Raw genomic sequence first — 115,343 nt, 5'->3', positions numbered from 1 at the left:
GGCATGTCGACCGTCATCGACGGCGCCAATTTCAGCCTGGCCGACCTGGCCATGCAGCGCGGTGCGCAAACGCCATTCAAGCTGGCCCAATTGGGCTTTACGGAAGGCAAGATCGACCTGGCGGCGCATAGCGTGCACCTGGGCGCCGTGACGGCCAGCGGTGCGCAGATCGACCTGGCACGCAACCGCCAGGGAGAATTTGCGATCGCGCAAAAACTGCCCGTGTTTACCTCCAGCAAGGCTGACTCTGCCAAGGACGCGCCTTCCGCGCCGTGGTCCACCATGGTAGACAAGGTGGAACTGAGCAAGTTCGGCGCCCGTTTCGACGACGCGGGCACGGGCATCAAGGGCACGCTGCAGGATGCGCGGCTGTCGCTGCACAAGGTCAGCAACGATATGCAGCAGGCGCTGCCGTTCGAACTGGGCGTGGGCCTGCGCGAAGGCGGCTTGCTCACGGCGAATGGCAAGTTCGTGCCGGGCACGGGCGCCGTCGATGCACAATTGAATTTGAAACAGCTGACCCTGGCCCCCGTACAACCCTTGCTGGCGCAGCATCTGAAACTGAAGCTGGCGGGCGGCACCCTCTCCGGCAGCGGCCGCCTGACGACGGGCGGCGGCGCGCCGAAAGCGCCGAAAGTACGCTATGAGGGCGGCGTGGACATCGCCGGCCTCGTGCTCAATGAAACGGATGGCAAGCGCTTCGCCTCGTGGAAAAGCGTGCGCGCCGACAAGCTGACGGCCAGCGTGGGTCCCGACTTTGTCGACATCCCCGAGCTGCGCGTGGTGGAACCGAACGCCCAGCTGATCATCGAAAATGACCGCAGCCTCAATGCCCAGCGGCTGCTGGTGAAGGCGCCGGAGCCGGCCACGGCACCCGCTCCTGCTACCGCCACCGCGCCAGCGGCCGACGCCGGTTTCCCCGTGCGCGTACGCCGCGTGCGCCTGCAGAATGCCAAGCTGGACTTTGCCGACCTGAGCCTGCGGCCGCAGTTTGCCGCCAAGATCTATGAACTCAACGGCGTCGTCACGGGCCTGTCGACCAAGCGCGATGCGCGCAGCCAGATCGAACTCGATGGCCGCATCGACGAATTCGGCCTGGCGCGCGTGCGCGGACAATTGAATCCCTTCGCCCCCACCGACAACACGGACTTGAACGTGGTCTTCAAGAACGTCGACATGGTGTCCGCCTCGCCGTACACGATGAAGTTTGCCGGCTATAAAGTAGCGGAAGGCAAGATTTCGCTGGACTTGCAATACAAGGTGCGCAACCGCCAGCTCGACGGTACCAACCAGATCGTGCTCGACAAGCTGACCCTGGGCGAGCGCATCGACAGTCCCGATGCCCTGAAACTGCCGCTGGAACTGGCGCTGGCCATCCTCAAGGACAGCGACGGGCGCATCGACCTGGGCCTGCCCGTGTCCGGCGACATGAACGACCCGCAATTCAGCTATGGCGCCCTGGTCTGGAAAGCCGTGGGCAATGTGCTGACGAAAATCGTCACGGCGCCGTTCCGCGCGCTGGGCAACTTGCTGGGCATCAGCGCCGACAAGCTCGAAGCCATCGACTTCGATGCGGGCAGCGCCGTGCTGCTGCCGCCCGAGCGGGAAAAACTCAAGCAGGTGGCGCAAATCCTCGCCAAGCGCGAACAGCTGAAGCTGGCCGTGCCGGGCCAGTACAGCGACACGGACGGGGCAGCCCTGCGCGCCCAGGCCGTGCGCCGCGCCGTCGCCGCCAAGGCCGGCATCAAGCTCGAAGCGGGCGAAGAACCGGGGCCGTTGAACCTGGGCGAACGCAAGGTCCGTGGCGCCCTGCGCGACCTGTACGGCGAACGCTTCGGCAAGGCTGAGCTGGACAAGCAGAAAAAGGCGGCGGAGTCGGCCGCACCTGCCCCAGCGGCCGCCTCCGCCAGCGCCTCCGCGCCGGCAGCGGCCAAGATTCCCGTCTGGCAGCGCCTGGGCAAGCTGATCGAAGGCGAACCGCAAGTGGCCGACACGGGCGCGTTCTATAACGGCTTGCGCGAGCGGCTGGAAGCGAAGCAGCCCCTGCCTGCCGATGCCTTGAGCAAGCTGGGCGCCCAGCGCAGCGCAGCGATTCTGGCGGCATTGCAGCAGGATGGCACTCCAGCGGCCAGGGTCAGCGCGGGCGCGCCGGAAAAAACGGATGCCGCGCCGGGCAAGCTGGTGGGACTGAAGCTGGGATTGGCCACGCAATAAGACACGGAGATATCTGACGCATGAAAAACCTCGACAAGGTAACGCCCTATGCATCGTCTGTTACACAGGGCGACCTGTGCACCATGACAACGCTCGTCGCTGAGACACAGGTATCGGCAAAAGACAGCATTGCATTTGCTGAAAAGACGCTGCTGGCGAACTATGTATACGGGAAAAATGGCACGTATAAGCTGATTTATACGATTGTTGAGATGGATGGCGCGATCGATAACTACGCCGAGGATGACGGAATTTTGCCGACATTGTTCCTGAGTCCGGATCAGGAAAACTATGTGTCCGTCATCCCCTATCATCCTGACAAGGAACTGGAAATCAGCATTCCCATCTTTGATCGTGACGACGTGGAAATACCGAAGGGCAGCCGTCCATTTACAGGAAACTTCATCGGGACAACGGAAACCTGTTCGATATTCCACGATGTGGATTTCTATGACAGCAAACCCGATAAGATCCTGGCCATCGAATTTATCAATGGAAAACTAAAAAAGAAAAACAATATCAAGGTCCCATTGCCCGCAAATAACAGAATCAGCATTGCCAACAAGGCGATTCATTTGCTGGCCAATGAAGACAGCCTGCTCCTGCACCGGGAGCTTGATGAAAAAGGCAATGTGATTCGGCATCGTGAAATCAACTCGGATGGCATCTATGTTTTGCAGATATTAAGCGCTTCCTTCGACGGGAATTCTTATCTGCTGGCACAGGAAAAAGACAAGCTCGTTATCCAGAAAATAGATGGGAATGGTGCAAGTGCCGTCATTGAATTGGTGGACTTTGCTGACCCATTGTTCAATACATGGCAGCCGGTCAACATCGGCGACGACACTTTCATCACCCGTTTCAATAGCGAGTTTGGTAATGGCTGGCTGACCACGAAAAATGATAAGTTATTGGAAATCTTCTATAGCAAAGGTGAGCAAGGCTACAGGAATTTTCTGACCAAGGAGCTTTTGTCCATACCCCGTGACAACTTGATCATTTCCAGCATCAACAAGACGAGCGATCGTGCTTATGCGGTAGTGCTCTACGCGATGGCAGACGATAACGCGGGGAATGCCGAACTGATCGTCTTGAATCGCCGCTTGCAGTAAGGTCGGGCGCCTCAACGGCAGTTCATCCGCGGCATGGCCCGTCCATGCCGCGGATGCGTAGCGCTTATTTCGCTTTCCCAGCTTCCTTCACCGCTTCGTCCGGCAAAGCAAACGCCACCAGGCTGTCCCCCATCTTCGTGCCCAGCGAACCGTGGCCGCCGGCCATGACCACCACGTACTGCTTGCCCGTCTTGTCGGAGACATAACTCATCGGCGTGGCCTGGCCGCCGGCCGGCAGGCGGGCTTTCCATACGGTTTTACCGTTGCGCACGTCGTAGCCGCGGATGTAGTAGTCGAGCGTGCTGCTGAGGAAGGCCACGCCACCGCCCGTCGTGCTCATGCCGCCGAGGCTCGGTACGCCCAGCGGCAAGGCGATGGGCACGGGGGCGCTGTCGCGCGTGGTGCCGTTCTTGTGCATCCACACTTTTTTCATGGTGCGCAGGTCGACGGCGGCGATATATCCCCACGGCGGCGCCTGGCATGGAAAGCCCAGCGGCGACAGGAAAGGCTTGATTTCCACGGCAAACGGCACGCCCGTCTGCGGTTGTAAACCCATTTCCGTGCCCGTGCCGCCCGGCGCATTGGCTTGCGCGCGCGGCACCAGGCGTTCCAGGAAGCCCATGTAGTCGGGGTTCACCAGCAGCAGCTGGCGCACGGGATCGACGGCCGCTCCGCCCCATTCGAAGATACCCAGCGGGCCGGGCGAAATGATGGCGCCCTTGATCTTGCCTTCGGCCACCGTTTGCGGCGTAAACGGCCCTTCATAGCGGTGCTGGCGGAAGATGATGCGGCAAGCGAGCTGGTCGAACGGCGTCGTGCCCCACATATCCGTTTCGCTGATGTGCTTCTCGGGCAGGAATGTCAGGGCCGAGAACGGCTGCGTGGGCGACAGCTTGTCGCCAGGGGCGGCGTTGGCCGTCGGCACGGGTTTTTCCGGCGCCGGCACGACCAGGCTGCCGTCGCGCCGGTCGATCACGTAGATATCGCCCCGCTTGGTGGTCGCCACGACGGACGGCACCTTGCCTTTTGGCGTATCGATGTCGACCAGGGTGGGCTGGCCGCCGATATCCATGTCCCAGATATCGTGGTGCACGGTCTGGTAGACCCAGCGCACCTTGCCCGTCGCCAGGTCCAGCGCGACGATGGCGCTATTGTATTTCTCGCCGTTCGGATTGCGGTTGCCGCCCCACGTGTCGGGCGTTTCATTGCCCATCGGGATATACACCATGCCCAGCTTTTCATCGACGCTGGAGACGCCCCAGGAATTGGGCGAGTTGTTCGTATAGGTTTTGCCGTCGGCGATCGGCGCCGTGTCGTCGGGGTTCGAGGCATCCCAGTTCCACATCAGCTTGCCGGTGACGGGATCGTAGCCGCGGATCACGCCGGACGGTTCTTCCGTGGAAAAATTGTCGGTCACGCTGGCGGCCATCACCACCACGTTTTGCGCCACGGCCGGCGGCGACGTCGGCATCAAGAAGCCCCGCTTCTTCATGCCCATGCCGTGGTACAGGCCGATCACGCCGTTTTCGCCAAAACTTTTACAGGCTGCGCCCGTATCGGCATTGACGGCGATCAGGGTCGCATCCATGGTGGGCGCGAAGATGCGGCGCGGACACTCCATGCCGGCCGCCTCGGGCGCAGGGTCGCCCTTGGCGCGGCCCGCGTTGACGTCCCAATAGGCGACGCCGCGGCAGATCATGTGCTGGTAGCTCGACGCGTCGCGGTTGATCTTCGGATCGTGGCGCCACAGTTCCTTGCCCGTGTCCGGATCGAGCGCGATGACGATGTTATGCGGCGTGCACAGGTACAGCATGCCATTGACCTTCAGGGGCGTGACCTCGTTGGCGATCTCGCCCGGATCGTTCGGCCCCTTGAAGTCGCCCGTGTTGTACACCCACGCCTGTTTCAGCTGCGCGGCGTTGGCCGGCGTGATCTGCGCGGCCGGCGCATAACGGTCGCCATAGCCGGAGCGGCCATACGCTGCCCAGTCGTTGGGCGCCACGCCCGGCGCGACATCGCCTTGCGGCACGGCGGCCATGTTTTCGGCCGGCACTTCGCCATGCAGGGTGGTGTAATCCTGGAACAGCGAGAACACGCCCACGGCGGCCGTCAGCACCACGGCCGCCGTCAGGGCGCTCTTGCCCGCGTCGCGCGGTTTTACGCCGGCCGTCAACGGCGGATCGAGGCGGCGGTCGACGAACGGCAGCAGCAGCCAGACGGCGGCCGCAAACCAGATGTCCAGGCGCGGCAGCAGTTGCCACCAGTCGAACTTCACTTCGATGACGGACCAGATCAGGGTGCCGAACAGCAGCAGGGCCAGGAAAAGCTGGGCGCTGCGCCGCCCTTTCCACACGAGCGCGCCCGCGACGAGCATGCCGATGCCGGCCACCACGTAATACCAGGAACCGCCAAGGCTGACAAGCCAGGCGCCGCCGCCGGCAAGCGCCAGTCCAAGCAGGATGAAGATGACTGCGGTGAATACTAACAAGGGTCCAGGCCGGGCAGAGGCAGTCATGATGCTCCTTTACAAGAGTCAGTCGGCGGCACGCGCCTGCGCACCGTATTTGATGGCAATCAAGCAAATCCCATTTTTTCACTAATCGGCAAAGCGTGGCACACGCCAGCACGCGATATCTGCACAGTGTTGCTTTTCATCACATGCCCCAGCCAGTCTTTCATCCGGCGGCCTCAAAAAAACATGGAATAAATCAAATAAATCACAAATTTCTCGAATAAATCAATTTATTATCGTAAAATGAAAATCGTGAACTCCGGCAAACGATTTTCCTGATTTTCAACTTCATTGGAGCGGCGCCCATCATGACCATCGCTAAACGGCTGTACGCCTTGATCCTTTCCGTCGTCCTGGGACTGGCTGCCCTGGCGGGCTTTGGCATCTACCAGATGGACCACGTGTACACGGCGGCCAGCTATGCCACCATCAACACCGTTCCCAGCCTGCTGAGCCTGAACCAGGCCTTCGTGCCGTTCGCGCAGATGCGCACGGCCGTCTGGCAGCACATGGCCAGCAAGGATGCCGCCACGCGCAGCAAGCTGGAAGCGGGCATCAACGCGGCGCGCGCGGCAGTCGGCAAGGCGCTCGATCAGTACGAGAAGGAAAACATTTCCGATGAGCAAGACAAAGCACTTCTGGCCACCGACCGCGCCATGCTGGCGCGCTACGACACGGTGCGCAACAAGGTGCTGGTCCTGTCGATTGCGGGCGAACTGGACGCGGCACGCGACTTGCTGATGCAAAACCAGTCCATCATCAAGGAACTGGTCGACGCCCTCGCCGCCCACCACCGCTACAACGAAAGCCTGGCCGCCAGGGGCGCGGCCGACGGCGCCGCCGCCGCTGCCAGCGCTCGCTGGATTTCCATCGGCCTGGCCCTGGCCGTGACGGCGCTGGTGGCCGGCATGGGTCTGCTGCTGGCGCGGCGCATCGCCGCCTCGCTGGCCGGCGCCATCGACGTGGCCCGCACCATCGCGGGCGGCGATCTCAGCGTGCAAGTGAATGCCACGTCGAACGACGAGGTGGGCCAGTTGATGAAGGCCATGGCGGACATGAGCGCGAGCCTGGTGCGCATCGTGGCCGAAGTGCGTTCCGGCACGGACAGCATCGGCACGGCCTCGGCCGAGATCGCGGCCGGCAACCTGGACCTGTCGGCGCGCACGGAGCAGCAGGCCGGCTCGCTGGAAGAAACCGCCTCGGCCATGGAAGAGCTGACGGCCACCGTGCGGCAAAACGCGGACAATGCCCGCCAGGCCAAGCAAATGGCCGTCAGCGCCTCGGACAAGGCGCAGCGGGGCGGAGAAGTGATGGGCGACGTGATACGCACCATGGAAGCGATCGACAGCTCGTCCAACAAGATCGCCGACATCATCGGCGTCATCGACGGCATCGCCTTCCAGACGAATATCCTGGCCCTGAATGCGGCCGTGGAAGCGGCGCGTGCCGGGGAACAGGGGCGCGGCTTTGCCGTCGTGGCCACCGAAGTGCGCAACCTGGCGCACCGTTCGGCGGCCGCCGCCAAGGAAATCAAGGCACTCATCAGCGACTCCGTGGAACAGGTCGAACAGGGCGGCAAGCTGGTGCAGCAGGCGGGCGCGGCCATGACGGAAGTGGTCGACACGGTACGCGGCGTGACCGACATCGTCAGCGAAATCTCGGCCGCCAGCGCGGAGCAAAGCACGGGCATCGAGGAAATCAACCGCGCCGTCACGCAGATGGATGAAGTCACGCAGCAGAATGCGGCCCTGGTCGAAGAAGCGGCGGCCGCATCGCAATCGCTGCAGGAGCAGGCGGCCAGGCTGGCCGGCGTGGTGGGCGCCTTCAAGCTGGCGCCAGCCCAGGCCGGCGCGGCGCCGCAAGCGCCTGCCGCACGGCGGCCCGCACAGCACAAGGCGGCGCTCAAGCTGGTCGCCACGCGCCACGCGGGTCATTCCAGAAACGCGACGCCGGCCGCCGCCGATGCGGGCGACTGGGACGTCTTTTAGGTCCGCCATCACGCCGGATCACTTGCCTAGATAGCATTCATTGGAGCACGGTCATGAACACCTTACTCGCCATCCACCCCTTCCTTCGCTGCGAAGACCTGTCGCTGATGCGCCCGGCGCTGGCACTGGCCGGCCTGGCGTTGCTGCTGGCCGCCCTGCTCTGGCGCCGCACCCGCTGGCGCCGGGCCGGCCGCGCGGCACCGGCCGATCTGCATGCGCTGCTGCAGATGCGCAAGGCGGCTCCGCCGGCCAAGGTGGCGGACAGCGCACCGCCGCCAGCAGCCAAGGTGCCGGACGCGCCGCCGTTCGACGCCGCCCGCCTGGACGCCATGTTCGGCTGCGACCGGCGCCTGCAGGGCGAGATCCTGGCCCTGTTCGTGGCCGAGACGCGCGACCGCCTGGCCGGCATCGCCCACGCGCTGCGCTGCGAACGGACGGCCCCGGCGCGCGTGCTGGCGCAGGAAATCCTCGACGGCAGCCAGTCCCTGGGCCTGCTTCCCTTGCAGGCACTGGCGCGCCAGGCCGTGCATGCGGGCTTTTCCAACGATACGGGCGCGCTGCGCCGCCTGCATGCGGAACTGCTGATGGCGCTCGATGCGCTGTCGCAAGCGGTCACGGTCCTGCAGACGGCGGGCGCGGCGCAAGCCGATGACCGCAGCGGCGTCGGGAGCCGGCCATGAGCGCGCACATCGACCTGGCGCGCCTGCTCGGCGGCGCCATCCTGCCTTCGCCCGCCTGGCGCAGCCAGTGGCTGACGGCCTTGTGCCAGCAACAGGTGCCGCTCGACGAACTGGCGGAACAGCTGGGCTGCGATCCCGCCCTGACGGGCAAGGTCATCGGCCTGGCGAATGAGGGCGTGCCGCCGGGCGAGCGCCGGCACGCGGCGGTCAATGCCGCGCTGCTGGCGGCCATCGGCTTGCCCGCCCTGCGCCAGGCGTTCGCCGCACCCGCCGTGCCGGCAGCCACGTGCGCGCCCTTCGACACGCAGCGCTTCTGGTCGCACTCGCTGGCCATGGCGTGCGCCGCCCGCGTGGCCGGCGACGCGCTGCAGCTGGCGCCGGCCAATGAGCTGTACAGCTGCGGCTTGCTGGCCAACTGCGGCCAGCTGGCCTTGGCCACCTTGCATCCGCAGGAATATGCAGAACTGCTGGACCAGTACGGCAAGGGCGCCACGGCACGGCTGCTGTGCGCGCAGTCGCAGCGCTTCGGCTACCACCAGCTGGCGCTGTCGGCCATCCTCATGCGGGGCTGGGGCATGCCGGACATCCTGTGCGACGCCGTGCGCTGCCATGCCGCGCCGCCCGGCTTCGGGCGCGCCGGGCGCATGACGGACCTGGCCTGGCTGCTGAAGCTGGCCAGCGGCTTCGCCGACTTGATCCTGCGCAACGGCGCGGGGCCGCGCGGGCCGGCCCTGGCCGCCGCGCGGGTACTGGGCCTGGACGGGGAACGCATGGAAACCTTGCTACGCCACAGCAACGCCGAGTGGAGCGAATGGCGCGAGATCCTGGAGCCGCAGGCCCATCTCGGCCCCTGCCGCACGCGCACGCGAGTCCGGCCCGCCATACGCCAGGTTTTTAGTGAATTCATCTAAATCGTTGAAATTGATTTTTTGAGCGCGATTGCGTATCATCTAATTCAACTTCCTATGCGACTATAAAGCCCATCATGCATACTGCAGACGTTTGCACTACCCAAAAGGCCGCCGAAATCCTCGGCATCTCGGTGACATCGGTGCAGCAACTGGTCGAGGCCGGCGTGATCGAAGCCTGGAAGACCAAGGGCGGCCACCGGCGCATTCCCCTCGCGGCCGTCGAGGCCTACAAGGGCAATCCCGGCCAGCCGGGCCAGGACCAGCGCGCGGCACGCGCCAACCGCCCCGCCCCATCGGGCCGCCCGCCGTCCATCCTCGTGATCGAGGACAATCCCATCGAACGCGCGCTGTATGAAAAGCAGATCGGTTCATGGGGCTTGCAGGCGGACTTGCGCTTTTGCGAGAACGGCTACCAGGCACTGATGGAAATCGCCCGCGACCAACCCGACATCCTGCTGGCCGACATCGTCATGGAAGGCATCGACGGCTACGAGGTGATCCGCACTATCCTGGCCGACCCGCTGCTGGCGGACATGCACATCGCCATGCTGTCGAGCCTGACGCCGGAGGAACTGGAAGAGCGCGGCGGCGTGCCGCCCGGCGTCGTCTTCTTTGCCAAGCCCGTCAATTACGACGAGCTGCGCGGCTATCTGCGCGCCTGCTGCGCCGGCCACGCGCGACGCAACAGCCTGGCCGCCTAGCGCGCCACCGTCCCCTCGCCACGGAGCCGCCATGCCAGCCTATCGCCACATCGATCCCGCCGTGCTGTTCCACGCCACCGGCCAGGACCTGGAAATGTTCCGCGCCCTGTCCCAGACCTACCTCGACACGTCGCCGGCCATGTTTGCGCGCGTGGAGCAGGCCGTGCGCGGCGGTGCGGCGCAAGCCATCGTGCATAGTTGCCATACCTTGCGCGGCACCGTGGCCCTGCTGGGCGCCAGCGCCCTGGTCGCGCGCCTGGCGGAACTCGAACGGCTGGTACGCCACCAGGGCCTGGCGGCACCGGACTGGCTGGCGGAAACGGCGGCGCTGATCGGCGAAGTGGAGCAGGAGGTACGCCGCAGCATGCGCGAGTACACGGGCGCGCAGGCATGAACGCGCGCCAGGCCGCCCTGCGCCTGGTGCACCGCTATCGGCCGCGCACCGTGACGGCCGTCGTGGGCCTGGTGCTGGTGGGCCTGCTGGCGCTGCGCATCGCCGTTTCCGGCGTGCTGCTGCACCGCGAAGCCGTCGATGACTGGAAACAGGACCTGTCGAACCTGTCGCTGCTGCTGGCGGAAAACACGGCGCAGAGCATGACGGCGGCCCGTCTGGTGCTCGACAGCGTCAGCAACGAGATCGGGGTTCCCGCGGACGCGCAAGCGCTGGCCGCGGCCGTCGGCACCCCGGCCATGCACCAGACGCTGCGGCACAAGATCGGCGGCGTGCCGCAAGTGGACGTCGTGTCCATCGTCGGCAGCGACGCCAGCGTGCTGGCCTTCAGCCGCGCCTTTCCCGCGCCGCCCATCCGGCTCGGCGAGCGCGATTACTTCGAGTATCACCGGCGCCACCCGGACGGCGGCATGCATGTCAGCGCGCCCGTGCAAAACAAGGGCAATGGCGCCTGGACCTTCTATATCAGCCGGCGCATCAGCGGGCCCGACGGCCGCTTCCTGGGCGTGGTGCTGGTCGGCCTGTCGTGCGACTTCTTCAGCAAATTCTTCCAGAACACCAGCATCGGCGAACACACGGCCTTTTCCCTGTACCGCAGCGACTACACGCTGCTGGCCCGCTGGCCGGCCGTGCCCGCCATGATGGGCAAGCGCAACCTGACGGGCAGCACCTACCGCCTGCTGGAACAGGGCAAGACCGATGGCGTGCTGCAGGTGGACACGCCGCGCACGGCAGACCAGGGGCGCACGGTCGACCGCCTGGCCGGCATACGCCTGGTGCGCGACTATCCGCTGGCCATCAACGTGACCGTCACGGACGAGGTCTACCTGGCGGGCTGGCGGCGCATGCTGCGCACCATGGGCGGGGCGGCCGTGGTCAGCCTGCTCGTGCTGGCCGGGGCCATCGCGCTGATCCTGGCCCTGCTGCGGCGCCAGGAGCGCGACGCGGCCATGGCGCTGGCGCTGCAAACGCGCGCGGAAGCGGCGAATGCGGCCAAGTCGCGCTTCCTGGCCGTCATGAGCCACGAAATCCGCACGCCGATGGCCGGCATCGCCGGCATGGCCGAACTGCTGCGGGACAGCGCGCCCGACGCGTCGCAGCGGCAGCATGCGCAGCGCATCGGCGATGGCGTGCAGCAGCTGATGCGCATCCTGAACGACATCCTCGACCTGTCCAAGGTCGAGGCAGGCCAGATGGGCATCGAGCTGCGCGACGTCGATCCGCGCCAGTTGCTCGACGACGTGCTGGCGCTGCACCGCCCGCAAGCGGACGGGAAGCAGCTGCGCCTGGTCAGCGAAATCGGCAACAGCGTGCCGCCGCTGATCTGCTCGGACCGCACGCGCCTCGCGCAAATCCTCGGCAACCTGCTCAGCAATGCCATCAAGTTTACGCCCTCCGGCACGGTGAGCGTGCGCCTGCACCTGGAACCGGCCACGCCGGACGGCGCCAGCGCCTGCCTCGTCGCCATGGTCAGCGACCAGGGCATCGGCATGACGGGGCAGCAGCTGAACCGCATCTTCGAGCCGTTTTGCCAGGCCGACGACAGCATCAGCGGCGCCTACGGCGGCACGGGTCTGGGGCTGACCATCTGCAAGCACCTGGTGGCGCTGCTGGGCGGCGAGATTTTCTGCAGCAGCGTGCCCGGCGCCGGCTCCCGCTTCACCGTGCGCCTGCCCTGCCAGGCAGTCCAGGCACCGGAGCCGGAGCCAGAACTGGCGCCGCCATCCGAACCGGCCGCCCCGCCCGCAACGGCCCCGGAAGGGGGCGCGCGCATCCTGCTGGTCGAGGACACGGCGCTGAACCGCCAACTGGTGTGCCTGCAGCTGGGCGCGCGCGGCTACCGCATCGACACGGCGGAAAACGGCGCGCTGGGCCTGCAGGCGCTGGCCGAACAGCAGTACGACCTGGTCCTGATGGACTGCATGATGCCCGTCATGGACGGCTACCAGGCATGCCAGGCCCTGCGCGCCCGCGATGCGGCCAGCGGCGCGCCGCGCCTGCCCGTCATCGCCCTCACGGCCGGCGTCACCGAGGACGACCGGCAGCGCTGCCTGGCGGCCGGCATGGACGATTATCTGCCCAAGCCCTTCACGGCCGCCCAGCTGCGCGACATGGTCGACCGCTGGCTGACGCGCCAGGCGGCGATACGCTAACCACCCGGGCCAGAACGCAATACAACACTTTCCGCATAAAAATCATTTTATTCGATAAAATCAATTATATTCACTATAATTGACAAATCGACGCACCAGTCACGCCGGGCATCCTCGCCCAACGGCACAACTGGCGGACCTTGCGGAGGCGGCATGCGGCAGCACAGACACTGGAAGGCCATGGCCTGGGAGCGCTGGGAGCGTTGGGATACGCGCACCCTGCTGTCGCTCTTCATGGCCATCCTGCTGGCGGGCTTGTGGGGCATCACCATGCTGCAACTGCGGCACGCCCATGACGCGGCCATCGCCGGCGCCGCGCGCGATGCGCGCAGCATGGCGCGCGTCTTCGACGAGCACGCGATCCGCACGATCGAGGCGGCGGACCAGGCGGTTACGTATTTGCGCAGCCGCTATCAGGCGCTGGGCAGCCGCCTCGACATCGTGGACGATCTGCGGCAAGGCCTCAATCCCGGCCCCCTGTACAACCTGTTTACCATCGTCGACGAACGGGGCGACATGGTGCTGTCGAGCCGCCCTTTCCAGCCCACCAACCTGGCTGACCGAGAGCACATCCGGGTACACATGCAACGCGACAGCGGCGAACTGTATATCAGCAAGCCGGTGCTGGGCCGCGTGTCGAAAAAATGGTCGATCCAGATGACGCGCCGCATCAACCATGCCGATGGCCGCTACAAGGGCGTGGTGGTGGTCTCGATGGACCCGTATTACTTTACCCGCCTGTACGACGAAGTCGACCTGGGCGACAACAGCTCCACCGAACTCGTCGGCAGCGACGGCGTGGTGCGCGCGCGCCGGGTCGGCGCCGTCGACACCATCGGCCAGGATATCGGCGGCAGCAAGGTATTTTCCTTGATGCAAGGTAAAACGCGGGGCAGCTTCACCGAGCGCAGTCCCGTCGATGGCATCCTGCGCCTGTATGCGTTCGAAAAACTGGCCAACTATCCGCTCTACATGCTGGTCGGACTGGACCGCGACGCGGTGTTGGCCGACTACGTCTCGCGCCGCAACCAGGCGCTGCTGATGGCGGCCGTCACGAGCGCGCTGATCGTGCTGTCGTGGGCCGCGCTGGTGCTGCTGATCGGCCGCCTGGTCGACAGCCGCGCCAGGGCCATCGCCGCCAGCGAAGCCAAGTCCCGCTTCCTGTCGAACATGTCGCACGAATTGCGCACGCCCCTAAACGGCATCCTCGGTTTTTCCGAGCTGCTGCAGGAGCAGCTGCGCGAGCCGGAACAGGCCGCCTACGCGCAAACGATACACGACAGCGGCCGCCAGTTGCTGTCCATGGTCGAGGCGGCGATGGAATTGAGCGCGCTCGAACAAGACCAGGTAAGGCTGGAGTCCAGCGCCGCGCCCTTGGACCAGCTGCTGGAACTGGCGCTGGCGCCGCACCGGCCGCGCGCGGCGCACAAGGGCTTGCAGCTGGCCGCGCAGGTCGCGCCCGCCACGCCGCCCAGCATCGATTGCGACCGCGTCCGCCTGGTGCGCGTGCTCGATATCCTGCTCGATAACGCCATCCGCTACACGGCCGCGGGGCGGGTCGACGTGCACGTCATGCGCAGCGGCGCGGAGCTGCGGATCGAGGTGCGCGATACGGGCATCGGCATCGCGCAGGCGCAGCAGGGCGTCATCTTCGACAAATTCTCGCAGGCGGACGACTCGCCGAGCCGCGCCCATGACGGCGCCGGCATGGGCCTGGCCATCGCGCGCCAGCTCATCACCTTGATGGGCGGCAGCATCGGCGTGGCATCCGTGCCGGGCCAGGGCGCCGTCTTCCGCCTGCACCTTCCCTTGGGGGCAAATTGACCACACTATCACATGCATAGTTGTGCACAAGAGTTGTTCTCCATGCCTATCGGGTATAGCATCGCCACATGACTTATCACTCAGATGCGGCGGCGGTGCGCAGACAATGGATCGAATGGCTGTTCCTGCTCCTCGGGCTGCTCATCGTGGCTGCCGCCCTCGCCTACGCGCATCTGGCCGAAGCCGCGCGCCATGACGCGGCCGAACGCGAACGCCTGAGCGTGCTGACGGCGCTGCTGGCAAAAAACATCGAAACCGACCTGGAAGCGACCAACCTGGTGCTCGGCGGCGTGATCCGCGACTATCTTGCCGCCGGCGCCGCACCGGACGCCGGGCAAGACCTGCCCCGGCGCCTTGCCGCGCTGGTCGACGCCATGCCGGGCGTGCGCACCATGCTGGTCATCGACGCGAAAGGCAAGCCGGTCGCCACCAACATCCCCGAGCTGGAGGACCAGGATTTTTCGCGCCGCGGCTACTTCCAGACGGCGCGCGACGCCCCCGATGCGCGCATGCTGTACATCTCGGCGCCGTTCCACTCCTTCAAGGGCGACCTGGTCATCACCGCGTCGCGCATGGTGCAGGACAAACAAGGCCGCTTTGCCGGCGTGGTGGTGGCCACCTTCGCCCCCGAATACTTCACGGCCAAGTTCCGCACCGCCATGTACGCCGCCGACGTCTGGGCCGTGGTGCTGCATGGCGACGGCCGGCAATTCCTGAACTATCCCGCCAGGACTGCCAATGGCGCCAATATGGACATCCCCGGCGGCTTCCTGCGGCGCTTTCGCGACAGCGGCTATCAGGCGGGCGTCCTGAGCGGCGTCGAGATTGCCGGCGCCCCCGCCGCCGCCCGCGTCATGGCCATGGCGACCATCGCCCCGCCGGCCCTGCACATGGACCGCGCCCTCTTCATCGGCCTGAGCCGCGAAGAGGCAGCCATCGCCGCCCCGCTGCGGCGCCAGGCGCTGGGCTACATTCTCTCCTTTGCCATGCTGGCGCTGGCCGCGGCCAGCCTGCTGTTCTGGAGCCAGCGGCGGCGCCGCCAGCAAGCCGCCTGGCATGCGGAACAGGAAAGGGAGCGCCAGGCCATGCAAGCCGTGTCCGACAGCGAAACGCGCTTTCGCACCCTGATCGAAGATGCGCCCGTGGCCATCGCCATCCTGCGCCACGGCCGCTTCATCTACTCGAATCCCCGCTACCGCAGGCTGCACGGCTACACGGCGGACGACAATCTGAATGGCCTGCCCTGGTCCGCCATGATTTCCGCGCCATCGCTGGCGGCGCTGGCCACCAACGAAGCGCTGATCGAGGCGGACTCGCCCAGCGAACAGGTGTTCGAGGCCGTCGGCCTGGGCAAGCAGGGCCTGCCCGTGCCCATGTTCAAGACCACCACGCGCGTGATGCTCAAGGATGGACCGGCCACCCTGATCTTTGCCCAGGATATCTCCACACAAAAGCAGGCCGAGGAAGCCATGCTACTGGCGCGCGACGCGTCCGAAGCGGCCAACCGCAGCAAGGCGGAATTCCTCGCCAACATGAGCCATGAAATCCGCTCGCCGCTCAACGCCATCCTCGGCATGGCCTGGCTGCTGGAACGGGACGGCCTCGATGGCGAAGCGCTGCTCATGGCGCGCAAGATCCGCGCCGCCGGCCAGTCCCTGCTGGGCATCATCAACGACGTGCTCGACGTGTCGAAAATCGAGGCGGGCCACATGACCATCGAACGGGCGCCGTTCCGCCTGGCCGACGTGATCGAAAAAATCGCCGCCAGCATGGGCGTGGCCGCGCATGACAAGCCGATCGAAGTGCACATCGGGCCGCTGCCCGATGGCGTCGACCAGGTGATGGGCGACGCGCTGCGGCTGGAACAGGTGCTGGTCAACCTGACCAGCAATGCCATCAAGTTCACCACGCATGGCACGGTCGAGCTGACGAGCGCACTGGAGAGCCGCGACGGCGACGCCGCGGTACTGTGCTTTTGCGTGCGCGACACGGGCATCGGCATCGCGCCCGAGGTGCAGGAGGCGATCTTTTCCGCCTTCGCCCAGGCCGACAGCTCCACCACGCGCCGCTTCGGCGGCACGGGCCTGGGCCTGACCATCTGCCGCCAGCTGGTGCGCCTGATGGGCGGCTCGCTGCGCCTGACAAGCGTCCTGGGCCAGGGCAGCGCATTCAGTTTCACGGTGCCGCTGCAACTGCTGCCCGCCAGCGCCCCGTCCTCGCCCGACATGCAGGGCTTGCGCGTCCTGCTGGCCGATGGCAAGGCCGACACGCGCGCCGCCGTGGCCGCCGTGGCGCAGGGCCTGGGCTGGCGCGTGCATGCCGTGTCCGGCGGCCAGGCGGCACTCGAACATGCGCTCGCCTGCGCCGAGGACGCGCGGCCCGGCGTCATCCTGCTCGCCGCGCGCATGCCGGAGCTGGACGGGGAAGCCACGGCGCGCGCGCTGCGCGAGCACCTGCCGCCGCAGGACTGCCCCATCGTCATCCTGGCGGCCAGCGGCGCCCCGGCGACGGCGCCCGCGCGCCGCCATACGGACCCGGCCAATCCGGCCGATGCCATCCTCAACGAACCGGTGACGGCTTCCAGCCTGTATAACGCGACGATGGAAGCGCGCCGGCGGCGCGCCGAAGCGGCCGGCCTGGACGCGGGTCACGCGGCGCTGGGCGAACGCGTGCTGGCCGGCGTGCGCGTGCTGGTGGTCGACGACAGCGAGATCAACCGCGACGTGGTCAACCATATCCTGTGCGACCAGGGCGCCCTGCCCTCGTTCGCCTGCGATGGCCAGCAGGCGCTGGACTGGCTGCTGGCCCACCCGTCCGACGTCGACATCGTGCTGATGGATGTGCAGATGCCCGTGATGGATGGCTTGCAGGCGACGCGCGCGCTGCGCCAGCTGCCGCAGTTCCAGGACTTGCCCGTGGTGGCGCTGACGGCCGGGGCGTTCCAGACCCAGCGCGCGGCGGCGCTGGAAGCGGGCGTGAACCATTTCATCAGCAAACCGTTCGACGTGCCGCAGACCATCGCCTTGATCGCCCGCGCGCACCGGCGCCATGCGCAAGGGCTGCCGGCCTTGCCGCCAGTCATGGCCGAAGCGGTGCTGCCCGTGCGGACGGGCGGCGCGGCGCCCGTGATCGACCTGGCGCAAGGGATGGCGCAGTGGCTCGATGAAGCGCCCTACCGCCAGCATCTGTCGCACTTCGGCAACACCTATCGCAACACGGTGGGCGCCATGCGCGCGCTGCTGGCGGCCGATGCACGCGGCGACGCCGCCGCGCTGGCGCACAAGCTGGCCGGCGTGGCGGGCAGCCTGGCCCTGCCCGCCACCCTGCAAGCCGCTCAGCAGGCCGAACAGCTGCTGCACGCGGGCGGCGATGCCTCGGCCGCGCTCGATGCACTGGAACAGGCGCTGGCGCACGCCATCGATGCCGTCGCCGCATTCACGGCACAGACGCCGGCGCCCGGCCAGGCAACCGTGCCAGAAACGCAACATGGCAGTGCATGCCAATGATAGACTTGCCAATATGAAAATTTAGGAGACGCCATGATCTGGTGCAGGGATTTGCTGTTGAGAGCCTTCATGCTGGGCATGCTGCTATTCGTCGTGGGCGAATCGCTGTCCTACTGGACGCCGGAAATCAAGAAGCTGCTGGCCTGGCGCCCGTTCTGACGCTCGTCTAGCCTTCGCGGCCATCCACCCTGGCGCGCCACAGATAAGGCGCATACACGCAGGCATACAGGCCAAAGGCCAGCGACCAGCAAGCGCCGGCGGCCAGCAGCAGCGGCATGGCCAGCGCGGCGGGACCGACGGCGGCCAGCAGGCGTGCCAGCGCGCCCAGCTGGATCAGCCAGTACATCGCCGCTTCCGCCCTGCCTCCCTTGAGCGCACGTCCCGTGTGGCCCAGAGTGGTGCGCGTCATCATGCCGATGATCAGGCCCGCCATCGATCCCACCGTCAGCGCGTGCAAGGCGGCGCTGGCCGGCAGCAGCCCCAGGCTGGCGGCCGCCAGCAGCGCAAAGCCGATGGCTATCCACGCGTACGACAGGTGCAAGATCCACAGCAGCGGCACGCGCAAGGTCCGCTGCGGCTGCCACGCCAGCAGATTGGCCAGCGACACGCCGCTAGCCGCCAGGGCCAGCGGCGCCGTCAGCCAGGCCGGCGCGCTGGCCAGCCACGCGATCGCGGCCGCCGCCATGCAGGCCACGGCAACCAGCGCGCGCTTCGGGCTGGCCACCGGCGTGCTGCCAGGTGCGCCATTGCGGGTAAACATGGGAATGACGCGCGCGCCGATCACCGATTCGATCAGCACGATGATGAAGATGGCCGCCTGCACGGGCACAAACAGCGACAGCGGCAGCCAGCCCAGCACGGCCGCGTGAAACAGGCCGTTGGCCAGCGCCAGCAGGGCCAGCAGCCCGACCAGGAACAGGTTGCGCGTATTGCCCGAGCGGCGCAGCACCAGGTACAGGGGCCAGGCGGCCAGCGGCAGGAACAGCCAGTCGACCAGCGCCGCCACGAGGCCGGGGCTGCACAGCATGGCCACGCGCCCGGCCAGCCACAGACCCGCCAGCGCCATCAGCTGCGCGCCGTGCGGGGTGGGCAAGCCCGTCCAGTTGCGCCCCGCCGTATAGAGGAAACCGACGACGACGGCCAGCGCGAAGCCGAACACCATTTCATGCATGTGCCACCCCAGGCCCACCTGCAGGGCGCCTGTCAGCAATCCCGCATAACTGGCCAGCCACAGGGGAATGGCGATGGCCGCAAACACGGCCGCCAGCAGGTAGAACGGGCGGAAACCCAGTTGCCAGACGGCGTGGCCGGCATGCCAGGGAACGGCGCCTCCTGTCGTAGAAGGTGGGGAAGGTTCGCTGATCGGGGTAATGGCCATGATGGGCTCGCTTTTAAAGATATATGCAATATACTACTTTAAAAGCGCAAGGACAGCCATCGGCAAAAAGGACTAGAGAGAGATAATAGCCATGGGGTCTGACCCGGCGGGTCAGACCCCGACCACTCGGCTACTTGCCTTGGCGGTGCTCGACCGCATACACGGCCGCCTGCACGCGGCTGGTGAGGTTGAGTTTTTTCAGCACGTTCTGCACGTGGATCTTGACCGTGCTTTCGGCCAGGTCCAGGGTGCGGGCGATGCCCTTGTTGCTCTCGCCGCGCGACAGGCAGTCGATGATTTCCTTTTCGCGCGGCGTGAGCTTGTCGAGTTCCGACACGGGTTCCTCGCGCCGCGTGCCCGCCTGCAGCTGCGCCACCAGCTTGCCCGTCATCGCTTCGGCGATGACGACTTCGCCGGCCGCCGCGCGGCGGATGGCGCGCACCAGGTAGTCGGCGTCGATATTCTTGATCAAATAGCCGCAGGCGCCCGCGCGCAGGGCCGTGGCCAGGTCTTCGGCGTCTTCCGACACGGTCAGCATGACGATGGCCGTGTCGGGGCAGTCGTGCTGCATCAGCTGCAGCGCTTCCACGCCGGACATGCCGGCCATGTTCAGGTCCAGCAGCACCACGTCGGGCTGCAGCTGGATGGCGCGCTTGATGCCTTCCACGCCATCGGCGGCCTCGCCCACGACGGAAAACTCCGTATGGCGCTGCAGCAGCGAGCGTATGCCGCTGCGGAACAGCGCGTGGTCGTCCACCAGCATGACGGTGATCGGTTTATCGGGAGTCTCCATTTTTTTATACTTTCAGATAGTGGCTTAGGCGGCGCGGCGCTGCTCGCGCGACAGATGCAGTTCGACGGTCGTACCGCCGCCGGGGCAGGCATGTACGTCGAACGTGGCGTCGATGCGCTGCGCGCGCTCGCGCATGATATGGATGCCGACATGGCTGTCGCCCTTTTCCAGCACGGCCGCAGCGTCGAAGCCGACGCCATTGTCGCTGATCGTCAAGGTAAAGTCCTGGTGGTCGGCCAGGCGCACCTCGACGTGGCTGGCCTGCGCGTGCTTGCGGATGTTCGACAGCGCTTCCTGCACGATGAATAATAACTGCAATTGCTGCTCGCGGGGGAAAGGCGCGCCGTCGACGTCGGCCAGCAGCTCGGCGTCAATGCCCGTCTGGCGGCGGAATTTGTCGAGCGCCGCGCGCAGGGAGCCGATCAGGTCATCTTCCATCAGGCGGCTGCGGAAGTTGGCCAGCAGTTCGCGCACGTCCTCGTAGCTTTCCTTCACGCCCGCGTGCAGGGCCGGCACGATGCCCGCCACCTCGTCGAAACGGGCGTTGCGCACGGAGTCGTCGAGCATCTGCACCTGCAGGTTGAGAAAGTTGAGGCTTTGCGCGATGCTGTCGTGCAGGCCCTGCGCCACCAGGTTGCGCTCTTCGGAAATAGCCATCTCGCGCTCGCGCGCGGCCAGGCGCAGGTTTTCCAGCGCGATGCCCAGCAACTGGCCCAGCGTTTCCAGCAAGGCCAGCTCGCGCGCGGAAAACACGCGCGCATGGCGGAAATGCAGATTGAAGAAGCCCAGGTGCTGTTCGTGCGCGTGGATGTGGAAAACGGAGACGGTGGCAAAACCCTCGCGGTGGCAGCGCAGCTCATGCGCCTTGTCGATGCGGCGCATGTCGTGCACCTTCGCCACCTTCATCTCGACGGCCGTGCCGCACAGGCAGTCGCCCACCTTCAGGCAATGCTCGGACGCCACCAGTTCCTCGGACAGGCCCGTATGCACCACCATGTGCAGGTTGCCCCGCTCGGCGTCGAGCACGCGCACGGTGGAGCCGTCGGCCTCGAAATAATCGACGATGCGCTGCATGAAGCCGCCGCAGATGTCTTCCAGCGGTTGCGGGCGCTGCAAAAAGGCGGCGCTTTCGTACAGCAGCGCCAGCTCGCGGTTGCGGTATTCGAGCGTGGCCGTCTTGCTGCGCACGCCCTCTTCCAGGTTGCCGTACAGCGCCTGCAGGCGGTCGGCCATCTGGTTGAAGCCGCTGGCCAGCTGGCCGAATTCGTCATTGCTTTCGACGGCCAGGCGCACGCTGAAATCGCGCTCCTTCATGCGCTGCATGCCCAGGCGCAGCCGCGTCACCGGTTCGATGATGAGCATGAACATCAGGTAAATCATGCTGACCGTACCGATGACGGCCATGCCGACCAGGATCAGCTGCGAGGCGCGCAGCCAGAAGGTGCGCTGTTCGCTGTCGTGCTCGATCAGGCGCACCAATTGATCGACCTGGCCGACGAAGGTGTCGGCGTCATGCTCGAACTGGCGCGCGCGCGCGGCGGAATCGGCGGCCAGCGCGGATGGACGCAAGGCGCCGCGCCAGGCCGCGCCGATGCGCTCGAATTCGGATTTGATGGCCGTGCTGGGGGGCAGGAACAAGGGGCGTTGCGGGTCGCCGTGGCCGATCTTGGCCAGGGTTTCGTCGATCAGCAGCACTTGCTGGCGCGCCTGTTCGCGCGCGTCGCTGGCAAGCAGCAGGGTCAGGCGGTAGGTCTGCATGCGCAGCCGGCCCGTCTCGTTGATGGCGGCCGAACTGCCTTCGAGCTGCCACGACAAAAACAGGGTGCAGCCGATGGCACTCAAGGCCAGCACCAGCATGAGCAGCAGCGCGCCGACGATCTTGGTCGACAGCTTCTGCCAGGAGGAAAACATCGCTTTAAATTTCATACACCCTTTACTTGGCACCGCCCCGTTCAGCCTCCGGTTTGGGCCATAAAACGGATAATCTTGTCCGGCTGCGTATTGAAATCATGCTGCTGCGGCTTGAGTTCGATGGCGGCGCGGATCGCCGCTTCGATCTGCGCATCCGTGGCCCCGCCACGCAGCATGGGGCCAAACGCGAATTTCTCTTCCTGTCCCAGGCACAAATACAGGGTGCCGTCGACGGACAGGCGCACGCGGTTGCAGGTGGCGCAAAAATGCTGCGACATGGGCGTAATAAAACCGATGCTCGCGCGTCCATCAGGGGTCGCCATGTAGCGCGCCGGCCCGCCACCGAGTTCCATCGCCTGCGGCACCAGGCCGAAGCGGGCCGCCAGGCGTTCGCGCACGGGGCCCAGCGGCATGTAGCTGGCATTGCGGCCCGTGCTGCCCATCGGCATGGCTTCGATCAGGCGCAGGATGAACTGCTGCTCGATGCAGAAGGCCGCCATGGCCTCGATCTGGCCGTCGTTGATGCCGCGCATGGCCACCATATTGATCTTGATCGGGTCGAAACCGGCCGCCTTGCCCGCCATCAGGCCGTCCAGAATAGGCTGCAGGCTGTCGCGCCCCGTGATCTGCTGCATGCAGGCGCGGTCGAGCGAATCGAGGCTGACGTTGATGCGGTCCACGCCCGCCGCGCGCAAAGCCACGGCGTGCTTGCCCAATTGGGTGGCGTTGGTCGACAGCGACAGATCCTGCATGCCGGGCAGCGCGGACAGCCTTTGCGCCAGCTCGGGCAGGTTGCGCCGCAACAGGGGCTCGCCGCCCGTCAGGCGCACGCGGCGCGTGCCGAGGCGCACGAAAATACCCAGCAGGCGCTCGATCTCGTCGAACGTCAGCCAGTCCTTCGGTTCCTCGAAACCGCGAAAGCCCTTGGGCATGCAATAACTGCAGCGCAGATCGCAGCGGTCGGTGACGGACAGCCGCACATAATCGATAGCACGGCCAAAACGGTCCTGCAACTTGACGCTACCCATGACGCTACTCCTGATTCTTCCTTGATTGTAAAGGCTGGGACACGATCTGGCTGTGCCCCAGAAGGCCTAGCGGCCTACGCCTTCCGGACTATTGCACCAACGGACTGGCTGTGCCTTCGAGCTCGATACCGGCGATCTCGGCCCGCCCCACCAGCAGGTGCAGATACTGGTGCACGGCGCGCTGCCACGCCGCCCGCGCCAGGCGGTCGGCGATCTGCGCCTGCACCGCTTCGTACGGTATGGCCTGGCCTTCGACCCGGCGCAGCACCTGCACGATGTGGTAGCCGAAGCGCGTTTCCAGCAAATGGCCGGCCAGCGCGCCCGCCTCCAGGCGGAACACGAGGGCGTCGAATTCCGGCACGCTCTGGCCCGGCGACAGCTGGCCCAGGCTACCGCCCAGGGCGCCGGACGGACAGTTCGAATACTGCGCCGCCAGTTCGCCGAAGCGCTCGGGCGCCAGTTTCAGGGCATCGAGCACGGCTTGCGCCGTCGTGCGCAGCAGCTCCAGGGGCGCCTCCGGCGTCACCTGGAACAGGATGTGGCGCGCCTCGACCAGCGCCCCGCTGCGAAACAGCTGCGGGCGCTGCGCATACAAGGTGCGGCAAGCCGCATCGTCGGCGGGCGGCACGCGCACTTCCTGCGCAAACAGCGCCTCGATGCGGTCGTCATCGCTGCGGCCCTGCACGCCGAGGCGTTCGGCCTCGGCCAGCAGCAGCCGGCGCAGCACCAGTTCATGCACGGCCTGTTTCAGCGGATTGCCGGCACCGTCGTGATGCGGCAGTTCCTGCGCGATGTCGGCATCGTCGATATCGATACCATTGACGGAGATTCCCATGATATTGTTCCTTTCTTAACGACGGCGAACTAACTGGTAAGCGCGGCCCAGGTATCCGATGGCGCCAAAGCCGCTCCATACGTGCACCAGACGGGTGAACGGAAAGATGACGAACAGCGACATGCCCATGAACAGGTGCAGCTTGAACACCAGCGGTGCGTCGACGATGAAGCTGGCCGCGTCACCGCGCAAGGTGACGATGTGCTGCGCCCAGTTCATCAGCAAGACCATCATGTGGCCGTCCATGTGCGAAGCCGAGACGAAGATCGACGACAGACCCAGCAGCAAGGTCAGCAAAATCCACACCATCACCAGCTTGTCGCCGGCCGTGGTGACGGCGCGCAGCCGTGCATTGCCGAAGCGGCGCGCCAGCAGGATCAGCATGCCGGCCAGGCACAGGCCGCCCATCACGCCGCCGGCCGCCATGGCCACGCCCTGTTTCAGGCTATGCGACACACCCAGCGTGTCCCACACCCAGACCGGGGTGAGCAAGCCGGCCGCATGGCCGAACAGCAGGCCGATGATGCCGATGTGGAACAGGATATTGCCCAGGCGCAGGCTGCCACGGTGCAGCAGCTGGCTGGAATCGGACTTCCACGTGTATTGCTCGCGGTCGAAACGGATCAGGCTGCCCAGGAAAAAGATGGCCAGCGCGATGTATGGATAAATGCCATACACAAATTGATGCAAATAATTACTCATGATGTACTCTCCTCATGCGGACGCGATTCAAGCGGCGCGCCGCGGCTGCGGGTGAAAATGCACGGGATGGACGCCGCCGGCGACCTGGCCCGGACCTTGGCGCAGCAGCGGCTCGACGCCGTCCGCACCGGGACCGAAGGTTTCCAGCGCTTCATCCATGTCGCGCACCGGCGGTTCGGCCAGCATTTCGGCCGCCACAGGGCTCAGGCGTTCGAGCACCGTGAAGACGGGCGCATACGGGCTGCCGTTGGCCATCAGCTTGCGGCCGATGTGCGCCAGCACGTGGACTGCGTCGCCCAGCAGCGGCGCCGAGACTTCCTCGTCGAGCTGCGCCAGGAACTCCAGGAACAGGGGCACGAAGTCGGGCAAGTCGTCGCCCACCATCTGCAGGCCGTGGCGCTTGTATTCCTCCATCAGGTCGACCATGGCCTGGCCCCGGTCGCGCGATTCGCCGTGGATATGCTCGAACAGGTGCAGCGAGTGCGACGGATTGCGGTCGAAGGTGGCCACGTACTGCTGCTGCAGGTCGATCAGGCTGCTGCTTTCCAGGTGCGCCAGCAAGGGCCGCAGCAGCGCGTGCTGCTCCGGCACGGCCGCCAGCGCGGCCTCGAGCTGCGGCAGGTGGGCGATCAGCTCCGGCTCCGGGTACAGCAGCAGGCGCGAGAGGATTTGATAGTGATGCATAGCGTTGTTCATATCGGTTCCTTAGGCGCCTGGCGCCGTTTTGCGCGACTTCGGCATCTGCATGAAGATGGCCGAACCGTGTTTTTTCTTGCCGAACAAGGTCGGTTCGCTGCTGCCGTCCGAGCAGCCGTTGCCGAAGCTGAAGCCGCACGAACCCTTCTCGTTGAAGCTGTCCTCGGCCATTTCCTTGTGGCTGCTGGGGATGACGAAACGGTCTTCGTAGTTGGCGATGGCCATGATGTGGTACATGTCCTCCACCTGCGCCTTGGTCAATCCCACTTGCTTGAGGACCGTGAGGTTTTCCACCTTCTCGACCGTCTTGCTGCGCATGTAGGCACGCATGGCCAGCATGCGGTCCAGCGCCGTGACGATGGGCGGCTGGTCGCCGGCCGTCAGCAGATTGGCCAGGTACTGCACGGGAATGCGCAGGCTTTGGGTGTCCGGCAGCATGCCGTTCACGCCCAGCTTGCCCGATTCGGCGGCCGCCTGGATCGGCGACAGCGGCGGCACGTACCACACCATCGGCAAGGTGCGGTATTCCGGATGCAGCGGGAACGCCACCTTCCACTCGACGGCCATCTTGTAGACGGGCGACTTGACGGCAGCATCGAGCCACAGGTCCGGGATGCCCTGGCGGCGCGCCTCGGCGATGATCGCCGGGTCGTGCGGGTCGAGGAACAGGCCCAATTGCGCCTGGTACAGGTCCTGCTCCTGCGGCACGGAGGCTGCAGCCTCGATCTTGTCAGCGTCGTACAGCAGCACGCCCAGGTAGCGGATGCGGCCCACGCACGTTTCCGAGCACACGGTAGGCTGGCCGGCTTCGATGCGGGGGAAGCAGAAGGTGCACTTCTCCGCCTTGCCGGACGACCAATTGTAGTAAATCTTCTTGTATGGGCAACCGGAGATGCACATGCGCCAGCCGCGGCACTTGTCCTGGTCGATCAGCACGATGCCGTCGTCTTCGCGCTTGTACACGGAACCGGACGGGCAAGACGCCACGCACGTCGGATTGAGGCAATGCTCGCACAGGCGCGGCAGATACATCATGAAGGTGTTTTCGAACGTGCCGTACATCTCCTTCTGCATGTTGTCGAACAGCTTGTCCTTGCTGCGCTGGGCAAACTCGCCGCCCAGGTCATCTTCCCAGTTCGGGCCCCACTCGATTTTCTCCATCTTTTTCCCCGTCAGCACGGAGATCGGACGGGCCGTCGGCGGCGTCTGCGACAGGGGCGCGCTTTGCAGGTGCTCGTAGTCGTAGGTGAACGGCTCGTAGTACTCGTCGATGGCGGGCAGGTTCGGGTTGGCGAAGATATTGGCCAGGATCTTCAGACGGCTGCCCTGGCGCGGCTCGATCTTGCCAGAGTCCGTGCGGCGCCAGCCGCCATTCCACTTGTCCTGGTTTTCCCACTGCTTCGGATAGCCGATGCCCGGTTTCGTCTCCACGTTGTTGAACCATGCGTATTCGACGCCGTCGCGGCTGGTCCACACGTTCTTGCAGGTGACGGAACAGGTGTGGCAGCCGATGCACTTGTCCAGGTTCAGCACCATGCCGATTTGCGCTCTGATTTTCATACTATGCTCCTTCTTCCTGCAACGGGCCTTCGAGCCAGTCGACCTTGTTCATCTTGCGCACCAATACGAATTCATCGCGGTTGGAGCCCACCGTGCCGTAATAATTGAAGCCGTAGGCCAGCTGGGCGTAGCCGCCGATCATGTGCGTCGGCTTGGGCACGGCGCGCGTCACCGAGTTATGGATGCCGCCCCGCTTGCCCGTCATCTCCGCGCCAGGCACGTTGATGATCTTTTCCTGGGCGTGGTACATCATCGTCATGCCGGCCGGGATGCGCTGGCTGACGATGGCGCGCGCCGTCAGGCTGCCGTTCACATTGAAGACCTCGATCCAGTCGTTGTCGACGATGCCGGCCGTCTTCGCGTCGGTTTCCGAGAGCCACACGTGCGGTCCGCCGCGCGACAGGGTCAGCATGCGCAGGTTGTCCGAATACGTGGAGTGGATGCCCCACTTCTGGTGCGGCGTCAAAAAGTTCAGCGCCAGTTCCTTGTTGCCGTTCGGCTTGGTGCCCAGCAGCGCTTCCGTCGTCTTCGTGTTGATCGCCGGCTTGTACACGCACAGCCCTTCGCCGAAATCGCGCATCCACAGGTGATCCTGGTAGAACTGCTGGCGGCCCGTCAGGGTGCGCCATGGGATCAGTTCATGCACGTTGGTATAGCCGGCCGTGTAGCTGACTTCCTCGCTTTCCAGGCCCGACCAGGTGGGCGAGGAAATGATCTTGCGCGGCTGCGCCTGCACGTCGCGGAAGCGGATGCTGTCATGCTCGCGCGGCAGCGCCAGGTGCGTATGCTCGCGTCCCGTGATGGCGGACAGCGCGGCCCAGGCCTTGACGGCCACGTGGCCATTCGTTTCCGGCGCCAGCGACAGGATCATCTCGGCCGCATCGATGGCCGTATGGAGGCGCGGCTGGCCCTTCGACACGCCTTCATCGAGCACCGTGCGGTTGATGCCGCGCAGGACCTCGACTTCATGGCCCGTTTTCCAGGAAATGCCCTTGCCGCCATTGCCGATGGTTTCCAGCAGCGGTCCGATCGAGGTGAACTTCTTGTAGACGTCGCGGTAATTGCGCTCGACCACCGTCATGTTCGGCATGGTCTTGCCGGGAATCGCATCGCATTCGCCGGCGCGCCAGTCCTTGGGATCGAAGGGCTGGCCCAGTTCGCCCGGGGTATCGTGCATCAGCGGGGTGAGGATGATGTCTTGCTGGGTGCCCAGCAGCTCGCCGCCGATTTCCGAGAACTTCTCGGCCAGCCCCTTGTAGATTTCCCAGTCCGACTTCGATTGCCACAGCGGCTGCACGGCTTCGGACAGCGGGTGGATGAACGGGTGCATGTCCGACGTATTCAGATCGTCTTTTTCATACCAGGTGGCCGTCGGCAGCACCACGTCGCCATACAGGCAGGTGGTCGACATGCGGAAGTCCAGCACCACCAGCAGATCGAGCTTGCCTTCGGCGGCCGGGCGCACTTTCACCTGTTTCGGCGTGATGCAGTCGTCTTCGTCGCTGAGCAAGCCGTTCTGCGTGCCCAGCAGGTATTTCAGGAAGTACTCGTGGCCCTTGCCCGAGCTGCCCAGGATGTTCGAGCGCCAGACGAACATATTGCGCGGGAAGTTGGCCGGGTTGTCCGGATCGTCGCACGAGAACTGCAGCTGGCCCGCCTTGATCTGGTCGAGCGCATACGCGGCCGGCGCCTGCCCTGCCGCCTTGGCGGCCCTGGCCACCTCGAGCGGATTGGTCTGCAGCTGCGGCGCCGATGGCAGCCAGCCCATGCGCTCGGCCTTGGCGTTGTAATCGAGCAGGGTCAGGTCGCCCGTGCCGCCGGCCGCCGATGGCGAGGCGATGTCGCCCGTCTCCAGCTTTTCGTGGCGCCACTGGCTCGTGTGGGCATAGAAGAACGAGGTGCCGTTCATCTGGCGCATCGGGCGCACCCAGTCCTGGGCGAAGGCCAGCGGCGTCCAGCCCGTTTGCGGACGCAGTTTTTCCTGGCCCACGTAATGGGCCCAGCCGCCGCCCGACTGGCCGATACAGCCGCACATCATCAGCATGTTGATGATGCCCCGATACGTCATGTCCATGTGGTACCAGTGATTCAGGCCGGCGCCCACGATGACCATGCTCTTGCCGCGCGTCTGGTCCGCGTTTTCCGCGAACTGGCGCGCCACAGTGATGACGTCGGCGCGTTTCACGCCCGTGTGCTTTTCCTGCCATGCGGGGGTGTACGGCACGTCGTCGTCATAGCTTTCGGCGACATTGGCGCCGCCGAGGCCACGGTCGATGCCGTAGTTGGCCAGGGTCAGGTCGAACACGGTGGTGACGAGGCCCGTCGTGCCGTCGGCAAGGCGGATGGTTTTCACCGGCACCTTGCGCAGCAGCATGTCGGACGCGTCCTTGCCGCCGAAGTAGGCGAAACCCACTTCCGTGACGGCGTCGCTGTCGTTGATCATGGAAAGCATCGGCACGATGGGCGCGCCGCTGCCGCCGGCCTTCTGTTCCAGGTTCCATTTGCCCGATTCGCCCCAGCGGAAGCCGATGGAGCCGGCCGGCGCGGTAATCGCACCCGTGGTTTCGTCGATGACGAGGGTCTTCCATTCCGGGTTGTTGGTTTCGTCGAGGTTGTTGTCCAGGTGCGAGGCGCGCAGGAAGTAATCGGGCACCAGGGTGCCGTTATGCTCCTTGAGCAGCACCAGCATGGGGAAGTCCGTGTACTGGCGCGCATAGTCGCGGAAGTAGGCGCTCTGGCCTTCCGAGTGGAACTCCTTGAGGATGACGTGGCCCATGGCCAGCGCCAGCGCCGCATCGGTGCCCTGTTTCGGCGCCAGCCAGATGTCGCCGAACTTCACCATTTCGCCGTAGTCGGGCGAGATGGCCACGGTTTTCGTGCCCTTGTAGCGCACTTCCGTGTAGAAGTGGGCGTCGGGCGTGCGCGTCATCGGCACGTTCGAGCCCCACACCATCAGATAGGTCGAGTTGTACCAGTCGGCCGATTCCGGCACGTCCGTCTGCTCGCCCCACACTTGCGGGCTGGCCGGCGGCAAGTCGCAGTACCAGTCGTAGAAGCTCAGGGCCACGCCGCCGATCAGCGACAGGTAGCGCGTGCCGGAGGCATAGCTGACCATGGACATGGCGGGAATCGGCGAGAAGCCGACGATGCGGTCCGGGCCGTATTTCTTGATCGTCAGCGCGTTCGCGGCGGCGATGATTTCATTCGATTCTTCCCACGTGGCGCGCACGAAGCCGCCCAGGCCGCGGATGGATTTGTACTGCTGCGAGCGCACGGGGTCCTGGCTGATCCAGTCCCAGGCCGTGACGGGGTCCATGGTCTTGCGCGCTTCGCGCCACATTTCCATCAGCCGGCCGCGCACCATCGGGTATTTCACGCGCTGGGCCGAATACACGTACCAGGAATAGCTGGCGCCGCGCGGGCAACCGCGCGGTTCGTGGTTGGGCAGGTCGGGCCGCGTGCGCGGGTAGTCGGTTTGCTGGGTTTCCCAGGTGATCAGGCCATTCTTGACGTACACCTTCCAGCTGCACGAGCCGGTACAGTTCACGCCATGCGTGGAGCGCACGATCTTGTCGTGCTGCCAGCGCTGGCGGTAGGCGTTTTCCCAGGTGCGGTCTTCATCGACCACGGTGCCATGGCCGTTCGAGAACGGCTCGGCGGGCTTGCTAAAAAATTTAAGACGGTCCAGAAAGTGACTCATGCTACCTCCACATTGCGCCGCAGGAGCGGCGCCAGGTCATAAAAACGCTGCAAGCCGGATGGCCCACGCGTCGATACAAACAGTCTATCGACGCGCCCTGCGCGGCGGTATTGGCAAGAAGTCGGTTTCCGGCACCAGGAATGCATAGGCGCGTAGTCACCCGGATAGTCACTATTGCCTATGGGCGCCGCGACCGTGCTGCGGTATACCTGTCGGCATCGTTCAACTCAGAGAAAGAGCACCATGCCGATTACCGATTACGCCAGCCTGCTGCGCAGCGCCCGCAACCAGGAGCAGCCGCAGCGCCTGCTGTTCACGTTCACCCAGGCGCAGGCCCAGCCTGGCGGCCAGGGCAGGTCCCTCACGCCCGTGATGTGCGCCGACAAGCTGCCCGAGGAACTGGGCAGCTTCGAGACATTGAAGGAGGAGTCGAAACAGATGCAGACGCACTGGGACGTGGTCTTCGTGGCGGGACTGGCGGGTCGCGAAGGCCAGCCGCCCGCCGCGCAGGAATGCGAGGCGCCCCTGCGCGCCATGGTGACGGCGATCGAGCAAGGCCGCATCGACAGCCTGCTGGCGTTCGACCGCAGCGGGGATTTATTGCGTTTTAGCTGAGGGAAGTTGTCGGATTACGGCCTGCGGCCTCGGCGGCCCCGCCTAATCCGACCTACCAGATGCAGGTCGGATTAGCGTAGCGTAATCCGACACATTGTTGGCGGCACGTTTCGGATTACCTGGCCGCATCCGGCCAAGGGCGCTCATGCAGATGGCGCGCCCGTTCTATCGGGCAGACCAGCGGCAAAAACTGCTGCTGGCGCGCCGAATAGGCCATCAGCGCCCCGCTGTCGATGTCGAAATACCAGCCATGCAGTTTCAATACGCCCTGCTCCACCCGGCGCTTGAGCCACGGGTAGGTCAGCAGGTTGTCCAGCGACTGCAGGATGCTGGCCAGTTCGCACGCATGGTGCTGTTCCTCCGACGAGCGGTGCGCCAGCTCGCGCCGCACCCGCTGCGCCACGGGTTCGGCGATGCGCATCCACTGTCCCACGAAGTCCGTTTCCTGCCCTTCCGCGCGCGGCTGCGGTTCCAGCAGCGCGCGGATGCCGCCGCAGCGCGCATGGCCCAGCACGATGACCCTGGCCACTTCCAGCTTGCAGACGGCGAACTCGATGGCCGAACTGACGCCGGGCGGCGCGTCGGGCGTGCACGGCGGCACCAGGTTGGCGATATTGCGCACGACGAACATGTCGCCCGGGTCGCTGCCCGTCAGCAGCATGGGATCGACCCGCGAATCGCAGCAGCCGATCAGCAAGGTCGAAGGCCGCTGCCCGTCGCGCAGGCTGTCGTACAAGGTTTGCGGCTCGCTGAAATATTGCTGCTGAAACAGGCTGAAGCCGTTGACGAATTTTTCCAGTTCTTCCATTTCTACCTCTCGTACTCATACAGCGCCCGGCAAGCATGACTTGCCAGACGTTCCAGCTTCAGCAAGGCATCGGCGCATTCTTGCGCGCATAGCACCACCAGGTGATGGCGATGCAGCTGACATAAAAGCCGATGAAGCACCACAGGGCCGCGTCGGGACTGCCCGTCAGCGCAATCGAGGTGCCGTAGCTTTTCGGGATGAAGAAGGCGCCGTAGGCCGCCACGGCGGACGTGAAGCCCAGCACGGCGGCACCTTCCTTGTTGGCGTCGACGATCGCTTGTTCCTGCGCCGCCTTGCCCTTGCCGGCGGCCGCGCGCTGGTGCTCCGTCAGGAAGATCACGGGGATCATGCGGAAGGTCGAGGCATTGCCGATGCCCGTGCCGGCGAACAGCAGCATGAACATCCAGAAGAAGCCATTGAAGCTCCCACCCACGCCGGCCTGCGGCATGAAGTACAGCACGCCCAGCACGGCGCCTATCATCAAGAGGAACGACCACAGGGTGACGCGGGCGCCGCCCAGTTTGTCGGAAATCACGCCGCCGGCGACCCTCGCCAGGGCGCCGACCAACGGTCCCAGGAAGGCGTAATCGAGCGGGTTCACGTCGGGGAATTGGATCTTGATCAGCAGCGGGAACGCGGCCGAGTAACCGATGAAGGAGCCGAAGGTACCCGTGTACAGCCAGCACATGAGCCAGTTGTGCTTGCGCCTGAAGATCACGGCCTGTTCGGAAAACGAAGCCTTGGCCGATGCCAGGTCATTCATGCCGAACCAGGCCAGCAAAGTGGACAGCGCGATGAACGGCACCCAGATGAAGCCCGCGTTTTGCAGCCACATCTGCTTGCTCACGCCATTTTTCACCCAGGTGAGCGAATCGCCGCCCCAGGCGCCAAAGACGGCAAACGTGATCACCAGCGGCACGACGAACTGCACCACCGACACGCCCAAGTTGCCCAGGCCCGCGTTCATGCCCAGCGCGAAGCCCTTGCTGGCCTTCGGGTAGAAAAAGCTGATGTTGGCCATCGACGAGGCGAAATTGCCGCCGCCGAAGCCGCACAGCAGCGCCAGGATCAGCATGGTCGGGTAGCCCGTGTTCACGTCCTGCACGGCCAGGCCGATGCCGATGGCGGGAATCAGCAGCGAGCCCGTGGAAATGGCCGTCCAGCGCCGGCCGCCAAAGATCGGCACCATGAACGAGTAAAAGATGCGCAAGGTGGCGCCGGACAGGCCCGGCAAGGCCGTCAGCCAGAACAGCTGGTTGTTACTGTAGGTGAAGCCGATGTTGGGCAGGTTGACCACCACCACGCTCCACACCATCCACACGGCGAACGCCAGCAGCAGCGCGGGAATCGAGATCCACAGATTGCGCGCGGCCGTGGCCTTGCCCGTGTTTTGCCAGAAGCTCGGCGTTTCCGGCTCCCAGGTATTGATCATATAGCGGCTCATTGGTTTGCTCACAGCAGTACTCCTGCGGGTTGATTGATGGGTGCCGCGCGCTGCGGCTTGAACGAGAAATGCATCCAGACGAGGGAAACGCAAACGGTGCCGTACAGGAGCATGAAGGAGCTCGAACGCACACCCGTAAAGTCCACCAGGGCGCCGAACATCACGGGCAGGATGAAGCCGCCCAGGCCGCCGGCCAGACCCACCACGCCCGAGACGGCGCCGATGTTGTCGGAAAAATCATCGCCGATGAACTTGAAGACGGATGCCTTGCCGACAGCCATGGCGATGCCGACGATGAACAGCAGCACGGTGAACCACAGCGGCGACAGGCCGATATGGAAGGCCAGCGGTCCCGTAACGGTTTCCACAACCATCTGCGTTTGCGGATACGACAGCAGGAAGAAGCACACCCAGCACACCCACATCACGGCCCAGGTGACTTTCGCCGCACCGTATTTGTCGGATATCCAGCCGCCCAGCGCGCGCAGCACGCCGCCCGGCAGCGAGAAGCAGGCGGCCAGCAGCGCCGCGTGCTTCAGATCAAAACCGTATTCGGCCACGTAGTACTTCGTCATCCACAGGGCCAGCGCCACGTAGCCGCCGAATACCACCGAGTAGTACTGGCAGTAGCGCCACACACGCGGGTCCTTCAACACCTTCATCTGCGCGGAAAAGCTTTCGCCCGATGGCGCCAGGTGCGATTTGTCCGTGTACGAAAACAGCCAGAAGAGGATGGCCGTGGCCAGCATGGCCACCGCATACACCTTGGGCAGCATCTGCCAGCCGAAGGCGGCGACGATGCCCGGCGCGACGAACTTGGTCAGCGCGGAACCGGAGTTGCCGGCGCCGAAGATGCCCATCGCCAGGCCGCGGCGTTCCTTCTCATACCAGCGCGCCACGTACGGCGTGCCGACGGAAAACGAGCCGCCCGCCAGACCGACGAACATGCCCAGCACGAGGAAATGCCAGTAGGCGGTGGCGTAGGAGATCAGGTAGATCGGCACCACGCTGGCGAGCATCAGCCAGAAGAAGACGCGGCGTCCACCGTATTTGTCCGTCCAGATGCCCAGCGGCACGCGCACGAGGGAGCCCGTCAGCACGGGCATGGCGGCCAGCAGGCCGAATTGCGTTTCAGTCAAGCCCAGGCTGGTCTTGATGGGGATGCCCAGTACGGCAAACATCATCCAGACCGCAAAGCAGATGGTAAATGCGAAGGTACTGCTGATCAATACGGACGCCTGCTTGCGCCGCATGCCCGGTTCGACTGCCTTGTTAATACTGTTGTTCTTAGTGCCATCTAGGGTAGCCACGATGTTTCTCCATGAATGCACTGGCCGTCTGGCCAGCCGTCCCGACCAGCTTACGTGGCAGCGGCGAAAGGCACTATCGGCCACAGGGTGATTCTGGAAAGGCAATCTGGATAGCCGCATCGGCAAAAGTGACTAGATGGCGCGGGGCGGGCCTAGCCTGGATGGCGGGTGTTTTACAAACCGGCGCATTTTTGGCACACTCGGCGCCAGGAGAAAAGGAGCGACATGGAGAACCTGCACGATACAGACCGCGTCATCACCCGCGTGGCGCGCCCTGGCGACGTCGACGCCATGCTCGCCTGCGACACCTATGCGCAGGCGCACCCGGAGCGTGGCGAGGCCGTGCGCGCCGCCGTCGGCCAGGGCCGATGCCAGGTGACCATCCGGGCGGGCCAGGTGGCCGGCTATGTGCTCACGCACGACGACTTCTTTGGCCACGGTTTTGTCTCGCTGGTGGTGGTCTCGCCCGCGCAGCAGCGCTGCGGCGTGGGACGGCGCCTGCTGGCGGCCGCCGCGGACGCGTGCACGACGGCCAAACTGTTCACCTCGACGAACCAGTCGAACCTGGCCGCGCAACGGCTGTTCGCCAGCGCGGGCTTCGTGCGCAGCGGCCAGATCGACCATCTCGATGAGGGCGATCCTGAACTCGTCTACGTGAAATTCCTGCCTTAGGCCCGTCTCATCCCGACGGCGTATGGTGCGGGAGGCCAAAGGCGGCTATGCTGGCGCCACCATCAATCAACGCCACCACATCACGCATGGATTATCTGAGCCTCAAACATTTCCACATGGGCTGCGCCACCGCCAGCGGCAGTCTTTTCCTGTTGCGCGGCGCCTGGATGCTGCGCGCCTCGCCCGCCTTGCAGCAGCGCTGGGTAAAGATCCTGCCGCACCTGATCGACACGGCCCTGCTGGCCAGCGCCATCGCCCTGGCCGTGTGGAGCGGCCAGTCGCCGGGCAGCCAGCCGTGGCTGGCCGCCAAACTGTGCGCGCTGGTGGCCTACATCGTGCTGGGCACCATCGCCCTGAAGCGAGGCAAGACGCCGGCCGTGCGCGGCGCCGCCTTCGCGCTCGCCGTGCTGGTCTTCGCCTACATCGTCGCTGTGGCCGTCACCAAGCAGGCCTGGCCGCTTTGATGCGTCAAAACATGTAGCGCAGGGTCGCGCCGGCAGTACAGAGTGCCGAGCACGCCCTTGGCCACGGTCGTCAGGAAGGCTCGTGACGCGCGCGGCGCGCCCTGCACCTGCTTAGTTGACGCGGTTTCTTTCCAGAAGTTTCTTGCCAGTGGCGTCCTTTAGCCACCATTCACGCACCTCGAGCGCCTTGTTCTCGATGCTGGCATTGGCCAGCAAGGGATTTTTCTTCAGATAGACGATATCTTCCTCGAAATTGTCGTGTATCGAAGCCACTTCCAGGAAACGGTTGGCATCCAGACGTCCCAGGTAGATGACCTTGCCAGCCACGACGTCAAACTCGATCGCCTTCGGCGACGATTCGGAGTACTTGGACCTGCTTCCATAGTCAAGCAGCCAGATGAGGATGCGGTAGCGTCCCGGCGTCAGCTGCAGCGCAAAAGTACTGCCCTTGCCCGTAGGCACTTTTGGCGCGACATTCTGCAAGGAGACCTGGCCGGCGGGAGCATGGCTGGATAACCACAGATCTTTGTCCTTGTTGGTGGCAAGGTCGCTGCTGACAATGCCGAATCTGGCGCCATGCGCCTCGAAGACGGCGCGCTCGAACACGGTGCCGACGACAACGCCCTTGGCAGGGTCGGGGGTCGTGTAGTTAAACGCAGGCGCGCTATTGTGGCCGGTGACGCAGCCGGACAACAGCGCAGGCAGCAAGACGGCGCACGCCAGCGCGCGCAGCATGGTGGTTCGGACAAACATGGATGATCCTGGATGAAATGAAGAAAATGGGTAACGATTAATGGGCAAAGGGCGGCAAGCGCACCTGTGCCTGCCTGGGCATCGAAAAATATTTCCACATGGAAATATTTTTAGTGTATCCGCTTGACAAGAAAATGTCTAGTTGATAAGTAGGCAAAGGGCGCAGTACGATTTCTGCAGAACGCGGCAAGCCGCACGGCGATGATAGTATTAACAACATCATGCACGCGCTGGCCATCCGGGCCATGCCGCCCCATTGAAAGGCAACCATGCTGCTATCTGAACTGCTGACCAAGCTGACCTGCGGTGACCTCGAAGGCGAGGAGCTCGACGAGGCCGTCGCCACCATCACCGCCGCGCCCTCCGCGCCACGCGACGAGTGGATCGACAGCGATGCGCAAGCCTACGCGGTCGCGATCCTCTCGCACCTGGGCGGTTATATGGCGTCGAGCGACAAGCTCGATGAGCTGCACGAACAGATACAGGACATGTTCGACGAATTCCCGGACTTTCCTTACGAACTGCTCAAGGACAGTGACAATAGCGCACTGCCCTATTTCGAGTGGCTCGATACGGAACTGGCGCAGCGCGCCGTGGAAGAAGGCGGCTATGAGCTGATCCAGATCGACGGCAACGGCACCGACGAAATGGATGCGCTGGTGGTGTACCGGCGCGATACAGACGATATCATCCAGGCGGCGGCATTGATGGGCGTGACGATAGACCGGCCGCTCACCTACTATCGCGGCATCGAAGCGATGGTGGGCAAGCGGCCGGGCTAAGAAGCCACGCCTATTGCATCGGCAAGGTGTTCACATCGATGGCGGGCGCCCGGCCTGTCGCGGGGCGCGTGAAGTTCTGGCTGGTCTTCACGTAATCGGCAAAGAAGCCGCCGTTATGCAAGTAGAACTTGCCGTTCTCCACGCCGCCCGCGTAATCCATGCGCTGCGCATTGGTGGCCGTGGCGTCGCCCGTGAAACGCCCCGCCGTCACTTCCGACCAGGTGCCGGCAACGTTCCTCGCCCACTGGTTGCCGAACTGGACGCGGCGCTCCGTGTAGCCCAGGGTATCGATGAAATTCTCGAGGAAGGAATGCACGCGCGTCAAATACGTGGAAATCGCCGGCCGCTTCCAGGTGGCGATGTAGCGCCACTTGCCCGTTTCCGGCGCAAAGAACCAGGCCGAGTAATCGCTGCCGCCATTGCCGTCGGGCCGCGCGCGCGTGATGAAACGGTAGGTCGTGCCGGCCGCCCAGTTATACGACAGATAGGTCTGCCCGCCCGTGCCCTCGCCGCCGAACGCATTGTCGACCACGCCGGCACCCTTGCTGACCAGGGTGGTTTTCGCGCCATTGTCGGCATCCCACACGGAAAACAGTATCCAGCGCTCGCTCGGCGATTTCACCTGGATGCCCATGTAGCCCTGGCCAAAGCCGTTGGCCATGAAGTAGGAGCCGATGGCATCCTGGCCGACGGGGATCGTCATCTCGTTATAAAAATACTCGGTATTGGCCGGCACCGTATAGCCCATGTGCACGGACGGGCCGCGCCGCGACCAGTAGTAATTGGCGGGGTCGTTGGCGTAGGTCAGCGCCGCGTTCGACGTCACCTTCAACGCCGCAACGTCGCCGAACGTTTCCTTGACCCGGGACAGCCCCTGCAAGTCGACCTTCACATAGCCGGCCGCCGCCACGTTCACCGTGCCGACGGCATAGGTCTTGCGTTCCTTGCCGGCCAGCTTGACGTCGAACGGCGTGCCGTTGATCTTCACGCGGATGGTGCTGTTGCCGCCATCGGCCAGGCTGGCGTCGAGCGCCACCTGCACGGGTCCCGCCTCGGCCACGCGGAAATACGTGCTGGCGACGGCATCGGGATTGCTCCAGCCGGCCAGGCCACGCTCGTTGATGACGGCGCCCTCATTCCCGCTCGTGATGAAGGCGTTGCCGGCCAGTTCCACGGTGGCGGAAGTGGCGGGCGCGGCCACGGTGGCGGCCAGCAAGGCGGTGCCGCCCGAGCCGGTGGCGGTGGCGCCGCCGCAGGCCGCCAGCAGCATCGGCATGGCGGGAAGGAATGCAAAGAGCAATGAACTTGTGTGTTTCATCAACGTCTCCTGGTGTGGTACGGCTTGCGGCGGACGAACAAGGGCCTGCGCGCCTGCGCCGCGGTTGAAAAACGGATCGGGAAAGAAAAAACCCGCTACGGCAACTGGTGCGGTAGCGGGTCGTTAAGGCTTAGTACTTGCCGTCGAGGGCGAAGATCGGCTTGCGCGATTTCCACTGCCCGCCCGTGAAGTCCGGGAAGTCCAGGGTCTGGAAGTTGGCGGCGATCGACTGCTCGGACAGCGGCGTGATGGCGCTCCACGTCACGGCATCGTAGATATCGATCGGCATCGGCGCGTTGGCCTTCAAGGCTTCGACAAAGGCGTGGATGACGAAGAAGTCCATGCCGCCGTGGCCCGCGCCTTCGGCTTGCGCCGCATACTTGCGCCATACGGGGTGTTCATACTTGTCCTGGTAAGCCTTGAAGTCGTCCCACTGGTGCGGCTTGCTGACGCCTTCGATATGGATGGAATTGTTCAGGTCCATCCACAGGCCGTCCGTGCCTTGCACGCGGAAGCCCAGCGAATACGGGCGCGGCAGACTCGTATCGTGCTGCAGGATGATGGTTTCGCCGTTCTCGCACGCCAGTGTGGTGGTGACCACGTCGCCCAGCTTGAATTTCACTTTGGCGTTCGCATGCTGCGCGCCGCCCGGCTGCTTGACGATGTAGTCATGCAAGCCGCGCGCCTTGGTGGCGAAGGCGTTGATGCGCGTGAAACGGTTGCCGCGGTTGATGTTCGTGTACATGGCGCAGGGGCCGATGCCATGGCTCGGATACAGTTCGCCGTTGCGCTCGACCGAGTGCTGCGTGCGCCAATGGGCTTCCGACCAGCCCTTCTCTCCGAATTCCACGCCGCCGCCATACGGCTTGGCCGGATTGCCGCTGTTGAATTTCACGGCGCGCAAATCATGCTGGTAGCCGCCCTGCAGGTGCAGCAATTCGCCGAACAGGCCCGCGCGCACCATCTGCAGCGCCGCCATCACGTCGCGGCGGTAGCACACGTTTTCCAGCAACATGTACGGCGTGCCCGTTTTCAGCTGGGTGTTCAGGACATCCCAGTGGTCTTGCAGGGTGATGCCGGCCACCACTTCACAGCCGACGGCGATCTTCGCCTGCATGGCGGCGATCGCCATCGGCGCGTGGAATTCCCACGGCGTGGCGATGATCACGCCATCGAGCCCGCCCGCGTCCAACATGCGCTTGTAGGCTTTCTGGTCGCGGTCTTCGCCATACGTGCGCGGACGCGGCTTGCCGGCCTTTTCTACCTGGCCCAGCGCATGTTTCAGCATGATCGGCTCGATATCGCACAGGGCCACCACTTCCACGTCGTCGCGGCGCACCAGTTCGGCCAGCAGCACCTGGCCGCGCATGCCCGTGCCGATCAGGCCCAGGCGGACCTTGTCGCGGCTGGCGGCAGGTACGGCGTTGGCCTCGCCAGGCAGCAAGGCGCTGCCGGCCAAGGCGCCACCGGCCAGCGCGGCGCTGGCGGACAGGAAATTGCGTCGATTGAATTGTGTCGTCATTGGTCTCTTCTCGCTTCCATTGGTAATGATCGTCGCCGGCCCGCCGCACGGCGGGCCGGTTGCAGTTTAATAGGTGTATTCCGCCGTGAAGCGCACGGAACGCGGCGCCGTGCGGCCAGCCACCTGCAGGTAGTTGCGGGCGATGGCGCCATGGTCTTCGCGCGTTTCGTTATAGCGGGTCACGGTCTGGCTGTTGAACACATTGAACACGTCCACTTTCAGGCTCAGGCCCTTGACGGCGCTGGGAGTATAGGCCAGATTCATGTCCAGCTGGGCTTGCCATGGCAGGCGGCCCTGGCTGCCGCGCGGCGCCGGCTTGCCATTGCAATAGAAGTAGGAATCGCCGTAGTCGTTCTCGAACTTCAGGTTATCGGGCAGCGCGCCGATGCAGTTGCGCGGCGCGCCCGAGGTCAGCGACAGGTTGGCGCCGACCGTCACGTCCGGAATCACCTGCATGAAGCCGTAGGCCTTGAACGCATGGCGGTGGTCGCCCGGCAGGTAGCCATAAGCGTTGTACATCAGTTCCTTGTGGTCGTCGCTGACCGTCAGGCCCACGTCGCCGCCGCCGATGCTGTCCGTCTGGCCTTCCATATTGCCCTTCAGCGCAGACAGGGTGTAGGTCAGCTTGCCGTACCAGCCGTTCGTGTACGGGTGCTCGACGAACAGGTTCAGGGCGCGGTAGGTGCGCGATGGCAGCGGATTGCCCCACTCGGCCGCCGAAATATCCACGCGGCGCAAGCCCTTGCCGTCGTCGAAATCCACCATCAGGCTGTTGTCGCGGCCCGGGTTGATGATGGCGCACTGGAAGCCGCCCCAGTTGCTCGTGTCGACGCTGTTGCGCGTGGCCCAGGCTTGCAGCGGACGCGCGTCGCAGACGTCGTCGTTGGTGTCGTTCAGCTTGCGGTACAGGACGCTGGCGCCCACCACCAGCTTCTTGCTCAGGGCGCGTTCGAAACCGAGCGAGAATTCATCCTGCGACAGCGGCTTCAAGCCGATGGCCGTCACTTCGCGCGCATCGCGGCTCTGGCCATACGCATTGTTGGCCGAATACGGCTTGCTGATCGCGTGCAGGCCCGTCGGCGCGCCCGTGACGGGATCGACGCCCGTGTAGGTGTACATCTCGCTGGTGGCCAGGAAGGGGCTGGCCATGTTGCTCGACAAATTCGACGGCACCGGCAGGTGGTAGCGGCCGCCGTTGGCGAAGAATTTCAGGGTGCCGTCGCCCAGGTAATCCCAGGTGGCGCCCACGCGCGGGGCGATCATGTTGCGCTGCGAAATGAAGGCCACGCCATCGGTGCTGTAGTTGGTGAACTGTTCGCGGCGCAGGCCCAGGTCCAGCAGTACTCGTTCCGTGACCTGGTAGTGATCCTGGATGTATTGCGCCGATTGCACGCTGGTCGGACGCGCCAGGTTGGCGTTCAGGTCCTTGCTGACGTAGTAGCCCTGCGTGCCGTAGCCGCCGCCCTGGGCCGGCGTCTCGAACGCGCCGTTGATCGGGCGGTTCGGATCGGTCGCGCGCTGGTAGCTCCAGCGGTAGCCGCCGGCCAGGCTCAGGCCCACCTTCGATTCCACGTCGATGCGGTCGATGCCGCCGCGCAGCGAATGCTTGCCCAGCTTGTATTCGAGATCGAGTCGCTTGGCTTTCTGGCGGTCTTCCGACGACGGGTCGACCAGGGTGCCCGTCACCGTCTGCGGATTGGCATAGCTCAGTCCCGGCACCTGGGTCGATGCGTTCGACGACGTTTGCGCCAGCAGCGGATTGTAGCCATTCGGCGTGCGCGTGTGCGAGGTGCGCGATTCGCCCATCATGGCCGTCACGGTCAGGTTGTCCGTCAGGTAGCCCGTATATTTGAAGATGTCGATGTTGGCACCGGGCGCGGCCGATGAGCCGCAGCAGTTGACCGTCGTCTCGCCCTTGCCTGCCTGTACGCCGTTGCTCGCATGCGTGGCGTAGCTGTAGCCATACGCCTGGCTGTCCGTCTTCGTGCGGTCATACAGCTTGGTATATTCGAAGTGATGGTCGTCCGTCAGGTTGAAATCGAGCTTGGCCGTCATGCGGTCCACCTTGCTCTGGCTGGTGCTCCAGCCGCGCGCCAGGGCCGTGCCCGAGTCGGCGGTGGCGGCGACGGCCTGGCTGTCGGTGCGCGTCTGTTCCAGCGCCACGAAGGCGAACAGCTTGTTCTTGATCAGCGGACCGCTGCCGTACAGGCCCACCACCTTGCTGGTGCTGCCGTTGTCGCGGTTCCAGTACAGCAGATTGCCGTCCGTCTTGGGATTGGCGCCCGTGTTCGGGTAATACGTGTTTTCCGGCTCGCCTTTCAGCGAACGGGGAATGATGGAGACCTTGCCGCCAAATTCGACCTTGTTGCCGCCGCTCTTGGTGGTGATGTTGATCACGCCGCCCGTGGAGCGGCCAAACTCGGAACCGTAGCCGCCCGACAGCACCTGCAGGTTAGAGATCGCGCCAAACGGCAGTTCCGACGCGCCCACCTGGGTCAGGATGTTGGTGATGGGGAAGCCGTTGACATAGAACGCGTTTTCCGACTGGCCCGAGCCGCCGATCGACGGCGCATTGCCGTACACGCTGTTGGTGCCGCGCGACACGCCCGGCGTCAGCTGCACGATGGAGGCCACGTCATTGCCGACTGGCAGCGCTTTCAATTCCTTGGCCGTGAAGATCACGCCATTGTTGGTGTTCGACACGTCGATCGGATTGCGCGACGCCTTCACGACGACGGTCTGCTCCTGGCCCACGGGGCCGGCCGCGCTGGCCGGGCCGAAGTTCGCTTCGGCGCCCGCGCCGATCAGGGCTTCGACTTCCTGCGACGCTTCCACCGCCCCGGCGCGCAGCACGCGCACCGCGTAGCGGCCCGGCGGCATGGAGTTGGCCACATAGCGGCCCGACGTATCCGGCGTCAGCGTGCGCTGCACGCCCGTCGCCAGGTTTTCCAGCACCACGGTGGCGCCGGCGGGCGCGCTCACTTCGCCGAAAATGGTGCTGGTGGCGTTCGACTGTGCCCAGGCCTGGCCTGGCACGCCGGCCGCCAGGGCGATCACGATCGCGGCGGCGCGGCTGATGTCGCGCAATTTGAGTCGGGTGGTATGCATGTGTCTCTCCGTCTATATCGAGGGTTATACGCGCCCTCCCCGCTCCAGGGCGAAGTCGGGGGGATGCAATTTTTATGGTGAGCGTCGGAAGGGAGAGCCAGGCAGCCGTCCCTTCCGGGAAATCAGTCCGTTTCGGCTGATTTTCGTTTTCTTGGGATTACTTTAAAAAGAAAAATAAGTATCGTCAACAAAAAGAAAGTTAAAGCGACAATTTAATGGGAAATTGATGCAATAAAGCCGTTTTATCTTTCGATTGAATCCACGATGCGGCAAATAACTTTCGTTATCGTGGCGTGACGGATACACACATCGGCAATAAGGGGGCCCGCAGGGGACATTCCGCACGGCAACCCTGATGGAAAAACGCGAAAGAAGCCATGGCAATCACCTTTCACTTACGTTTATCTTTCGTATTGTGCATTTCGGAATGTTTTCTTTTTCTTTTCATGACAATGCCCCGGCCCGCTGGCAGGCCGGGGCGGCGTCACGCCTTAAAAGAACTTGTAGCTGGCCGACAAGGCAAACTGGCGGCCGAACAGGTCCTGGCTATGGTTGTAGCCTTCCCAGCCGTTCGGGTCGTAGTACGGCTGCTTGTTGAACGCGTTCTTCACGTTCAGGCCCACGTCCAGGTTCTTGACCGGCTTCCAGCTGAAGGCCAGGTTCACCGTGGTGTACGACGGCGCGCCCTTGCACTGGCCGGCCGGCAGCGATACCGAGGCGGCGGTGCAGTTTTCCGGCGTATTGTCCTTGTCCCAGGGGCCGTAGGCCCAGCGCGTCTTGCCCGAATAGTTGATGAAGACGCTGCTGACGAAGTTGCGGTAGCTCCAGTCGGCGTTGACGGTGGCGCGGTAGCGCGGCGAATCGTAGTAGCCGACGGTATTGCCCTTGATGTCGCTGCCGTCTTCGCTGTCATGGGTGTCGCGCTTGCGGATGGTGGCGGCGATGCCCGTGCTCAGCTTGCCCCAGTCGCCGAGCGCAAAGCGCGTGCGCGCATCGATATCCACGCCGTCCATCAGGGTGCGGCCGCGGTTCGAATACGAGTTGATCAAGCCGCCCAGGTTGCCCACTGAGTAGCCCGGCACGCCGCCCGCGCACACGCCCGCGTTGGCGGGATTGGCGCACATGGCCGCCACCGCCGCCATATTGCCCCGGTCAGCGTCCGTCAAGTCGTTGCGGATGGCGCTGGACGTACCGGCCAGGGTCGGACCGTACTTGTCCACCAGTTCCGTAAACAGTTCGTTGAAGTCCTGGCGCACGATTTCGTCGCGGCGGTTGATGAACCAGTAATCGATGGAGATGCTCACGTCCTTGGCCGGCTGCAGGACCAGGCCCACGGTGGAAATCTTGGCCTTTTCCGGACGCAGGTTCTGGTTCGGCGGCGTCAGGCCGCCCACCGTCGTCGAGCAGTTCGAATTGAGCAGGCTCTTGCCCAGGTCCGCGTCCGTCGCCACCCTGGACTTCATCAGGGCGCGCGCCATGGCATTCGTTTCATCGCAGCGCACCGTGTCGCGGATGCCGCCCACCTGCGCAAAGACGCCGCCCGAACCCGCTTCCGCCAGGTTGGGCGCGCGGAAGCCCTCCGAATACGTCCCGCGCAGCATCAGGTCGGGCCGCGCGCGCCAGATCACGCCCAGCTTGGGCGCCAGGTTAGCCGAGAAATGCGGATATTTGTCCAGGCGCGCGGCCGCGTTGACCTCCAGCGTGTCGGAAAGCGGCACCACCACTTCGCCAAACACGGCGGCGATGGTGCGCTTGCCATCGAACCAGGAACCGCCCTGCTGCGTGATCAGGCCATTGGCCGCATCCGCGTTGCCGGGCGTGAGGAAGCTCTCGCGCATGATGTTGGTGCCGACGGCGGCGCGCACTTCGCGCTCGCCCAGCTTGAACAAGGTGCCTTCGAGCTTGGCGTCCCAGGTCATCAATTTGGTCCAGGATTCGATGGCGAAGGTCGGATAGGCGGCACGCAGCAGCGCCGCATTGGCTTCGCTGATTTCGCCGAACTTGTAGGCGGGATTGTCGGAGATGTATGTGCGGCCGCTGACGGGATCTTTCGTGAACGGGCCGAACGCCTGCTTGAAGCCATTGATATTCACGTTCGCCGTCTGGAACAGGGTGGAATGGCTGCCCGCCACGCTGAGCGCCGTTTCAAAATCCCAGCCGCCGCCGATGCTGCCGCGCAGGCCGACGAGCGCGCGGTAGTTTTCATCGACATTCTTCTGGCCGAAGTGGCCCGTGGCATCCTGCAGCAGATAATTCAGGCCCGCCGCGCCGCCCATCTTGGCCACCATGTCGGCATCGAGCTTGCCCTTCAGGTAGACGTTGTTCGGACTCAGGAAAGGCGTGGCGAAGGTGTTCAGGGTAGTGCCCGTATTGCGCGCGAACCAGTTGTTCGTGCTGCCGCTGTTGAAGCTGGAGGGGCCATTCTCGCCGCGCATCTTGATGTGGGTGAACGCACCTTCCGCGAACGCTTCCATGTCGCCGCCCAGCTTCAGCCGGCCGCTCAGGTAGGCCGTGGCGCGTTCCGAGGTGGGACCCGTGTCGAGCTGGTTGGGCAGCGCATTCCACACGCAGCGCGTGCCCGACGCCTCGGTGATGCTGTTGTTGCAGCCGGGCGCGGCGCGCTGGGTACGCGCATTGTTGTTGGCCTTGTCGAAGACAAAGAAGGTCCCCGGATTCATCACGCCCGGTTCGCTGCCCACGCCCACGCGCATGTTCGGGATGAAATTGGGATTGTTCACATAAAAATACGAGGGACGCTTCTGCCAGGTGTCGGCCAGCGCGATGCGGTCGCGCTGGTAGACGTTGACGGAACCGTAGACGTTGTAGCCGTCGCTGGCCAGGTCGCCCACGCCATACAGCACGCTGGCCTGGCGTTCGCCGTACGCCTTCACGCTGGGCGAAAACTCGCCGTTGGCGCGCGCCTCCAGCCCTTGATACGACTTCTTGGTGATCACGTTGATGACGCCGGCCACGGCATCGGAGCCATACACGGCCGACGCACCGTCCGTCAGGATTTCCATGCGCTCGATGGCGGCGGCGGGAATGGCGTCGATATTGACGAACATGGTCTGGAAACCGGCCGGCGCGCCGTAGAACGACAGGCGGCGGCCATTCAACAGTACCAGCGTGCCCTGCGCACCGAGGCCGCGCAAGTTCGCCTGCGAGCCGCCGTCCGACCCCGTGAACATCGAGCGGAAGTCCTGCTGCGCCGGACGGGCCGCAGGCAGGTTGTCGAGCACCTGCAGCAAGGTGAGCGCGCCCATGTTTTCGATCTGCTTGGCGTTGATCACCTGCACGGGCGACGCCGTTTCCGCGTTGATGCGCTTCAGGCTGGAACCCGTCACTTCGACGCGCGCCAGTTTTTCCTCCTCCGCTGCCAGCGCCGTCGATGCCAGCCCTACCGCCACCATGGCGGCCATCAGTTTTTTCAAGTGCATTCCCATCTCCCTTTTATAAGTGATTTGTTTTCGTCAGGCTGCAAGAGCCCCTCCCCGGTCCGAAGAGGGGCTCGTTTTGGTGAAATGATTGAAGTAGTTAGCGCGGCTTGACCGTCGCGCCCTCCGTGCCGGTCAGTACGGCGTTGGCCCAGTTGCCGCAGACCTGGGCCGGGTGGGCGCCGCGCGCGCCCAGGGTGCGCAAACTGAGCTGGCTCAGGCCGCGCACGTCGATTTCGGGTTTGACCACCCCGGGAGCCGTGACCAGGCCGCTGTCGTACAGCAGCCGCTCGCCGCTCCAGACCTGGAATTGCAAGCCGCCCGCGCTGCGGCAGCTATCGTCCACGCCCAGGTCGGCGCGCAGCAGATTCCAGTTGCCCGCCAGTTGCAAGTCGATGCGGCTGGCGGGTCCCACGCCGAGGCCCTTGCGGAACCACAGCCCGTTCATGCGCATCTCGGCGGCCTTGCCGGCCGGCCGGTCTTTCGCGACAGTCTTCGGCAGCGCCAGGTCCGACAGATAGCGCTGCACCTCTTCTCCTTCGGCCGCGCGGTGTTCGAGCACGCGGAATTCGGACAAGGTCACGGGCGCCACGTCGGTCGCCAGCGCCGCGTCGAACGCGCGTGCCACCGGCCCGGCCTGCGCCGCCGTCACCATCGGGTCGGTGGACGCGGCGCCATCGCCTTCCGGATTTTGCGTGCTCATGACGCGGAAGCGCAGCAAACGTCCGGCCGTGGCGGGGAAATTGATCGTCTGCACGCCCTGTTCCAGCTTGAGGGTGCCCCGCGCAAGCGGCGCGCCCCACTCGCCGTTGTTGTCGCCGATGTAGATTTCGTAGTCTCGCACCTGGCCATGCTTCCAGTGCTGGTCGTTGCGCGGCGCCAGTTCGATGCCATCGACGAGGCGGCGTTCCGTAAAGCCGATCACCCATTCATGCGGACCGCTTTTCACGGACGGGCTGCGCACGGTGCGGAACCAGGTCTCCGGCTTGCCGTCGAAGGCGTTTTCCAGCGGATAGCCGCTTTCTTCCGCAGGACGCGCCACCACCTGCATGGCGTCGGCCGGCAAGGCGCGGCCCGGCACGGGGGCGACGGGGAAGTCGGCATCGATTCTCGCTACCGCGAGCGCGCCGGCCACCTGCAAGGTCAAGGGCTGGCGGACGTCCTGCGCCGCCACTTTCACATGCAGGGTGCCTTGCCGGTCGGCCGCGTCGAAATACCAGCCTTCGGACGCCTTGTCGTAGGCGGCGCGGTCGGCGGATGCCGCGAGCAGCCGTTCGCCCGCCTTGACGGCTGCAGGTCGCTGGCCCGCCAGCATGCGCAGCGCATAGCCGCGGCGCGCTTCCTGGCCCTGGTACTTGCCATCGACGGCACCGATGTCGACCTGCACGTCGGCGCCCGTCTGGCGCATGCGGATGATTTGCTGGCTGAAGGCGCCGCCCTGGTACTGGCGCGTGTTGCCATCGTCTTCATACAGGGTGTATTCGGAATCGCCGTGCGGGTAGATATCGAGGGTCAGCTGGTCTTTCGGCTTCTGGCCGTCGTACAGCATTTCCGGATACATGGGCAGGATGGCGCCGGCACGCACGAACACGGGCAGCTTGTCCAGCGTGACCTGAAGATCGAGGTCGCGCCCTTTCGCGTCCGCCGTGGCCTGGCGGCCATCCCAGTAGTCGTACCACGTGCCTTGCGGCAGGTGGATGCCCTTGCGCCAGCCGCCGCTGACGGCCTGGCTGCGGTAGACGGGCGCCACCAGCACGTCGCGGCCCAGCAGGAACTGGTATTTGTAGGCTTCCGTGTAGGCGGCCGGGTCTTGCGGATAATCCCACATCAGGCCGCGCACCAGCGGCGCGCCCGATTGCTCCGCTTCGCGCACCAGCGTGTACATGTACGGCGTCAAACGCATCTTGAGCTTCAGATAGCGGCGGTTGATGTCGCGGTACGGTTGCTCGAACCACCACGGATGCTTGCGCTCGGCCGCGGCCCAGCCGGACATGCCCATCAGGACGGGCGTAAAACTCTTCCACTGCAAGTCGCGCAGATAGGTTTCCGGGCTGCCGCCGAAGATGGCATCCACGTCGCCCGAGGCATACGCCTGGCCGGACAGGCCCGAGCCGATCAGGGTCGGGATGTGCCAGCGGATGTAGTCCCAGCTGGCGCTCTGGTCGCCCGTCCACGCCACGGCGTAGCGCTGGATGCCGGCCCAGCCCATCACCGTCCACAAAAACGGGCGGCTGTCGGAGTTGTTCAGGATGCCGTCGTAGGCGGACTTGTTCGCATCCATGGCGAACTGGTAGCCCTTGCCCGTCCACGCCACGTCCAGCTTTTGCACGCGGCTGCCCGCCTGGCCCACTTCCCAGGCGATCTTGTCGACGCCGTTTTCCGTCCACAGGCCCGTGCGGAAGCCATAGCCGGCCAGGCCCTTCACCGTTTCCGGCAAGTTCGTGTAGCCGCAGCCATAGCCGTCGTTGGGCAAGATCCAGCCGCCCGGCATGTCGTGTTCGCGGTACTGGCGCGCCACGGTTTCCACCACGTCCGGCGTCTTGCCCGTGGGGCCGTCGGTCCAGCCTTTGGGCACGGAACCGGGCTTTTTCACGTTGTCGCCATCGTTGTAGCAATCGGCATCGCCGTATTCGAGCGCCCAGCGCGGCAGCATGCGCGCGCGGCCCGTCAAGTCCGTGTAGCGGGCGACGACGTCGCGCAAGTCCCTGCCAACGAAGAAATACGCATCGAAGCGCCCTTCCGCGTGCTGCAGCGAGATCTGTTCCTTGTCGCGCAAATCGTAGTGCCCGTCGGACCAGGTATTGCGCAGCACGCCCCAGCCCCGTGAACTCATCAAAAATGGCGCGGGATTCGGGCGGTCGCCCTCTTCCCAGCCGCCCGAATACGACACGGGCACCTGCTTGCCCTTGAACTCGAAACGCCCATTCTGCTGGCCGCCGCCGAAGTAGCGCTCGCCCGGCAAGCTCGATAGCACCTGCACGCCCTGCTTGTCGTCGAGCGACAGCGGCTGCACCTCGCGCCACAGGGGCACGTCGTCGCCGGCGCGCAGCAGCGTGAAGCGCAGGGGTTTGCGGTCGATGCGCAGGCTCAACGCATCCGTGGTGATCAGGATATGGTCCGGCTGTTCCTTGATCTGGTAGGCCACCTGCGCGGCGGGCTGGCCCACGACGATGGGCGCGGCCTTGTCGCCGGGGCCCGTCAAGCCCCCCTTGCCGCCCGCCTGGATACGCAGCACGTCCGCCTGCGGCAGGCTGATACGCAGCTGCACGCCCGTGTCGCTGCGCAGATCCCAGCCCAGCGCCTCGCCCTTGGCCACGTCGGCCGCCTGCACGGCGGAGAGCGACTGCAGATTGCCGATAGGCGCGGCTTGCAGGCCAGGGGCGGCCAGGGTGGCAAGAGCGGCGAGGACACAGGCGGCAAGGGCGCGGCGGGGAAGCGGGAGAGGTTTCATCTGCTGGCTTTCAGAAAATCGAAGTGATGGAAATACTTTAAGAAGAAAAATAAATATCGTCAATCAAAAGAAAGTTATTCAGCCTATTTATTAATAAAATGCCCAGAATTGGCGCATTTTTCTTACGTTTCACCAAAATGTTACAAAACATACTTTCGTTATCGTGGCATTTCAGCGACAGGCGGCAGCAGGACTGGGTTTCATGCGGCACCGCAACATGACTACGGTCCAGGAAAACGCCAATACGACACCATTATTTCGCAAGTCACACAACTATTTACTTTCGTTTTACTTTCGTATTTGACTTTTCGAAATTTAGTATTTATGCTTTCTCCAACAAACACTTTACTGACCTCTCATGACCACCCTTCTTCAGCGTGACATTCAAACCTGGCGCGACATCGGCGGCCTGCACACGGCCGAGGAAATCGTCCACCAGCCCACCATCTGGCGCGCGCTGGCCGGCATTTTGCGCAAGGAGCAAGCCAGCCTGGCCGCCTTCCTGGGCGACGCGCTGTCCAATCCACAGCAACGCGTGATCCTGACGGGCGCCGGCAGCTCGGCGTATGTGGGCGAAATCGTCGTCGACACCCTGAACACGGCCTGGCCCGCGCAGATCCGCGCCATCGCCACGACCACCCTGCTGACGCACCATGAGCTGTACCTGGAAGCGGATGCGCCCACCCTGCTCGTCTCGTTTGCCCGCAGCGGCGACAGCCCGGAAAGCCTGGCGGCCGTGGAGCTGCTGCGCCAGGTCGTGCCCGGCGCGCGCTTCCTGAACATCACCTGCAACGCCGATGGCAAGCTGGCGCGCCAGGGCGCCAACGACAGCAATACGTATAACCTGCTGATGCCGGAAGGCAGCTGCGACCGCGGCTTCGCCATGACCAGCAGCTTTTCCAGCATGCTGCTGGCAGCCCTGTCGGTACTGGGCAAGGACGTCGACGTGGCGCGCCTGGAGACCCTGGCGCAACTGGGCGAAGACGCCCTGCGCGACTGGTCGGCCCCCGTGGCGGACCTGGGCTCGATACCCGTGCAGCGCGTGGTCTACCTGGGCAGCGGCCCGCTGGAAGCACTGGCCAAGGAAGCGGCCCTGAAAATCCTGGAATTGACGGGCGGCCGCGTGATGGCGATGGCGAATACCCCGCTGGGTTTCCGCCATGGCCCGAAATCGGCCGTCACCACGGAGTCCCTGGTGATCCTGCTGCGCAGCAGCAAGCCACTGGCGCGCCAGTACGAATATGATTTGCTCAAGGAACTGCAGCGCGACAGCGTGGCGCAGACGTGCCTGACGGTCGGCATCGGCGGCGACCTGTCGGCCGACGCGCCGGCCTGGCCCGACGCCTGGCTGGCCCCGCTGTGGCTGCTGATGGCGCAGCAATATGCGCTGCACCAGTCCGCGCTGCTGCAATTGCGCCCCGACAATCCATTCGCCGGCGGCATCGTCAACCGTGTCGTGCAGGGCGTCACCATCTATGGCCATGACCAATTCTAATCACACGGCCGGCTACCACGGCATCGACATCGGCGGCAGCAAGATGGAGCTGGTCGCCTTTGCCGACCGCGACGGCGCGCTGAGCGAGGTATTCCGTGAGCGGGTGGCCACGCCGGGCGACGATTTTAGCGCCTTCGTGCAGGCGATCGTCGACCTGGTGGCGCGCGGCGACGCGGCGCTGGGCACGACGGCGCCTGTCGGTATCGGCTTGCCCGGCGTGATCGACAGCGCCAGCGGCCGGCAACTGAGCTCCAACGTGCCGGCCCTGAACGGCCGCCTGGTGGCGCAAACCCTGCAGCAAGCCTTGCAGCGCCCTGTCGCCATCGGCAACGATTGCCAGTGTTTCGCCCTATCGGAAGCGCAAGGCGGCGCGGCCGACCATGCCGCCAGCATGTTCGGCGCCATCCTCGGCACGGGCGCCGGCGGCGGCTATTGCGTGGGCGGCCAGCTGCTGCGCGGCTTTAACGGCGTGGCCGGCGAATGGGGCCACTGGAGCCTGCCCGCCACCCTGCTGGCGCAGCATGGCCTGATCGATTACGCCTGCCCGTGCGGCAAGGCGGGCTGCCTGGAACGCTACGTCTCCGGCCCCGCCATGAGCAAACTCCATGCGCACTTTGGCGGCGATGGCGCCGAACCGCTGGCCATCGTGGCACGCGCCAACATGGGCGACGCCGTGGCCGAACGCACGGTGGCCGTGCATCTCGACTTGCTGGGCCACGCCCTGGCCGGCCTGGTACTGGCCTACGACCCGCACGTCATCGTGCTCGGCGGCGGCCTGTCCAAATTGCCGCACCTGTACGACAAGCTGCCGGCCGCCGTCAAGCGCCACCTGTTCCCCGGCGTGCACGTGCCACCCATCCTGCCGCCCCGCTTTGGCGACGCAGGCGGCGCGCGCGGCGCGGCCCTTTTGATACGACAACATATAAAGGCGTCAACATGATGAAGCAAGCGGAAAACCCGGGTTTTACCCTGTCACCGATCCAGCAAGTGATCAAGGCGCACCGCCGCGGCGAGCGCGTGGGCCTGTACGCCGTCTGCTGCAGCCACCCGAGCGTGCTGCGCGCCGCCATGCGCGTGGCCAGCGAATACGACACCGTGCTGCTGGTCGAGGCGACGTCGAACCAGGTCGACCAGTTCGGCGGCTACACGGGCATGACACCAAACGTTTTCCGCGACACCATGCTGGCACTGGCCCGGGAACAGGGTTTCCCGACCGAGCGCCTGGTGCTGGGCGGCGACCATCTGGGCCCGAACGCCTGGCAGCACCTCGATGCGGCCACCGCCATGGGCCACGCCGAGACCCTGATCGCCGCGTATGCGGCGGCCGGCTTCCATAAAATCCACCTCGATTGCAGCATGCGCTGTGCCGATGATCCCTTGCAGCTCGACGATGAAACCGTGGCCGCCCGTTCGGCGCGCCTGTGCATCGTCGCCGAAGCGGCTGCCGCCGCGGCCGGCTTCGCGCCGCCCGTCTACGTGATCGGCACGGAAGTGCCGGTTCCCGGCGGCGAAGCATCGCTGGCGCAGGCCGGCGCCGTCACCAGCCCGCAGGCCGCGCGCCGCACCCTCGACGTGCACCGCCGCGCCTTCATGGAGAGCGAGCTGCATGGCGCCTGGCGCCGCGTCATCGCCATGGTGGTGCAGCCGGGCGTCGATTTCGACCAGAGCAGCATCCAGCACTACGATGCGGATGCCGCCGCCGAACTGTCGGCCTTCGTGGCCGAGCAGCCTGGCCTCGTGTTCGAAGCCCACTCGACCGACTACCAGCGCGAATCGGCGCTGCACGCCATGGTGCGTGACCATTTCGCCATCCTGAAAGTGGGCCCGGCCGCCACCTTCGCCCTGCGCGAGGCGCTGTTCGCCCTGTGCCAGATCGAGGAAGAACTGCTGCCGGCGCACGCCACCTCGCAGCTGATGCAGGTGCTCGACGACGTCATGGTGGCCAAGCCGAAGAACTGGATCAAGCATTACCTGGGCACGCCGGAAGAACAGCGATTGATGCGCCGCTACGGCTTGAGCGACCGCTGCCGCTATTACTGGGGCGAGCCGGAAGTGGCGGCTGCCGTCGGCAAGCTGCTGGCCAACCTCGATGCCGTGGCGATTCCGCTGCCGCTGCTGAGCCAGCATTTGCCGGAACAGTATGCGGCCGTGGTGCAGGGCAGCCTGCCGGCGCAGGCGCTGGCCTTGATCGAGCACAAGATCGGCAGCTTGCTGGCGCAATATGCGCGCGCCTGCAACCGCAATGCGGCAGTGGCCGTCATTGCCGAAGCGGCAATCTGTTAAGCTCGGTATTTTCATTTTTTACTGAGCCCGCCACCATGCGAAATACCAGCCAACGCCGTGAATCCATCCTCCAAATGCTTGCCCAGCAGGGCTCGGTGCAGGTGACCGATCTGGTGGAAAAGCTCGGCGTGTCCGCGGTCACCATCCGCAGCGACTTGAATGCGCTGGAAGCGCAAGGCATGGCCACGCGCAGCCACGGCGGCGCGACCCTGACGCGCACGCCGCCGCCCGAGCACACGATACGCCAGAAGGACGCCATCAACCACGAGCAGAAGGAGCGCATCGGCGCCTATGCGGCGCGGCTGGTGGAACCGGGCGACAACATCATCATCGATTCGGGCACCACCACCATCTCGCTGGCGCGCCATCTGCGCGACGCGACCGGCGTGACGGTGGCCACGAATGGCCTGAACATCGCGTGGGAACTGGCCGACGCGCCCGGCGTGGACCTGATCCTCACGGGCGGTCTGCTGCGCAAGCAGTCGCTGTCGATCCAGGGCAGCCAGGCCGAAACCTGCTTGCAGGCCTACAGCTTCGACAAGCTGTTCCTGGGCGTGGACGGCTTCGACCTGCAGTTCGGCGTCACCACCCACCACGAAGCGGAAGCAAGCCTGAACCACAAGATGGTGGAACGGGCCAAGAAAATCATCGTCCTCACGGACGCCTCGAAGTTCGGCCGCGTCAGCCTGCACCGCATCGTGCAGCTGGACCGCGTCGATACCGTCATCACCGATGCCAGCATCAGCCAGGAATACCGCGAAGGGCTGCAAAAGCTGGGCATCGAACTTTTTATAGCGGAATAACACATGCTGAGCGGCAGAATCCTTACCCCATCTGGCTGGATCACGGGCACCATCACTTTTGACCAGCGCATCGTCCAGATACAGGAAGACCCTGCCGCCGACAGCGCGCTGACCATCCTGCCCGGCTTCATCGACCTGCACGTGCATGGCGCGGCCGGCGTCGACATCATGGAAGGCGCAAACGCGGGCGCCACCGTGGCGCAGGTACATGCGCGCCACGGCACCACGGCCCTGCTGGGCACCACGCTGACGGCCAAGGAGCCGTCGATCGTGCGCGCGCTGCAAGGCCTGGCCGGCGTCATCGCCGAACGTCCCGCCAATGGCGCGCGCATGCTGGGCGTGCACCTGGAAGGACCATTTTTGAACCTGCGCCGCCTGGGCGCGCAGCCGCCCGACGTGGTGCAGGCGAGCCTGGCGCTGGTGCAGCGCTTTCACGCCATCGCCCCCATCAAGGTCTTGACCATGGCGCCGGAAATCCCCGGCCATCTGGAGCTGATCCCGCAACTGGCGGCGATGGGCATCCGCGTGCAGATCGGCCACAGCGCCGGCACGTATGACGAAGGCGTGGCGGCGCTCAAGGCCGGCGTCTCGGGCTTCACCCACCTGTACAACGGCATGACGGGCATGACCCATTACGACCCCGGCATGGTGGGCGCGGCGCTGGCGCATGCCGAATACGCGGAAATCATCCCCGACCTGCAGCACGTGGCCAAGGGCGCCCTGCGCGCGGCCCTGCGCGCCATCCCGCGCCTGTACGGCGTGACGGACGCCACCTCGGCCACCGGCATGCCCGATGGCGAATACGGCCTGGGCACGCAGCGCGTCTACAAATGCATGGGCTGCGTGCGCCTGGCCACGGGCTCGCTGGCCGGCAGCGTGCTGACCATGGACCAGGCCCTGCGCAATTTCGTCGACCTGGGCCTGGACCTGGCCGACGCCTCGAACCGCCTGTCGCTGTACCCGGCCGATTACCTGGGCGAATCCGAACGGGGCCGTTTGGCACCGGGCGCCTGGGCCGATATCGTCGTCCTCGATTCCACACTACAGCCAGTGTCCGTCTTCGTCGAAGGCGCGGCCATCGATCTTTCCACCCGCTAGACCACCTCAACCTACCTCAACCCCGTCCCGGAGTTACCATGCACGACACGTCACACAAGGCCCCCGTGTGGGCCATGCGCTACCTGCTATTTATTGCCGGCATGGGGGGATTGCTGTACGGCATAGACATCGGCATCATCGCCGGCGCCCTGCCCTACCTGGAATCGACGGCCTCCGTGGCCTGGAAACTGACGGCCCAGCAGCTGAGCTTTATCGTCGCCGCCGTGCTCCTGGGTTCAGTGCTGTCGTCGCTGTTCGCCGGCGCCCTGGCCGATATCCTGGGCCGGCGCTGGGTGATGTTCCTGGCGGGCGCCCTGTTCAGCGCCAGCATCCCGCTGATCGCCCTGGCCGACGGCTACACGCCGCTGCTGCTGGGCCGCCTGCTGCAAGGCATCAGCGGCGGCTTGATCGGCGTCGTCGTGCCCCTGTACCTGGCCGAATGCCTGCCCGCGCAGCAGCGTGGGCGCGGCGCCGCCCTGTTCCAGCTGCTGCTGACCATCGGCCTGGTGGCCGCCGCCCTGATCGGCCTGTTGCAGGCGCAGACGGTGGAAACGGCCACGCAGGCGGCGCAGGCGTTGCCGGAAGCGGGCCGCATCGCCGCCATCTTCGCGGCCAAGGACCACGCATGGCGCAGCATCTTCTGGGTCTGCCTGGCGCCTGGCCTCGTATTTACCGTCGGCGCCCTGCTGCTGGCCGAGTCGCCGCGCTGGCTGGCGCGCCGCGGCCGCGTCGAACAGGCGCGCCAGTCGCTGCTGCGCACGCGCCTGCCCGCCGCCGCCGACCTGGAACTGCGCGAAATGCTCGATACGCCCGAGAACGCGGCCAAGGCCAGCGGCCATGCCAGGACAAAAGACCCGCTCTTGAGCCGCCGCTACGTGCTGCCCTTCCTGCTGGCCTGCCTGATCCTCGCCTGCACGCAGGCGACGGGCATCAATTCCATCCTCGCCTATGTCGTCAATATCCTGAACCAGGCAGGCCTGTCGGGCGCCTCGGCCAACATGGCGGACGTCCTGTTGAAGGTGCTGAACGCCGTGATGACGGTGGTAGCCGTGCTGCTGGTGGACCGCAAGGGCCGCAAGTTCCTGCTGATGCTGGGCACGGGCGGCATCGTCGTCTCGCTGCTGGCGGCCGGCCTGCTGTTCCGCGGCGCCGAAGCGCACCTGGCCGACGTGCGCCCCGCCATCGCCGCCCAAGTGCAGAACGACGGCCTGGCCGTGCACCTCGATGCGGCCACCTTGACGGCCCTGGGCGCGGCCGCCGACGGCACGCCGCAGCAGCTGACCATCGCCTATGCCTACGGCCCGTTCACCAACGTGAAAAGCCTGCGCAGCGACGACCCCGTGCTGCGCCAGGTGACGATCGCCCGCGAAGACGCCGTGCAGGCCGACAGCGTGATCGGCGTGTTCTTCCGCAAGCTGCACCTCAATCCGTTCGCCGACCCGGCCGCCGGGCGCGAGGCGCCGCTGCGCATCGAGAAAGCCAGCCTGGGCCCCGTGCCTCCGTCCACGCACGGCTGGCTGGTGGCGATCGCCATCTGCGTGTTCGTCTCCAGCTTTGCCGCGGGACCAGGCGTGTGCGTGTGGCTGGCCCTGTCCGAGCTGATGCCGACGCGCATCCGCTCGAACGGCATGAGCATCGCCCTGCTGGTGAACCAGTTCGTCTCGACCGTGATCGCCGCCATCTTCCTGCCGACCGTGGACTTGCACGGTTACTCGACCCTGTTCTTCTTCGGCGCCGGCTGCACCGTGCTGTATTTCCTGGCCGCCGCGTTTTTGCTGCCGGAGACCAAAGGCAAGACCTTGGAAGAGATCGAAGCACACTTTTCCAAGTAACCATTTGTAGCAGTCTCCTTTCCAGCCCCGGCCCACCGTCCGGGGCTGTTTTTTTTGCCTGCCGGACAAGTTTCCGGGGCCGGCGCGCACGGTAGCGTACGGTTTTCCTTCTGGAATCACGGGCGCGTGGGCTAGAATCTGGCTGCGTCGTGCTACTCACGAGGCGGCAATGGCGCCATGACAAAAACCACCAGGAGACACAGTGAGCTTATTTAGAACCAAGAATTTGGATGACATGATCGCCCACAGCAAGAAACCGGGAGGACTGGCCAAGGTGCTGGGGCCCTTCGACCTTGTGCTCATGGGCATAGGCGCCATCGTCGGCACCGGTATTTTCGTGCTTACCGGCACGGGTGCGCTGACGGCCGGCCCCGCCCTGTCGCTGTCGTTCGTCGTGGCGGCCGTCGCCTGCTGCTTCGCCGCCCTCTGCTATGCGGAATTCGCTTCCACCGTGCCCGTGGCCGGCTCCATCTACACCTACAGCTATGCGACTTTGGGCGAGCTGGCCGCCTGGATGATAGGCTGGGACTTGCTGCTCGAGTACGGCCTGGCCGCGGCCGCCGTTTCCGTCGGCTGGTCGGGCTACTTCCAGTCGCTGCTGTCGGGCTTTGGCATCGCCTTGCCCGTGGCCCTGACGGCCGCCCCGGGCGCCCTGCCCGGCGTGACCACCTTCATCAACCTGCCTGCCCTTGTCATCATGCTGCTGCTGACGGCCATGCTGGGCTGGGGCGTGCGCGAATCGGCGCGCCTGAACAACATCATGGTGGCCATCAAGGTGGGCGTGGTGCTGCTGTTCATCATCTTCGGCGCGCGCCACGTGCAGCCGGCCAATTGGCAACCCTACATGCCGTTCGGCTACCACGGCATGCTGAGCGCCGCCGCCCTCGTCTTCTTCGCCTTCATCGGCTTCGACGCCGTCACCTCGGCCGCCGAGGAAGTCAAGAAACCGTCGCGCGACCTGCCCATCGGCATCATCGGCTCGCTGGCCGTGTGCGCCGTGCTGTACGTGGTGGTCTCGGCCATCATGACGGGCATCGTGCCGTACCAGAAATTCCTCGGCGTCGACCATCCCGTCTCGCTGGCCCTGCAGTATGCGGGCGAAAACTGGATCGCCGGCTTCGTCGACCTGGGCGCCATCCTCGGCATGACCACCGTGATCCTCGTGATGGCCTTCGGCCAGACGCGCATCATCTTCGCCATGTCGCGCGACGGCCTGCTGCCCAAGCGCCTGTCGACCGTGCACCCGCGCTTCCACACGCCGTTCTTCGCCACCTGGCTGGTCGGCATCGTCTTCGGCCTGATCGCCGCCACGATCCCGCTCAACATCCTCGCTGAACTGATCAACATTGGCACCCTGGCCGCCTTCACCATGGTCTCCGTCGCCGTGGTGGTGCTGCGCAAGAAGCGCCCGGATCTGCCGCGCGCCTTCCGCTGCCCCGGCGTACCGTTCGTGCCGGCGCTGGCCGTGATCCTGTGCGTGGGCCTGATGACCTTCCTCAGCTGGGTCACCTGGATGGCCTTTTCCATCTGGCTGGTGATCGGCCTGGTCATCTATTTCGGCTACGCGCGCCGCCGTTCGCTGCTGCATCCGCAACAGTAAGCGCGTCACTGCGCCATCGCAGTAAGATGGCGGTCTCGCAACCGTGCAGACCGCCATCCATGCAACCTTCCCCCGACCTCATCGCCCAGCTGGACCGGAGCACGGACCAGCTCAAGCGCGCGCGCCTGCGCAACATGCAGCTGCTGGCCGCCGGCCTGCTGCTGCTCGCCGCGCTGGTCTTCGCCGTGGCCCGCTCGCAACGGGGCGGCCACCCCGCCTGGGGCTATGTGGAGGCATTCGCCGAAGCATCGATGGTGGGCGCGATCGCCGACTGGTTCGCCGTCGTCGCCCTGTTCCGCCACCCGCTGGGCATCCCCCTGTGGCACACGGCCATCATCCCGAACAGCAAGACCGACATCGGGCGCAGCCTGGGCGCCTTCGTGGAAAACCATTTCATTACCGAGCAAGGCATCGCCGAGCGCATCGTGCAAGCCGATCCCGCCGCGCGCCTGGGCACCTGGCTCAGTGACGAGGTCCATGCGCGGCAACTGGGCATGGCCAGCGCCGGCGTGGTGAAACAGCTGCTGGCGATGGCCGACCACGACACGCTGGGCCGCCTGCTGCGCGAGCAGGCCAGCGGCTACCTGGCGCAACTGAATGTATCGGACGTGGCGGCCGACTGCATCGACGCGCTGATCGCCGACGGCAAGCCGCAGCAGCTGCTGGACTTCCTGCTCGACCGCGGCGCCGCCTACCTGGACGACGAGGCGCACCACGCCGCCATCGGCGACTTCGTGCTGGGCGCCTTCCAGATCGAGAACGCGCTCGTGAAAAAGGCCGTGAAGGCATACGAGCCGCGCATGATCGCCTCGCTGCAAAAATTCGCGCTCGCCGTGCGCATCGACCCGGCCCATCCGCTGCGCCAGCGCATCGCCGGCTGGATCGCCGACAGCGCGCTGCACCTGAAGGCCGACCCGCAGTGGCAGGACACGGTGCGCCGCTACCAGCTGCAACTGATCGCCAGCGATACGGTGCAAGCGATGCTGGGCGAGCTGTGGGACGCCATCCGCGCGCGCCTGCTGGCCGACCTGCACGCGGATGCCCCCGTGCTGGCGCAAGCGATCGCCAGCGTGGCGCGCAACACGGGCCAGGTACTGGGCAAGGACGGCCATGCGCGCAGATGGCTGAACGGCGCCATCGTCGCCGGCAGCGGCGCGCTGGTGCGCCGTTACCGGGGCGAAGTGGGCGCCTTCATCGCCGGCCGGCTCGACTTGTGGAGCAAGGAAGAAATGAGCGAACGCATCGAACTGGCCATCGGGCGCGACCTGCAATTCATCCGCATCAACGGCACCATCGTGGGCGGCCTGGCAGGCCTGCTGATCCATGCCGTCAGCCAGGCCTGGTAAGGTTCACTACCAGCCGGGCACGCTGCCAGGCGGCGCCACGCACGACACCACGCCGCACGTGGTGCTGAACAGCACCGGCACACCCGCGTGCCCCGTCGCGATGCAGGCGGCGGCCGGCACCACGGCCAGCAACAGGGCCAGCAACAGGGCCAGGTAGCCGATCGCCTTCAGGCGCCGCACGGACGGATGACGGACCTGCACCTCGTGTGGATAACCGTTGTCCGCCTCTTTGCTGCTGCTTGCCGACATCGTCGTATGCATGTCCATCTCCTCTATCCGCAGTGACTGGTATTGCTTCACTGCATTTTGCTGCATAAATTCACCAAATACAATAAATAAATTCACGAAAAATGATTTTTCCTGCCGAACAGGAGGATGAGACGCGTAAAAAATTTACCAATCCATAGAGAAAACCGAAGTGGCAGGCTTTTTTACGCCGTCCGAGCCTGAGCCTGACTGTGCAAAAATCAACACAAATCATGAAAATCACAATATTCGTTGAAATCATTTTTATTTGGTGTATGATGAGATCAAAGGAGAACGCAAGGCGATGCGGCAAGCCTGATTGCCGCGACCGCCCGGTATCTCCGCCTTCTTTGTAGGGGACAAGCACATGAACAAAACCCTGGCCTTGCGTCTGCTCGACGCAGCCGACGACGCCGCCGTCATCATCGATGCGGGCTCGCGCATCCGCTATGCGAACGACGCCATGTATGCACTGAGCGGTTATGACGCAGGCAGCCTGCCGGGCCAGCGGATCGAGGCGCTGCTGCCCGACGCCGTGCGCGAGCAGCATGGCGCGCGGATCGGCGCCTACCTTGCCGGTCACAAGAAGTCCAGGGTGCTGGGCCACAAGCGCCATTTCGCCATTCGCCACCGCGATGGTTCGATGCTGCCCATCGTGCTCAAGGCCATGGATCTGGGCACGCTGGACGACGAAAACTTCATGGGGGCCTTTTTCATCGACCAGCGCCGCGAACTCGCCCTCGAACAGCAGAATGCGGCCCGCTGGCAGCAGTTGCAGCGCATCGCCCTCAGCGATCCCCTGACCCAGCTGCCCAACCGACGCGCCTTCGAGACCGACGCCGTGCGCTCGGCCGCGCGGGCCAGGCGCTCGGGCCATCCGATGACCATCGGCATCGCCGACATCGATTTCTTCAAGCTGGTCAACGACCAGCATGGCCACGCCGCCGGCGACGCCGTGCTGCAAGCCGTCGCGGCCACGATCCTGGCCCAGGCACGGGCGGCCGATGTCGTCGCCCGCGTGGGCGGCGAGGAATTCGGCTTGCTGTTCCCCCATACGGACCTGGCCAAGGCGCGCCAGGTGGCCGAGCGCATCCGCCTTGCCGTGGCCGCGGCGCACATCGATTTCGAGCACGCGTCCATCACGGCGACGATCAGCATCGGCCTGGCGCCGCTGCCCCACAACGGCGACTGGAAAGCCGGCTTCATGCAGGCCGACGCCGCCCTGTACCTGGCCAAGAAGAATGGCCGCAACCGCGTCGAGCAGACTTGAATCCCGCCCGGCACCCTTCGCAGTCTCAGGCATCACGCAGCACCTGACAGGAGCAAGCACATGGAAACGACCACCACACATGCCGCGGCAGCGGGACAACCGGCGCAAGCGGGTGCCCGCGAATTGCTGGTCTTCGGACTCGGCAAGGAGGAATATGCGATCGACATCGGCCTGGTGCAGGAAATCCGCGGCTACGGCGCCGTCACCCGCATCGCCAATGCGCCCGCCTTCCTCAAGGGTTTCATCCACCTGCGCGGCAGCATCGTGCCGCTGCTCGACCTGCGCATCGCGCTGGGCCAGGCCGAGCCCGCGTACGACGCCTCGACGGTGGTGATCATCCTCGTCTTCGCGCATGGCGCCACCGGCATCGTGGTCGACCGCGTGGCCGACGTGGTGCCGCTGGCGCCGGCGCAGATCAAGCCGCCGCCGCAGCTGCACGGCTCGGCCGTGGCCGGCCACGTGACGGCCATCGGCGCCCTCGACGAGCGCATGCTCATCGTGCTGGACATGGACAGCCTGCTGGCGGGCCTGGGCATGCACGCCACGGGCCAGCTGGCCGCCTGACCCCGTCCTCGCCATCGCGCCCGCCACTGACCGCCATCCGCCGGAGACACCATGAGCATCCTGATCGTCGATGACAACGACACCAACCTGAGCCTGCTGTCGACCCTGGCGCGCAAGGCCAGCGCCATCGAGTCCGTCTGCATGAACGATCCCATCGATGCGCTGACCTGGTGCGAATCGAACGTGCCGGACCTGGTCTTGCTCGACTACCGGATGCCTAGCCTGTCGGGCAACGAATTCCTCGGCATTTTCCGCAAGATGCAGGGCATGGCCGACATCCCCATCATCATGGTCACCACCGAAAACGACCGCGCCGTGCGCAAGCAGGCTTTTTCGCTGGGCGTGACGGAGTTTCTCACCAAGCCCGTCGACACCATCGAGTTCAGCCTGCGCGTGCGCAACCTGCTGGCCCTGCGCACGGCGCAGACCATGCTGGCCGACCGCGCCAAGCTGCTCGAACACGAGGTGGCCGAGGCCATCGCCAGCGTCACGGCAAGGGAAATGGAGCTGGTCGCGCGCCTGGCGCGGGCGGCCGAATTCCGCGACCCCGAAACGGGCGCCCACATCATGCGCATGGCGCGCTACTCGGCGCTGATCGCCAGGGAACTGGGCCTCGACGCGCAATGGCAGGACCTGCTGCTCAAGGCGGCGCCCATGCACGACGTGGGCAAGCTGGCCACGCCCGACCATATCCTGCTCAAGCCGGGACGGCTGGACCCCGATGAAATGGCCATCATGCGCCAGCATGCGAAGATCGGCGGCCATATCCTTGCCGGCAGCGACTCGCCGCTGATCCGCCTGGCCGAGGAAATCGCCTGCGGCCACCACGAAAAATACGACGGCAGCGGCTACCCGGACGGCCTGGCGGGCGAACGGATACCGCTGCCGGCGCGCATCGTCGCCGTGGCCGACGTCTTCGACGCGCTCAGCTCCGAACGTCCGTACAAGCCGGCCTGGCCTTTGGCCCAGGCGCGCCAGTACCTGGAGCAAAACAGGGGCAGCCATTTCTGCCCGCTGTGCCTCGACGCCTTCCTGGGCGCCTGGGACGAGGTGCTCGCCATCCGCAGCAGCCTGCCCGACCCCCTCCCTCAACACACACACCCACTGTAAGCGAGGAGCCTGCCATGCGCGTGCAACAACTGATCCTGAACAGCCATGCGGACTTCGATGCCGCCCTGGCGCCCCTGGCCGCCATGGCGCCCGACCTGGTGCTGGTCTTCGGCGCCTGCCCCTACTTCGCCACGCCCGGCCTGAGCGCGGCGCTGCGCCGCCAGTTGCCGGGCGCCGTCATCGCCGGCTGCTCCACGGCCGGCGAGATCGCCGGCAAGCGCGTCTACGACGACAGCTGCGTCATCACGGCCATCCGCTTCGCGAACACGACGGTGGCGATTGCCGACGCCATCATCTGCGACATGGCGGACTCGCGCGAGGCGGGCGAGCGCCTGGCGCAGGCCTTGCCGCAGGACGGCCTGGCGGCCGTCTTCATGCTGGGCACGGGCGTGGCCATCAACGGCAGCGCCCTCATCGCCGGCCTGCAGGCGAACCTGCCGCCGGGCGTGACGGTGTCGGGCGGGCTGGCGGCGGACGGCGGCGCCTTCCTCCAGACCTGGACCCTGGGTCCGCGCGGCGCGGCCGACAATACCATCGTCGCCGTCGGCCTGTACGGCGAACATATCCGCCTCGGCTACGGCAGCCATGCGGGCTGGGAAGCGTTCGGCCCCGCGCGCAAGGTGACGCGCTGCGTCGACAACGTACTGTATGGCCTGGACGGCGCGCGGGCGCTCGACATCTACAAGCTGTACCTGGGCGACCATGCGCGCGGCCTGCCCGGCTCGGGGCTGCTGTTCCCGTTTGAAATGCTCACGGCCGCGCATGAAAAAAGCAATGTCTTTCGCACCATCCTCGCCGTCGACGAGGAACAGGGTTCGCTGACCCTGGCCGGCGACATCCTCGCCGACGGCTACCTGAAGCTGATGCATTCCAGTACCAACCGGCTGATCGACGGGGCCGAGACGGCCGCGCGCGGCGTCGTGCCCCATGCCGATGCGCAGGGCGACCAGCTGACCCTGCTGGTCAGCTGCGTGGGGCGCAAGCTGGTGATGGGCGACCGCGTCGAGGAAGAGGTCGAAGCGGTGGCCGACCAGCTGGGCGGCGCGGCCTGCATCGCCGGTTTTTACTCCAACGGCGAAATCGGCATCGCCCAGCCGCATGGCGCGTGCCAATTGCACAACCAGACGATGACCGTCACCGTCATGAGCGAAGCATGAACCGCACCCTGGCACGCCAATTGAACCGCGTCTGCGGCATCGACTCGGAAAGCGCCTGCGCCGCCTTGCTGGAACAGGCGCAGGCACTGGGCGGGCAAGCGGACACGCCGCCCGAACTGGCCGGCTTCCTGGCCGGCCTGCCGGCCCTGCTGCTGCGCGTCGACGGCGCCTACGAACAGTTCGAGCGCGACCTGGACCTGCGCTCGCGCAGCCTGGAACTGAGTTCGAATGAGCTGAGCCTGACGAATGACTTGCTGCGCACGGAACTGGCCAGCCGCAACCGCGTGATCCAGTCGCTGCGCGTGGCGGCCGTGCGCCTGCTCGACAACGACGATTCCGGCCTGCGCCTGCCGCAGGAAGGCGATATCGAGGGCCTGTCGGCGCTGCTGGCCGAGCTGGTGTCGCAGCAGGAACTGCGCCGCATCGAATTGCAGAACCAGCGCTTCGCGATGGACCAGCATGCTATCGTCAGCATCACCGACACGGCCGGCGTCATCATCTACGTCAACGACAAGTTCTGCGCCATCAGCGGCTTCGCGCGCGAAGAGCTGGTCGGCCAGACGCACCGCCTGATCAATTCGCGCGCGCATCCGGACGCCTTCTTTGCGCAGATGTGGCAAACCATTACGGCCGGCCAGGTCTGGCACGGCGAAATCTGCAACCACGCCAAGAATGGCCAGCAATACTGGGTGGACGCCACCATCGTGCCTTTCCTCGATGCGGCCGGCAAGCCCTATCAGTACATCGCCATCCGCACGGAAATCAGCGACAGCAAGCGCATGGCCGAGACCATCGCGAAAAGCGAGCGCGAATACCGCAACGTCGTCAACAGCCTGAATGAAGTGGTGTTCCGCACGGATTTGCAGGGCGCCTGGACCTTCCTCAATCCCGCCTGGCACACCATCACCGGCTTCGACGCCGCCGACAGTCTGGGCAAGCGCGTCCTGCAATTCGTCGATGCGCGCGACCGCGAGCGCGCCGCCGACGGCCTGTCACAGCTGCTGGGCGGCCACGTGGACGGCATGCGCCATGAAGCGCGCTATGTCACCAGCGACGGCGACGTGCGCTGGATCGACGTGTGCGCGCGCGCCGAACGCGATGGCCAGGGACGGCTGGCGGGCATCACCGGCAGCCTGACGGACATCACGGAACGGCGCCAGGCGGCGCGCGAGCTGCGGCACAACCTCAACTTCGTCGATGCGCTGATCGAGTCCATCCCCATCCCTCTGTACCTGAAGGACGTGCACGGCCGCTACCTGCGCGCCAACCGCGCCTTTTGCGCCTTCTTTCATCTCGACCAGGCGCGCATCGCGGGCCTGACGGTGGCGGACCTCCTGCCGCAGCAGCAGGCGCAGCAAGCGCGGCAGCACGACGTGGCGCTGCTGCAGGACCGGGGTAACCACACATATGAAGACCGGGTGACCGTCGGCACGCGGCAGGTCGATGTCCTGTGCAGCAAGGCGGCCCTGCTGAAGTCCGACGGCAGCCTGCACGGCCTGGTGGGCACCATCGTCGACATTTCCAGTCAAAAGGCGGCCGAGCGCGCCCTGCTGCTGGCCAAGGAAGTGGCCGAATCGGCCAGCCGCTCGAAGAGCGAATTCCTGGCCAACATGAGCCACGAGATCCGCACGCCGATGAACGGCATCCTGGGCATGACGGACCTGGTGCTCGATTCCGACCTCGACGGCCACCAGCGCAAGTACCTGGAAATCGTCAAGGCCTCGGCCGACGCCCTGCTGTGCATCATCAACGACATCCTCGATTTCTCGAAGATCGAGGCGGGCATGCTGACCCTGGAAAGCATTCCCTTCGACCTGCGCCAGCTGCTGCAGGAAACCATGCGCGCGCACGCCCTGCGGGCGCAGGCCAGCGGCCTGGAACTGGTGCTCGACATCGATCCCGCGCTGCCGCACACCCTGCTCGGCGACCCGGGCCGCCTGCGCCAGGTGCTGACCAACCTGGCCGGCAACGCCATCAAGTTCACGCCGCAGGGCGAGGTGGTCGTCAGCGCCCGGCTGGGCGCCAGCGGCGACGGCGTGGCCCGCCTGCGCCTGTGCGTGCGCGACACCGGCATCGGCATCGCCGCCGACATGCGGGAGGCCGTCTTCGACGCCTTCCAGCAGGAAGACGGCTCGACCACGCGGCGCTTCGGCGGCACGGGACTGGGCCTGTCGATCACGCGCCGCCTGGTGACGATGATGAAGGGCAGCATCGGCCTGTCCAGCGAACTGGGCAAGGGCAGCTGCTTCAGCGTGGACCTGGCCCTGCCCATCGGCCGGCAGCAGCCCTCGCCGCCGCCCGGCGCCACGCTGGCCGGACGCGGCATCCTGCTGGTCGACGACAACCCCAGCAGCCTGAGCATCCTGCGCCGGATCTTCGAGCACAGCGGCGCCGGCGTCACCGCCTGCGGGTCGGGCGAGGCGGCGCTGGAGCACTGCCGCGGCGCCTTGCCGACGGACTGCATCATCGTGGACTGCGCCATGCCCGGCATGAATGGCTTCGACACGGCAGCGGCGCTGGCCGCCCTGCCCCACTGGAGCCAGGTGCCCGTCGTCATGCTGTCGTCGTGCGGCAGCCTGGGCGACGCGGCGCGCTGCCGCGAACTGGGCATCGACGGCTACCTGCTCAAGCCCGCCAGTCCCGAGGAACTGCTGGCCACCGCCACGAGCGTGCTGGGCACCTGCCGCGGCATGCCTGGCGCCGCGCCCGCCGCCATGCGCCACGCCGTGCGCGAAGCCACGCCCGGGCTGGACATCCTGCTGGTCGAGGACAATGCCATGAACCGCGAACTGGCCACCGTGCTGCTGTCGAATGCGGGCCACCGGGTCACGCATGCGGCAAACGGCCGCATCGCCCTCGATTGCCAGGCGGCCCGCCATTTCGATCTGATCCTGATGGACCTGCAAATGCCGGAAATGGGCGGTTTCGACGCCACCGCGCAGATACGCGCGCGCGAAGCGCAGGGCATGCCGAGGAGCGTCATCATCGCCATGACGGCCAGCGCCCTGGAAGGCGACCGCGAACGCTGCATCGCCGGCGGCATGGACGACTACCTGTCCAAGCCGTTCCGCACGGCCGCCTTCCAGAGCCTGATCGAGCGGCATGTGCTGCAAATAGGCCAGCGGATGCCGCCGACGGACAGCCTGCCCGGCTTCGACTACGGCGCCGCGCTGACCGTGGCCGACGCCGACGTGATCGGCATCATCGGCGCATCGTTCCTGGCCGGCTTGCCGGCGCAGCTGGAGGCCCTGCGCGCGGCCCTGCAATCGGGCGACCGTCCCACCGTGAGCCTGCAGGCGCATACCCTGGCCGGCTTGCTGGCCAACTTCCGCGCCGCACCGGCCGTCGCCATCGTCGCCGCCATCGAGCGCGAGGCGGCCAGCGCGCCGCAGGGCGCATTGCTGGCGCGGCTCGACGCGCTGGAAGAACAGTTGCGGCTGTTTGTGCAGGAAACGGACGCGGCCATCCAGGCGGCAAGCCACATGCTGCACGCATCCAGCCAAACTTGATGTAGATCATAATTTTTTAAACAAGCTCTTGCTATCCTGTAAAAAAATGACGGGAGCCCCGGATGAGCAAGACGCAGCCGAGCAAGGCGCAGCACAAAGTGGAACACGAGCGCCAGGGCAGCGCCTGGCAAGGCGTGCCGGCGCCCGACTATCCGGAAAGCGCGCCGGAAGGCGCCACCCTGGACCTGCTGCTGAACGCCTGGCTGGGCAAGTTCACGGGCGGCATTTCGCCGGCCGCGCTGGGCAACGCGTATGCCGACTGGCTCAGCCACCTGGCGCTGGCGCCATCGAAACAGCAGGCGCTGCTGCAGGAAGCGTGGAAAAAGATCGGCCGCTGGCAGCAGTACGCCCTGCAGGCCGCGCTGCCGGGTGCGCCCTTCGAGCCGCCGTGCATCGCGCCGCTGCCGCAGGACCGGCGCTTCGAGGACGCCGCCTGGCAGCGCTGGCCGTACAACCTCGTCTACCAGGGCTTTCTGCTGCAGCAGCAATGGTGGCACCGCGCCACCACGGGCGTGCGCGGCGTCGCGCCGCACCACGAGGATGTCGTCACGTTCACCGTGCGCCAATGGCTCGACATGCTGGCGCCGTCGAACTTCATGCTGACCAATCCCGTGGTGCAGCAAGCCACCCTGGAAAGCGGCGGCGCCAACCTGGCGCGCGGCATGGCCCACGCGGCCGAGGACTGGCAGCGCGCCGCCATGGGCGCGCATGCGCCCGATGCACGCCGCTACAAGGTGGGCGTAAACATGGCCGTCACGCCCGGCAAGGTGGTCTACCGCAACGACTTGATCGAATTGATCCAATACGCCCCCGCGACCGCCACGGTGCATGCGACGCCGCTGCTGTTCGTGCCGGCGTGGATCATGAAGTTCTATATTCTCGACCTGTCGCCGCACAATTCGCTGGTGCGCTACCTGGTGCAGCAAGGCCACACGGTATTCATGATTTCCTGGAAAAACCCGCAGGAAGAAGACCGCGAGCTGTCGCTGGAAGACTACCGCCAGCTGGGCGTGATGGAGGCGCTCGACGCCGTTGTCCGTATCACGGGCGCGCCGCAGGTGCACGCGGCCGGCTACTGCCTGGGCGGCACCCTGCTGGCGATCGCCGCCGCCAGCATGGCGCGCGACGGCGATGCACGGCTGGCCAGCCTGACCATGCTCGCTTCGCAAGTGGACTTCAAGGAGCCGGGCGAACTGTCGCTGTTCATCGACGAGAGCCAGGTCAGCTTCCTGGAAGCGGCTATGTGGAAGCAGGGCTACCTTGATACGAAGCAGATGGCGGGCGCTTTCCAGCTGCTGCGTTCGAACGACCTGATCTGGTCGCGCCGCCTGCGCCACTACCTGCTGGGACTCGATGAGCAGGACAGCGATCTGATGGCCTGGAATGCGGACGCCACGCGCATGCCCTGCCGCATGCATTCGGAATACCTGCGCCGTCTGTTCCTGCACAACGACCTGGCCGAAGGGCGCTACCGCACGGCCGGCCGCCACATCGCCCTGCCCGACATCAAGGCGCCCATCTTCGCCGTCGGCACCCTGACGGACCACGTGGCGCCGTGGCGCTCCGTGTACAAGCTGCAGCTGCTGACCGACACGGACGTCACCTTTTTGCTCACCTCGGGCGGCCACAATGCGGGCGTGGTCTCGCCGCCGGGGCAGCCGCACCGCAGCTACCAACTGGCCACGCACCGCCACGACGCGCCCTACATCGACGCGGACAGCTGGCAGCGCGACGTGCCGCACCACGATGGTTCGTGGTGGCCCGCCTGGCAAGCCTGGCTGGCGCAGCGCCCGGGCGAGCAAGCGGCGCCGCCGGCCATGGGACCCGACCTGGGCGACGCGCCCGGCAGCTACGTGCTGCAGACCTGATCAACGACAACCGAGGAAAACGCCATGCCCTACACCACCCTGCTGGTCCACGTCGACAATTCCCGCCACTGCGCCCAGCGCATCCGCCTGGCCGTGCGCCTGGCCGTCGCCCAGGGCGCGCACCTGATCGGCTCGGCCATGAGCGGCATTTCGCGCTATGCGTATGGCGGCGGCGTCAACGCGCTGCAGTTTGCGCCGGCGCAGATGCAGGCGCTGCGCAGCCAGGCCAGCGAGGCCTTGCACGACTTCGAGCGCATCGCCCTCGAGGAAGGCCTGGGCACCTACGAAACGCGCTTCGCCGACGACGACGCGCAAGGCGCGCTGCTGCTGCAGGCGCGCTATTGCGATTTGCTGATCCTGGGCCAGACGGACGCGCAGGATACGCCCTCGCGCGTGATCGCCGGCACGGCCGAATACCTGATGCTCCATTGCGGCCGGCCCGTGCTGATGGTGCCGCACGCGCCGGCCGCCGCGCCAGCGGGCATCGCGCAGCATCCGCTGCTGGCCTGGAACGGCAGCGCCGAAGCGCTGCGCGCCATCACCGATGCGCTGCCGCTGCTGCAAGGCGCGCGGCAAGTCACCCTGGCCGTCGTCAATTCGCACGCCCAGCCGGCCGCGCACGGCGAGCAGCCGGGCGCCGACCTGGCCCTGTACCTGGCGCGCCATGGCGTCAACGTCGAGGTGCTGCAGCACGACACGCCGCCGGGCCAGGACGTGGGCGCGGCCCTGCTGGCCATGGCAGCGCAACGCCAGTGCGACCTGGTCGTGATGGGCTGCTACGGCCACATGCGCCTGCGCGAAGCGCTGCTGGGCGGCGTCACGCGCACGGTGCTGCAAGAGATGACGTTACCGGTGCTGGTGTCGCACTAGCGCGGCCGGGCGGCCTTCACCTTTCCTTCACCGGCCCCTCATCCGCGCTTCATGCGCGGCACCGATACTGCTCATGCCCCGACCACACAGGAGTACCGCATGAGCAACACACCCGACGCCAGCACGCATTGCCACACCCGACGCCTGCTGTTACTGGGCACAGCCACGTTGGCCGCCCTGGCCGCCTGCGGCGGCGGCAGCGGGCCGCATAGCACCGGCGCGACGGACCGGCAGATCGCCGTCGCCCCCGGCGTCAGCCTGCACGTGCGCGACTGGCCATCGGCAAGGGGCGACAGTGACGACGTGATCGTGCTGCTGGCCGGCCTGGGCGCCAATGCCTACGCCTTCGACAGCCTGGCGCCCGCGCTGGCGCGCCGCCACCGCGTGCTCGCCGTCACGCGGCGCGGCTACGGTTCCTCCGGCAAGCCGCTGCCGGTGAACGACGCCAACGATATGACATATGCGCCCGCCACCCTGGTGGCCGACCTGCTGGCCGTGCTCGACGCCCTGCAGATCGAGCGCATCATCCTGGCCGGCCATTCCATCGCAGGCAACGAGGTGACGCTGTTCGCCGGCAGCCATCCGCGACGCGTGCGCGGACTCGTGTACCTGGACACGACCTTCGATTACCTGGCCAGCGGCGGCGAAGACGAGGAAAGCGAGAGGCTGTCCTTCGAGGCTCCGGAGCCCGGACCGGCCGACCTGGCGTCGATGGCGGCCTCGATCGCCTATGCCAGGCAGATCAACAAGCACTGGTGGCCCGCGCTGGAAGCGAACTGGCGCGATGCCCTGGAAGTGCTGCCCGACGGTTCCGTGCGGCCGAATACGCCGCCCGCCATCGCCAGGGCCATGGGCAAGGCGGCGCACAATTTTTCGCCCGACTACCGCCGCGTGCGCGCCCCGGCCCTGGTCATCACCGTCGACCCCGGCACCGTGGGCAACCTGCTGCCATGGCTGTCGCCGCGGTCCGATCCCCGGATCGTGGCCGACGGATTGACATTTTTCGACGTTTTCCGCCCGCTGCGCCTGGCCGATGGCGAGCGTCTGGCCGCCGCCCTGCCCGGCTGCACCCATCTGCTCATCCGCAACGGCTTCCACAGCGATTTCTTCATCGAATATGAATCCACGGTGGTGGCCGCCATCGATGCCATGCACTGGGAAAAGTAAGGCAACGATGGCGGCGGCGCCCGAAGGTCTACAATGGATGCGCACCTGTCCGCCGCGCCGTTACTCCTTTGCAACTGTGCGGTCTCCGCTGTTTCCTTTGCCATAAGGAGTATCCGCATGAGCCAGCCAGTCACCATCGTCCTCGTCCACGGTTTCTGGGGCGGCGCCGCCCACTGGAGCCGCGTCATCCTCGAATTGCGGCGCCAGGGCCACACGGCCATCCGCGCCGTCGAACTGCCTTTGACGTCGCTGGCCGACGACGCCGAGCGCACGCGCAAGATGGTGGCGCAGGTGGCTGGCCCGGTATTGCTGGTGGGACACTCCTATGGCGGCGCCGTCATCAGCGTGGCCGGCAATGCGCCGAATGTGGCGGGCCTCGTGTACATCGCCGCCTTCGCCCCCGACGCTGGCGAAAGTCCGGGCAGCATCACGCAGGAACACCCGCCCCTGGGCGCGGCCAACCTGGAAGGCGACAGCGACGGCTATCTGTGGGTCAAGCCCGAGCAATACCATGACAGCTTTTGCCAGGACCTCGATGCGGAAGAAGGCGCCGTGCTGGGCGTGGTGCAGAAAGCGCCGCTGGCCAGCACCTTCGGCGACACCGTCGGCGACCCGGCCTGGAAACACAAACCCAGCTGGTACCAGATTTCCAGCGCCGACCGCATGATTTCCCCCGTCAACCAGGAGCGCATGGCCGCGCGCCTGCAAGCGCGCAAAGTCATCACGCTCAACGCCAGCCATGCGTCGCTGGCTTCGCGCCCGGTCGAGGTGGCGGCGCTGATCCTGGAGGCGGCCGGCGCGGTGGCGCAGGCATAAGCGGCACGGGCAAAAAAAGGCTCCTGAAAACCAGGAGCCTTGTGGCGTCGGACAGGCAATGTGGTCCGCACCGGCGGCTCTGGGGTGCAGCGCCGGCCGGACCGCTATCCACGCCAAGGAGGTTCATTCACCTGCCATCGAGCGCATCCACCGGGACAGTTTCATCGTAGCAGCTGATGGCGCGGCAAAACTCTCCAATATTTGCATGGCCGCCGCTACAGCCAGCCTTCGCGCTTCAGGCGCCGGTGCAGCCAGTAGCAGCCGGCGATGATGACGACGATCACGGCCGGATAGCTGCCGCGCCACTTCAGTTCCGGCATGAATTCGAAGTTCATGCCGTACAGGCTGAAGACCATGGTGGGCACGGCCAGGATGGCGGCCCAGGCGGCCAGGCGCTTGACGACCTCGTTCTGGCGGATCGAAATCTGTCCCAGCGCCACCTGCATGGCCGAATTGACCAGCTCGCGCATCTGCCCCGCCGTGTGCGTGACCCGTTTGACGTGGTCGAGGATGTCGCGGTAATAGATGCGGTTTTCCTTGGGCACGATATCGCCATGGAAACGGATCAGCTGGGTGCAGATGTCGTGCAGGGGATTGACGGCCGCATCGAGCTTGAGCAGCTCCGTCTTGAGCTGGTAGAAATCCTGCAGCTTGTCTTCGCTCAAACTGGGCTTGAACAGCTGCAGTTCGTAGTGCTGGAAGCGGGCCTGCAAATGGTCGATGCAGGGCTGGTACTGGTCGACGATGAAATCGATGATGGAATACAGCACGTAGCCGGGGCCGCTGGCCAGCTTCTCGGGCACGCTTTCCTTGCGCTCGCGCAGCTTCGCATAGCCGGCCGAGGGGCCGTGGCGCACCGTGATGATGAAGCGGGGGCCGAGAAAGACATGGGTTTCGCCGTAGACGATGGCGTCGCCATCGAGGGTGGCCGTGTGCATCACCATGAACAGGGTGTCGCCGTACTCTTCCAGCTTGGGCCGCTCATGCGCGCCCTGCGCATCCTCGACGGCCAGTTCGTGCAAGCCGAAGGCCGCTTGCAGCGCCTGCATGGCCGTGGCGTCGGGGCTGGCCATGCCGATCCAGACGAAACAATCGGGGTCGCCGAGAAAGTCGCCCACCTTGTCGATGTCGAAATGGGCGATTTTCCTGCCGTCGCGATACGCTTCGCAATTGACGACGGCGGCGTGGGTACTCAGGTCCATGGTGATCTTCGGATAGTGGCGGCAATATGGGGGGGCCAGTATAGCGGAAAGACCATGATTTCGATGCCGAGCCAGCGTTCCCATTGACATTGAGCCATGTGACAATTCGTGAGTTTCCCCTGTGGAAATATCCGTAGAATCACGGCGCGCCACGGCACGCCTTGCCGGCATCACTGATCCTACTATGAAAAAAATTATTATCACTCTACTTGCAACCACGCTCTCCGCCTGTGGCGGCGGCGGAGGTGGTGGCGATGCCGCACCCGCGCCATCGGTCACCGCGGCCATCAGCAGCGGTACATTGGACGGCAAGTGGAAATGCGCAACTGGCTCGCCAACGCTGGGACAGATCGCCGCCGGCGCCGGCGATACCTTGCAGATATCGGGCCTCGCCTACTACCCTTATCTGGGGGCATCGGCACAAACGCTATCCTTAAACCAGGGCATCATCACCGGCCCCGATACCGCGCATTATGGCGGCGCCGGCAATCTTGCCAGCCGATTGGTCAACGACCGCATCTATCCGGTGATCCACCTTGCCGATAAAATCGGCTATGCCGGCATTTATAGCACGCAAGATGCGCCGATTGGACGGGGCCGGGAATTCCGCCTGAATGCCAGCGGCAACCTGGTGGTGAAAGATTACGCGGTACAATTCCTGTATGACACGGTCTTCTCGGATGCCAGCGGCAAGGCCGCGAACCTGGATATTACCGAAACGACTTGCACGAAAGTATAGTGCCCCCTGCCAGCAAGCCGGCAAGGCGCTGACAGCCTTGCCCTTCCCTCCCCCTACCCCGTCGAAATGACCGCATTCAGGGCACGCCGCAATTCCTTCAGCCGGGGCGGCTTGCCCAGCACGCAGTTGACGTGTTCGGGATAGTCGCTGTCGGCCGCCAGGCGCTGGCCCCAGCCCGTGAGCATGATGATGGGCGTGGCCGGCGAGCACTGGCGCACCGCGCTGGCCACCTTGCGCCCGTCCACGTGGGGCATGCCCAGGTCCGTGATGACCACCGCGAACTCCTCGTGCCTGTCGCGCGCGGCGAGGAAGCAGTCGATGCCGGCCTGGCCCCCATCGGCCGACACCACGTCGTGGCCATCGATTTCCAGGATGTCGCGCAGGGACTTGAGCACCATCGGGTCGTCGTCCACCACCAGGATGCGCAGGCGCGGCGGCACAAGGTGGGCCGTGTCGGGCGCTTCCATCCCCTCGTGCGCGGCGCAGGCGGGGAAATCGAGGCGCACCGCCGTGCCCTGCCCCGGCGCCGTGACGATGTCGATGCTGGCGCCATGGCGCTCCATCATGCCGTACACCATGGCCAGGCCCAGGCCCGTGCCCCGCTCGCCCTTGGTGGTGAAAAACGGCTCCAGGCAGCGGCGGCGCGTATTGTCGTCCATGCCGACGCCCGTGTCGGCCACTTCGATGCGCACCTGCCGCGCCGCCTCTCCCGCCGCGCCAGCGCAGCTGGTGCGCACGCTCAGGGTGCCGCCTTCCGGCATGGCGTCGACGGCGTTGAAGACCAGGTTCGTCAGCGCTTCGCGGATTTCGCCCACGCTGCCCGGCAGCATGGGCAAGCCGTCCGCCAGCTCCGTGCGCAGGGCGATGACGATACCGCGCTGCTGCGGCATGTCGCTCCAGCGCGCGCGCGTCAGGTCCAGCACCTGCTGCACCACCAGGTTGGCGTCGATGGGCGAGAGCGCCAGCTGCGGTTCGCGCTGACGGTAGAATTCGCGCATGCGCGCCACGGTGGCGGCCACGTCGTCGATGGCGCGTTCGATCACTTCCAGGCAATGCCGGCCCTGCGGACTGAGATTGGTTTCCGTCTCCAGCAACGATTCCGTGTACAGGGCCACGGGCGAAATGGCGTTATTGATGTCGTGCGCGATGCCGCTGGCCATCTGCCCCAGCGCGCGCAGGCGTTCCTGCTGCATCACCGACTGCTGCGTCTGGCGCAAATCGTCATACGCGCGCTGCAGCGCGCCGTAGAGCTGCGCCTGGTTGGCGGCCAGCGCCACGTGCTCGCTCAGCTGGCTGAGGAATTCGCATTCGCCGCTGGTAAAGCTGTGCGCGGCGCGGCGCGCCACGATGAGGATGCCGAAGACCGTGTTTTCAGCCAGCAGCGGCGCCATGACGAGGGCCCGCAGCCCCCCTTGCGCCAGCCGCTGCGGAAACGGAAACGCCACTTCGGCGATGTCGGCTTCATACACGAGCTTGCCGCGCACGCAGCTCGACAGGCCATTCTCGTCGATGGGAATGTGCGCGTGTTCGCTCATCATGAACGACAGCGCCAGCGCCTCGCTGCGCACGCCCACGCACGTCACCTGCAGCGCGTGCGCGGACGGTTCGTACAGGCAGATGCAGCTGAAATCGATGGGCAGCTGCTCTTCCAGGCTGCGCACCACCACCTGGAAGATGCTGCGCAAGTCCTGCCGCTCGCCGATCGAGCGCGTGATCTGCTGCAGCAGGTTCAGGCGCTCGAGCTGTTCATGCACCTTGCGCTCGGCCAGCTGGCGCTCGGCGATCTGCGTTTCCAGGGCGGCATTCGCGTGCGCCAGCTCGTCGCGCGAGACGGTGGTGCGCCGCAGCTTGTCCGTCATGCCGTCGAAGGCGCGCGCCAGGTCGCCGATTTCATTTTTCGTATGCACGCCGAGCGCAAAATCGAGCTTGCCGGCGCCGACGATCAGGGTGCCCTGGCGCAGCCTTTCCAGCGGCCCCGTGACGCTGGTCATGGTGAAGTAAATCAGGCCGGCCACCAGCGCGATGATCAGGCCGCCGAACAGTATCACGGCCACGTTGGCCCGCTGCTGCGCATCGAGCACGCCTTGCCGGCTCAATTCGGACAGCCGCATCGCATCGGCGATCATGCCCTGCACCTTGCCCATGATCTGGCCGGACAGGCGCGACTCCAGCTCGCTCAGCACCTCGCGCCGCTGCGGGTCCTGCCCCAGCTCGCGGTGATTTGCGACAAACAGCTGGAACAGGCTGCCAACGCGGACCAGGTCACCCTGCAATTCGCGCAGCAGCGCGCGTTCCTCGCCGCCGTTGAAGGCGGGCGTGGCCAGCAGCCCCGTGGACAGCGACTCGCTGCGCCGCTGCCACTGGGCCTGCGTGCGCGCGCCATGGTGCAGCGCATATTCGATCAACAGGTAGCGCAGCGAGGTGACGGCTTGCAGGATGTCGGCCGCCGCCTTGTTCTTCGCCAGTTCGCGCTGCGTCGCCATGCTGGTGGAAAACAGCACGGCGACGATGATGGCCACGAGCGCCACGCAAAACAGTTCGGCCAGCTTGAAGCGCGTAACGATTTTCACGGTGGCCTTCTCAATGGATGACCGTCACGGCCGACGGCGCCACGGCTTCCAGGCCGTCCAGGTAGACGGCATCGAGGAAGTTCGGCATCTCGCCGTTCCCGGCCAGGCGGTTCCTGATGGCCCAGCGCGCCTCGTCTTCCAGCGCCAGCAGCAGGCCCTGGTCGAGCACGATGCCGAACTGATAACCATGCCAGGCCGCCCGCAGGCGCGCCGCCTCGCTGGCCGACGCGTTGGCAAACAGCGCGCGCGCGGCATCGGGCTCGTCCCGGCAAAAGCGCGCGCCGGCGAGCAGCGCGCGCAGCACCTTGCGCATCGTCGCCGGGTGGCTGCGCACATAGTCGCCCGTGCCGGCCACGTTGAACAGGCCCGCATACACATCCTCGCCATAGAAGATGGCCGCCTTGCCCGCGATGGCATGCGTCATGCCCGTCAGGAACGGTTCCCAGCCGGCCGCCGCGTCGACCTCGCCCCGCGCCAGCGCCCCGGCCAGCTGCTGCGGCGCGTAGTTGCTCACGGTGACTTCGGCGGGCAGCAGCTTCTGGCGGTTCAAGAAGGCATCGAGCGCGAACTGGCCGGACGTGCCCAGGGTCACGCCGATGTGCTTGCCCTTCAGGCTGGCGGGCGTGGACACGCCGCGGTCCAGGCGCCCCACGATGCCGTGGTCGCGCTCGGCCTCGAAGATGCTGGCGATGATGACGACGGACTGCTTCTGCAGGCTGGCCAGCACCACGGGAATATCGGACACGGTGCCCAGCTCGGCCTCGCCCTGCAGCACGGCTTCCAGCGACGCCTTGCCCGATGAATACGGCTGCAGCAGCGCGTCGATGCCCTCGCGCGCGAAATAGCCCTGGCTGCGCGCGGCCAGCACGGGGCAACTGCCCACGTATTCCGCATTCACGGCCAGGCGCAGCACTTCCACGGCGCCGGCCGGCGGCGCGGGACGGGCGGCGAGCCGCCAGAAGGCCGCGGCGGCTAGCGCCACCAGCAGCAGTGCGGTCGCCAGCCAGGCCGCCCGCCGCATTGGCGCCGGGCCGTTCATGCGCTGCACTGCGCCGTGGCCGACTCCAGCGCGCTGTTGATGGCCTCGGAAAACGCCACCACGTCGATCGGCTTGGTCAGATAGCGGTAGAAGCCCGCCGCCAGCCCCTGGCGGATATCGCCCGGCCCGGCCACGGCCGTCAGGGCGATGACGGGGATATGCGCGGTGCGGGCATCGGCACGCAGCAGCTGCATGACTTGCGTGCCGCTGATGTCGGGCAGATCGCTGTCCATCAGGATCAGCTGCGGCAGGTGGCGGCGCGCCATGTCCAGGCCCGCCTGACCGTCGCCGGCCGACAGCAGGTCGAGATCGGGGCGAAAATGGATCAGGCCCGCCACCAGGGTCACGTTCAGGGGATTGTCTTCCACATACAGCAGCGTCTTGCGGTCCGGCAGGGGCATCGTTTCAGCGGGCCGGACGATGGCGGGCAGGCGCGGACTCTCCTGCAGCGGCTGGCGCGCGGGGCAACTGGCGATATCGAGCCAGAAGGTGCTGCCGCGCCCGGGCGTGCTGGCCACGCCCAGCCTGGCCTGCATGGCTTCGGCCAGGCGCTTGCTGACCACCAGCCCCAGGCCCGTTCCCTCCTCGTCGCGCGCATCGCGTCCCAGGCGGTTAAAGGGCTGGAACAGCGCCTCGATCTGCGCGGCGCTCAAGCCGCCGCCCGTGTCGCGCACGGACAGGCGCAGCTGGTGCGCATCGACGGGCTGGCAATCGACGTGGATCTCGCCCTGTTCGCGGTTGTACTTGACGGCGTTCGACAGCAGGTTGAGCAGCACCTGCTTGAGGCGCGTGCGGTCGGCCAGCACGTGCATGCTGCCCGCCTCGACGAACGTCAGAGTGATGCCGCGCTTGCGCGCCAGCGGCTCCATCATTTGCCAGCACTCGTGGTAGATGTCGGCCAGGCCCACGGACTCCATCGACAGCGACAGATTGCCCGACTCGATTTTGGCGATGTCGAGGATATCGTTGATCAGGGTCAGCAAATGCCGGCCGGCGCCGAAAATGTGCGAGGCGAAGGTTTTCTTTTCCTGCGCCGTCGAGGGAATGGAATCGGACGTCAGCATCTGCGAAAAGCCCAGGATGGCGTTGAGCGGCGTGCGCAGCTCGTGGCTCATGCTGGCCAGGAAATTGGTCTTTTCCTGGTTCGCCCGCTCGGCCACTTCGCGCGCCAGCCGCAAATCCCGGTTCATGGCGTCGAGTTCGGCCGTGTGCTGGCGCAGCAACAGCTCCAGGCGCGCATTGGCGATGCGCAGCTGGCGCGTTTCCAGCGCCCGCGCCAGTATCAGCAGGATGCCCGACACCTTGAACGGCTTGACGACATAATCGAGCGCGCCCGCCTTCATCGCTTGCACGGCCGAAGCGATCGTGCCTTCGCCCGTCATGATGATGCAAGCCAGGTCGGGATCGATCTTGCGCGCCGCTTCCACCACGGCGATGCCGTTCATGCCCGGCATCATCAGGTCGACCAGCAGCAAGTCGAACGATTCGACGGCCAGCAGGGCCAGCGCCGCCTCGCCCGACGCGAGCCCCGTCGTGTCGTACGCCTGGCCGCGCAAGGTGTCGCACAGCGCGCGCACGTGCGCCAGCTCGTCATCGACGATGAGTATCCGCGGCGGCATTGATGAGTTGTTCATGCATTCTCCTGGCGGCATGGCCTTGCGGAGAGGGAACTTGCCCCGCAGCATGCGTTCCGAGCATAGCACTTGAAAATTACCAAAAATACACGCTTTGTCACGCGCGCGGCGGCGCGGGCGCTAAGCCATCACGGGCAGCCCCCGCAGCAACTTGTCGAGGGTCAGCGGATAGTCGCGCACCCGTACGCCCGTGGCGTTGTAGACGGCATTGGCGATGGCCGCCGCCACGCCGCAGATGCCCAGCTCGCCCACGCCCTTGGCTTTCATGGGCGAGGACATGGGGTCCGTTTCGTCGAGAAAAATGACATCCTGGTGCGGGATGTCGGCGTGCACGGGCACTTCGTAGCCGGCCAGGTCGTGGTTGACGAAGAAGCCGCGGCGCCGGTCGACCGCCAGTTCCTCCATCAGGGCCGCGCCCACGCCCATGGTCATGGCGCCGATCACCTGGCTGCGCGCCGCTTTGGGGTTCAGGATGCGGCCGGCCGCGCACACGGCCAGCATGCGGCGCACGCGCACTTCGCCCGTGTCGCCGTCCACGCCCACTTCCACGAAATGCGCGCCGAACGTCGATTGCTGGAATTTCTTGTCGAGATCGCCGTATTCCATGTGGTCTTCCGCGACGACGTCGCCATGGTAGGCGGCGGCAGCGAGCGGCACGCTGCGCTCGCCCTGGCTCACCTGTCCATCGGAAAAGCGCGCTTCTTTCTCGTCGAAGCCCAGCTTGCCGGCGATGGCCTGGCGCAGGCGCACGCAAGCCGCGTACACGCCGGCCGTCGAGCTGTTGCCGCCCCACTGCCCGCCCGAACCGGCCGAGACGGGAAAATCCGAGTCGCCCAGGCGCACGACGACCCGGTTCAAGGTCACGCCCAGCATTTCCGCCGCCGTCTGGGCGATGATGGTGTAGCTGCCCGTGCCGATGTCCGTCATGTCCGTTTCCACGGTCACGATGCCGTTGCCGTCCAGGCGCACCCTGGCGGCGGACTGCATGACGAGGTTGTTGCGGAAGGCGGCGGCCACGCCCATGCCCACCAGCCAGCGGCCGTCGCGCCGCGTGCCCGGCTGCGTTGACCTCTCCTTCCAGCCGAATTCCACGGCGCCCGTGCGCAGGCAATCGATCAGCCGGCGCTGGGAAAACGGCCGCCCGGGCTTTTCCGGGTCCACTTTCGTGTCGTTCAGGATGCGCAGGACGATGGGGTCCATTTTCAATTTCTCCGCCAGCTCGTCCATGGCGATTTCCAGCGCCATCAGCCCCGGTGCCTCGCCCGGCGCGCGCATGGCGTTGCCTTCTGGCAAGTCGAGCACGGCCAGGCGCATGGCCGTCATGCGGTTGGCACCCGCGTACAGCAGGCGCGTCTGCATCACGGCCGTTTCCGGCTGGCCGCCCTTCAAGTCGCCGGACCACGATTCATGGCCGATGGCCGTGATCTTGCCGTCGCGCGTGGCGCCGAGGCGCAGGCGCTGGATGGTGGCGGGCCGGTGCGTCGTGTTGTTGAACATCAAGGGCCGCGTCAAGGCGACCTTGACGGGACGCTGCGCGGCGCGCGCGCCCAGCGCTGCCAGCAAGGCTTCCGCGCGCACGAACAGCTTGCCGCCGAAACCGCCGCCGATGTAGGGCGAGACGATGCGCACCTTGTCTTTCGGTATGTCCAAAGTGCGGGCCAGGTCGCCCCGGCCCCAGTCCACCATCTGGTTTGCCGTCCACACCGTCAATTGATCGCCCTCCCAGGCGGCAATCGAGGCGTGCGGCTCCATCATGGCGTGCGACTGGTCAGGCGTCGTGTAGGTCGCATCCAGCCGCACGGGGGCATGGGCATAGGCGCTGGCGAAATTGCCCGTCTTGCTGTCGGGCTTGCCATCCTTCGGCTTGGCCGCGCTGCCCTTGGCCTTGGCCAGGTCGAAGGCGCCCGGCTGCTCGACATACTTGACGTCGAGCAACTGCGCGGCCGAGCGCGCTTGCTCGAACGTTTCCGCCACCACCAGCGCGATGGCCTGGTGGTAATGCTCGATCTCCGGCCCGCCCAGCAAGGTAGCCGTGTTCATCTTGCCTTTGCCCAGCTTGCCCGCCGATTCCGCCGTCACCACGGCCAGCACGCCAGGTGCCCGCCGCGCCGCGCTGGTGTCGATCGAAGCGATGCGCCCCTTGGCAATCGCCGCGCCGACGACGTGGCCGTAGGCGGCATGCGGCGCGGCCTTGTTCTGTTCATACGCGTACGGCGCCGTGCCCGTGGTTTTCATGGGGCCGTCGATGCGGTCCGTGGGGCGGCCCACGACTTTCAGCTGGTCGATGGGATTGGTGGTGGCGGGTGTCGTGAATTTCATGGCTTTAACCTTTCTTCGCTTGCGCTTGCGCCAGTACGGACGCCACGGTGCGCTGCGCCAGGATCAGCTTGAAGCCGTTGTCGGCCGTCGGCCTGGCGCCGGCCAGCAGGCGTTCGCTCACGGCGGCCGCGCCAGCGGGTATCGCCTGCTCGGCGGCGGCAATTCTCCACGGCTGCGGCGCGACGCCGCCCAAGGCCAGCCTGCCGGTGCCATCGGGCAAGATGATGGCCGCCACGGATACCAGCGCGAACGCATACGAGGCGCGGTCGCGCACCTTGCGGTAGACGTGCGTGCCGCCCACGGGCCGGGGCAAGGTGACGCTGGTGATCAGCTCGCCGGGCTGCAGCACCGTTTCCAGCTGCGGCGTGCTGCCCGGCAAGCGGTAGAAGTCGGCGATGGGGATGGTGCGCGTGCTGCCGTCGGCCCGTACCGTGTCGATGCCGGCGTCGAGCACGCGCATGGCCACGGCCATGTCGCTCGGGTGCGTGGCGATGCAAGCCTCGCTGCCGCCCAGGATGGCCAGCGGCCGGCTGAAGCCGGCTATGGCCGAGCAGCCGCTGCCCGGCACGCGCTTGTTGCAGGCCTGGTTCGTGTCATAGAAATACGGGCAGCGCGTGCGCTGCAGCAGGTTGCCGGCCGTCGTCGCCTTGTTGCGCAGTTGCGCCGAGGCGCCGGCCAGCAAGGCGCGCGACAGCACGGCGTAGTCGCGCCGCACCGTGGCGTGCGCGGCCAGGGCCGTGTTGCGCACGAGGGCGCCGATGCGCAAGCCGCCGTCCTTCGTCGTCTCCACCTTGTCCAGCGCCAGGCCATTGACGTCGATCAAATGCGTGGGCGTCTCGATTTCCAGCTTCATCAGATCGAGCAGATTCGTGCCGCCCGCGATGAAACGGGCGCCGGGCGTAGTCAAGGCGGCCGCCGCCGCTTCGGCCGGCGTGGCGGGCTTTTGATAGCTGAACACTCTCATGCCGGCCTCCCCGCCACCTCGGTGATGGCTTCGATGATGTTGGAATACGCGCCGCAGCGGCACAGGTTGCCGCTCATGCGTTCGCGCAATTCTTCGGGCGTCACCGAGGGGGCCGCGTTCAAGTCCGCGCTGACGTGGCTGGGGATACCCTGGCGGATCTCGCCCAGCGCGGCGACGGCCGAACAGATCTGCCCCGGCGTGCAGTAGCCGCATTGATAACCGTCATGCGCGATGAAGGCGGCCTGCATCGGATGCAGTTTCTCCGGCGTGCCCAGCCCCTCGATGGTGGTGACTTTCGCGCCGTCATGCATCACGGCAAGAGTGAGGCAGGCATTGATGCGCTGGCCGTCGAGCATGACGGTGCAGGCGCCGCACTGGCCGTGGTCGCAGCCTTTCTTGGTTCCCGTCAGGTGCAGGTGTTCGCGCAAGGCGTCGAGCAAGGTGGTGCGCGTGTCGAGTTCCAGGCTGTGGCGCTGGCCATTGACGTTCAGGCTGACTTTCATCAGGACGGGCGGCGCCTGTCCGGATTGGGCCGCACTATGGGCCGCTTCGGCTGCCCCCGTCACGCCGGGCACGGCCACCGCCGTGGCCGACAGCGCGCCGGCGATCAGCAAGCCGCGCCTGCCGGCATTGATGTGATTACAATCTGTCATCTCGCGCTTCCTCCTGGCTGTGGACTGGCTGGGTGGGCGCATGCAGGCCCGAAGCAGCAGTCTGGCGGCAGGATGGTTACGCGTCTGTACGCGAACGAACGCAGAACCCCGCTTGGCGCCTATCCTTTGCGCAAGCGCAAACCGCGCCGGGGCGTGCCGACGCCGCCCTGCGCCGCGTAGCCCGTGTGGCGGGCGCAATGGTCGAGCGCCTGGCGCAAGGCCGTATCGACGTTGCGCAGCGACATATCGTGCCGCTCGGCCACTTCCTGGCGGGTCAGCTCGTCCACGCGCAGCGCTTCGAGCACTTGCCGGTGGCGCCGCGGCAGCAAGTCGACGGCTTGCGCCAGCCGGCGCACGTCGGCCTGCAGTTCGGCCAGGCGTTCAGGCCCGGCCGCCGTATCGGCGAGGAAATCGACGAGGCCGCCAGCGCCATCCCCATCGCCCTCGTCCGCATACAGCCAGGCGCGGTTGCGCCGCAGGCTGTCCATGGCCGCGTTGCACGCCACGCGAAACACATAGGCGACGGGGCTGTGCGCCAGCGCCGCGCCTTCCCCGGCCGTCAGCGCGCCCAGGCGCAGCCAGGCGTCGTGCAGGCTGTCGCTGGCCAGCTCGGCGCAGCCCAGGTGGCGCGTCAGGCGCCGGTGCAGGGCCGCGTAATTGTTTTCCAACACAGCCTGCAGCCGGGCGCCCTGCCATGGCGCCGACGTTGGCACGGGCGCCATATCGTTGGCCGCCTGCATGCGGGGCCGGATGGCGGGCCGGTACCAGGCCATGCCTGCCTGCCGCATGGCACCTGCCATGCGCAAGGGCAAGGCGCCAGCCATGCCGGCCATCATGGCGACAACCTGCTGCGCTCTTGCGCCGTCAGCTGGCGCATGGCCGATTCCGGCAACGTCCCCAGTCCCAGCACGCGCACGGCGCTGCGCGGGTTGTAGTCGGCCGCCTCGATGCGCGCGCCGTCCTGCGGCGCCGCTTGCGCGCTGTCGGGCGGCGCCTCGCTGCCAAAGCCCAGCACGCGCACCGTGAACACGGATGGCTGCGCGGAACGGGTGGCGGCGCGCTCGCGCTGCACCACGTCCTGCGCCGCCGCCGTGGCCTGGGAAGCGGCCGCGCTGGCGTTCGTCATGGCCGCCACGTTGACGGACGCCACCGTCGGCATGCCCTTGGATTCGCCCTTGACCTGGATGTTGGCCGCGTTCACCACCGTCAGCGCGGCCAGGTTGACGTTGCCCGAGACGCGGATGCCCGCCTCGCCCGCGTCGATGGTGCCCAGCGGCGCCAGCAGGTCCACGTCGCCGGCCGGCACTTCCGCGATCGGCGCCAGGGTGGCGATGCCGGCGCCCGTGCTGGGCACGTCCGACGACAGGGTCACGTTGCCCCAGTTGTCATACACGCGCTTGGGCGGCGTGTAGACGATGGTCGACTTCGAACCGCGCCCCGCGTTGATGTCGCCTTCCGACGACCAGCCCAGGATGTCGCCGCCAAACGTCGTCATGATGCGGCTCTGGCCCAGCAGGATGCTGCCGTGCGAAAACAGGTCGATATTGCCGCCGCCCTTGGTGATGACGCCCGACGTCGACGGCGGCGCCTCGCCTTCGATGCCCAGCACCTGCTTGCCGCCCGGCGTCAGCAGCTCGATATCGCCGCCGAAATTCGTGTGCACGTAGCCGCTGCGGGGAACGATGCGGTCATAGTTCAGCGAAAGCGGATTGTAGGCGGCATACGTGCCGCGGTACATGACGATATCGCCCGCATACGACATCGCCTTCCCGCTGGCGTCCGTGGCCGGCGCCAGGCCCGCGATGGCGTTGCGGCTGCGCAAGAAGCTGCCATAACGCGAGCTTTCCGCATCGTTGTACTCGCGCCCGCCCGCCTTCAGTTCCGCGAAATACACGGTGCGGGCGAACACGCGCTGCTGCGGCTCGGGCAAGGCCAGGTAGAAAGCCAGCACCTCGGCCGCCGTGCCCTTGAAGCCGTAGCGCTCACCGAGCCAGGTTGCCAATTCGCTGTCGTACGCTTTCACCACCTTGCCCGCCTGGTCCGCCAGCGGCACGCCCTTCTGCGCCACGTTCGCGGGGTCCAGATACGGCTTGACGAAGCGCAGGTAATCGAGGCCGGCCGCTCCCACGCCTGCCTGCATGGCGATGCCGGCGCCCGGACGCTTGTCTCCCGTCACGACGGGACCGAGGCTGACGACGCTGCCCTTGTCCTGCATCAAGATGTTGCGGCCCGCGCTGATGTCCAGCGTGCCGGGACCGGCCACGTTGAAGGAGCTGCCCAGGATATCGCGCCCGGCCGAGACCACCGATACGTCATATGCATTATTGTGCACGAAAAGGTTGCTGAGAATCCTGAAGCGCATCTCGCCGACGGCAGTGCCATCCACGGCTTCCAGCTGCGCCGTGCCGCTGCTGACGATATCGCGTCCCGCCTTCATCCACACGGCTTGCCCCCCCTCGTACCAGGTGATGCCCGCATGCGCGGCATCGGTAAACTCGATGATGCGGCCGCTATTCACGCCCACCAGGTCGCCCGTGGCGGCATAGATGCGGGCGGCCTGCGTACCGCTGTTCGCAGGGCCGGCCGAGGAATTCGGTCCGAAGGCAAACAGCGGGAAGTTCCATTTCGTTGCTGGCGCCCCCTTGCTTGAGATATTGGCAGCCAGGGGATCGGTCACGTAAGTCCTGATATCCCAGCCCGTAAAGCCAGGCTTGAACGGCGTGGCGATGCTGTCGGCGGCAGCACCGGACTGGCTGACGGCATAGCCGCCCGCATAGATGGAATCGCCGGCGAGCCACTGCAGCTGCGCATTGGGCGATGGCGCCAGCACCAGCGGATCCGCATAACTGGTGGCGGCATTCGCGTCGACAATTGCTTTACCGTAATACAAGCTGCCATGCGGCGCCGCGGCCCGCACGATGGACGGGTAGACGATGGCCAGGTCGGTGGCCGTGCCAAGCGACCCGCTCAGCGGAGTCATGTTGCCGCCGGCAGAGAACAGGTCGAGCGCCGTGCGCGGCGTCCACAGGCTGAACCAGCTGTAGCCGTAGCCCTGCTCTCCGGACGGGCCGGTGAACGGCGTGGCATTGGGCAGGGACACGCGGCCGGGGTCGGCCACATCCTGCAGCGCCTGGTCGCCCAGGGTCGCCACGCTGAAGGTGGCGTCGCCGGGTACCAGGATCATGCCGCCCCGCGGCGTGGCGCGCGTGGCCGTGAAGGCATCATAGGCCCGCGTTTCCAGCGGTACGTGCTGCGTAGGCTGCGAACCGTACTGCAGCGCCAGGCTACCCAGCTGTGCGGCCGACGTTTCCGCGTGGCCCCGCAAGTCGACCAGCGCGCCATTCAGATAGCCTCCGCCGGGCATGCTGGCGGGATTGAGCGCACCGCCCACGACCAGGTCGAGGTCGCCGCCGCCCGTCAGCAGCAGGCTGCCGTCGGCCTGCACGCGGCCCGTGCTGCCCACGGCCAGCAGCAAGCCCTGCGAACGGGGATTGATGTTGGCGTTATAGGAACTGCCCGTCAGCAGCGTCTGCACGCCCGCATCACCCGCCACTTCGGCGCGCACATTGCCGCCGCCCAGGGTACCGAAGCCCGTAAAGCCCAGCACGGTGTCGGCCAGGGTATCGCGGCGCATATAGCTGCCGAAGTTGATCCACCACGCCGTCGGCTGGGCCGGGCCGCCCGTGGCCACGCCGCCGCTGCCCTGTCGCCACAGCCAGTTGCCCACCGGCACCGAATCGGCCAGGCCATCCTTGCTGACGGGACGCTCGTTGCTGGCGCTCGAGGCGTTGAGCAACGAGCCGCTCAAGTTACCCGCCACCTTCAGCAGCAGATTGCCGCCCTGGTCCGGATACCATGCCCGGTAGATGCTGTCGGTGCCGCCATCGACCAGGCGTTCATGCGCGCCGTCGGGGTTGCCCAGCACCGTACCGTTCGCATTGCGCGAGCGCGGCAGGTTGTACGGATCGCCGGCCGCCGTCGGCGAAGACGACATGCCCGCCGTGTACACGCCATACAGGCTGTCCATGCGCAGGTCGCCGCCGCTGACGAGGTCCAGGTCGCCCGTGCCCGTGCGCAGCACGCTGTGGCGCAGGCTGCTCGCCTTGTAGTCGAACGTGGGGTTCGGCGTACCGCACCAGGTGGGATTCTCCTCGCAAATGGTGGGCCAGCCCAGCGCCACCGGATCGAGCAGGTCGCCCTCCTTGGTTTTGGGGTCGGCAAACTCTTCCGCGCCTTCTTTGGTCCACACGTAGGACACCCTCAGATCGCACCAGCTGGGGGTGTCGGCGCAGAACGTCGCAATCGTGGTGCCGTTCTGATTGAGAAATTCCTCGGAAATCGGTTCGCCCGCCACGATGCCTTCGATGCCCTGCTCTCCCGCTTCCTTGCTCCAGTACTGCACGCCCTTCGGCGGGACCAAGATGCCGTACATGCCGTAATGGCTGTCGGCCAGGCGCAGGGTGCCGTGCGCGGGATGCGCCTGCACGGCGCGCGTGTCGGCCCCGTCCAGGTCGGCGCCGGCCACCAGGCGCATGCCCCACGCTTGCGAGCCTTCGGCCAGCATGGGCGCGATGGCCCACAGCTTGCCCTGGCTGCCCGCCACTTCCGGACGCAGCTCGATGGCCGCCACGCCGGGCAACAGCTTGACGTCGGTGCCGGACGGGATCAACGAGCCTACGGCCAGCGCCAGCTTGCCATCGAGTACAAAGACCGAACGTTCACCGACCACGCCGGGCAGCGGCACGCCCTTGGGCCAGGTCATGGCGCTCACTTTCACCGCTTGCCTGAGCACACTGCCGGCGTCCAGACGCATGCCGGCGGTGAAGGTCTGCTCCGTGGCCAGCAAGGTGCCGGCCGCGTGGACGATATTGCCGGCGCTGTCGCGCACGGCGGCCGCCAGCACCGTGCCAGCCGGCACGATCATGGCCTGGTCCAGGGTCACGGCCACGGGCAGGCGCGTATTGGCCATCAAATTGAAACCCTTGATGGGCAGGTCATAATTGAGCGCGATTCCGCCCGGGAACAGCGTGCCATCGGCCACGGTCACGCCCTTGCCCGGCACGATAACGTCGCTGCCATTGATGTCGCGCCCCGGCAGCAGGCGCCAGCCGTTCTCGTCCTTGGTGGCGGGCGGCGGCGCGAAGCCGTCGTTGATGCTGCCGTAGATATTCAAATCGCCGCCGGCGCGCAGCAGCAGGCTGCCCACCTCGCCCGAGCCGCGCACGGTCGTGCGCTGGAAGCGGGGATTGAGGCTCGCGTAGCGCATGCCCGACAGGTCCAGGTCGCCCTGCACCACCAGGTCACCGTCCGCCGTCTTGCTGACGATATCGACGCCGGGACGCACATGCAGCGCATCGGCATACGCGGCCGTGGCCAGGCCCGCCAGTTTGCCGTTGCGCAAGTTCGTATTGGCCAGCGCCGCATCGATGAAACCCGTGCTGTCCCCGTGCTTGCTGTCAAGATACGCCTGGTTGATCACCTGGTAGGGGCGGCCGCTGGCCGACAGGTCTTGCACCGGCTGTCCATTGGCGCCCGGCGCCAATGCGTAGGCCGCGTCGTCGTAGCGCTGCATGGCGTTGACGGCGATGGATTTCGCGCCGCGGATGGTCAAGCCGCCGCCGGCTGCAATGGCGATGTCGCCAAAGGTGGCGGCGTCAATATCCGTGCGCGCGCCGCCGCTACCCAGGCGCGGCGCGCTCAATTCCACCGTGCCGCGTGCGGCGCCGTCATATTCGCCCTTGCCCTTGCCGGCCACGGCCGCCGTGCCGTGGCGCACGTCGATCTGCGCGCCGCCGGCCAGGTTCAATACGCCCTCGCCCGCATTCAGTTCCACCATGGCCCGGTTCGGGCTGTCGATGATCTTGCCATAGCTGTCGACGCGCAGGACGGTGCCATGCGCGTCGAGCACGGCGTTGCCGGCCAACGTCAATCCATGCTTGCCGGCCAGGCGGATGCTACCCACGCGCTCGCCGCTGGCGTCGATCACGCCAGCCACCGTCAGGCGGCCATTGTCAAGCGATACCTGCACTTCGCCCGCCTTGACCTCATTGCCTATCGTCAAGTCGCCCCGTTTCAGCTGGAAGCTGCGCGCGCCCGTCACGCCGCCTTCCGTCAGGCGCTGGTTGAGCGACGCGAACTGGCTGTCCAGGGTGCCACCGGCGCCCAGGGTCTGCGCGCGCACGTCCACGCTGCCCTTCTTGTACGGCACCATGGTGCCGCCCGCGTCGTAGCTGCCGCTGGCGCCGCCCAATATCTTGCCCTGCAAGTCCACCATGCCGGCTGCGCCGTCGAGCGCCACGGCCTTCAGGCTGCCGGCGCGGTTGTGCTCGGCCGACAGATCGATCACGGCGCCCGCCCCCTGGCGGATGTCGCCGGCGCGGCTGTCCAGGGTCACGTCGCCGCCCCAGCTGTATTTATCCACGTCGAAGAAGGTGCTCTTGCGGCCCGCCAGGTCGAGGCGGGCGCCGTCCGCCACGCTGATGTCATGCTGCGCGCTGACGGTGAGCTTGCCGCTCGGCAGCACCACGGCCGTGGCCACGCTGACACTGTCACCCTTCAAGCTCAGCTGAGCACCAAGCCCATCGTTGTTCTTGACGGGCGCGGCCGGCGCCACGCCGGCCGGCGCCGCCACCGTCAGCGCGCCGCCCGCCGTGTAGCTGTGCGTGGAACCGGCCTCGCCCGTCAGCAGCGACGTGATGATGTTCAGCTTGCCGCCGCTGTACTGGTAGCCCTTGCCCGTCTCGTAGCCGTCCTGCGCCTGGTAGACGGACAGGCTGCCCTTGTGGTTGGCCGTGACCTGGCCCGACGCTCTCAGGTTGACGTTGCCAAAACCCAGCGCCAGGCGGTCGAACGAGGCGACGCCGGCCGGCTGCGTGAACGGGCCGAAACCGAAATCGATGCGCTCCGCCTCCAGGTTCAGGGTGCCGCTGCCCGTTCCGGCGCCGTGCGTGATCACATTGCCGACCGGCGACAGGGCGCCGCCCCAGATCAGGTTGGCCGTGCGGATGGTGGCCACGGCATCGGCGCCGCCCTGGCCGTACATGGCCGGCGTGGTCAGCACCAGGCGCTCCAGCGTGGATTTCCCCGTGCTCTTGTCGTAAGTGTCGAGCACCACGTCGCCATAGAAATTGACGCTGTCGGCCGCGCTCAGCATCAACGCCTGCAGGGCCGGCGCACCCGTGCTGGTGTCGCCGCGCAGCAGGCGTTCCAGCACGCCCTGGTTCATGGCCAGGCCGCTGGAACGCGTGCCGCTGGCCTGGGCCGCCGCCAGCGCCTCGCTGCTGCCCATGTTGATGGCGCCCACCGCCAGGCTCAGGTTGCGCGTGCCATAGCGGGCCGAGTTATCGAGCTCGAAACTGCCGTTCGTCGACATCAGCAAGGTGCCTTCCGAGTACAGGCTGGCCGTGCCGGCGCAGGCGTCGCCGCACACGCCGATGCTGATGCCGCCCCGCGCCGAACCGCCGACCGGGGCCACATTCATCAAGCCGTTCGAGGCGGCCAGCATGTGGATGCCCTCGTTGCTCTGGTAGATAAAACCGTCGCTGGAGTCGTATGCGGCCTTGCCGCGTCCCACCGTGTTGATACCCGCGCCGGGCGCGACATCGATCAGGCCGGCGGTCCACTGAATATTCCAGGGATCACGCGCCAGCAGCAGCACTTCCGGCGCCGCCAGGATGGCGCCGCGGCGCAGGTAGATATTATGTGCCTGCGCCGTGCCAAAACTGATGTAGTTGCCACCCTGTCCGTAATTGATGATGGGCGTGGAACCGATGACGATGCGCGCCGCGCCGATCGCGTTCAGGCTGCGGGCATGCAGCGTGACGCCGCCAAAACCCGGCGTGGCGGGTGCGCCGTCGGCGATGATTTCAAGATCCTCGGGGCCGCCCGCGATCACCGACACGGTACCGCCGAAGCCGCCCGTGGCCGCGCCGAACTTGCCCGTGCCCTCGAACTGGAAGGAGTCGATGCCGGCGCCGGGCGCCAGCTGCAGCTTGAACGTCTTCGCATCGGCCGGCAGCAGCGGGCGGGGAATGCCCCGCGTTTGCGCGTCGGCCAGGGCAAACGCCGTATAGCCCATTTCGTTGTACTGCGAATACGTGCGCAAGACCTTGGCCGGCGTGAGTATCAACTGGCTGGCCAGCGGCGCGCGGATATCCGTGCCCGCGATCGACAGTGTGCCGGGCGCGGCCCAGGAACCGTTGCGCAGCGGCTGCGCCGGGGCGCCGCCGCTCGCCTGCCCCGCCAGGCCGTTCAATTCCACGCGGAAGGCGCCCGGCAACAGGGCGTAGGTCGATGGCATCAAAGTATAGGTGCCGGCGGGCAAGCCCGGCACGCCGCTGCCTATCGTCACCTGCCGGCCCACGGCCGGGTCGGAAGCGGCCTGGTCGCCGCCCACGGGCGCCTGCGGCGCCTGCACGCCCGGCACGATGGCGTACACGGGATTCGTCGCCAGGCCCGGCAGGACAAACCCGCCGTTCGCCCCCACCTGCACCAGCGGATGGTAGCGCGCATCGGTGGAGCCGCCGCGGCCCGCGACGAAACCGGCACCCGTCAATTCGCCGCCGCCCGACAAGTCCAGCAGCGCGCCCGGCTTGACAGCCACGGCCACACTGGCGATATCGACGCCGATGCGCATGGTGCCGTTGACGCTGCTGCCGCCGACGCCGAGAAACTCCGTCTTCTTGCCGTCGACGTTCCAGTTCTGGCCATCGGCCGTGCCGCCATACGGCATGACCATGCCGGCGGCGCTGACGGAGGTGATACTGCCAGGCAAGAAATTGATACTCAGGCTATTCTCGTCCGCGCGCAGGCTGAGGCCCAGGTTAAGCAGTCCCAGCGGCGCGCGCACGATGCCGCCCTGCTCGATATGGGCGGCGCCCAGCTGCAGCATGCCAAAGGCCGAGTACGGCACGGCGGGAATGCTGTCCGTGCTGCGCGCAATGGTCAGGCTGCGCTCGGGGTCGTAGACGATATTGCCGTTTTTTATATCCATGCCCACGCGCACGGCGGCGCCAGCGCCCGTGGCCGGATACATCTGGGCCACCTTGAGGGTCATGTCGCCCGGCGAAGACAGCACCGTCGACGGCTGGTTGCCATCCCAGCCCAGCGGCGACAGCAGGAAGCGCAGGTCGCCGCGGCTGGTCAGGCGCACGTCGTTGGCCTCGACTTCGACGATGCCGCGCACGTCGATCAGGTCGCCCGCTATGCTGATCTGGCTGGCGACGGGCGACTTCCCTGCGCTGCCGGGCGTCGTATAGAAATCGCGGCCGGCCGGCTTGATGCTGGCCAGGCGCACATACGGCGCCGCCACGCTGACCTTCGCGTCGGGCGAACTGCCGGGCGACAGCACGGGCGCGCCGTACAGCTGGAAGCTTTGCCGCATCGTCAGCGACACGTCGCCATCGAAGCTGGCGGCGCCCAGCAGGGCCAGGTTGCCGAAACCGCCCGCGTCCACCTGCTCCACGGAAAAACGGCCATGGCCGTACTGCAGCGCCTGCGCCCCGTCCCTGGCTGTCACATTGTCAGCCAGATCGCTGGCCGTCTGGCGCTGCGTCAGCCGCAGCTGGCGGCCCTGCAGCACCTTGGGCGTGGCCAGCACTTTCAGGTATTCGGGCGTGCCCGTGGCCACGGACAGGGTGCCGCCCGCAGCGCCCGCGCCGCCTGCCCTGGCCCGCAGCTGGCCATCGAGGTACAGGCCATTGTTCGACGCCAGCGCGATGCTGCCGCCCGCGCTGGCCAAGTCGATCGCGTCGCCATTGACGTCGAGCACGGCGTGCGCGCCGGACGCATCGAGCACGGCGCCGTCGCGCACGACGACGAACAAGCTGGCCGCCGACGTGCTGCCCTGCGCATGGTCGATCTCGCCGCCGACGACGATGCTGCCGCCATCGACCACCTTGCCGTAGCGCCGGCCCTGCGCATCCGTGGCGCTGACGGCGCGCGATGCCACGTCGAGCACGGCGTTCTCGCCGATCCAGATGGAGCGGCCATGGCCGGCCGCCTCCACTGCCTCGGACACGGGCTTGTCGACGCCCACGCCGCCCAGGCTGATCTTGCCGCCCCACGCATTCAGGCGCCCGTCCACCGTCAGCTGGCCCACGCTGGACAGCTTGATGGACTGGCCCGCATCGACGCTGACCACGGCATTCTTGCCCACCAGCAATTCGGCGCTGGCCATGTCGGCCGCGCCGGACTGGAAATCGCCCACCTGCAGGGCCAGGCTGGCGCCCTTGCGCTGCGTCAAGGTGCCCTTCAGCGGATTTTCCGTGACCTGTTCCGGCATCCAAAGGGCCAGTTTCTCGTTGTCCACCACGCGCAGCACGGGCATGCGCACATCCGCCTGCGCGCCGTCCGCCACCATCACGCCCTGCTTGCCGACCAGGCTGTAGCTGGAGAAACCCTGCTCAAAAAAGTCGCCGCCCAAGTGCAGGGTGCCGGTCTCGGTTTTTTCAGTTTTGCCGATCAAAATCTTGTTTGCCTGTAATTCCATCTTGCCGCCGCCTTGCACGCCATGGCCGCGCACGTGCGCGCCTTCGCCCAGCGCCAAGTCGGCCTTGGCCCCATAGCTGGCCAGGGTCACGTTGCCGCCCTTGCCGCCCTGCTGTTTCGCCTGCGACAGGATGGCCGCGCCCGAGCCGGCGTCGATCAGGCTGCCGCTGCCGATGCGCACGTCGCCGTTCGCCCGCAGCGACACATTGCCGCCATTGATATAGGGCAGACCGGCGGCAGCCAGCGGATCGCGCAGCACGTTACTGAGCAGTCCGCTGGTATCGAGGCTCACGCCATCGGCCAGCAGCAGCTTGCCCGCTGGCCCGCCCGGATTGACGACGGTGTCCAACATGCCCAGCGCGCCGACCTGGTTCAGCACATTGCCGGCCAGGATGCTGCCGCCATGGCTGCGCAGGCTGGCGTTGATGGCCACGTCATTGCCGTACAGGGTGATGTTGCCGCCGTCGGCCACCTGCAGCGCGCTGTCGACGGTGATCGCGCCTTTCGCGGCGAGGCGGATGGCGCCCAGATGTTGCTGATTCAGCATGCCCGTGTCGAGCAGCAGCTTGCCCTGGCGCCCGGGCGCCAGCACGCCTGTCACGTCGAGGCCGGCGGCGATGCCGTCCTGCACGCGCGTCAGGCGCACCTCGTCCATGACGGCCGACAGCGCATGCTGCAGCACGCCCGTGCGCTTGTCGAACATCGGCTGGTACTGGCCGACGATCAGCTGCCCCCGCTGCGCGGCGGCGAACTGCGACTGCTGGTAGCCGTCGAGCAGCGCCTGCGGCGCCTGGGTCTGGCGCTCGCCCTGGAAGACATCGCCCGCGATGCCCCCTTCCAGCACGGCCGAACCGGTGGCGACCACCAGCTTGCCGGCGTCGCGGCCCACCGTGTAGCCGTTTTCCAGGCGCTGTTGCGCGGCGATCAATGGATTGGCGTAGAACCCGCTGGCATCCTTGCCCCAGCGCGCATGTTCTTCCTCATAACCCTTGTACACGCCCGCGTACGGCAAGTCGGCCGGCGCGCTGCCCGCCTCATACAGCTTGCCGTCCAAGCCTTTCAGCCAGGTCTGGCGCACCGCGCCCGTCTGCACGTCCAGGGTGCCGCCCGACAGGTTGATGGCGGAGCCAAGCTGCGTGACGACATCCTTGCCGCCGAAGCTGACGGTGCCGCCCTGCGCCATCCACTCGCTGACGGAATGGCCCTGCGTGCCCAGGTAGCCGGCCACTTCCAGCAAGCCGCCTGCCGTGTACCAGCGGTCGCTGTCGTAGCCGTTCGTGCCCTTCGGTACAAACACCAGCTTGCGGCGGTCGACCCAGATACTGCTGTTGAGCAAGGCCTTGCCGTCGCGGTTGACGGGCGCGTCGCGCTGCTCGTTGCCCTGCACGTTGATCTCGACATTGTTCGCCTCCATGGCCACCTTCACGCCCACGGCGCCGGAGACGTCGAGCTGGGCGCCGTCGCGCAGCAGGCTGCGGCTGGCTGCGTTGACGGCGATCTGGCCGCCTGTGGCCAGGGTCAGCGAGTCGCCCATGAATTCCACCGTGCCGGCGCTGCCGATCTCGATGCGCGACTGGTCGCGGCGGTCGTTGACGGCAACGATGTTTTCCGTGGACGTCGCGGCCGGGCCGCGCATGGCGTCGCGCTGGCTGTCGAGCGCCGTCGTCTTGCCGTCATCCTCGATGACGATAGCCGTGGTGGCGCCCCGTCCCACGGTGACGGCCGCGTCGCTGCCCAGGGCGTTGAGGTGTATCGTGCCGCGCGTGGCCGCCGTGGTGGAGGCCAGCACGACGCCTTCCTGGCGCACGTCGCGCCCGGCCAGGGTGACGTCGCCTTCGCGCGCCTGGATCAGCCCCGTGTTGACGACCTTGCCCGCCGTGCTGCCGGCCCCGAACTGCGGCGTGACTTCGCTGCCGCGCGTGGTCGACAGCGGGTTGCCATCCGTGCCCACGCCTTTTTTAATCGTAAAACTGTCGCCGGCGGCCAGCAGGGCCTGGCCCTTGGGCGCGGCGATCTCGCCCCCGTTGTGCACTTCCTTGCCCAGCAGCATCACGTAACCGCCGCCTTCCGTGCTGCCCTTGGGCAGGTTGCTGGCCAGGCGCGCGCCCGCCTGCACCTGCACCTTGCCGCCCGCATCGGTGAACGTCGTGGCGCCGGCCGTGCCGGGGCTGTAGATGCCGTCCTTCTGGAATTGCGCGTCGCCGATGCGGGCTGCGGCCGCCACCAGGCTGCGCGTGTCGACCTGGCTCGTGCCGGTAAACACGATGCCGTTGCGGTTGACCAGCAATACTGTGCCGTCGGCCTTGATCTGGCCCTGGACCTGGCTGGGACGCGCTTGCGGATCGTTGACCCGGTTCAGCACGGCCCAATCCTTTTGCTGCTGGAACGTCAATGTCGTGTCCTTGCCCACGTTAAACGTTTCCCAGTTCAGGATCGCCTTGTCCGCCGTCTGCTGCACCACCACGGCCGTCTTGCCGTTCGCCACCGTCTGCACGGGCGCCTGGGCATTAAGCCAGCCGGCCGTCAGGCTGTTGGTGTCGACCTGCAAGCCGCCCTGCGCCAGGCCGTTCGGCGCGCTGGCGCCGCCGGCGGCACTCTGGCGCGCCTGCGCCTGGGCCGACTGCTGCGCGGCGATGGCGCGCGCGGCCAGGTTCAGGTTGTTGAGCGAGCGTTGCAACTGCTGATTGGCCTGCTGTTGCTGGCCCTCGGGCCGGCTGCCCAACGGCAGCGGCTGGCCATTCGGCAGGCGGCCCGAGGTGGCAGCCGTATTCTGCGCCGCACCCTTGGCCGCGAACCAGCCGCCGCTGAACGCCTGCTGCGCGCGCGCCGGCGTGCTGAAGGCGCCCGCCATCAGCATGGTCGTCAGTGCATAAGCTAGCGGCGTGAGCCGCAGGCGGCTGCCCAGCGTGGAAGTACGCTGCGCGCCCGTGTCAACGGTTGGGACTGGGCGCTGGGCAGTGTGAAGCTTGGTCATGGCAATGGTTTCCTGGCTAGAGAGAAGGGAACGGAGCCTGGCGTTAGCGCAAGCGTCCATGCCTCCATGACGTAGCTGGGCGGCGGAAGGGATAATGTTTTTTGAAAAATATTTTTAAATATTTTCAAATAAGCCCGCCCAAGGAAAACCGGGAATCAGCTGAGCAAGACAATACCGCCTGGCAAGCTGGTCATTTGCGCGCCATACAGGTCGCGTATCATCGCCAGCGCGCCGTCCATCTGGCGGATGGAAAAGCGCATGCGCACGAGGCGGCGACCCAGTTCGGGATTGCGCAGCAGCACGCGGCCGGGCCGGTAGCGGTTGATTTCATCGACCACTTGGGACAGCGGCTGGCCGGCAAACGACAACGCGCCCGTGCGCCAGGCGCTCGCTTCGCCCTTTGGTGCGGCCGTGGCGGCCTGCACGCCCCGCTCGTCGTACACCAGTTGCTGTCCTGCATCAAGGGTCTGGCGCCGCTGTTGCCAGACCACCTCCACGGCGCCCGCCAGGCAAGTCACGCAGACGGCATCGTCCGTGTGGCGCACATTGAAGCGGGCCGACTGCGCCAATAAACGCCCCGCGCCCGCCACCACCGACACGGGCTGGCGCGCGCCGCTGGCAAGGATTTCCGCTTCGCCGCCCAGCAGTTCGATCGCTTCCGGCGCCCGCACATTGATTCGCGTCTGCGTATTCATCTGCACCGTCATCTGTTGCGACAGGGCCACTTGCCGCTGCTCGCCCGTGCCCGTGCGGTAGTCGGCGCTGAGCTCCTGCAGCGATGGCCAGGCGCCCAGCGGCGGGCGCAGGGCCAGCGCAGCCACGCCGGCCGCCAGCGCGCCGCCGAGAAAAGCACGCCGTCCGGGACGAAGGGGAAACGCCAGCACGTTTTCCCGCTGCGGCGCGGCGGCGGCGCGGGTCAAGGCGGGATCGAGCGCCTGCCACACCTGCCGGAGTTCACGCCAGGCGCGCGCATGCGCGGGGCTGCGCGCGCACCAGGCGCGCAAGGCGTCGGCATCGGCCTGCGTGAAATCGTCGGCACGCAGGCGTGCCCACCAGGCAGCGGCTTCCCGGCCGATGGCAGTGTCGTCATGTTCAACAAGGTCGCGTGGTTCGCGGTCGGAAGCGGTCATGGGATTCATCAATATTTACGGCGGCCCGACACATCGCTGCGCTGGGCCGCATCGGCGTCGGCCATGCACGTTTTACAGTGTTGCATGGCGGCCTGCAATTCTTTCTTGACCATCGCCACGGAAATGCCGAAGCGCTCGGCGATCTCCGCATTGAGCATGCCATCGATGCGCGCCGCCGTCAGGATGGCCCGGCGGCGCGGCGACAGGCCCGCCAGCGCCGCGTCGAGCGCCTGCACGTCGAGCCGCGCCGAGACGATGCGCGCCGGGTCGCTGATGTCGTCGCCCGTCTCGTCGGCCATGTGCATCAGCTCCTCGCGCTCACGCTCGGTGACGATGATACGGTCGCGGCGGTAGGCATCGGTGGCGATATTGGCCGCCATGCGCAGCAGGTAGGCGTCGGGATTGTGGACGGGCGCGGCGGCCGGGCCTGGCGCCACCATCGCTTCGAGGCGCAGCCAGGTTTCCTGTAGCGCATCGGCCGCATGGTGCTTGCAGCCGACCACCCTTTCGAGTCGCCAGCGCAGCACGGCGTAGCGGGAGCTGAGGTGGCGTTTCAGCCTGGTGCGCAGGTCGGGCTGGCTCATGGCGCGGCGCTTCCTTGCGCGCCAGCGGCGCAATCGACTTCGCTGCCCGGGCCTTGCGGCAGCAGCAGGATGGAAACGGGCTGCGGCATCGACGGCAGCGGCGCGGCCCCCACGCGCATGCCCAGCACCACGCGCGCAATCGCCGTGTCGCGCGCGCGCAAGCCCGTGCTGTCGAGCAGGTGTACGCGGTCCACGACGCCGGCGCGGTTCAGATACAGCTGCAGCGCCAGGCGGTAGCCGCCGGGGCGCGTCTGCGCGGCGCGGCACAGCAATCTCAGCAGCACGTGCTGCAGCTGGCCCACATAGGCCGCATGGTCGCCGCCGCCCTGCGTGGCGCCGGGGATGTCGGCGGCGGCCAGAATGGCGACCGGCGGCACATCCGCTGCAATTGCCGCGGCACCGGCCGGGGCATACACGATGACGGCTTGCGCGTCGGACAGGCGCGATTGCAGTCCCGTGCCCTCCAGCAAGACTTGCAGGGCCGCTCCCGCCGCATAGGGGCCGCGCACGGCGGCCGACTGGCGCTGCGCGTAACGCTGGTCGATCAGCACGGCGATGCCCGTGCGGCGGCTGTATATATCCAGCGCGTCGCCGAGGTTTTGCGCGGCGATATCGAACTGCAAGACGGCGCCGTCGGCCGGTTGCGCCCGCACGGGCCCCACCGCGGCCAGGAAACCCAGCAGTACCAGGCATCCGGCCAGCGCAAGCACATGGACTGATGCCGGGCTGCCTGTCATATCGCTCTCTTGTCGCTATCGTGTGAGGAGTGAAACAGGACGCAGGATGGTGTTTCAAATTAATAATCCTTGCGTCAACGGCAACAGGCTACACAGCAAACATGACGGCTTCGTGACATGCTTATCACCAATAAATTTCGCCATGCGGGACGTCGGGCGCGGCAATGATTTCGGCTACACTGGCTGCTACTTTCCCTTTCAGACGCCTGATGATCGAAAAGAATCTGCCCGAGCTGGTCATGCTGAAGCGCCTCATCGACGAGGGCGGCAGCCACCTGGAAGTGGCCGCGCCCTGCAGCATCGCCATGGATGGGCGCGAATTTCCCGTGTATTCGATCGCCATGGGCAATCCCGGCCCCGACGTGCCCGTGCTGGGCTTTTTCGGCGGCATCCACGGCCTCGAACGCATCGGCACGCAAGTGCTGCTGTCTTTCCTGGAAAGCCTGATCGCGCGCCTGCGCTGGGATGCCACCCTGCACCAGCAGCTGGAAACCATGCGCCTCGTGTTCATGCCGCTGGTCAATCCGGGCGGCATGTGGCAAGCGACGCGCTGCAACCCGCAGGGCGTGGACCTGATGCGCAATGCGCCGCTGAGCGCACGCGAGAAAGTGCCGTTCATGCTGGGCGGACAGCGCTACAGCCCCCGCCTGCCCTGGTACCGGGGCGCGGCGGACGGGCCGATGGAGCGGGAAAGCGCCGCCGTGTGCGACTTCGTCGAACGCGAATTGCTGTCGCGCCAGTTCAGCATCGCCCTCGATTGCCACTCCGGCTTCGGCTTGCGCGACCGCATCTGGTTTCCCCACGCCCACACCAAGGTGCCTATCGAACACCTGGCCGAGATCGGCGCGCTGGAAGAACTGTTCAGCCAGAGCTACCCCAACCACAACTATGTGTTCGAACCGCAAAGCCGGCAATACCGCACGCATGGCGACCTGTGGGATTATCTGTATTTGAACGGCACCAGCTACACGGGCCGCGTGTTTCTGCCGCTGACGCTGGAAATGGGTTCGTGGCGCTGGGTCAAGAAAAACCCGCGCCAGCTGTTCAACCGGGTCAGCATCTTCAACCCCACGGCCGCGCACCGCCTGCAGCGCGTGCTGCGCCGGCACCTGGTCTGGTTCGATTTCCTCATGCGCGCCGCCAGCAGCCACGGCCGCTGGATGCCGGAAGGCTTGCTGCGCAAGGCGCAGCGCCGGCGCGCCCTGGCGCAATGGTACGAATCATGACGCCGCCCACCTGGATTTTATTGCGCGGCCTGATGCGCGAACAGCGCCACTGGGGCACCTTCCCCGCCACCCTGGCGCGCGCCCTGCCCGGCGCCCGCATCGTCACGCCCGACCTGCCCGGCAACGGCACGCGCCACGCGCAGGACAGCGCCACCCGCGTGGCCGCCATGGTGGAAAGCTGCCGCCAGGACTTGCTGGCGCGCGGCATCCCCGCCCCGTACCATCTGCTGGCCCTGTCGCTGGGCGGCATGGTGGCCGTCGAATGGGCGCACCGCTACCCGCAGGAAATCGCCCGCTGCGTGCTCATCAATACCAGCATGCGGCCGTTCAGTCCGTTTTACCGGCGCCTGCGCTGGCAAAACTACGGCGCCCTGCTGCGCCAGTTGCTGGTCGGCGATGCACGCAGCCAGGAAGCGCTGATCCTGCGCCTGACCAGCCGCAGGCACGCCCATGGCAACCCCGCGCTGCTGGCCGATTGGCTCAGCTACCAGCAGCAATACCCGGTCAGCCGCCGCAATGCGCTGCGCCAGCTGCTGTCGGCCGCCCGTTACCGCGCGCCCGCCAGCCGTCCGGCCATGCCCGTGCTGGTGATGGCCGGCGCGCAAGATCAATTGGTCGACCACCGCTGCTCGCAGCGCCTGGCGCGCGCCTGGCAAGCCGACTGTTTGATCCACGGCGAGGCCGGGCACGACTTGCCGCTCGATGAGGGCGAATGGCTGGCGCAGTCGGTGGCGCGCTGGCTGGGAGTGGCAGCGGCAGACGATAACAAGATAAACACAGCACAATCAATATGCAGATAAGCAACCATACGGAGCAACTGACAGCGCTGGCGGAGGCCGGCGTGCACGAACACATTTTCCCGGGCGCGGCCTGGGCCGTGGGCACCGTCGACGACGGCGTGGCGGGCGCGGCCGGGCGGCTCACGCCCGATTCCGCCAGTGCCGCGATGCAAGTCGACACCCTGTTCGACATCGCGTCGCTGACCAAGATCGTCAGCGTCTGGTCGCTGACGGGCCGGCTGCTGAAGCAGGAACGCCTGGGCCTGGACACGCTGCTGGCCGACGTGCTGCCCGGCACGCACGGCTACGCGCTGGCGCCCGTCACGATTTTCCAGCTGCTCACGCATACGGCCGGCCTGCCGCTGCGCGCCCGCCTGCGCGCCAGCTATGGCGAGGTGTACGACGATATCGTGCGCGGCGTGCTGCGCGAGCCGCTCGAAGGCATACCAGGCCAGGCTGTCGACTACACGGACCGCGCGGCCCTGATCCTCGGCCTGGTCATCGAGCGGCTGCTGGGCATGCCGTTGGACCAGGCCCTGGAACAGCATGTGCTGCGGCCGCTGGGCATGGACGCCACGCGCTTTGGCCCGCTGCCGGCTGCGCATGGCAAGCTGGTCGCGCCGACCGAGTATTGCGAGCAGGCGGGCGCCCATCTTGCCGGCGTGACGCATGATTTTTCGACCCGGCTGCTGGGCGGCGTGTGCGGCATTTCCGGGCTGTTTTCCAACGTGCCGGACCTGCGGCGCTTCCTGCAGGCGATGCTGGCGCCGGACCGGCATGGCGAGGTGTTCGATGCCGGCTGGGTGCGTGATTCGCTGACGGTGCAGACGGGTTCCTTGAACCCGTCGCGCGGCCTGTTCTGGCACCCGGCGGCGGGCACGGAGCCAAACGATGACGTCTGGTGCCACCAGGGTTTCACGGGCACGGCCCTGTGGATCAGCCCCCGGCGCGGCCGCTATGCGGTGCTGCTGACGAACAAGTTGTATTACACGCGCGATTCCGCCCGGGTCAACGCGCTGCGGCACGCTTTCATACGCCGCGCCTTCGATCTCTGAGTGTTACAGGCGCAGGCTCGCAACGATGGCCAGCAGCAGCGCGCCGGCTGCCGCCAATAGCGCGCTATTAAAACTGTGCGACTGCGCATACAGGCTGCCGGCCACCACGGGGCCGACGATCTGGCCCACGCCATACACCAGCGTCATGATGGCCGTCATGTTGGTCCCCGCCTTGACGGCGACCCGCTGCGCGGCCGGCATGGCGATCGTCACCGTGCCGACAAACGTGCCGCCGACGAGGATGGCGCTGAGCAGGTAACCGGCGGCCGAGGGCGCCAGCACGGGCAAAGCCACGCCCAGCGCCTGCAGCAGCAGGTTCAGCCTGAGCGCCTGGCGCGTGCCCAGGCGCTCGTGCAGCCGGTGCCACAGGAAACACGACGGCGCCGCGCCGAGGCCGAAGACGGCCCACACGTGGGCGGAGTTCAGCCCGGGCAAGGCCGCACCGACCAGCACGGGCAAGTAGGTGGCCGTGACGATGTAGCCGAGCCCCGCCAAGCCGTAGATCAGCACCAGCGGCCACGGCGCCACGGACGCCAGCGCGGATACGGCAGGTTTCTCCATCTCATCCAGGCTCGCTTTGCCACTCACGGCAATCGCTGGCGCGGCCGCCAGTCCCGCCAGCACGGCGACCCCGGCCAGCAGCAGCCACATGCCCGCGCTGTGCCAACCCAGCTGCGATGCCAGCACCAGCAATTCGGCCGACACGGCGATGCCGACGCCCACGCCCGCGTACAGCAGCGGCGCGCCGCGCGCCTGCCGGCGCTGTTCCAGCAGCCACAAGGAGGCGGCCACCATGGCCAGCGCGCTGAAGACGCCCGCCGCGCCGCGCACCGCCACGATGGTCCAGACGGGCATGGGCACAGCCAGCACGCCCAGGCACAGCGCCGTGCCGGCCGCCGACCACAGGCACAGCCGGTGCGCGCTGCGGACCCGCGCGCGCATGGCCAGGATGGCGCCCAGCAGATAACCGGCATAGTTGGCCGAGGCGGCCAGGCTGCCTTCGCGCAAGCTCAAGACGCCTTCCTCGACCATGTGCGGGTAGATGGCCGTGAAGGCGAAGCGGCCGAAGCCCATGCCGATGGCAAGGATCGCCGCCGCGGCGATGGCCGCGCGCAGCCTGGCCGCCCCGCTCACGGCGCCGCCTCGCCCAGTTGCGCCAGCAAATGCTGAAAGGCGGGCACGTCGAAGCCCGCGCGCCACACCAGCACCGTGTCGGCTTGCCCAACCGACAGTGTTTTCAGGGTGGCCGGCGCGTCCGACAGCGCCAGCACGCTGGCCGGCAGCACGGTCACGCAGGCGCCGGCCGCCACGCAGGCGATCATGGTGTGATACGAACTCAGCTCCTGCACCCGCCACTGCGTGCTGCCGGCCACGCCCAGCAGCTCTTCGGCGATGCCGCGGTAGGTGCAGCCCTGCGGAAAGGCCGCCAGCGAGCGCGTGCGCACATCCTCGGCGCGGCGCGTCTGCCCTTCGCTGGCCGGCAACAGCAGACACAGTTCCTCGCACCACACGGCCGTCGATGCCAGGCCCAGCTCCGCCAAGGCGGCGGCGCCGCCGAACGCTGGCGGCAAGGCGACAAAAGCGCAGTCAAGCAGACCCGTGCGCACCTGCTCGATCAGAGGGCGCGACGGCCCCGTGCTCAGCGCCAGGCGCGTGTCCGGATGGCGGGCGTGATACGCGGCCAGCAGCGCCGGCAGGCGGCTGGCCGCCGTGCTTTCCATGCTGCCGACGCGCAAGGTGCCGCCGTCGCGCCCGCCCGTGACGACATGCCTGGCCTCTTCCGCCAGCGCCAGCAAACGCTGCGCATACTCGAGAAAGCGTTCGCCCGCCGCCGTCAGGGCCATGCGTTTATTGGTGCGCACGAACAGTTCCGCGCCGATATCGGCTTCCAGCTGCTGGATGCGCGTGGTGACGCTGGACGCCGCGCGGCCCAGCCTGGCTGCGGCCTGGGTGACGCTCAGCTCGCTGGCCACGGCACAGAAAATCGTCAGGGATTCCATGTCCATCATGTTCTCGATTTAAGAATTATTATGCTATTATATTCTTCAAATAAGAATATTGCGCAACATCCTTAATTTCATGAAGGAAACATCATGAGCACCTCCCAGCGCTTCCTCGGCCGTCTCGGCTTGCAGCACCCCATCATCCAGGCGCCGATGGCGGGCGTTTCCACGCCGCGCATGGCCGCCGCCGTCTCGAACGCTGGCGGCCTCGGCTCGCTGGCCATCGGCGCCGGCACCGTGGCGCAGGCGCGCCAGATGATCGAGGAAACCCGCGCGCTGACGGATCGCCCTTTCAACGTGAATGTGTTCTGCCATGCGCCGGCGGTACGCGATGCGCGGCGCGAAGCGGCCTGGCTGGCCCATCTGGCGCCCCTGTTCGCGGAACTGGGCGCGGCCGTGCCTACGGAACTCGACGAGATCTACCAAACGTTTCTCGGCAACGAGGCCGCGTTCGCCCTGCTGCTGGAACTGCGCCCCGCCGTCGTCAGCTTCCATTTCGGCTTGCCGGCGCAGCCGCAGATCGCCGCCCTGCGCCAGGCAGGCGTCTACACGATGGCCACGGCCACCAGTGTGCGCGAGGCGCTGCTGATCGAACAGGCGGGCGTGGACGCCATCGTGGCGCAGGGCGTGGAAGCGGGCGGACACCGGGGCGCGTTCGACCCGCAGGCGCCCGACGAGCGCCACAGCACCAGCGTGCTGCTGCGCCTGCTGGCGGGCCGCACCACCCTGCCGCTGATCGCGGCAGGCGGCATCATGGATGGACAAGGCATCCGCGCCGCGCTGGACCTGGGCGCCGCGGCGGCCCAGCTGGGCACGGCGTTCGTGCTGTGCCCGGAATCGTCGGCCAACGCGGGCTACCGCGCCAACCTGCAAAGCGAACGGGCGGCAAGCACGCGCCTGACCAGCGTCCTCTCGGGCCGCCTGGCGCGCGGCATGGTGAACCGGCTGATCGAACATGGCGAAGCGCCGGGCAGCCCGCCGCCGGCCGACTATCCCGTCGCCTACGATGCCGCCAAGCAATTAAATGCGCTGGCCAGCCGGCACGGCGACAGCGACTTCGCCGCGCAATGGGCGGGCCAAGGGGCGCCGCTGGCGCGGGAAATGGGCGCGGCGCAGCTGATATCGGCGCTGCGCGCGGAAATGGCGGCCTGATTGAGCATGTGCCGCATGCTCAATCAGGCCACCGCAACCGGCGTCAGGCCATGGGCGTCGCGACAAACACCGCTTGCTGTTCCGCCAAAGCCGCAAACCGGGCCACGGCCGGATACTCGCCTGCCGGCAATGCATCGGGCAACATGGACTGTGTAAAACTCCAGGCGACCGCGATGCTGATACCGGCGATGCCCAGGCAGTCCGGCGCGTCGTGCCGCACGGACGCGTCCAGCTGTTGCCAGGCACCATGCAATTGCAGCTGGACGCGGTCCAGCCAGGGCTGATGCTGTTTCTCCGGCGGGCGCAGGCGCCGCTCGTACACGATCTGCACGGCTTTTTCGCAGGCCGCCAGCGCCAGCGCCGTCTGGCACAGCGCGCGCAAGCGGGCCGGGCCCGGTTCCGGCCGGAGGCGGGGCGCGCCCACGGCCAGCTCCTCCAGATAGCCGATGATCAGCGTCGAGTCCATCAGCACTTGTCCGTCATCCGTGACCAGGGTCGGCACTTTGACGGCCGGATTGATTTTCCTGAACGTATCGAAATCGGAAAACACCGACAGGCTCCGGTGTTCATATTCCAGCCGCAATACTTTCATGCAGATGGCGACGCGCCTCACGTAGGGAGAATCGAGCATTCCAATCAATTGCATGGCCTAGCTCCTTTCCAGATTCTGAATGAATGCAATCACTTGCGCGGCGACAGGCTGCGGCACATCTTCCATCAGGAAATGCCCGGCCTGTTCATACAGGTGCACGGCGGCGCCAGGGATGTCGCGCTGCAGGCGCCGCGCATACGCCACCGGCTGCCACGCGTCTTCCACGCCCCACAGAATTTGCACGGGCAGATCCAGCCGCGGCAATTGCTCCGCAAAGTCCATGGTATAGCAAGCGTTGTAATGCGCCACCTGATGCTGGTAGAACGATGGCTGTCCCACCACGCCGCACAGGGGCGCCAGATAGCGCTCCAGGGTGTCATCGCACATGCGCTCCTTGCGGAAGACGGCCATCTTCAGCTGGCGCACCATGGCACTGCGGTGGGCGTCGTGCGCCTGTAGCGCATGGCGCGCATACTCATCGCGCATCGCCTTCCACGTGGGTGACGGCCAGGAATCATAGCTGGGGATATCGGCCAGGGTCAGGCCATGCAGGCGCGGCGCATGCCCGAAGGCCAGCCGCAGCGCAATGGCGCCGCCGATATCGTGGCCGAACAAATGGGTTCTGGGCAACTGCCAATGGTCCAGCAGCGCCAGCAAAATGCCTGCCTGGGCGGCCACGGACGTATCGGCATGGACGGGGCGCTCGGAAGCGCCATACCCCAGCAAGTCATACAGGTGCACCTGGAAACCCGCACGCACGAACAGCGGCACCAGTTCGCGCCAGATGATGGAATGGGCGGGCGTGCCGTGGACCAGCACCAGTGGCGTGCCGGCGCCATGGATGCCCGTCGCAATGCGGCTGCCGTTGATCAGGGCCTGGCCGTTCAGCAATGGCGGAGTCATCTTCATCGTCGTCCTCAAGTGTCAATACTGCAGACTAAGCATTGACTGGGCATGACACAAGTGACATTCTTCGCACCTAACCATCAACTTTTGTCATGATCAACATGAATATGCGCCTTTCCGTCGACGCACTGCGGGTTTTCAGGACCGTGGTGCAAACAGGCAATATGAGCCAGGCCGCCTCCCTGCTGCATCTGAGCCAGTCCGCCATCAGCTGGAAAATCAAGCGGCTCGAGGAGCAGCTGGGATGCCAGTTGCTGCTGCGCGGCGGCAAGACGCTGGACTTGACGGACCAGGGCGCCGCGCTGCTGCAGCATGCGGCCAGGATCGTGGAGGCGCACGATGCGGCCGTCGCCTGCTTTTCGCCTTCGACCATGCGTGGCCAGCTGCGTATCGGCGTGGCGGAACAGGTTTCCCTGCCCGAGGTCTGCACGGTCATCGCGCTGTTCGCGCACCGGTATCCGAAGGTCGAGGCGCAACTGGTGATCGAACAAAGCCAGCACCTGCGGCAACGCTTCGCCAGCGGCGAACTCGACATCATCGTGCACCAGGATTTTGCCGGCACGGCAGCCTCCGACGACAGGCCGCTGTGGACGGAAAACCTGCACTGGTGCGCCCCGCTGGCGGGGCAGCACCTGTCAGGAGATCTTGTCAAACTCATCAGCTATGGACCCGACTGTTTTTATCGCCGCCTGGCCGAAGAAAAGCTGCATGCGGCAAGCATGGCATGGTCCGTGGCGCTGGAATGCCCCTCCATCAGCGGCATGCTGACGGCCATCGCCGCCGGCCTGGGCGTGGGAATCATGAACGAACGCAGCATGGGCGGCACCGTGCGGCGCTTTGCCGAACTCGAACGACTGGCGCCCCTGCCCCAGGTGACCAACCTGCTTCGGGTCAATGCGGTCGTGCCCGACCCGGCACGCGACGCGTTTTGCGCAATGCTGGCAACGGCGCTGCACCGTCAGCCAGGCTAGCGCATCGGCGCCTTGAGCGCGAACTTGAGTTCCGGCGTCAAGTCGCTGGCCGCCTCCAGGACCAGGCCCGTTTCGTCATTGGCCATTGGTGCTGCTGGCCGGATCGTCATTTCGCAGCCGGACGGCCCATCGGCCGTCTGCACCGTGCCGGGCAACAGCACATCCGGCGTCCTGGCGCTGCGGATCGTCCAGCTTTTCTGGCAGATCAGGCGCGGCAAGTCGAAAGCCACCTGGAACGATTGATCCACCTGCACCACGCGCGTGGCATTGGGCGTCGCGTTGACCAGCTGGGCAACGGTCTCGTTAATGGTCTTCAAATCGGCGTCCACCGTAGCAATGTCCTGCGAGTTGACGATATAGGTATCGAACTGGCTGAACGAAATGCTTTTCGAGAACGTCGCATTCCCAGCCGTATTCGCGGAGGCGGAGAGCACGCCGATCCCCGCGCCGGCATTGCCTGACAGCGTAGTCTGGCCCTGGAATGACGATGCCCCCGCGCTGGAAATCCACACGGCGGGAAACATCCTGCCCGACGACACCTTGGTGCTGTCGGGCGCGGCGGGGTCGGCACCCCTGATTTCCCGCGACAGGGAATACATCACGCTGATGCGCTGGCGGCGGGTCAGGTTGCCGCCGATATCGGGCGCCAGCGCCAGCGCGACGGGGGAAAAGACGGAGGCCTTGACCGCCAGCATGGATTTTTTTGTCTCCAGCGCGTTTTTTGCGGCGATGGCGCCGTCATTGCCGGAAATGCCGCCGGCCACGCTGATGGACGAATTGAGAAAGCCCGAGCAATCCATGGCATAGGCAAAATTATTCGCCTGCGTATCCATATTGCGCAGCGGATCGAAGCCCGTATAGGTTTCCGCACCGGTCAATGTCAGCTGCCGGACACGCGATTTCGTATCGATGAAGAAGGCCGTATTCAGCACCCGCAAGACGCTCTGGCCCGAATACTTGTCGACTTCCGCCGCCAGATCGCTGGCCAGTATGCTCTTCAGCTCGCCTGGAATGTAGGCCTTGTCTTTCTTGTCCAGCTTTTTCGTCAGCTCCTTGGGCAAGACACAGCCGCCATTCTTGAAAAAGCTGTTGAGCTCGTTGCCCAGATCAACGGCATTCTTTTCCTTCTGGAAGTTGGCCGTCAGGCTCTTGACGGAGACGACAGCATAGGCGGCACAGCACTGCAGCGACAAGATCAGCGTTGCGGCAAAAAAGCGTGTACGTTGCATGGCCATCCCCTTTTTTGGAATTGAAGAGTCTGCATATTCCTGCCAGCATGCCAAAAAGGCAATCTCCAAATATCACAAGCGGGGGATTTATTTCGCTAGTTGCACTTCCGCAACAATTCTTCAAGGCTGCCGGCAGCCAGCCAAACGATCAGGGCAGCCGGTGCCGGAACGTCGGCTCGATATGGCGCGCATGCAGCCAGCGCACGATGTCTTCCAGGGTAGCGTCCTGCAACAGCAAACCCGGCGCCATGGCGGACGTTTCCGCTGGCAATGGAGCGGCGACGGGAGCAGGCGCGGCCTCAGCCAGCCCCGCATGCCCCTGCAGCTTGGCCAGCGCCTGCGCGAATTGTCCCGGGTTGATGCTGCGCAAGCTTTCCAGGAAACCCAGCTGGGCGGCGGGCGGCGGCGGCATGTCCAGGCCCGGCTCGTCGACGAAGGCGGCGCCCATGCTGGGGTGGATGAAGGCAGCCCATTTGCCCGAGGGCTGCAGGCATGGCGGCAGCGCCGCCTGTTCCACGTAGTCTGGCGGCGCGACGGCGAGGATGTCCGTCGAGGCGGGCAAAAAGGTCGAGCGCAGCAGCTGCACGAACTGGCGCGCCTGGGCGACGGGCACGGGCGTGGCCAGGGACAGCCACAGCTGGAACGCCGTGCCCGAGATGCTGACGGCAGGCGCCGGCAAGTCCAGCTCGTGCTGCACGGCATTGGCGATCGTGCACAGCGCGCTCCAGTGCGCCTCGCCGCCGCCCTTGCCGCCAAACTCCAGCACCAGCGCGCGCGCCAGGCCGTGTCCGCTCACCAGGCGCACCGCCACCGTCTGCTCGCCCGACAGGTGGCGCGCCAGCACGGCCGGCGTCATCGGCTGGACGCCGCCCTGCGCATCGATGTAGTGCTGCTGCTCCTCGAACAGATACAGGCGGGTGAGTTCGGAAATCAGTTTATGCATGGGCAGCCTCGTAATGACGTTGAGCAACACTTGTCAACGTGCCCCGATTATAGCCTTCCCGCCCTTGGCGCACCCACCCTCCCGGCGCCGAACACCAGCCAGCTGGCCGCGGCGAACAGGCAGGCGGCCACGCCGCCGTACAGCATCACGGCGCCAAAGCCCTGTGCCAGCGCAAGCTGGGCCACGCCGGCCGGCAACGCGCCGGCGCCCTTGCCTGCCGACAAATCCTCGGCCATGGCGCGCAAGGCGGCCGCGTCCAGTCCGCCAGGCAGATGGGGCCGCAAGGCGGACTGGATGGCGCCGACGAGGATAAAACCCATCAGCGCGATATTGATGGACAGGCTGACCATGCGCGCGCTGATGTCGATGCTCGACGCCATGCCGGCCCGTTCGCCCGGCACGGCGCCCGTCGTCGTATTCGTGACGGGCGTATTCGTCAGGCCCAGTCCCGTGCCGGCCAGCAGGCAGCCGGGCAGGATGGTCAGCCAGCTGGCGGCGTCCGCATGGCTGCCCCACAGCATCAGCAGGAAACCCGCGCCGATGGCCAGCATGCCGGCGGGAATGACCGCATCGGCGCGGTAGCGCAGCGCCAGCCGCTCGGCCAGCGGCGGCATGAGCAAGGTGGGCAAGGTGTAGGCCAGCAGGGTCAGACCCGTGCCCACGCTGCTGTAGCCGAGGCCATGCCGCACGTACAGGGGCAGATAGATCATGAACGGCCAGAAACTGCAGTTCATGCCGGCCGAGCCGAGCAAGGCGCCCGAGAAGCGGCGGATGCGGAAGACGGCAAAATCGACCATCGGCTCAAGCTGGCGCCGTTCGATGGCGGCAAACAGCATCAGGCTGAGCAGCGCCACGGCCAGGCTGCCCACGGTGCGCGGGTCGGAAAAGCCCAGGGCCGGCCCCTGCGTGATGCACCAGGCCAGACTGAACACGGCCAGCGACAGGGTGGCGATGCCCGCCACGTCCAGCTTGCGCCGCTGCGGGTCGCGCGATTCCGTCACGCCCAGGCCCGCCAGCAGCAGTGCGACGACGGCCAGCGGCCCGTGCACGAGGAATACCCATTGCCAACTGGACAGTGCGACGATGGCCGCGCCGATGATGGGTCCGAAGCCCAGGCCAAGTCCAAACACGATGCCCCAGGCGCCAAATGCCCTGCCCCGCGCGGCGCCGGCCGGGAACTGCCGCGACAGCACGGCCACCTGGCAAATCAGCATGGCGCCGCCGGCCGCGCCCTGCAGTGCACGGCCGGCGATCAGCACGCCCGTGCTGCCGGCCCAGCCGCAGACCAGCGAACTGGCGCCGAACAGGGCCAGGCTGGCCAGCAGCAAACGCTTGCGGCCATAGCGGTCGGCCAGGGTGCCTGTGGCCATCAGCACCGTGGTGCAGGCCAGCGTGTAGGCGTTCATGATCCACTGCAAATCCTTGAAGTCGCCATGCAGCAGCGTTTCCAGGGTGGGCAGGATGACGGGTACGCTGGAAATTTCCAGCCCGAACATGAGCGAGGCCAGGCACACGGCGGCCAGGGTCAGGGTATTGTGTTGCGAAGTAGTTGGTAGCATCGAAGCCTTGATGTCGGTAGTCATGGAGGGGCGCGTGGGACGGCGCACCGCGAGCCGCCATTCTAGAAAGCCTCGACTCATGAGGGAAATGATAAAATTTTGTACAATTCATTCATTTTCATCATGAATCGCGGGAACCCCATGGACTTCGATACCGCCCTGCTGCGCGCCCTGGTTGCCGTAGCGGACACGGGCGGCTTTACGCGCGCCGCCGAACGGCTGCACCTGAGCCAGTCCGCCGTCAGCCACCAGATCCGCCGCCTGGAAGAGCAGGCGGGCACGGCGCTGCTGCAGCGCACGACACGCAGCCTGCGCCTGACGGAAGACGGCGAGGATTTTCTGCGCCACGCGCGCCAGATCCTGGCGGCCCAGGATGCGCTGTCGCGGCGCTTTCAGCGTTCCTCGATCGCGGGCGCCGTGCGCTTTGGCGTGCCGGAAAATTTCATGGGCGCGCGCCTGCCTGCCCTGCTGGCGCAGTTCGCGCACCTGTTTCCCGCCGTGCGCCTCGACGTGACGGTCGGCACTTATCTTGACTTGCAGAACCTCATCGCCGCCGATGCGCTGGACCTGGCCGTCGTCATGGCCCTGGCCGATAACGGCGATGAGACGGCCGTGCTGCGCCGCACGCGCTTCGTCTGGGCGGCGGCGCACGATTTCCGCCATGACGGCGCGCTGCCCCTGCCGCTGGCGTTTTCACCGGCGCCCTGCATGCACCGGCAAGTGGGCGTCGACGCCCTCGATGGCGCCGGAATCGACTGGCGCGTGGCGTTCACCTCGCCCAGCCAGCAAGGCTTGCGCGCGGCCGTGCTGGCGGGCCTGGCCATCACGGCCCTGCCGCAAGGCGACCTGGAGCCGGGCATGGTGGTCATCGATGGCCAGCATGGCTTGCCCGCCCTGCCCGCCGCGCAGTTCCAATTGCTCTGGCGCGCCGCCGGCAGCACGGCGGCCGCCGAAGCGTTCGGGCAATTGCTGCGCGAGTGGTCAGCCGCTGCGGCGACGTGAATTTGCGAAAAAGTGTAGCCTTCGCAGGTGTGCATTTTCAGGCCAAAGGACATCCTCTCCCATGCAACCTCGTACTTTCCTCGTCACCGGCGCGACACGCGGCATCGGTCATGCCATCAGCACCCTGCTGCATCAGCAAGGCCATCGGGTGATCGGCATCGCCCGGCACACTGCAGGCGTGGACTTTCCGGGCACCTTGGTGGCCTGCGATCTGGCCGATCTGGCGCAGACGGCGGAAGTGCTCAAGGCGCTGGAAAAACAGTTTGATATCGATGGCATCGTCAACAATGCGGGCATTGCCTCGCCCCAGCCGCTGGGTCAAATCGACTTTGCCACCTTGCAGAGCGTCTTCGACCTGAACGTGCGCACCGCCATCCAGGTGACACAGCAGTTCGTCGATGCGATGAAGCAGCGCCGCTATGGCCGCATCGTGAATATCTGCAGCCGCGCAGTCTACGGCAGCGTGGACCGCACCGCCTATTCCGCCGCCAAAAGCGCGCTGGTCGGCTGCACGAGAACCTGGGCGCTGGAGTTGGCCCAGCACGGCGTAACGGTCAATGCGATCGCCCCAGGCCCTGTGGAAACAGCACTGTTCCGCAAGACGCGCCCCGTCGGCAGCGAAATGGAACGCCAGGTTCTTGCCACGATACCAATGCGGCGACTGGGACATCCAGATGAGATTGCCGCTGCCGCCGGCTTCCTGCTATCGGAGCAAGCCAGTTACGTGACAGGTCAAGTCTTGGCGGTGGATGGCGGAGGCAGCCTCGGCGGGCGTGCCTGACAAGTCGGCACCAGCAGCAAGGCCGGCGCCGGCGTGGCCACGCCAGTCACTCAACGCCGTTCGCCCCCTTGCGTGCCGGCCAGCCTTTGCTCATGGCGTCGGCTCAGCATGGCTGCCACTATCGCGGCCCCGAAGGCAAAGCATAGCCAGCATGCGAAGAAAATATCGGCTGCATACGGTGCGCGGTCCCAATAGCTGTCACCTTGCTTCAGCTTGAGCAATATGGCGCGCCATATGAACAGACCGCTCCAGGCGATGATGCTTGCAATGACAAAAGCAAGAATGGAGTAAAGAAAAGTTTTCATCATGCGATGGAGAAAAAGCGAATCTTCCCGGCTTTGCGGAGATCCGACCAAATGGCAGGAATGACAATGCCAAAGCGCGTGCGCCAGTTCGGCGGCCGCCAGGCAGTGATCTTCATCAGGATGAATCCAGCACTTGCGCCATCCCCGGGCTTTGAGCCAGCGCAATCGTTTACCAAGGTGACCAGTCACCACGCGAACACGCGTTTACCGTGCGGCAGCACAGGATTATAGTGGCTGCTTTCCCACCTGTTCAAGGATCGCCATGAAACTCTTTTACTCGCCGGGCGCCTGCTCGCAGGCACCGCACATCATCCTGCGCGAAACGGGCACACCGTTCACCCTGGTCAAGGTCGACCTGGGCCAGCACCGCACGCAGGAAGGCGGCAATTACTATGAACTCAACCCGAAAGGCCAGGTGCCGCTGCTGGCGCTCGACG

81 protein-coding genes and 1 pseudogene (2 of these 82 only partly in view) are annotated in these 115,343 nt (G+C 66.2%); 42 read left to right on the top strand and 40 right to left on the bottom strand.

Annotated elements, in window-relative coordinates:
* Together ACQ4WQ_RS09720 and ACQ4WQ_RS09715 are read left to right on the top strand one after the other, a co-directional pair.
* Window positions 1-2,214: the 3' portion of a DUF748 domain-containing protein gene (locus ACQ4WQ_RS09720; protein WP_436496547.1), read on the top strand. 1,242 nt of this gene lie to the left of the window's left edge; 2,214 of the gene's 3,456 nt are visible here — the last part of the coding sequence; its start codon lies off the left edge, out of view; its stop codon occupies window positions 2,212-2,214.
* A 20-nt stretch (window positions 2,215-2,234) separates the two neighbouring features.
* Window positions 2,235-3,326 (top strand): hypothetical protein, encoded by a 1,092-nt coding sequence (locus ACQ4WQ_RS09715; RefSeq protein ID WP_436496545.1) that lies wholly within the window; start codon window positions 2,235-2,237, stop codon window positions 3,324-3,326.
* A 64-nt stretch (window positions 3,327-3,390) separates the two neighbouring features.
* Here ACQ4WQ_RS09715 and ACQ4WQ_RS09710 read toward each other — a convergent pair whose 3' ends face one another.
* The gene (locus ACQ4WQ_RS09710; protein WP_436496543.1) at window positions 3,391-5,841 is read right to left on the bottom strand and encodes a membrane-bound PQQ-dependent dehydrogenase, glucose/quinate/shikimate family; all 2,451 of its coding nucleotides are present in this window, start codon (window positions 5,839-5,841) and stop codon (window positions 3,391-3,393) included.
* 305 nt (window positions 5,842-6,146) lie between these two features.
* Between ACQ4WQ_RS09710 and ACQ4WQ_RS09705 the strand changes: the two genes are divergently transcribed.
* The 9 genes from ACQ4WQ_RS09705 (at window position 6,147) to ACQ4WQ_RS09665 (ending at window position 18,211) form a co-directional block, all read left to right on the top strand.
* Window positions 6,147-7,826, top strand: coding sequence for a methyl-accepting chemotaxis protein (locus ACQ4WQ_RS09705; protein ID WP_436496541.1), 1,680 nt, complete (start codon window positions 6,147-6,149; stop codon window positions 7,824-7,826).
* A gap of 53 nt (window positions 7,827-7,879) precedes the next feature.
* The gene (locus ACQ4WQ_RS09700) at window positions 7,880-8,506 is read left to right on the top strand and encodes a hypothetical protein (protein WP_436496539.1); all 627 of its coding nucleotides are present in this window, start codon (window positions 7,880-7,882) and stop codon (window positions 8,504-8,506) included.
* On the top strand, window positions 8,503-9,417 hold the full coding sequence (locus tag ACQ4WQ_RS09695; RefSeq protein ID WP_326459932.1) for an HDOD domain-containing protein: 915 nt from the start codon (window positions 8,503-8,505) through the stop codon (window positions 9,415-9,417). The genes ACQ4WQ_RS09700 and ACQ4WQ_RS09695 overlap by 4 nt, the downstream gene beginning before the upstream one ends.
* A 74-nt stretch (window positions 9,418-9,491) precedes the next feature.
* On the top strand, window positions 9,492-10,118 hold the full coding sequence (locus ACQ4WQ_RS09690) for a response regulator (protein ID WP_326459931.1): 627 nt from the start codon (window positions 9,492-9,494) through the stop codon (window positions 10,116-10,118).
* Between the two features lie 31 nt (window positions 10,119-10,149).
* Window positions 10,150-10,512, top strand: a complete 363-nt coding sequence (locus tag ACQ4WQ_RS09685) for an Hpt domain-containing protein (RefSeq protein WP_326459930.1) — start codon at window positions 10,150-10,152, stop codon at window positions 10,510-10,512.
* Window positions 10,509-12,722, top strand: coding sequence for a hybrid sensor histidine kinase/response regulator (locus tag ACQ4WQ_RS09680; RefSeq protein ID WP_436496536.1), 2,214 nt, complete (start codon window positions 10,509-10,511; stop codon window positions 12,720-12,722). Before ACQ4WQ_RS09685 ends, ACQ4WQ_RS09680 begins: the two co-directional genes overlap by 4 nt.
* 153 nt (window positions 12,723-12,875) lie before the next feature.
* Window positions 12,876-14,546: a sensor histidine kinase gene (locus ACQ4WQ_RS09675; protein WP_436496534.1), complete on the top strand. Its 1,671-nt coding sequence runs from the start codon at window positions 12,876-12,878 to the stop codon at window positions 14,544-14,546.
* 68 nt (window positions 14,547-14,614) lie between these two features.
* Window positions 14,615-18,052, top strand: a complete 3,438-nt coding sequence (locus tag ACQ4WQ_RS09670; RefSeq protein WP_436496532.1) for a response regulator — start codon at window positions 14,615-14,617, stop codon at window positions 18,050-18,052.
* Window positions 18,053-18,085: 33 nt separating this feature from the next.
* The gene (locus ACQ4WQ_RS09665) at window positions 18,086-18,211 is read left to right on the top strand and encodes a hypothetical protein (RefSeq protein WP_257218121.1); all 126 of its coding nucleotides are present in this window, start codon (window positions 18,086-18,088) and stop codon (window positions 18,209-18,211) included.
* A 7-nt stretch (window positions 18,212-18,218) separates the two neighbouring features.
* On the opposite strand, the gene ACQ4WQ_RS09660 is transcribed toward ACQ4WQ_RS09665, so the two are convergent.
* From ACQ4WQ_RS09660 to ACQ4WQ_RS09620, 9 genes are all read right to left on the bottom strand, one after another.
* Window positions 18,219-19,430 carry an NnrS family protein gene (locus ACQ4WQ_RS09660; RefSeq protein WP_436496530.1) on the bottom strand — a complete coding sequence of 404 codons (1,212 nt, stop codon included), beginning with the start codon at window positions 19,428-19,430 and terminating at the stop codon, window positions 18,219-18,221.
* Between the two features lie 130 nt (window positions 19,431-19,560).
* Window positions 19,561-20,223, bottom strand: a complete 663-nt coding sequence (locus ACQ4WQ_RS09655) for a response regulator (RefSeq protein ID WP_086147379.1) — start codon at window positions 20,221-20,223, stop codon at window positions 19,561-19,563.
* Window positions 20,224-20,247: 24 nt separating this feature from the next.
* Entirely contained in the window at window positions 20,248-22,149 is a 1,902-nt protein-coding gene (locus tag ACQ4WQ_RS09650) for a type IV pili methyl-accepting chemotaxis transducer N-terminal domain-containing protein (RefSeq protein WP_436496527.1), read from the bottom strand.
* A 26-nt stretch (window positions 22,150-22,175) separates the two neighbouring features.
* Window positions 22,176-23,162, bottom strand: coding sequence for a GTP 3',8-cyclase MoaA (gene moaA, locus ACQ4WQ_RS09645; protein ID WP_436496525.1), 987 nt, complete (start codon window positions 23,160-23,162; stop codon window positions 22,176-22,178).
* A gap of 88 nt (window positions 23,163-23,250) precedes the next feature.
* Window positions 23,251-23,997, bottom strand: coding sequence for a peptidylprolyl isomerase (locus ACQ4WQ_RS09640; protein WP_436496524.1), 747 nt, complete (start codon window positions 23,995-23,997; stop codon window positions 23,251-23,253).
* Window positions 23,998-24,012: 15 nt separating this feature from the next.
* A complete protein-coding gene (narI, locus tag ACQ4WQ_RS09635) occupies window positions 24,013-24,699 on the bottom strand; it encodes a respiratory nitrate reductase subunit gamma (RefSeq protein WP_436496522.1) in 687 nt (228 codons plus the stop codon).
* Between the two features lie 27 nt (window positions 24,700-24,726).
* On the bottom strand, window positions 24,727-25,395 hold the full coding sequence (narJ, locus tag ACQ4WQ_RS09630) for a nitrate reductase molybdenum cofactor assembly chaperone (RefSeq protein WP_436496520.1): 669 nt from the start codon (window positions 25,393-25,395) through the stop codon (window positions 24,727-24,729).
* A 9-nt stretch (window positions 25,396-25,404) separates the two neighbouring features.
* Window positions 25,405-26,955: a nitrate reductase subunit beta gene (gene narH, locus ACQ4WQ_RS09625; protein WP_436496518.1), complete on the bottom strand. Its 1,551-nt coding sequence runs from the start codon at window positions 26,953-26,955 to the stop codon at window positions 25,405-25,407.
* Window position 26,956: 1 nt separating this feature from the next.
* Window positions 26,957-30,655: a nitrate reductase subunit alpha gene (locus ACQ4WQ_RS09620; protein WP_436496516.1), complete on the bottom strand. Its 3,699-nt coding sequence runs from the start codon at window positions 30,653-30,655 to the stop codon at window positions 26,957-26,959.
* A 243-nt stretch (window positions 30,656-30,898) separates the two neighbouring features.
* Between ACQ4WQ_RS09620 and ACQ4WQ_RS09615 the strand changes: the two genes are divergently transcribed.
* Complete coding sequence (locus ACQ4WQ_RS09615) at window positions 30,899-31,270, top strand: ribonucleotide reductase subunit alpha (RefSeq protein WP_436496514.1); 372 nt, start codon at window positions 30,899-30,901, stop codon at window positions 31,268-31,270.
* 115 nt (window positions 31,271-31,385) lie between these two features.
* Here the strand turns inward: ACQ4WQ_RS09615 and ACQ4WQ_RS09610 are convergent, their stop codons facing one another.
* From ACQ4WQ_RS09610 to ACQ4WQ_RS09600, 3 genes are read right to left on the bottom strand one after another with little or no spacing between them, the layout of a single operon-like run.
* Window positions 31,386-32,078: a carbonic anhydrase gene (locus ACQ4WQ_RS09610; RefSeq protein WP_436496512.1), complete on the bottom strand. Its 693-nt coding sequence runs from the start codon at window positions 32,076-32,078 to the stop codon at window positions 31,386-31,388.
* Between the two features lie 58 nt (window positions 32,079-32,136).
* Window positions 32,137-33,522, bottom strand: a complete 1,386-nt coding sequence (locus tag ACQ4WQ_RS09605) for a NarK family nitrate/nitrite MFS transporter (RefSeq protein ID WP_436497387.1) — start codon at window positions 33,520-33,522, stop codon at window positions 32,137-32,139.
* An 8-nt stretch (window positions 33,523-33,530) separates the two neighbouring features.
* Window positions 33,531-34,775, bottom strand: a complete 1,245-nt coding sequence (locus ACQ4WQ_RS09600) for an MFS transporter (RefSeq protein WP_436497385.1) — start codon at window positions 34,773-34,775, stop codon at window positions 33,531-33,533.
* Between the two features lie 282 nt (window positions 34,776-35,057).
* On the opposite strand from ACQ4WQ_RS09600, the gene ACQ4WQ_RS09595 reads away from it, so the two are divergent.
* Together ACQ4WQ_RS09595 and ACQ4WQ_RS09590 are read left to right on the top strand one after the other, a co-directional pair.
* Entirely contained in the window at window positions 35,058-35,504 is a 447-nt protein-coding gene (locus ACQ4WQ_RS09595) for a GNAT family N-acetyltransferase (protein ID WP_436496510.1), read from the top strand.
* 86 nt (window positions 35,505-35,590) lie between these two features.
* Complete coding sequence (locus tag ACQ4WQ_RS09590; protein ID WP_436496508.1) at window positions 35,591-35,968, top strand: SirB2 family protein; 378 nt, start codon at window positions 35,591-35,593, stop codon at window positions 35,966-35,968.
* Between the two features lie 111 nt (window positions 35,969-36,079).
* Here ACQ4WQ_RS09590 and ACQ4WQ_RS09585 read toward each other — a convergent pair whose 3' ends face one another.
* On the bottom strand, window positions 36,080-36,721 hold the full coding sequence (locus tag ACQ4WQ_RS09585; protein WP_436496506.1) for a hypothetical protein: 642 nt from the start codon (window positions 36,719-36,721) through the stop codon (window positions 36,080-36,082).
* A gap of 269 nt (window positions 36,722-36,990) precedes the next feature.
* Here ACQ4WQ_RS09585 and ACQ4WQ_RS09580 point away from each other — a divergent pair, with 269 nt between their 5' ends.
* Complete coding sequence (locus tag ACQ4WQ_RS09580; RefSeq protein ID WP_436496504.1) at window positions 36,991-37,503, top strand: hypothetical protein; 513 nt, start codon at window positions 36,991-36,993, stop codon at window positions 37,501-37,503.
* Between the two features lie 10 nt (window positions 37,504-37,513).
* Here ACQ4WQ_RS09580 and ACQ4WQ_RS09575 read toward each other — a convergent pair whose 3' ends face one another.
* From ACQ4WQ_RS09575 to ACQ4WQ_RS09555, 5 genes are all read right to left on the bottom strand, one after another.
* Window positions 37,514-38,821, bottom strand: a complete 1,308-nt coding sequence (locus ACQ4WQ_RS09575) for a DUF3472 domain-containing protein (protein WP_436496502.1) — start codon at window positions 38,819-38,821, stop codon at window positions 37,514-37,516.
* 130 nt (window positions 38,822-38,951) lie between these two features.
* A complete protein-coding gene (locus tag ACQ4WQ_RS09570) occupies window positions 38,952-40,343 on the bottom strand; it encodes a Gfo/Idh/MocA family protein (RefSeq protein ID WP_436496500.1) in 1,392 nt (463 codons plus the stop codon).
* A gap of 66 nt (window positions 40,344-40,409) precedes the next feature.
* Window positions 40,410-43,451 (bottom strand): TonB-dependent receptor, encoded by a 3,042-nt coding sequence (locus tag ACQ4WQ_RS09565; protein ID WP_436496498.1) that lies wholly within the window; start codon window positions 43,449-43,451, stop codon window positions 40,410-40,412.
* 491 nt (window positions 43,452-43,942) lie between these two features.
* Window positions 43,943-46,888: a TonB-dependent receptor plug domain-containing protein gene (locus ACQ4WQ_RS09560; protein ID WP_436496496.1), complete on the bottom strand. Its 2,946-nt coding sequence runs from the start codon at window positions 46,886-46,888 to the stop codon at window positions 43,943-43,945.
* A 97-nt stretch (window positions 46,889-46,985) separates the two neighbouring features.
* Complete coding sequence (locus tag ACQ4WQ_RS09555; RefSeq protein ID WP_436496494.1) at window positions 46,986-50,336, bottom strand: TIM-barrel domain-containing protein; 3,351 nt, start codon at window positions 50,334-50,336, stop codon at window positions 46,986-46,988.
* A 358-nt stretch (window positions 50,337-50,694) separates the two neighbouring features.
* Between ACQ4WQ_RS09555 and ACQ4WQ_RS09550 the strand changes: the two genes are divergently transcribed.
* The 8 genes from ACQ4WQ_RS09550 to ACQ4WQ_RS09515 all read left to right on the top strand — a co-directional run bounded on the left by ACQ4WQ_RS09550 (window position 50,695) and on the right by ACQ4WQ_RS09515 (window position 60,793).
* Window positions 50,695-51,831, top strand: coding sequence for an AgaS family sugar isomerase (locus ACQ4WQ_RS09550; protein WP_436496492.1), 1,137 nt, complete (start codon window positions 50,695-50,697; stop codon window positions 51,829-51,831).
* On the top strand, window positions 51,818-52,771 hold the full coding sequence (locus ACQ4WQ_RS09545) for an ROK family protein (protein WP_326459906.1): 954 nt from the start codon (window positions 51,818-51,820) through the stop codon (window positions 52,769-52,771). The genes ACQ4WQ_RS09550 and ACQ4WQ_RS09545 overlap by 14 nt, the downstream gene beginning before the upstream one ends.
* A complete protein-coding gene (locus ACQ4WQ_RS09540; RefSeq protein WP_436497383.1) occupies window positions 52,771-54,114 on the top strand; it encodes a D-tagatose-bisphosphate aldolase, class II, non-catalytic subunit in 1,344 nt (447 codons plus the stop codon). Before ACQ4WQ_RS09545 ends, ACQ4WQ_RS09540 begins: the two co-directional genes overlap by 1 nt.
* 35 nt (window positions 54,115-54,149) lie before the next feature.
* Window positions 54,150-54,917: a DeoR family transcriptional regulator gene (locus ACQ4WQ_RS09535; RefSeq protein ID WP_034781637.1), complete on the top strand. Its 768-nt coding sequence runs from the start codon at window positions 54,150-54,152 to the stop codon at window positions 54,915-54,917.
* A gap of 3 nt (window positions 54,918-54,920) precedes the next feature.
* Complete coding sequence (locus ACQ4WQ_RS09530) at window positions 54,921-56,015, top strand: N-acetylglucosamine-6-phosphate deacetylase (RefSeq protein ID WP_436496490.1); 1,095 nt, start codon at window positions 54,921-54,923, stop codon at window positions 56,013-56,015.
* Window positions 56,016-56,053: 38 nt separating this feature from the next.
* Entirely contained in the window at window positions 56,054-57,847 is a 1,794-nt protein-coding gene (locus ACQ4WQ_RS09525) for an MFS transporter (RefSeq protein WP_436496488.1), read from the top strand.
* 202 nt (window positions 57,848-58,049) lie between these two features.
* Window positions 58,050-59,447 (top strand): branched-chain amino acid transporter BcaP, encoded by a 1,398-nt coding sequence (bcaP, locus tag ACQ4WQ_RS09520; RefSeq protein ID WP_326459903.1) that lies wholly within the window; start codon window positions 58,050-58,052, stop codon window positions 59,445-59,447.
* A gap of 59 nt (window positions 59,448-59,506) precedes the next feature.
* Window positions 59,507-60,793, top strand: coding sequence for a DUF445 domain-containing protein (locus ACQ4WQ_RS09515; RefSeq protein WP_436496486.1), 1,287 nt, complete (start codon window positions 59,507-59,509; stop codon window positions 60,791-60,793).
* A gap of 6 nt (window positions 60,794-60,799) precedes the next feature.
* Here ACQ4WQ_RS09515 and ACQ4WQ_RS09510 read toward each other — a convergent pair whose 3' ends face one another.
* Window positions 60,800-61,054 (bottom strand): hypothetical protein, encoded by a 255-nt coding sequence (locus ACQ4WQ_RS09510; protein ID WP_436496484.1) that lies wholly within the window; start codon window positions 61,052-61,054, stop codon window positions 60,800-60,802.
* A gap of 300 nt (window positions 61,055-61,354) precedes the next feature.
* Between ACQ4WQ_RS09510 and ACQ4WQ_RS09505 the strand changes: the two are divergent.
* From ACQ4WQ_RS09505 to ACQ4WQ_RS09460, 10 genes and pseudogenes are all read left to right on the top strand, one after another.
* A pseudogene (locus ACQ4WQ_RS09505) lies at window positions 61,355-61,438 on the top strand (hypothetical protein); the annotation flags it as partial.
* On the top strand, window positions 61,407-62,309 hold the full coding sequence (locus ACQ4WQ_RS09500; RefSeq protein WP_326459896.1) for a GGDEF domain-containing protein: 903 nt from the start codon (window positions 61,407-61,409) through the stop codon (window positions 62,307-62,309). The pseudogene ACQ4WQ_RS09505 and the gene ACQ4WQ_RS09500, both read left to right, overlap by 32 nt.
* Before the next feature lie 60 nt (window positions 62,310-62,369).
* A complete protein-coding gene (locus tag ACQ4WQ_RS09495; protein ID WP_436496481.1) occupies window positions 62,370-62,873 on the top strand; it encodes a chemotaxis protein CheW in 504 nt (167 codons plus the stop codon).
* A 51-nt stretch (window positions 62,874-62,924) separates the two neighbouring features.
* Window positions 62,925-63,983, top strand: a complete 1,059-nt coding sequence (locus tag ACQ4WQ_RS09490; RefSeq protein ID WP_436496479.1) for an HD domain-containing phosphohydrolase — start codon at window positions 62,925-62,927, stop codon at window positions 63,981-63,983.
* A gap of 14 nt (window positions 63,984-63,997) precedes the next feature.
* The gene (locus ACQ4WQ_RS09485; RefSeq protein ID WP_326459893.1) at window positions 63,998-65,140 is read left to right on the top strand and encodes an FIST signal transduction protein; all 1,143 of its coding nucleotides are present in this window, start codon (window positions 63,998-64,000) and stop codon (window positions 65,138-65,140) included.
* Window positions 65,137-68,649 carry a PAS domain S-box protein gene (locus ACQ4WQ_RS09480; protein WP_436496477.1) on the top strand — a complete coding sequence of 1,171 codons (3,513 nt, stop codon included), beginning with the start codon at window positions 65,137-65,139 and terminating at the stop codon, window positions 68,647-68,649. Before ACQ4WQ_RS09485 ends, ACQ4WQ_RS09480 begins: the two co-directional genes overlap by 4 nt.
* Window positions 68,650-68,711: 62 nt before the next feature.
* Complete coding sequence (locus ACQ4WQ_RS09475) at window positions 68,712-70,517, top strand: PHA/PHB synthase family protein (RefSeq protein ID WP_436496475.1); 1,806 nt, start codon at window positions 68,712-68,714, stop codon at window positions 70,515-70,517.
* Between the two features lie 24 nt (window positions 70,518-70,541).
* Window positions 70,542-71,387, top strand: a complete 846-nt coding sequence (locus ACQ4WQ_RS09470; protein WP_326459890.1) for a universal stress protein — start codon at window positions 70,542-70,544, stop codon at window positions 71,385-71,387.
* A 99-nt stretch (window positions 71,388-71,486) separates the two neighbouring features.
* Window positions 71,487-72,554 (top strand): alpha/beta fold hydrolase, encoded by a 1,068-nt coding sequence (locus ACQ4WQ_RS09465; protein ID WP_436496473.1) that lies wholly within the window; start codon window positions 71,487-71,489, stop codon window positions 72,552-72,554.
* A gap of 117 nt (window positions 72,555-72,671) precedes the next feature.
* Window positions 72,672-73,370, top strand: a complete 699-nt coding sequence (locus ACQ4WQ_RS09460; protein ID WP_326459888.1) for an alpha/beta hydrolase — start codon at window positions 72,672-72,674, stop codon at window positions 73,368-73,370.
* A gap of 215 nt (window positions 73,371-73,585) precedes the next feature.
* On the opposite strand, the gene ACQ4WQ_RS09455 is transcribed toward ACQ4WQ_RS09460, so the two are convergent.
* Window positions 73,586-74,572, bottom strand: a complete 987-nt coding sequence (locus ACQ4WQ_RS09455) for a magnesium and cobalt transport protein CorA (RefSeq protein WP_326459887.1) — start codon at window positions 74,570-74,572, stop codon at window positions 73,586-73,588.
* Window positions 74,573-74,756: 184 nt separating this feature from the next.
* On the opposite strand from ACQ4WQ_RS09455, the gene ACQ4WQ_RS09450 reads away from it, so the two are divergent.
* Window positions 74,757-75,311, top strand: coding sequence for a hypothetical protein (locus tag ACQ4WQ_RS09450; RefSeq protein WP_436496470.1), 555 nt, complete (start codon window positions 74,757-74,759; stop codon window positions 75,309-75,311).
* A gap of 53 nt (window positions 75,312-75,364) precedes the next feature.
* Here ACQ4WQ_RS09450 and ACQ4WQ_RS09445 read toward each other — a convergent pair whose 3' ends face one another.
* The 11 genes from ACQ4WQ_RS09445 to ACQ4WQ_RS09395 form a co-directional block, all read right to left on the bottom strand.
* The gene (locus tag ACQ4WQ_RS09445) at window positions 75,365-77,881 is read right to left on the bottom strand and encodes an ATP-binding protein (RefSeq protein ID WP_436496468.1); all 2,517 of its coding nucleotides are present in this window, start codon (window positions 77,879-77,881) and stop codon (window positions 75,365-75,367) included.
* 10 nt (window positions 77,882-77,891) lie between these two features.
* Window positions 77,892-78,920 (bottom strand): ABC transporter substrate-binding protein, encoded by a 1,029-nt coding sequence (locus ACQ4WQ_RS09440; RefSeq protein WP_436496466.1) that lies wholly within the window; start codon window positions 78,918-78,920, stop codon window positions 77,892-77,894.
* Window positions 78,917-80,554 carry a response regulator gene (locus ACQ4WQ_RS09435; protein WP_436496464.1) on the bottom strand — a complete coding sequence of 546 codons (1,638 nt, stop codon included), beginning with the start codon at window positions 80,552-80,554 and terminating at the stop codon, window positions 78,917-78,919. The genes ACQ4WQ_RS09440 and ACQ4WQ_RS09435 overlap by 4 nt, the downstream gene beginning before the upstream one ends.
* A gap of 120 nt (window positions 80,555-80,674) precedes the next feature.
* Window positions 80,675-82,873, bottom strand: a complete 2,199-nt coding sequence (gene paoC, locus ACQ4WQ_RS09430) for an aldehyde oxidoreductase molybdenum-binding subunit PaoC (RefSeq protein ID WP_436496462.1) — start codon at window positions 82,871-82,873, stop codon at window positions 80,675-80,677.
* Window positions 82,874-82,877: 4 nt separating this feature from the next.
* Window positions 82,878-83,837 carry an FAD binding domain-containing protein gene (locus ACQ4WQ_RS09425; RefSeq protein ID WP_436496460.1) on the bottom strand — a complete coding sequence of 320 codons (960 nt, stop codon included), beginning with the start codon at window positions 83,835-83,837 and terminating at the stop codon, window positions 82,878-82,880.
* Window positions 83,834-84,490, bottom strand: a complete 657-nt coding sequence (gene paoA / locus ACQ4WQ_RS09420) for an aldehyde dehydrogenase iron-sulfur subunit PaoA (protein WP_436496458.1) — start codon at window positions 84,488-84,490, stop codon at window positions 83,834-83,836. The genes ACQ4WQ_RS09425 and paoA overlap by 4 nt, the downstream gene beginning before the upstream one ends.
* 119 nt (window positions 84,491-84,609) lie before the next feature.
* Window positions 84,610-85,326, bottom strand: coding sequence for an RNA polymerase sigma factor (locus tag ACQ4WQ_RS09415; protein ID WP_436496456.1), 717 nt, complete (start codon window positions 85,324-85,326; stop codon window positions 84,610-84,612).
* Window positions 85,323-97,952 (bottom strand): filamentous hemagglutinin family protein, encoded by a 12,630-nt coding sequence (locus ACQ4WQ_RS09410; RefSeq protein WP_436496454.1) that lies wholly within the window; start codon window positions 97,950-97,952, stop codon window positions 85,323-85,325. The genes ACQ4WQ_RS09415 and ACQ4WQ_RS09410 overlap by 4 nt, the downstream gene beginning before the upstream one ends.
* Window positions 97,953-98,107: 155 nt before the next feature.
* Window positions 98,108-99,082, bottom strand: coding sequence for a FecR family protein (locus ACQ4WQ_RS09405; RefSeq protein ID WP_436496452.1), 975 nt, complete (start codon window positions 99,080-99,082; stop codon window positions 98,108-98,110).
* An 8-nt stretch (window positions 99,083-99,090) separates the two neighbouring features.
* Window positions 99,091-99,666, bottom strand: a complete 576-nt coding sequence (locus ACQ4WQ_RS09400; RefSeq protein WP_436496450.1) for an RNA polymerase sigma factor — start codon at window positions 99,664-99,666, stop codon at window positions 99,091-99,093.
* A complete protein-coding gene (locus ACQ4WQ_RS09395) occupies window positions 99,663-100,403 on the bottom strand; it encodes a hypothetical protein (RefSeq protein ID WP_436496448.1) in 741 nt (246 codons plus the stop codon). The genes ACQ4WQ_RS09400 and ACQ4WQ_RS09395 overlap by 4 nt, the downstream gene beginning before the upstream one ends.
* A 209-nt stretch (window positions 100,404-100,612) precedes the next feature.
* On the opposite strand from ACQ4WQ_RS09395, the gene ACQ4WQ_RS09390 reads away from it, so the two are divergent.
* The 3 genes from ACQ4WQ_RS09390 to ACQ4WQ_RS09380 are packed head-to-tail and all read left to right on the top strand — an operon-like array spanning window position 100,613 to window position 103,463.
* Window positions 100,613-101,629 carry a M14 family zinc carboxypeptidase gene (locus ACQ4WQ_RS09390; RefSeq protein WP_436496446.1) on the top strand — a complete coding sequence of 339 codons (1,017 nt, stop codon included), beginning with the start codon at window positions 100,613-100,615 and terminating at the stop codon, window positions 101,627-101,629.
* The gene (locus ACQ4WQ_RS09385; RefSeq protein ID WP_436496444.1) at window positions 101,626-102,429 is read left to right on the top strand and encodes an alpha/beta fold hydrolase; all 804 of its coding nucleotides are present in this window, start codon (window positions 101,626-101,628) and stop codon (window positions 102,427-102,429) included. The genes ACQ4WQ_RS09390 and ACQ4WQ_RS09385 overlap by 4 nt, the downstream gene beginning before the upstream one ends.
* A complete protein-coding gene (locus ACQ4WQ_RS09380) occupies window positions 102,420-103,463 on the top strand; it encodes a serine hydrolase domain-containing protein (protein ID WP_436496442.1) in 1,044 nt (347 codons plus the stop codon). Before ACQ4WQ_RS09385 ends, ACQ4WQ_RS09380 begins: the two co-directional genes overlap by 10 nt.
* A 3-nt stretch (window positions 103,464-103,466) precedes the next feature.
* Here ACQ4WQ_RS09380 and ACQ4WQ_RS09375 read toward each other — a convergent pair whose 3' ends face one another.
* On the bottom strand, window positions 103,467-104,597 hold the full coding sequence (locus ACQ4WQ_RS09375) for a YbfB/YjiJ family MFS transporter (RefSeq protein WP_436496440.1): 1,131 nt from the start codon (window positions 104,595-104,597) through the stop codon (window positions 103,467-103,469).
* Complete coding sequence (locus ACQ4WQ_RS09370) at window positions 104,594-105,469, bottom strand: LysR substrate-binding domain-containing protein (protein ID WP_436497381.1); 876 nt, start codon at window positions 105,467-105,469, stop codon at window positions 104,594-104,596. The genes ACQ4WQ_RS09375 and ACQ4WQ_RS09370 overlap by 4 nt, the downstream gene beginning before the upstream one ends.
* Window positions 105,470-105,556: 87 nt before the next feature.
* Here ACQ4WQ_RS09370 and ACQ4WQ_RS09365 point away from each other — a divergent pair, with 87 nt between their 5' ends.
* Complete coding sequence (locus ACQ4WQ_RS09365) at window positions 105,557-106,618, top strand: NAD(P)H-dependent flavin oxidoreductase (protein WP_436496438.1); 1,062 nt, start codon at window positions 105,557-105,559, stop codon at window positions 106,616-106,618.
* 43 nt (window positions 106,619-106,661) lie between these two features.
* Here the strand turns inward: ACQ4WQ_RS09365 and ACQ4WQ_RS09360 are convergent, their stop codons facing one another.
* Both ACQ4WQ_RS09360 and ACQ4WQ_RS09355 read right to left on the bottom strand, forming a co-directional pair.
* Window positions 106,662-107,264 carry a glutathione S-transferase gene (locus ACQ4WQ_RS09360; protein ID WP_436496436.1) on the bottom strand — a complete coding sequence of 201 codons (603 nt, stop codon included), beginning with the start codon at window positions 107,262-107,264 and terminating at the stop codon, window positions 106,662-106,664.
* Between the two features lie 3 nt (window positions 107,265-107,267).
* Complete coding sequence (locus ACQ4WQ_RS09355) at window positions 107,268-108,119, bottom strand: alpha/beta fold hydrolase (protein WP_436496434.1); 852 nt, start codon at window positions 108,117-108,119, stop codon at window positions 107,268-107,270.
* Between the two features lie 98 nt (window positions 108,120-108,217).
* On the opposite strand from ACQ4WQ_RS09355, the gene ACQ4WQ_RS09350 reads away from it, so the two are divergent.
* A complete protein-coding gene (locus tag ACQ4WQ_RS09350) occupies window positions 108,218-109,087 on the top strand; it encodes a LysR family transcriptional regulator (protein WP_436496432.1) in 870 nt (289 codons plus the stop codon).
* On the opposite strand, the gene ACQ4WQ_RS09345 is transcribed toward ACQ4WQ_RS09350, so the two are convergent.
* The 3 genes from ACQ4WQ_RS09345 to ACQ4WQ_RS09335 form a co-directional block, all read right to left on the bottom strand.
* Entirely contained in the window at window positions 109,084-110,316 is a 1,233-nt protein-coding gene (locus ACQ4WQ_RS09345) for a hypothetical protein (RefSeq protein WP_436496430.1), read from the bottom strand. The two genes, ACQ4WQ_RS09350 and ACQ4WQ_RS09345, sit on opposite strands and share 4 nt — an antisense overlap.
* A gap of 148 nt (window positions 110,317-110,464) precedes the next feature.
* On the bottom strand, window positions 110,465-111,259 hold the full coding sequence (locus tag ACQ4WQ_RS09340; RefSeq protein ID WP_436496428.1) for a TOTE conflict system archaeo-eukaryotic primase domain-containing protein: 795 nt from the start codon (window positions 111,257-111,259) through the stop codon (window positions 110,465-110,467).
* Between the two features lie 47 nt (window positions 111,260-111,306).
* Window positions 111,307-112,842, bottom strand: a complete 1,536-nt coding sequence (locus tag ACQ4WQ_RS09335; protein ID WP_436496426.1) for an MFS transporter — start codon at window positions 112,840-112,842, stop codon at window positions 111,307-111,309.
* A gap of 117 nt (window positions 112,843-112,959) precedes the next feature.
* On the opposite strand from ACQ4WQ_RS09335, the gene ACQ4WQ_RS09330 reads away from it, so the two are divergent.
* Both ACQ4WQ_RS09330 and ACQ4WQ_RS09325 read left to right on the top strand, forming a co-directional pair.
* Entirely contained in the window at window positions 112,960-113,820 is an 861-nt protein-coding gene (locus tag ACQ4WQ_RS09330; protein ID WP_436496424.1) for a LysR substrate-binding domain-containing protein, read from the top strand.
* A 61-nt stretch (window positions 113,821-113,881) separates the two neighbouring features.
* Complete coding sequence (locus tag ACQ4WQ_RS09325) at window positions 113,882-114,601, top strand: SDR family oxidoreductase (protein ID WP_436496422.1); 720 nt, start codon at window positions 113,882-113,884, stop codon at window positions 114,599-114,601.
* Between the two features lie 50 nt (window positions 114,602-114,651).
* Here the strand turns inward: ACQ4WQ_RS09325 and ACQ4WQ_RS09320 are convergent, their stop codons facing one another.
* The gene (locus ACQ4WQ_RS09320) at window positions 114,652-115,071 is read right to left on the bottom strand and encodes a hypothetical protein (protein ID WP_436496420.1); all 420 of its coding nucleotides are present in this window, start codon (window positions 115,069-115,071) and stop codon (window positions 114,652-114,654) included.
* A gap of 97 nt (window positions 115,072-115,168) precedes the next feature.
* On the opposite strand from ACQ4WQ_RS09320, the gene gstA reads away from it, so the two are divergent.
* A protein-coding gene (gstA, locus tag ACQ4WQ_RS09315; protein ID WP_436496418.1) for a glutathione transferase GstA crosses the window boundary here: on the top strand, window positions 115,169-115,343 show its start. The gene runs 440 nt beyond the window's last position; 175 of the gene's 615 nt are visible here — the first part of the coding sequence; it begins with the start codon at window positions 115,169-115,171; its stop codon lies beyond the right edge, outside the window.

The sequence above is a fragment of the Janthinobacterium goodfellowi genome (assembly GCF_051380695.1).
Taxonomy (GTDB): domain Bacteria; phylum Pseudomonadota; class Gammaproteobacteria; order Burkholderiales; family Burkholderiaceae_D; genus Janthinobacterium.
This window is presented reverse-complemented; position numbering and strand designations above follow the sequence as displayed.

Coding starts and splice junctions, on each gene's coding strand:
- ACQ4WQ_RS09365 (WP_436496438.1), top strand. CDS start 105,557: ATGAGCACCTCCCAGCGCTTCCTCGGCCGTCTCGGCTTGCAGCACCCC.
- ACQ4WQ_RS09410 (WP_436496454.1), bottom strand. CDS start 97,952: ATGACCAAGCTTCACACTGCCCAGCGCCCAGTCCCAACCGTTGACACG.
- ACQ4WQ_RS09385 (WP_436496444.1), top strand. CDS start 101,626: ATGACGCCGCCCACCTGGATTTTATTGCGCGGCCTGATGCGCGAACAG.
- ACQ4WQ_RS09380 (WP_436496442.1), top strand. CDS start 102,420: ATGCAGATAAGCAACCATACGGAGCAACTGACAGCGCTGGCGGAGGCC.
- ACQ4WQ_RS09660 (WP_436496530.1), bottom strand. CDS start 19,430: ATGGCCATTACCCCGATCAGCGAACCTTCCCCACCTTCTACGACAGGA.
- ACQ4WQ_RS09325 (WP_436496422.1), top strand. CDS start 113,882: ATGCAACCTCGTACTTTCCTCGTCACCGGCGCGACACGCGGCATCGGT.
- ACQ4WQ_RS09575 (WP_436496502.1), bottom strand. CDS start 38,821: ATGAAACACACAAGTTCATTGCTCTTTGCATTCCTTCCCGCCATGCCG.
- ACQ4WQ_RS09390 (WP_436496446.1), top strand. CDS start 100,613: ATGATCGAAAAGAATCTGCCCGAGCTGGTCATGCTGAAGCGCCTCATC.
- ACQ4WQ_RS09425 (WP_436496460.1), bottom strand. CDS start 83,837: ATGAGAGTGTTCAGCTATCAAAAGCCCGCCACGCCGGCCGAAGCGGCG.
- ACQ4WQ_RS09715 (WP_436496545.1), top strand. CDS start 2,235: ATGAAAAACCTCGACAAGGTAACGCCCTATGCATCGTCTGTTACACAG.
- ACQ4WQ_RS09670 (WP_436496532.1), top strand. CDS start 14,615: ATGACTTATCACTCAGATGCGGCGGCGGTGCGCAGACAATGGATCGAA.
- ACQ4WQ_RS09515 (WP_436496486.1), top strand. CDS start 59,507: ATGCAACCTTCCCCCGACCTCATCGCCCAGCTGGACCGGAGCACGGAC.
- ACQ4WQ_RS09510 (WP_436496484.1), bottom strand. CDS start 61,054: ATGCATACGACGATGTCGGCAAGCAGCAGCAAAGAGGCGGACAACGGT.
- ACQ4WQ_RS09655 (WP_086147379.1), bottom strand. CDS start 20,223: ATGGAGACTCCCGATAAACCGATCACCGTCATGCTGGTGGACGACCAC.
- ACQ4WQ_RS09695 (WP_326459932.1), top strand. CDS start 8,503: ATGAGCGCGCACATCGACCTGGCGCGCCTGCTCGGCGGCGCCATCCTG.
- ACQ4WQ_RS09565 (WP_436496498.1), bottom strand. CDS start 43,451: ATGCATACCACCCGACTCAAATTGCGCGACATCAGCCGCGCCGCCGCG.
- ACQ4WQ_RS09495 (WP_436496481.1), top strand. CDS start 62,370: ATGGAAACGACCACCACACATGCCGCGGCAGCGGGACAACCGGCGCAA.
- ACQ4WQ_RS09710 (WP_436496543.1), bottom strand. CDS start 5,841: ATGACTGCCTCTGCCCGGCCTGGACCCTTGTTAGTATTCACCGCAGTC.
- ACQ4WQ_RS09465 (WP_436496473.1), top strand. CDS start 71,487: ATGAGCAACACACCCGACGCCAGCACGCATTGCCACACCCGACGCCTG.
- narJ (WP_436496520.1), bottom strand. CDS start 25,395: ATGAACAACGCTATGCATCACTATCAAATCCTCTCGCGCCTGCTGCTG.
- ACQ4WQ_RS09555 (WP_436496494.1), bottom strand. CDS start 50,336: ATGAAACCTCTCCCGCTTCCCCGCCGCGCCCTTGCCGCCTGTGTCCTC.
- ACQ4WQ_RS09620 (WP_436496516.1), bottom strand. CDS start 30,655: ATGAGTCACTTTCTGGACCGTCTTAAATTTTTTAGCAAGCCCGCCGAG.
- ACQ4WQ_RS09595 (WP_436496510.1), top strand. CDS start 35,058: ATGGAGAACCTGCACGATACAGACCGCGTCATCACCCGCGTGGCGCGC.
- ACQ4WQ_RS09395 (WP_436496448.1), bottom strand. CDS start 100,403: ATGACAGGCAGCCCGGCATCAGTCCATGTGCTTGCGCTGGCCGGATGC.
- ACQ4WQ_RS09580 (WP_436496504.1), top strand. CDS start 36,991: ATGCTGCTATCTGAACTGCTGACCAAGCTGACCTGCGGTGACCTCGAA.
- ACQ4WQ_RS09360 (WP_436496436.1), bottom strand. CDS start 107,264: ATGCAATTGATTGGAATGCTCGATTCTCCCTACGTGAGGCGCGTCGCC.
- ACQ4WQ_RS09335 (WP_436496426.1), bottom strand. CDS start 112,842: ATGACTACCGACATCAAGGCTTCGATGCTACCAACTACTTCGCAACAC.
- ACQ4WQ_RS09605 (WP_436497387.1), bottom strand. CDS start 33,522: ATGAGCCGCTATATGATCAATACCTGGGAGCCGGAAACGCCGAGCTTC.
- ACQ4WQ_RS09525 (WP_436496488.1), top strand. CDS start 56,054: ATGCACGACACGTCACACAAGGCCCCCGTGTGGGCCATGCGCTACCTG.
- paoA (WP_436496458.1), bottom strand. CDS start 84,490: ATGACAGATTGTAATCACATCAATGCCGGCAGGCGCGGCTTGCTGATC.
- ACQ4WQ_RS09530 (WP_436496490.1), top strand. CDS start 54,921: ATGCTGAGCGGCAGAATCCTTACCCCATCTGGCTGGATCACGGGCACC.
- ACQ4WQ_RS09535 (WP_034781637.1), top strand. CDS start 54,150: ATGCGAAATACCAGCCAACGCCGTGAATCCATCCTCCAAATGCTTGCC.
- ACQ4WQ_RS09330 (WP_436496424.1), top strand. CDS start 112,960: ATGGACTTCGATACCGCCCTGCTGCGCGCCCTGGTTGCCGTAGCGGAC.
- ACQ4WQ_RS09470 (WP_326459890.1), top strand. CDS start 70,542: ATGCCCTACACCACCCTGCTGGTCCACGTCGACAATTCCCGCCACTGC.
- narH (WP_436496518.1), bottom strand. CDS start 26,955: ATGAAAATCAGAGCGCAAATCGGCATGGTGCTGAACCTGGACAAGTGC.
- paoC (WP_436496462.1), bottom strand. CDS start 82,873: ATGAAATTCACGACACCCGCCACCACCAATCCCATCGACCAGCTGAAA.
- ACQ4WQ_RS09640 (WP_436496524.1), bottom strand. CDS start 23,997: ATGGGAATCTCCGTCAATGGTATCGATATCGACGATGCCGACATCGCG.
- ACQ4WQ_RS09480 (WP_436496477.1), top strand. CDS start 65,137: ATGAACCGCACCCTGGCACGCCAATTGAACCGCGTCTGCGGCATCGAC.
- ACQ4WQ_RS09615 (WP_436496514.1), top strand. CDS start 30,899: ATGCCGATTACCGATTACGCCAGCCTGCTGCGCAGCGCCCGCAACCAG.
- ACQ4WQ_RS09400 (WP_436496450.1), bottom strand. CDS start 99,666: ATGAGCCAGCCCGACCTGCGCACCAGGCTGAAACGCCACCTCAGCTCC.
- ACQ4WQ_RS09405 (WP_436496452.1), bottom strand. CDS start 99,082: ATGACCGCTTCCGACCGCGAACCACGCGACCTTGTTGAACATGACGAC.
- ACQ4WQ_RS09570 (WP_436496500.1), bottom strand. CDS start 40,343: ATGACGACACAATTCAATCGACGCAATTTCCTGTCCGCCAGCGCCGCG.
- ACQ4WQ_RS09455 (WP_326459887.1), bottom strand. CDS start 74,572: ATGGACCTGAGTACCCACGCCGCCGTCGTCAATTGCGAAGCGTATCGC.
- ACQ4WQ_RS09590 (WP_436496508.1), top strand. CDS start 35,591: ATGGATTATCTGAGCCTCAAACATTTCCACATGGGCTGCGCCACCGCC.
- ACQ4WQ_RS09350 (WP_436496432.1), top strand. CDS start 108,218: ATGAATATGCGCCTTTCCGTCGACGCACTGCGGGTTTTCAGGACCGTG.
- ACQ4WQ_RS09415 (WP_436496456.1), bottom strand. CDS start 85,326: ATGATGGCCGGCATGGCTGGCGCCTTGCCCTTGCGCATGGCAGGTGCC.
- ACQ4WQ_RS09705 (WP_436496541.1), top strand. CDS start 6,147: ATGACCATCGCTAAACGGCTGTACGCCTTGATCCTTTCCGTCGTCCTG.
- ACQ4WQ_RS09540 (WP_436497383.1), top strand. CDS start 52,771: ATGAAGCAAGCGGAAAACCCGGGTTTTACCCTGTCACCGATCCAGCAA.
- ACQ4WQ_RS09675 (WP_436496534.1), top strand. CDS start 12,876: ATGCGGCAGCACAGACACTGGAAGGCCATGGCCTGGGAGCGCTGGGAG.
- ACQ4WQ_RS09545 (WP_326459906.1), top strand. CDS start 51,818: ATGACCAATTCTAATCACACGGCCGGCTACCACGGCATCGACATCGGC.
- ACQ4WQ_RS09690 (WP_326459931.1), top strand. CDS start 9,492: ATGCATACTGCAGACGTTTGCACTACCCAAAAGGCCGCCGAAATCCTC.
- ACQ4WQ_RS09435 (WP_436496464.1), bottom strand. CDS start 80,554: ATGAACAACTCATCAATGCCGCCGCGGATACTCATCGTCGATGACGAG.
- ACQ4WQ_RS09475 (WP_436496475.1), top strand. CDS start 68,712: ATGAGCAAGACGCAGCCGAGCAAGGCGCAGCACAAAGTGGAACACGAG.
- ACQ4WQ_RS09500 (WP_326459896.1), top strand. CDS start 61,407: ATGAACAAAACCCTGGCCTTGCGTCTGCTCGACGCAGCCGACGACGCC.
- ACQ4WQ_RS09600 (WP_436497385.1), bottom strand. CDS start 34,775: ATGCGGCGCAAGCAGGCGTCCGTATTGATCAGCAGTACCTTCGCATTT.
- ACQ4WQ_RS09450 (WP_436496470.1), top strand. CDS start 74,757: ATGAAAAAAATTATTATCACTCTACTTGCAACCACGCTCTCCGCCTGT.
- ACQ4WQ_RS09685 (WP_326459930.1), top strand. CDS start 10,150: ATGCCAGCCTATCGCCACATCGATCCCGCCGTGCTGTTCCACGCCACC.
- ACQ4WQ_RS09700 (WP_436496539.1), top strand. CDS start 7,880: ATGAACACCTTACTCGCCATCCACCCCTTCCTTCGCTGCGAAGACCTG.
- ACQ4WQ_RS09345 (WP_436496430.1), bottom strand. CDS start 110,316: ATGCAACGTACACGCTTTTTTGCCGCAACGCTGATCTTGTCGCTGCAG.
- ACQ4WQ_RS09665 (WP_257218121.1), top strand. CDS start 18,086: ATGATCTGGTGCAGGGATTTGCTGTTGAGAGCCTTCATGCTGGGCATG.
- ACQ4WQ_RS09440 (WP_436496466.1), bottom strand. CDS start 78,920: ATGAACGGCCCGGCGCCAATGCGGCGGGCGGCCTGGCTGGCGACCGCA.
- ACQ4WQ_RS09370 (WP_436497381.1), bottom strand. CDS start 105,469: ATGGACATGGAATCCCTGACGATTTTCTGTGCCGTGGCCAGCGAGCTG.
- ACQ4WQ_RS09650 (WP_436496527.1), bottom strand. CDS start 22,149: ATGAAATTTAAAGCGATGTTTTCCTCCTGGCAGAAGCTGTCGACCAAG.
- ACQ4WQ_RS09585 (WP_436496506.1), bottom strand. CDS start 36,721: ATGTTTGTCCGAACCACCATGCTGCGCGCGCTGGCGTGCGCCGTCTTG.
- ACQ4WQ_RS09355 (WP_436496434.1), bottom strand. CDS start 108,119: ATGAAGATGACTCCGCCATTGCTGAACGGCCAGGCCCTGATCAACGGC.
- ACQ4WQ_RS09490 (WP_436496479.1), top strand. CDS start 62,925: ATGAGCATCCTGATCGTCGATGACAACGACACCAACCTGAGCCTGCTG.
- moaA (WP_436496525.1), bottom strand. CDS start 23,162: ATGGGTAGCGTCAAGTTGCAGGACCGTTTTGGCCGTGCTATCGATTAT.
- ACQ4WQ_RS09560 (WP_436496496.1), bottom strand. CDS start 46,888: ATGCACTTGAAAAAACTGATGGCCGCCATGGTGGCGGTAGGGCTGGCA.
- ACQ4WQ_RS09340 (WP_436496428.1), bottom strand. CDS start 111,259: ATGCATAAACTGATTTCCGAACTCACCCGCCTGTATCTGTTCGAGGAG.
- ACQ4WQ_RS09460 (WP_326459888.1), top strand. CDS start 72,672: ATGAGCCAGCCAGTCACCATCGTCCTCGTCCACGGTTTCTGGGGCGGC.
- ACQ4WQ_RS09610 (WP_436496512.1), bottom strand. CDS start 32,078: ATGGAAGAACTGGAAAAATTCGTCAACGGCTTCAGCCTGTTTCAGCAG.
- ACQ4WQ_RS09550 (WP_436496492.1), top strand. CDS start 50,695: ATGACCACCCTTCTTCAGCGTGACATTCAAACCTGGCGCGACATCGGC.
- ACQ4WQ_RS09680 (WP_436496536.1), top strand. CDS start 10,509: ATGAACGCGCGCCAGGCCGCCCTGCGCCTGGTGCACCGCTATCGGCCG.
- ACQ4WQ_RS09485 (WP_326459893.1), top strand. CDS start 63,998: ATGCGCGTGCAACAACTGATCCTGAACAGCCATGCGGACTTCGATGCC.
- narI (WP_436496522.1), bottom strand. CDS start 24,699: ATGAGTAATTATTTGCATCAATTTGTGTATGGCATTTATCCATACATC.